The 114,480-nt window shown below is 60.2% G+C and carries 99 protein-coding genes, 3 tRNA genes and 2 pseudogenes (1 of these 104 cut by a window edge); 59 read left to right on the forward strand and 45 right to left on the reverse strand.

What is annotated here, in order from left to right:
• Positions 1-231 precede the first annotated feature (231 nt).
• Positions 232-305 (reverse strand) — tRNA-Pro (locus tag ACK9YZ_RS05655).
• A gap of 630 nt (positions 306-935) precedes the next feature.
• On the opposite strand from ACK9YZ_RS05655, the gene ACK9YZ_RS05660 reads away from it, so the two are divergent.
• A complete protein-coding gene (locus tag ACK9YZ_RS05660) occupies positions 936-1,157 on the forward strand; it encodes a hypothetical protein (RefSeq protein ID WP_416065946.1) in 222 nt (73 codons plus the stop codon).
• Between the two features lie 434 nt (positions 1,158-1,591).
• On the forward strand, positions 1,592-1,804 hold the full coding sequence (locus ACK9YZ_RS05665) for a hypothetical protein (protein ID WP_216757653.1): 213 nt from the start codon (positions 1,592-1,594) through the stop codon (positions 1,802-1,804).
• 107 nt (positions 1,805-1,911) lie between these two features.
• Here the strand turns inward: ACK9YZ_RS05665 and ACK9YZ_RS05670 are convergent, their stop codons facing one another.
• From ACK9YZ_RS05670 to ACK9YZ_RS05690, 5 genes are read right to left on the reverse strand one after another with little or no spacing between them, the layout of a single operon-like run.
• A complete protein-coding gene (locus tag ACK9YZ_RS05670) occupies positions 1,912-2,205 on the reverse strand; it encodes a helix-turn-helix domain-containing protein (RefSeq protein WP_216757654.1) in 294 nt (97 codons plus the stop codon).
• A complete protein-coding gene (locus ACK9YZ_RS05675) occupies positions 2,202-3,476 on the reverse strand; it encodes an O-antigen ligase family protein (RefSeq protein ID WP_416065947.1) in 1,275 nt (424 codons plus the stop codon). Before ACK9YZ_RS05675 ends, ACK9YZ_RS05670 begins: the two co-directional genes overlap by 4 nt.
• Complete coding sequence (locus tag ACK9YZ_RS05680; RefSeq protein ID WP_416065948.1) at positions 3,473-5,035, reverse strand: undecaprenyl-phosphate glucose phosphotransferase; 1,563 nt, start codon at positions 5,033-5,035, stop codon at positions 3,473-3,475. The genes ACK9YZ_RS05675 and ACK9YZ_RS05680 overlap by 4 nt, the downstream gene beginning before the upstream one ends.
• 55 nt (positions 5,036-5,090) lie before the next feature.
• Positions 5,091-6,260 carry a glycosyltransferase family 4 protein gene (locus tag ACK9YZ_RS05685; RefSeq protein ID WP_416065949.1) on the reverse strand — a complete coding sequence of 390 codons (1,170 nt, stop codon included), beginning with the start codon at positions 6,258-6,260 and terminating at the stop codon, positions 5,091-5,093.
• A 3-nt stretch (positions 6,261-6,263) separates the two neighbouring features.
• The gene (locus ACK9YZ_RS05690; RefSeq protein WP_416066825.1) at positions 6,264-6,839 is read right to left on the reverse strand and encodes a polysaccharide biosynthesis/export family protein; all 576 of its coding nucleotides are present in this window, start codon (positions 6,837-6,839) and stop codon (positions 6,264-6,266) included.
• A 187-nt stretch (positions 6,840-7,026) separates the two neighbouring features.
• Between ACK9YZ_RS05690 and ACK9YZ_RS05695 the strand changes: the two genes are divergently transcribed.
• On the forward strand, positions 7,027-9,210 hold the full coding sequence (locus ACK9YZ_RS05695; RefSeq protein WP_416065950.1) for a GumC family protein: 2,184 nt from the start codon (positions 7,027-7,029) through the stop codon (positions 9,208-9,210).
• Positions 9,211-9,213: 3 nt separating this feature from the next.
• On the opposite strand, the gene ACK9YZ_RS05700 is transcribed toward ACK9YZ_RS05695, so the two are convergent.
• On the reverse strand, positions 9,214-10,449 hold the full coding sequence (locus ACK9YZ_RS05700) for a GNAT family N-acetyltransferase (protein WP_416065951.1): 1,236 nt from the start codon (positions 10,447-10,449) through the stop codon (positions 9,214-9,216).
• 125 nt (positions 10,450-10,574) lie between these two features.
• Complete coding sequence (locus ACK9YZ_RS05705; protein WP_416065952.1) at positions 10,575-10,784, reverse strand: DUF2842 domain-containing protein; 210 nt, start codon at positions 10,782-10,784, stop codon at positions 10,575-10,577.
• Positions 10,785-10,899: 115 nt separating this feature from the next.
• On the opposite strand from ACK9YZ_RS05705, the gene ACK9YZ_RS05710 reads away from it, so the two are divergent.
• On the forward strand, positions 10,900-12,003 hold the full coding sequence (locus tag ACK9YZ_RS05710; RefSeq protein WP_416065953.1) for a COX15/CtaA family protein: 1,104 nt from the start codon (positions 10,900-10,902) through the stop codon (positions 12,001-12,003).
• 315 nt (positions 12,004-12,318) lie between these two features.
• Here ACK9YZ_RS05710 and ubiA read toward each other — a convergent pair whose 3' ends face one another.
• From ubiA to ACK9YZ_RS05730, 4 genes are all read right to left on the reverse strand, one after another.
• Positions 12,319-13,233 (reverse strand): 4-hydroxybenzoate octaprenyltransferase, encoded by a 915-nt coding sequence (gene ubiA / locus ACK9YZ_RS05715; RefSeq protein ID WP_416065954.1) that lies wholly within the window; start codon positions 13,231-13,233, stop codon positions 12,319-12,321.
• A 125-nt stretch (positions 13,234-13,358) separates the two neighbouring features.
• Positions 13,359-13,712, reverse strand: a complete 354-nt coding sequence (locus ACK9YZ_RS05720) for a VOC family protein (protein ID WP_416065955.1) — start codon at positions 13,710-13,712, stop codon at positions 13,359-13,361.
• Positions 13,713-13,805: 93 nt separating this feature from the next.
• Entirely contained in the window at positions 13,806-15,626 is a 1,821-nt protein-coding gene (locus tag ACK9YZ_RS05725; RefSeq protein ID WP_416065956.1) for an ABC transporter ATP-binding protein, read from the reverse strand.
• Between the two features lie 272 nt (positions 15,627-15,898).
• Positions 15,899-17,524 (reverse strand): arylsulfatase, encoded by a 1,626-nt coding sequence (locus ACK9YZ_RS05730; RefSeq protein ID WP_416065957.1) that lies wholly within the window; start codon positions 17,522-17,524, stop codon positions 15,899-15,901.
• 182 nt (positions 17,525-17,706) lie between these two features.
• On the opposite strand from ACK9YZ_RS05730, the gene ACK9YZ_RS05735 reads away from it, so the two are divergent.
• Positions 17,707-18,729 carry an AraC family transcriptional regulator gene (locus tag ACK9YZ_RS05735; protein ID WP_416065958.1) on the forward strand — a complete coding sequence of 341 codons (1,023 nt, stop codon included), beginning with the start codon at positions 17,707-17,709 and terminating at the stop codon, positions 18,727-18,729.
• 27 nt (positions 18,730-18,756) lie between these two features.
• On the opposite strand, the gene ACK9YZ_RS05740 is transcribed toward ACK9YZ_RS05735, so the two are convergent.
• The 6 genes from ACK9YZ_RS05740 to cml form a co-directional block, all read right to left on the reverse strand.
• Positions 18,757-19,521 (reverse strand): hypothetical protein, encoded by a 765-nt coding sequence (locus ACK9YZ_RS05740; protein ID WP_416065959.1) that lies wholly within the window; start codon positions 19,519-19,521, stop codon positions 18,757-18,759.
• 60 nt (positions 19,522-19,581) lie between these two features.
• Positions 19,582-20,373: a sulfite exporter TauE/SafE family protein gene (locus ACK9YZ_RS05745; protein WP_416065960.1), complete on the reverse strand. Its 792-nt coding sequence runs from the start codon at positions 20,371-20,373 to the stop codon at positions 19,582-19,584.
• Positions 20,374-20,458: 85 nt separating this feature from the next.
• A complete protein-coding gene (gene argC, locus ACK9YZ_RS05750; RefSeq protein WP_416065961.1) occupies positions 20,459-21,382 on the reverse strand; it encodes an N-acetyl-gamma-glutamyl-phosphate reductase in 924 nt (307 codons plus the stop codon).
• A gap of 80 nt (positions 21,383-21,462) precedes the next feature.
• Entirely contained in the window at positions 21,463-22,416 is a 954-nt protein-coding gene (gene speB / locus ACK9YZ_RS05755; protein ID WP_183805682.1) for an agmatinase, read from the reverse strand.
• On the reverse strand, positions 22,406-22,774 hold the full coding sequence (locus tag ACK9YZ_RS05760) for an antibiotic biosynthesis monooxygenase family protein (RefSeq protein WP_416065962.1): 369 nt from the start codon (positions 22,772-22,774) through the stop codon (positions 22,406-22,408). Before ACK9YZ_RS05760 ends, speB begins: the two co-directional genes overlap by 11 nt.
• Before the next feature lie 91 nt (positions 22,775-22,865).
• A complete protein-coding gene (cml, locus tag ACK9YZ_RS05765; protein ID WP_416065963.1) occupies positions 22,866-24,053 on the reverse strand; it encodes a CmlA/FloR family chloramphenicol efflux MFS transporter in 1,188 nt (395 codons plus the stop codon).
• A 279-nt stretch (positions 24,054-24,332) separates the two neighbouring features.
• Here cml and ACK9YZ_RS05770 point away from each other — a divergent pair, with 279 nt between their 5' ends.
• Positions 24,333-24,710, forward strand: a complete 378-nt coding sequence (locus ACK9YZ_RS05770) for a VOC family protein (RefSeq protein ID WP_416065964.1) — start codon at positions 24,333-24,335, stop codon at positions 24,708-24,710.
• Positions 24,711-24,765: 55 nt separating this feature from the next.
• Here the strand turns inward: ACK9YZ_RS05770 and rpsI are convergent, their stop codons facing one another.
• Positions 24,766-25,239: a 30S ribosomal protein S9 gene (gene rpsI, locus ACK9YZ_RS05775; RefSeq protein WP_216757671.1), complete on the reverse strand. Its 474-nt coding sequence runs from the start codon at positions 25,237-25,239 to the stop codon at positions 24,766-24,768.
• A gap of 3 nt (positions 25,240-25,242) precedes the next feature.
• Positions 25,243-25,707 carry a 50S ribosomal protein L13 gene (gene rplM / locus ACK9YZ_RS05780; protein WP_018114579.1) on the reverse strand — a complete coding sequence of 155 codons (465 nt, stop codon included), beginning with the start codon at positions 25,705-25,707 and terminating at the stop codon, positions 25,243-25,245.
• A gap of 354 nt (positions 25,708-26,061) precedes the next feature.
• Between rplM and ACK9YZ_RS05785 the strand changes: the two genes are divergently transcribed.
• Positions 26,062-26,895, forward strand: a complete 834-nt coding sequence (locus ACK9YZ_RS05785; protein WP_416065965.1) for an enoyl-CoA hydratase — start codon at positions 26,062-26,064, stop codon at positions 26,893-26,895.
• Here ACK9YZ_RS05785 and ACK9YZ_RS05790 read toward each other — a convergent pair whose 3' ends face one another.
• Both ACK9YZ_RS05790 and ACK9YZ_RS05795 read right to left on the reverse strand, forming a co-directional pair.
• Complete coding sequence (locus tag ACK9YZ_RS05790) at positions 26,896-27,732, reverse strand: EamA family transporter (protein WP_416065966.1); 837 nt, start codon at positions 27,730-27,732, stop codon at positions 26,896-26,898. It abuts the gene before it with no gap.
• 478 nt (positions 27,733-28,210) lie between these two features.
• The gene (locus ACK9YZ_RS05795) at positions 28,211-28,534 is read right to left on the reverse strand and encodes a hypothetical protein (protein WP_416065967.1); all 324 of its coding nucleotides are present in this window, start codon (positions 28,532-28,534) and stop codon (positions 28,211-28,213) included.
• Between the two features lie 120 nt (positions 28,535-28,654).
• Here ACK9YZ_RS05795 and ACK9YZ_RS05800 point away from each other — a divergent pair, with 120 nt between their 5' ends.
• The 9 genes and pseudogenes from ACK9YZ_RS05800 (at position 28,655) to pstB (ending at position 36,343) form a co-directional block, all read left to right on the forward strand.
• Positions 28,655-29,083, forward strand: coding sequence for a CoA-binding protein (locus ACK9YZ_RS05800; RefSeq protein WP_416065968.1), 429 nt, complete (start codon positions 28,655-28,657; stop codon positions 29,081-29,083).
• A 117-nt stretch (positions 29,084-29,200) separates the two neighbouring features.
• On the forward strand, positions 29,201-30,484 hold the full coding sequence (locus tag ACK9YZ_RS05805) for an O-acetylhomoserine aminocarboxypropyltransferase (protein ID WP_416065969.1): 1,284 nt from the start codon (positions 29,201-29,203) through the stop codon (positions 30,482-30,484).
• A gap of 12 nt (positions 30,485-30,496) precedes the next feature.
• Positions 30,497-31,114, forward strand: a complete 618-nt coding sequence (locus ACK9YZ_RS05810; protein ID WP_416065970.1) for a LysE family transporter — start codon at positions 30,497-30,499, stop codon at positions 31,112-31,114.
• Positions 31,115-31,116: 2 nt separating this feature from the next.
• Positions 31,117-31,461, forward strand: coding sequence for a cupin domain-containing protein (locus tag ACK9YZ_RS05815; RefSeq protein ID WP_216757678.1), 345 nt, complete (start codon positions 31,117-31,119; stop codon positions 31,459-31,461).
• Positions 31,461-32,244, forward strand: a pseudogene (locus ACK9YZ_RS05820) (EAL domain-containing protein); the annotation flags it as partial. The gene ACK9YZ_RS05815 and the pseudogene ACK9YZ_RS05820, both read left to right, overlap by 1 nt.
• Positions 32,245-32,585: 341 nt before the next feature.
• Positions 32,586-33,608, forward strand: coding sequence for a phosphate ABC transporter substrate-binding protein PstS (pstS, locus tag ACK9YZ_RS05825; protein WP_007819837.1), 1,023 nt, complete (start codon positions 32,586-32,588; stop codon positions 33,606-33,608).
• Between the two features lie 88 nt (positions 33,609-33,696).
• The gene (gene pstC, locus ACK9YZ_RS05830) at positions 33,697-34,674 is read left to right on the forward strand and encodes a phosphate ABC transporter permease subunit PstC (protein WP_416065971.1); all 978 of its coding nucleotides are present in this window, start codon (positions 33,697-33,699) and stop codon (positions 34,672-34,674) included.
• Positions 34,675-34,676: 2 nt separating this feature from the next.
• On the forward strand, positions 34,677-35,534 hold the full coding sequence (gene pstA / locus ACK9YZ_RS05835; protein ID WP_216757680.1) for a phosphate ABC transporter permease PstA: 858 nt from the start codon (positions 34,677-34,679) through the stop codon (positions 35,532-35,534).
• A gap of 50 nt (positions 35,535-35,584) precedes the next feature.
• A complete protein-coding gene (pstB, locus tag ACK9YZ_RS05840; RefSeq protein WP_253958338.1) occupies positions 35,585-36,343 on the forward strand; it encodes a phosphate ABC transporter ATP-binding protein PstB in 759 nt (252 codons plus the stop codon).
• A gap of 83 nt (positions 36,344-36,426) precedes the next feature.
• On the opposite strand, the gene ACK9YZ_RS05845 is transcribed toward pstB, so the two are convergent.
• Positions 36,427-37,671: a cytochrome P450 gene (locus ACK9YZ_RS05845; RefSeq protein ID WP_416065972.1), complete on the reverse strand. Its 1,245-nt coding sequence runs from the start codon at positions 37,669-37,671 to the stop codon at positions 36,427-36,429.
• Positions 37,672-37,728: 57 nt separating this feature from the next.
• Positions 37,729-38,982 (reverse strand): GGDEF domain-containing protein, encoded by a 1,254-nt coding sequence (locus tag ACK9YZ_RS05850; protein WP_416065973.1) that lies wholly within the window; start codon positions 38,980-38,982, stop codon positions 37,729-37,731.
• 381 nt (positions 38,983-39,363) lie between these two features.
• On the opposite strand from ACK9YZ_RS05850, the gene clpP reads away from it, so the two are divergent.
• The 5 genes from clpP to ACK9YZ_RS05875 all read left to right on the forward strand — a co-directional run bounded on the left by clpP (position 39,364) and on the right by ACK9YZ_RS05875 (position 47,412).
• Positions 39,364-39,993 (forward strand): ATP-dependent Clp endopeptidase proteolytic subunit ClpP, encoded by a 630-nt coding sequence (clpP, locus tag ACK9YZ_RS05855; RefSeq protein ID WP_216757684.1) that lies wholly within the window; start codon positions 39,364-39,366, stop codon positions 39,991-39,993.
• Positions 39,994-40,298: 305 nt separating this feature from the next.
• Complete coding sequence (clpX, locus tag ACK9YZ_RS05860; RefSeq protein ID WP_007819824.1) at positions 40,299-41,576, forward strand: ATP-dependent Clp protease ATP-binding subunit ClpX; 1,278 nt, start codon at positions 40,299-40,301, stop codon at positions 41,574-41,576.
• A gap of 403 nt (positions 41,577-41,979) precedes the next feature.
• The gene (lon, locus tag ACK9YZ_RS05865; protein ID WP_416065974.1) at positions 41,980-44,400 is read left to right on the forward strand and encodes an endopeptidase La; all 2,421 of its coding nucleotides are present in this window, start codon (positions 41,980-41,982) and stop codon (positions 44,398-44,400) included.
• Between the two features lie 209 nt (positions 44,401-44,609).
• Positions 44,610-44,885 carry a DNA-binding protein HupB gene (hupB, locus tag ACK9YZ_RS05870; protein ID WP_003558438.1) on the forward strand — a complete coding sequence of 92 codons (276 nt, stop codon included), beginning with the start codon at positions 44,610-44,612 and terminating at the stop codon, positions 44,883-44,885.
• Between the two features lie 325 nt (positions 44,886-45,210).
• Positions 45,211-47,412, forward strand: coding sequence for an esterase-like activity of phytase family protein (locus ACK9YZ_RS05875; RefSeq protein ID WP_416065975.1), 2,202 nt, complete (start codon positions 45,211-45,213; stop codon positions 47,410-47,412).
• A gap of 80 nt (positions 47,413-47,492) precedes the next feature.
• Here ACK9YZ_RS05875 and ACK9YZ_RS05880 read toward each other — a convergent pair whose 3' ends face one another.
• Positions 47,493-48,392, reverse strand: coding sequence for a LysR substrate-binding domain-containing protein (locus ACK9YZ_RS05880; protein ID WP_416065976.1), 900 nt, complete (start codon positions 48,390-48,392; stop codon positions 47,493-47,495).
• Positions 48,393-48,496: 104 nt separating this feature from the next.
• Here ACK9YZ_RS05880 and ACK9YZ_RS05885 point away from each other — a divergent pair, with 104 nt between their 5' ends.
• A complete protein-coding gene (locus ACK9YZ_RS05885) occupies positions 48,497-49,486 on the forward strand; it encodes a zinc-dependent alcohol dehydrogenase family protein (protein WP_416065977.1) in 990 nt (329 codons plus the stop codon).
• Positions 49,487-49,550: 64 nt separating this feature from the next.
• Here the strand turns inward: ACK9YZ_RS05885 and ACK9YZ_RS05890 are convergent, their stop codons facing one another.
• Positions 49,551-50,537 carry an aldo/keto reductase gene (locus ACK9YZ_RS05890; RefSeq protein ID WP_416065978.1) on the reverse strand — a complete coding sequence of 329 codons (987 nt, stop codon included), beginning with the start codon at positions 50,535-50,537 and terminating at the stop codon, positions 49,551-49,553.
• Positions 50,538-50,686: 149 nt separating this feature from the next.
• On the opposite strand from ACK9YZ_RS05890, the gene ACK9YZ_RS05895 reads away from it, so the two are divergent.
• The 23 genes from ACK9YZ_RS05895 to ACK9YZ_RS06005 all read left to right on the forward strand — a co-directional run bounded on the left by ACK9YZ_RS05895 (position 50,687) and on the right by ACK9YZ_RS06005 (position 71,430).
• The gene (locus ACK9YZ_RS05895) at positions 50,687-51,097 is read left to right on the forward strand and encodes a cupin domain-containing protein (RefSeq protein ID WP_416065979.1); all 411 of its coding nucleotides are present in this window, start codon (positions 50,687-50,689) and stop codon (positions 51,095-51,097) included.
• Positions 51,098-51,399: 302 nt separating this feature from the next.
• Positions 51,400-51,476: transfer RNA gene (locus ACK9YZ_RS05900), tRNA-Asp, on the forward strand.
• A gap of 72 nt (positions 51,477-51,548) precedes the next feature.
• Positions 51,549-51,625, forward strand: a tRNA-Asp gene (locus tag ACK9YZ_RS05905).
• A gap of 249 nt (positions 51,626-51,874) precedes the next feature.
• On the forward strand, positions 51,875-52,240 hold the full coding sequence (locus ACK9YZ_RS05910) for an NADH-quinone oxidoreductase subunit A (RefSeq protein ID WP_008521906.1): 366 nt from the start codon (positions 51,875-51,877) through the stop codon (positions 52,238-52,240).
• Positions 52,231-52,815 carry a NuoB/complex I 20 kDa subunit family protein gene (locus ACK9YZ_RS05915; protein ID WP_113310752.1) on the forward strand — a complete coding sequence of 195 codons (585 nt, stop codon included), beginning with the start codon at positions 52,231-52,233 and terminating at the stop codon, positions 52,813-52,815. The genes ACK9YZ_RS05910 and ACK9YZ_RS05915 overlap by 10 nt, the downstream gene beginning before the upstream one ends.
• An 18-nt stretch (positions 52,816-52,833) precedes the next feature.
• On the forward strand, positions 52,834-53,436 hold the full coding sequence (locus tag ACK9YZ_RS05920) for an NADH-quinone oxidoreductase subunit C (RefSeq protein ID WP_216757689.1): 603 nt from the start codon (positions 52,834-52,836) through the stop codon (positions 53,434-53,436).
• 66 nt (positions 53,437-53,502) lie between these two features.
• Complete coding sequence (locus ACK9YZ_RS05925) at positions 53,503-54,693, forward strand: NADH-quinone oxidoreductase subunit D (RefSeq protein ID WP_183730224.1); 1,191 nt, start codon at positions 53,503-53,505, stop codon at positions 54,691-54,693.
• Positions 54,693-54,965, forward strand: a complete 273-nt coding sequence (locus ACK9YZ_RS05930) for a hypothetical protein (protein ID WP_183730222.1) — start codon at positions 54,693-54,695, stop codon at positions 54,963-54,965. Before ACK9YZ_RS05925 ends, ACK9YZ_RS05930 begins: the two co-directional genes overlap by 1 nt.
• 16 nt (positions 54,966-54,981) lie before the next feature.
• The gene (locus ACK9YZ_RS05935) at positions 54,982-56,130 is read left to right on the forward strand and encodes an NADH-quinone oxidoreductase subunit E (RefSeq protein ID WP_416065980.1); all 1,149 of its coding nucleotides are present in this window, start codon (positions 54,982-54,984) and stop codon (positions 56,128-56,130) included.
• A 12-nt stretch (positions 56,131-56,142) separates the two neighbouring features.
• Positions 56,143-57,447 carry an NADH-quinone oxidoreductase subunit NuoF gene (gene nuoF / locus ACK9YZ_RS05940; RefSeq protein WP_216757691.1) on the forward strand — a complete coding sequence of 435 codons (1,305 nt, stop codon included), beginning with the start codon at positions 56,143-56,145 and terminating at the stop codon, positions 57,445-57,447.
• A 4-nt stretch (positions 57,448-57,451) separates the two neighbouring features.
• Positions 57,452-58,114, forward strand: a complete 663-nt coding sequence (locus ACK9YZ_RS05945) for a 5' DNA nuclease (RefSeq protein ID WP_416065981.1) — start codon at positions 57,452-57,454, stop codon at positions 58,112-58,114.
• A 224-nt stretch (positions 58,115-58,338) separates the two neighbouring features.
• Complete coding sequence (gene nuoG, locus ACK9YZ_RS05950) at positions 58,339-60,420, forward strand: NADH-quinone oxidoreductase subunit NuoG (protein ID WP_416065982.1); 2,082 nt, start codon at positions 58,339-58,341, stop codon at positions 60,418-60,420.
• Between the two features lie 12 nt (positions 60,421-60,432).
• On the forward strand, positions 60,433-61,479 hold the full coding sequence (nuoH, locus tag ACK9YZ_RS05955; protein WP_183730207.1) for an NADH-quinone oxidoreductase subunit NuoH: 1,047 nt from the start codon (positions 60,433-60,435) through the stop codon (positions 61,477-61,479).
• Positions 61,480-61,515: 36 nt separating this feature from the next.
• The gene (gene nuoI, locus ACK9YZ_RS05960; RefSeq protein ID WP_183730204.1) at positions 61,516-62,007 is read left to right on the forward strand and encodes an NADH-quinone oxidoreductase subunit NuoI; all 492 of its coding nucleotides are present in this window, start codon (positions 61,516-61,518) and stop codon (positions 62,005-62,007) included.
• Between the two features lie 142 nt (positions 62,008-62,149).
• Positions 62,150-62,767 (forward strand): NADH-quinone oxidoreductase subunit J, encoded by a 618-nt coding sequence (locus tag ACK9YZ_RS05965; RefSeq protein ID WP_183730201.1) that lies wholly within the window; start codon positions 62,150-62,152, stop codon positions 62,765-62,767.
• 25 nt (positions 62,768-62,792) lie between these two features.
• Complete coding sequence (gene nuoK / locus ACK9YZ_RS05970; protein WP_007823900.1) at positions 62,793-63,101, forward strand: NADH-quinone oxidoreductase subunit NuoK; 309 nt, start codon at positions 62,793-62,795, stop codon at positions 63,099-63,101.
• 7 nt (positions 63,102-63,108) lie between these two features.
• Positions 63,109-65,106, forward strand: coding sequence for an NADH-quinone oxidoreductase subunit L (gene nuoL / locus ACK9YZ_RS05975; protein ID WP_416065983.1), 1,998 nt, complete (start codon positions 63,109-63,111; stop codon positions 65,104-65,106).
• A complete protein-coding gene (locus ACK9YZ_RS05980) occupies positions 65,106-66,617 on the forward strand; it encodes an NADH-quinone oxidoreductase subunit M (protein WP_416065984.1) in 1,512 nt (503 codons plus the stop codon). Before nuoL ends, ACK9YZ_RS05980 begins: the two co-directional genes overlap by 1 nt.
• 14 nt (positions 66,618-66,631) lie before the next feature.
• Positions 66,632-68,077, forward strand: a complete 1,446-nt coding sequence (gene nuoN / locus ACK9YZ_RS05985; protein WP_416065985.1) for an NADH-quinone oxidoreductase subunit NuoN — start codon at positions 66,632-66,634, stop codon at positions 68,075-68,077.
• On the forward strand, positions 68,077-68,841 hold the full coding sequence (locus ACK9YZ_RS05990) for a biotin--[acetyl-CoA-carboxylase] ligase (RefSeq protein ID WP_216757697.1): 765 nt from the start codon (positions 68,077-68,079) through the stop codon (positions 68,839-68,841). Before nuoN ends, ACK9YZ_RS05990 begins: the two co-directional genes overlap by 1 nt.
• A gap of 17 nt (positions 68,842-68,858) precedes the next feature.
• On the forward strand, positions 68,859-70,529 hold the full coding sequence (locus ACK9YZ_RS05995; protein ID WP_216757698.1) for a ribonuclease J: 1,671 nt from the start codon (positions 68,859-68,861) through the stop codon (positions 70,527-70,529).
• Between the two features lie 3 nt (positions 70,530-70,532).
• On the forward strand, positions 70,533-70,937 hold the full coding sequence (mce, locus tag ACK9YZ_RS06000; protein ID WP_416065986.1) for a methylmalonyl-CoA epimerase: 405 nt from the start codon (positions 70,533-70,535) through the stop codon (positions 70,935-70,937).
• 217 nt (positions 70,938-71,154) lie between these two features.
• Positions 71,155-71,430 carry a DUF1467 family protein gene (locus tag ACK9YZ_RS06005; RefSeq protein WP_416065987.1) on the forward strand — a complete coding sequence of 92 codons (276 nt, stop codon included), beginning with the start codon at positions 71,155-71,157 and terminating at the stop codon, positions 71,428-71,430.
• A 312-nt stretch (positions 71,431-71,742) separates the two neighbouring features.
• Here the strand turns inward: ACK9YZ_RS06005 and ACK9YZ_RS06010 are convergent, their stop codons facing one another.
• Entirely contained in the window at positions 71,743-72,021 is a 279-nt protein-coding gene (locus ACK9YZ_RS06010; protein ID WP_416065988.1) for a hypothetical protein, read from the reverse strand.
• On the opposite strand from ACK9YZ_RS06010, the gene proS reads away from it, so the two are divergent.
• Genes proS through ACK9YZ_RS06025 form a run of 3 tightly spaced genes read left to right on the forward strand, consistent with a single transcriptional unit; the run spans position 72,020 to position 75,403 of the window.
• Positions 72,020-73,342: a proline--tRNA ligase gene (gene proS, locus ACK9YZ_RS06015; protein ID WP_416065989.1), complete on the forward strand. Its 1,323-nt coding sequence runs from the start codon at positions 72,020-72,022 to the stop codon at positions 73,340-73,342. The two genes, ACK9YZ_RS06010 and proS, sit on opposite strands and share 2 nt — an antisense overlap.
• 16 nt (positions 73,343-73,358) lie before the next feature.
• Positions 73,359-74,663: a lipoprotein-releasing ABC transporter permease subunit gene (locus ACK9YZ_RS06020; RefSeq protein ID WP_416065990.1), complete on the forward strand. Its 1,305-nt coding sequence runs from the start codon at positions 73,359-73,361 to the stop codon at positions 74,661-74,663.
• Positions 74,664-74,719: 56 nt separating this feature from the next.
• Positions 74,720-75,403, forward strand: a complete 684-nt coding sequence (locus ACK9YZ_RS06025; RefSeq protein ID WP_216757702.1) for an ABC transporter ATP-binding protein — start codon at positions 74,720-74,722, stop codon at positions 75,401-75,403.
• Between the two features lie 3 nt (positions 75,404-75,406).
• On the opposite strand, the pseudogene ACK9YZ_RS06030 reads toward ACK9YZ_RS06025, so the two are convergent.
• Positions 75,407-75,866: pseudogene (locus tag ACK9YZ_RS06030) on the reverse strand (DUF5680 domain-containing protein).
• A gap of 312 nt (positions 75,867-76,178) precedes the next feature.
• On the opposite strand from ACK9YZ_RS06030, the gene dnaE reads away from it, so the two are divergent.
• Entirely contained in the window at positions 76,179-79,664 is a 3,486-nt protein-coding gene (dnaE, locus tag ACK9YZ_RS06035; protein ID WP_416065991.1) for a DNA polymerase III subunit alpha, read from the forward strand.
• 39 nt (positions 79,665-79,703) lie between these two features.
• Here dnaE and ACK9YZ_RS06040 read toward each other — a convergent pair whose 3' ends face one another.
• Entirely contained in the window at positions 79,704-81,104 is a 1,401-nt protein-coding gene (locus tag ACK9YZ_RS06040) for an MFS transporter (protein ID WP_416065992.1), read from the reverse strand.
• Positions 81,105-81,246: 142 nt separating this feature from the next.
• Here ACK9YZ_RS06040 and ACK9YZ_RS06045 point away from each other — a divergent pair, with 142 nt between their 5' ends.
• Complete coding sequence (locus ACK9YZ_RS06045; protein WP_416065993.1) at positions 81,247-81,678, forward strand: winged helix-turn-helix transcriptional regulator; 432 nt, start codon at positions 81,247-81,249, stop codon at positions 81,676-81,678.
• Between the two features lie 3 nt (positions 81,679-81,681).
• On the opposite strand, the gene ACK9YZ_RS06050 is transcribed toward ACK9YZ_RS06045, so the two are convergent.
• Positions 81,682-82,932 (reverse strand): L,D-transpeptidase family protein, encoded by a 1,251-nt coding sequence (locus ACK9YZ_RS06050; RefSeq protein ID WP_416065994.1) that lies wholly within the window; start codon positions 82,930-82,932, stop codon positions 81,682-81,684.
• Between the two features lie 153 nt (positions 82,933-83,085).
• Between ACK9YZ_RS06050 and ACK9YZ_RS06055 the strand changes: the two genes are divergently transcribed.
• On the forward strand, positions 83,086-84,816 hold the full coding sequence (locus tag ACK9YZ_RS06055) for a GNAT family N-acetyltransferase (protein ID WP_416065995.1): 1,731 nt from the start codon (positions 83,086-83,088) through the stop codon (positions 84,814-84,816).
• Here ACK9YZ_RS06055 and ACK9YZ_RS06060 read toward each other — a convergent pair whose 3' ends face one another.
• Positions 84,817-86,106 (reverse strand): DNA polymerase IV, encoded by a 1,290-nt coding sequence (locus ACK9YZ_RS06060; RefSeq protein ID WP_416065996.1) that lies wholly within the window; start codon positions 86,104-86,106, stop codon positions 84,817-84,819.
• 76 nt (positions 86,107-86,182) lie between these two features.
• Here ACK9YZ_RS06060 and ACK9YZ_RS06065 point away from each other — a divergent pair, with 76 nt between their 5' ends.
• Positions 86,183-86,770, forward strand: a complete 588-nt coding sequence (locus ACK9YZ_RS06065) for a GNAT family N-acetyltransferase (RefSeq protein WP_416065997.1) — start codon at positions 86,183-86,185, stop codon at positions 86,768-86,770.
• On the opposite strand, the gene ACK9YZ_RS06070 is transcribed toward ACK9YZ_RS06065, so the two are convergent.
• Positions 86,745-87,470, reverse strand: coding sequence for a hypothetical protein (locus ACK9YZ_RS06070; protein WP_416065998.1), 726 nt, complete (start codon positions 87,468-87,470; stop codon positions 86,745-86,747). The two genes, ACK9YZ_RS06065 and ACK9YZ_RS06070, sit on opposite strands and share 26 nt — an antisense overlap.
• A complete protein-coding gene (locus ACK9YZ_RS06075) occupies positions 87,425-87,739 on the reverse strand; it encodes a DUF3572 domain-containing protein (RefSeq protein ID WP_216757712.1) in 315 nt (104 codons plus the stop codon). Before ACK9YZ_RS06075 ends, ACK9YZ_RS06070 begins: the two co-directional genes overlap by 46 nt.
• A gap of 132 nt (positions 87,740-87,871) precedes the next feature.
• On the opposite strand from ACK9YZ_RS06075, the gene ACK9YZ_RS06080 reads away from it, so the two are divergent.
• Both ACK9YZ_RS06080 and ACK9YZ_RS06085 read left to right on the forward strand, forming a co-directional pair.
• Positions 87,872-88,243 carry a response regulator gene (locus ACK9YZ_RS06080; protein WP_003547430.1) on the forward strand — a complete coding sequence of 124 codons (372 nt, stop codon included), beginning with the start codon at positions 87,872-87,874 and terminating at the stop codon, positions 88,241-88,243.
• Positions 88,244-88,259: 16 nt separating this feature from the next.
• On the forward strand, positions 88,260-89,633 hold the full coding sequence (locus ACK9YZ_RS06085; RefSeq protein ID WP_416065999.1) for a PleD family two-component system response regulator: 1,374 nt from the start codon (positions 88,260-88,262) through the stop codon (positions 89,631-89,633).
• 760 nt (positions 89,634-90,393) lie between these two features.
• On the opposite strand, the gene rpmG is transcribed toward ACK9YZ_RS06085, so the two are convergent.
• The 5 genes from rpmG to topA all read right to left on the reverse strand — a co-directional run bounded on the left by rpmG (position 90,394) and on the right by topA (position 97,712).
• The gene (gene rpmG / locus ACK9YZ_RS06090) at positions 90,394-90,561 is read right to left on the reverse strand and encodes a 50S ribosomal protein L33 (protein ID WP_003587245.1); all 168 of its coding nucleotides are present in this window, start codon (positions 90,559-90,561) and stop codon (positions 90,394-90,396) included.
• Between the two features lie 93 nt (positions 90,562-90,654).
• Positions 90,655-91,839 carry an MFS transporter gene (locus ACK9YZ_RS06095; RefSeq protein WP_416066000.1) on the reverse strand — a complete coding sequence of 395 codons (1,185 nt, stop codon included), beginning with the start codon at positions 91,837-91,839 and terminating at the stop codon, positions 90,655-90,657.
• A gap of 251 nt (positions 91,840-92,090) precedes the next feature.
• Positions 92,091-92,543, reverse strand: coding sequence for a DUF983 domain-containing protein (locus ACK9YZ_RS06100; protein WP_416066001.1), 453 nt, complete (start codon positions 92,541-92,543; stop codon positions 92,091-92,093).
• Between the two features lie 121 nt (positions 92,544-92,664).
• On the reverse strand, positions 92,665-95,034 hold the full coding sequence (rnr, locus tag ACK9YZ_RS06105) for a ribonuclease R (protein WP_416066002.1): 2,370 nt from the start codon (positions 95,032-95,034) through the stop codon (positions 92,665-92,667).
• A 2-nt stretch (positions 95,035-95,036) separates the two neighbouring features.
• On the reverse strand, positions 95,037-97,712 hold the full coding sequence (gene topA, locus ACK9YZ_RS06110) for a type I DNA topoisomerase (RefSeq protein ID WP_216757717.1): 2,676 nt from the start codon (positions 97,710-97,712) through the stop codon (positions 95,037-95,039).
• Between the two features lie 256 nt (positions 97,713-97,968).
• On the opposite strand from topA, the gene ACK9YZ_RS06115 reads away from it, so the two are divergent.
• A complete protein-coding gene (locus ACK9YZ_RS06115; protein ID WP_183730124.1) occupies positions 97,969-98,175 on the forward strand; it encodes a hypothetical protein in 207 nt (68 codons plus the stop codon).
• Here ACK9YZ_RS06115 and dprA read toward each other — a convergent pair.
• Genes dprA through ACK9YZ_RS06135 form a run of 4 tightly spaced genes read right to left on the reverse strand, consistent with a single transcriptional unit; the run spans position 98,155 to position 102,221 of the window.
• Positions 98,155-99,303, reverse strand: coding sequence for a DNA-processing protein DprA (gene dprA / locus ACK9YZ_RS06120; RefSeq protein ID WP_416066003.1), 1,149 nt, complete (start codon positions 99,301-99,303; stop codon positions 98,155-98,157). The two genes, ACK9YZ_RS06115 and dprA, sit on opposite strands and share 21 nt — an antisense overlap.
• Positions 99,303-99,923 (reverse strand): glycerol-3-phosphate 1-O-acyltransferase PlsY, encoded by a 621-nt coding sequence (plsY, locus tag ACK9YZ_RS06125; protein WP_216757719.1) that lies wholly within the window; start codon positions 99,921-99,923, stop codon positions 99,303-99,305. The genes dprA and plsY overlap by 1 nt, the downstream gene beginning before the upstream one ends.
• A gap of 52 nt (positions 99,924-99,975) precedes the next feature.
• On the reverse strand, positions 99,976-101,268 hold the full coding sequence (locus tag ACK9YZ_RS06130; protein ID WP_416066004.1) for a dihydroorotase: 1,293 nt from the start codon (positions 101,266-101,268) through the stop codon (positions 99,976-99,978).
• Complete coding sequence (locus ACK9YZ_RS06135; protein ID WP_416066005.1) at positions 101,265-102,221, reverse strand: aspartate carbamoyltransferase catalytic subunit; 957 nt, start codon at positions 102,219-102,221, stop codon at positions 101,265-101,267. Before ACK9YZ_RS06135 ends, ACK9YZ_RS06130 begins: the two co-directional genes overlap by 4 nt.
• 284 nt (positions 102,222-102,505) lie before the next feature.
• On the opposite strand from ACK9YZ_RS06135, the gene ACK9YZ_RS06140 reads away from it, so the two are divergent.
• Positions 102,506-104,164, forward strand: coding sequence for an acyl-CoA dehydrogenase family protein (locus ACK9YZ_RS06140; protein WP_416066006.1), 1,659 nt, complete (start codon positions 102,506-102,508; stop codon positions 104,162-104,164).
• 299 nt (positions 104,165-104,463) lie between these two features.
• Here ACK9YZ_RS06140 and ACK9YZ_RS06145 read toward each other — a convergent pair whose 3' ends face one another.
• On the reverse strand, positions 104,464-107,307 hold the full coding sequence (locus ACK9YZ_RS06145) for an Rne/Rng family ribonuclease (RefSeq protein WP_416066007.1): 2,844 nt from the start codon (positions 107,305-107,307) through the stop codon (positions 104,464-104,466).
• Positions 107,308-107,939: 632 nt separating this feature from the next.
• On the opposite strand from ACK9YZ_RS06145, the gene ACK9YZ_RS06150 reads away from it, so the two are divergent.
• The 3 genes from ACK9YZ_RS06150 to prfB all read left to right on the forward strand — a co-directional run bounded on the left by ACK9YZ_RS06150 (position 107,940) and on the right by prfB (position 113,149).
• Positions 107,940-109,190: an N-acetylmuramoyl-L-alanine amidase gene (locus tag ACK9YZ_RS06150; RefSeq protein WP_416066008.1), complete on the forward strand. Its 1,251-nt coding sequence runs from the start codon at positions 107,940-107,942 to the stop codon at positions 109,188-109,190.
• 259 nt (positions 109,191-109,449) lie between these two features.
• On the forward strand, positions 109,450-111,897 hold the full coding sequence (locus tag ACK9YZ_RS06155; protein ID WP_416066009.1) for a penicillin-binding protein 1A: 2,448 nt from the start codon (positions 109,450-109,452) through the stop codon (positions 111,895-111,897).
• A 120-nt stretch (positions 111,898-112,017) separates the two neighbouring features.
• Positions 112,018-113,149, forward strand: a protein-coding gene (prfB, locus tag ACK9YZ_RS06160) for a peptide chain release factor 2 (protein WP_416066010.1) whose coding sequence is annotated in 2 segments (ribosomal slippage) — positions 112,018-112,086 and positions 112,088-113,149 — 1,131 coding nt in all. Because the reading frame shifts where the segments join, the coding sequence is not laid out codon by codon here.
• 53 nt (positions 113,150-113,202) lie between these two features.
• On the opposite strand, the gene ACK9YZ_RS06165 is transcribed toward prfB, so the two are convergent.
• Both ACK9YZ_RS06165 and ACK9YZ_RS06170 read right to left on the reverse strand, forming a co-directional pair.
• Entirely contained in the window at positions 113,203-114,222 is a 1,020-nt protein-coding gene (locus tag ACK9YZ_RS06165; RefSeq protein WP_416066011.1) for an alpha/beta hydrolase family protein, read from the reverse strand.
• Between the two features lie 30 nt (positions 114,223-114,252).
• Positions 114,253-114,480: the final stretch of a hypothetical protein gene (locus tag ACK9YZ_RS06170; RefSeq protein WP_416066012.1), read on the reverse strand. Its footprint extends 303 nt past the window's final position; the window shows 228 of its 531 coding nt (coding positions 304-531); its start codon lies off the right edge, out of view; its stop codon occupies positions 114,253-114,255.

The raw sequence follows: 114,480 nt of genomic DNA on the forward strand, positions 1-114,480 counted from the left end.
TCGAAGAAATGAGCAGTACCTCCCTGCGTGTGTCGGCGCCGCAGGTCCTGCTCATTTTCGAATGATAGAAGCGGAATCCGCCTAGTCGGCGGATAAGTTGAAATTAGAGTGCGGATGGAAAACGAGCGCTAGAACGTGTTCACCTGTTCAGAACGCGAAAACGCCAGCTAATCGAAACTAGCTGGCGCTTCAAAATCGACGGCTATCGAGACGATAAGCCCTTGAAAAACCTCGGAATGGCCGGATTTGAACCGACGACCCCTTGACCCCCAGTCAAGTGCGCTACCAGACTGCGCTACATTCCGTCACTGCCATTTAAAGGCGGTCTGAACAGATTCACTGATCCCTTATAATGAACCAGCGACCCCTTGACCCCCAGTCAAGTGCGCTACCGGGCTGCGCTACGCCCCGACCTGCCGAAACGGCTTGCTCCTGTTAGACTTTTCGGTTTTTGGACGCAAGGGAAAAATGCCGGCGTGATCATAAAACGGAACTTGTCCAATGGAATGTCTGTCAGGCAGCTTTTACTCTGCCTCTCCGGTGCTGCCTGGAATCCTCAAAACCGGCGGATGACTGCCGAAAAAAGTCTGCGCAAAGCGTCAAAAGTCCTTGCATACACCGACGTGGCATGGAAATTCTTTCGCTGCTGGGCAATATGGCGTTAAGCTGGAGACGGCATCGTGCTGAAATAATATAGATTTCCGGTTGCAGTTTTTAAGCCGATAAATTTCTGGTGAAATATTTCCTTAATATCGTGACTAAATATTCCTGCTTAAAGAAGGAGATTTATTGTATATTCAGTCAAGTCTACCTTTGGCTGAGGCCAAGCGTCTGCGACATTTCCAATCTTTGACGTTTGAAATTGGAATTTATTCGCAATTTTGTCGCTGAACGTGTAAGAAAGGGAAATCGTAGGAAAGCGTAGTTTCGGGCGTATGACGATCGACAGTAACAGGCAGGATTGCCGGCAGACCCTTGCCGTTGCGTTCAAGGCCCTCTCCGAGGATGCCTTGAAAGCCGGCTGGCCGGAAGGGGATGTTGCCCTTGCGCTTGCGGAGCTTGCCGAAGAGTATGTGGCCGAGGTCGGCGCCAAGGCGATCATCGAAGGCTTTAACCAGTTTCAGCTCTATGCAGCGAGCGACCGGCTGAAATTCTGAGCCGAATCTTCAATTCTTACACCAATTGTTCAGCGGTTCCGGCGGCCAACACGAAGGGAGGCCTGTGCTGCGCTCGCTTTTTCAGCCGATCCACCGCATAGAGGCAGTGCTGGAGCGCTGTGCGGTATTCGCGGCCGCTTAGCCGGTCAGCGCTCGAGATATTTCGACGGCATCCCAGGCGGTTGCGACAATGAAGCCGTTGCTTGGAGATTTGACCTCACGGGCAAACGGAAGCGCTTTTCGTTCACGGCTCCGCATTCCATATGTATTCCAAACGGCCCGTAACGCACGAAGCACGAGATTGTTCCCGACGATTTAATTGCGCGGTTGCTAAAATTTCGGGCTACGCGCATAATGCGAACGAGGCTGACAGGGAGGGCGTCGGCTGCGCAACAATAACGATGCGTTGTGCCCTCTAAGGGAAATGTGGCGCGATGTTGAAATCGTCAGTTCACCCCCAGGATTTACCGCTCTTCTCGGAAGATATCGACTTGCTGTCGCGGGTTTTGAGCCAGGTTTGCGACGACAGCGGCATCACTCCCCGCACGCCGGAAGCCGACCGGATCGGTGCAGCTCTCATCCAGCTTTACAGGCAGGGCGTGAAGGACAGCGGCAAGCTGAGCATTCTCGCCAAGACTTATCTCTAAAGCTCAGGTCTGCTCGACCGAGACACCGTTCTTGCCGATGCTCATCTCGACGCCGTCGGGTTTGCTGGCTTCGTGGACGATATGACGCCTGAGAGGCGCCTGGTCCGTCAATCGTCGTTGGCAGCGTTGAGGTTTTCCGGCCTGATGCCGTCATCGTTGGAGCTGCGGGCGCGCAGGCGTATGCCAGGGCCGCCTTCATCCTGGTTGCCGCTGGCGATGAAGATGATGCCGTGGGCTTCCAGCGTATTGCGCACGTCGATCGTGGCGCGCGTCTCGCCCACCGATTCGCCGTTTTCCAGCGCCTGGACTGTTTCGACGGAAAGTCCTGCATGAGCTGCGAGATCCTCGATGCTCATGCCGATCATGGCGCGTGCGCCACGTATCTGTGTCCCTGTAATCATGCCGGAGATCTAGCGCTTTTGCCGAACTTCTCAAGTGTCTGTGAGCGGCTCGAGCGCTTGTGACGAACTTCCAGCGCCGCACAACCCCAGACGATGCCGAACAACAGGTAGACGTGCCGCCAGTGGTCGATGTCGATCACGTTGCCGATCGCCGCATGGCCGAGAACGGAAATCCACGCGACCATGAGAAAAGGCTGCCACGGCCGGTCGAGCAATATGTTGCGGAAGCCGAGATAGAGCGTCCAGCACAGCATGCCGACATAGCTGACGAAGCCCAGCCAGCCATAGGTCGTCAGCGATTTCAGCCAGATATTGTGTTCGTCTTCCGGAAACATGGTGCCGAAGACCAGCGGTCCTATGCCGAGCGGCCGTTCCATCATCATCTGGAAGCCGATGCGATGGCGATCGAAACGGCCGAGGTGTTCACCGTCATATTGCTGCACGAGCTGGGCGCGGGCGGAGAAGAGCTCACTGACCTTGGGAACCTGCAGCGCGACCAGCAGCGAGGCCACCATCAGGATGATCGCGCCGAGCGACAGGACAAGCACCCGCAGCCGGAAGGCACCGCTGCGCTCCTTCAGCAGCATGATAAAGATCAGTACCACCACACCCAAGGCGAAGAGGCCCCATGCTGCGCGTGAGAAGGAGAGGAAGATGCCGAGCGCCAGGATGAGCAGCGCTCCCGCCTTGATCGGTGACGTCTTGAGATTTCCGGCGAGAATGCCGTGGACGAGGTAAAGCCCCGGCGGCACGAGGAAGGGGCCGAAGACGTTCGGGTCCTGGAAGGCGCCCTTGGCGCGGTCGTAGAGCGTGAAGACTTCCGAGCCCGGAAAGGCGTGGAAATAGCCGAGTATGCCGAGTAGGGACGTGATAACAGCCGCAAAACTCCAGGCATTGAAGATCAGCGGCAGCCGCTTGTGGCTGTCCTCGATGATCGCGGCGTAGAAGATGGAGGTCAGAGCCAGGAAGGTGGAGACGGCAATATACATCGGGCCGGTCGCCAGGTCCCGCATCTGAGTAAGCGACAGCATGCCGCCGATATTGAAGGTCAGAAGCAGCGCCATGAGCGGCGCGGTGGTGCGCGATATCTTCAGGCCGAGGATGAACCAGAGTCCGATCAGCCCCGCCATCCACAATTCATAAGGCGCCGGCTCGTCGATGACGAAGCCGGAAAGAAAGACCCCGAAAGCGACCGCCGCCGAGCCGATGAGGCGCAGCGTCTGCCGTTGCGGCTGGGCCACGCGCACATGGGAGGCGTCGATCGCGCTCAATAGGCATTTTCCGTGTTGAGCAGCCGGATCGGCGTCAGGAACAGGATCTTGAGGTCGAACAAGAGCGACCAGTTCTCGATATAATAGAGGTCGTAGGCCGTGCGGAACTTGATCTTCTCGTCATTGTCCACTTCGCCGCGCCAGCCGTTGATCTGCGCCCAGCCGGTGACACCGGGCTTGACGCGGTGACGGGCGAAATAACCGTCGACGATATCGGCGAAAGCGCGCTCGCGCGCCTGCGCGAGCACGGCGTGCGGACGCGGGCCGACCAGCGAAAGTTCCCCCTTCAGCACGTTGAAGAGCTGCGGCAGCTCGTCGATCGAGGACTTGCGGATGAAGCGGCCGACGGGTGTGACACGCGGATCACCCTTGGTGACGGCAGCCCTTGCCGTCGGATCGCCCATGCTGGCGTACATGGAGCGGAACTTGAAGACGTTGATGATCTCGTTGTTGAAGCCATGACGCTTCTGCATGAAGAAGACCGGCCCTTCCGAGGTCGCCTTCACGGCGATCGCTGTCGCCAGCATGATCGGCCAGAGCAGGCAGAGCGCGATGATGGTGAAGAAGATATCGAATGCCCGTTTGGCAACGGAATCCCAGTCGCGGATCGGCTTCTTGAAAATATCGAGCATCGGCACTGCGCCCACATGCGAATAGGCGCGCGGGCGGAAACGCAGACGATTGGCGTGTGCGGCAAGGCGAATGTCGACCGGCAGCACCCAGAGCTTCTTCAAAAGTTCGAAAATACGTGCTTCGGCAGACAGCGGCAGTGCGATGATCAGCATGTCGATGCGCGTCATCCGCACGAATTCGACGAGTTCACTCACCGTGCCGAGCTTCGGATAGCCGGCCACCATGATCGGCGAGCGCTTCTCGCCGCGGTCGTCGAAGATGCCGCAGATACGGATGTCGTTATCCGCCTGCTGCTCCAGCATGCGGATCAGTTCCTTGGCCGGCTCGCCCCCGCCGACGATGACGGCGCGGCGCTCCATGATGCCGTTGCGCGCCCAGTTGCGGATGCCCTGCGCCACGAGGAAGCGCTCGATAACCAGAAAGAGCGCACCTGCAATAAACCAGATACCGTAGGATTCCGCAGTCGCTGCGCTGAGGCCGCGCAAGAGCGAGAAGCTGCCTGTTGTCAGCACGAAGACGATGGCGAATGCTGCGAACGCACGTGGCAGATATCGCACGCGGGCTCTGAGAGCCGGAATGGAATAGGTATCGGCAAGTTGAATCGCCACGACGGTCGATGCTGAAACGACAGCCGCCATGACGGCCCGCAGCGCGATGCTGTCGCTGCCGTCGCCGGGTGCGAAATAGAAGGTGACAAGGCCGATGACGAACTGCGTTAGGAATTCCAGCAGCCGCAACTGGCCGATAATGATGACAGGCGAGTAGGTTCCGTCACGAAACTGCTCGGCAATCTGACGGGCATAGGGATTGATGGGAGGCGTCTCGCCGGCAGCATGCATAGAGGCGTCGCCGCGCGTCTCTGTATCAGAAACCTGCTTGCGCAGGGCTTCCACGTCGAACTGTCCGCTCTTTTCCAGCTTGTTCATGGGGCTTCATCGCTCGTTGATGTGAGCGGGATAACAGAAAGCCCCTAAGAAACTTTTACGAGGCGGCCGAGATTGCCTGTGCCGTAGCGGGATTGACGAGCTCGCCGTAGAGTTTCAGCACTTCGCGGGCCATGACCGGCGCGGAAAAGACCGATTTGACCGCTTCAGGAGAAGGCATGACCTTGTCGTGCCAGCCGGGCACTGTCAGTGCCTCCGCCATCACCCGCGCCAGATCGTCGGAATCCCCCGGTGTCACCAGTGCGGGACTGTCTGTTCCAAGCACCTCGGGAATGCCGCCGACACGCGAGGCGATGACCGTCTTGCCGGCGCCGAGCCCTTCCAGAACGATGTAAGGCATGGCTTCGGCGCGGGAGGGGACGACGAGATTCTGCGCCATGGAGAAGGCCTCCCTCACGCGCATGGCGGGCAGCATGCCGATGCGCTTGCCGAGGCCGCGCTCGACCATCATCTCGCGATAACGGTCGCGTTCCGGTCCGTCGCCGATCATCAGCGCCGAAAGCGGCCGGCCGAGCAGGCGCTCGGTCTTGGCGAAGGCGTCGATGAAAAGATCCGGGCCTTTGAGATCGCGCAGCATGCCGACATAGATGAAATGTACGGCGTCGGAGCGGGTCGGAATATCGGAAAAATCCCGTGCGCCGATGCCGTTATAGATCAACCGGTTCATGACCCGGGGCCGGCCCACCTTGGTCGCATAGGTTTGTCGCTCGTATTCGCAGATGAAGACCAGCGCATCGGTAAAATACTCCTGCAGCCGCTCCATGCGCAGCACGAACTGGCCGAGCATGGAGGCGCGGGAATAGTGCAGGCTTCCGCCATGCGCAGTATAGAGGCGGGCTACGCGATACCTGTTGACCCGCAGGGCTGAGCCGGCAAGCCGCGCGAGCACGCCGCCCTTGGCGCCGTGCCCATGCAGCACATCCGGCCGCAAGCTCCTGATTTCCTTGAATGTATTCCAGAGAGCCGCTGCATCCGACGGGCTGATGGAGCGCCGTATCGGAATGCGCATCAGACCGAGCGAAAGATAGGGGCGGATATCGTCGAAGAGGCTGTCCTCATATTCGCCGCCGGTCGAACTGTCGCAGATGATGCCGATGTCATGGCCCGCCCGGCTGTGTTCCTCCACGAGATCGCGGACATGGCGGAAAATTCCGCCGACCGGCGAGCGGAAGCAGTGAAGAATGCGGAGGGGCCTCTGTTCTATCATCGGCTAGAAAAGCCGTTCGCGGACATAGATCGTGTCGCCGGCGATGATCGGGCCGGAAATATTGACGCGGCCCGTCAGCACCTGTCCGTTGATCTTGCGCGTGACGTCGACCATGCTCTGGTTGGCGCGGCTGGTGAAGCCGCCGGCAACTGCGATAGCGTTCTGAACGGTCATGCCGGGCACATAGGCATATTGGCCGGGCTGCCCGACTTCGCCCATGATGAAGACGGAACGATACCGGTCGACATCGATGGTGACATCAGGATCGCGAAGATAGCCCTGCTGCAGCTTCTGGGCGATCTGGCCCGAGAGTTGCTGCAGGGTGCGGCCGCGGGCAGGGACCTGGCCGATAAGGGGGAATGCGATATAGCCGGCCTGATCCACCGTATAGGTATTGGTCAGCGTTGCCTGATCGAAGACGGTGATGCGCAGGCGGTCGCCGCTGTCGAGCGAATAGGGCTGGATCGTCGCCTGGTTGAAGGCCTTCGGCGCCGGCCGATAGGTGGTGCAGCCCGCCACTGCAGCCATCATGGCGACAAGGCTCATAGCCATCAGGATCTTGGGCTGGACGAAGGGCATCCGCTTGCTCACAGGAAGATAATTCGGTCGAGCCGTTATCGATCTATTAGGGTTAATGCCCGGTAAAAAAACCGCCGATTTCCTCAAATCCTTTATCAGGAGCATCTTGTTTGCGAGGGAGCTGCCATTAACCGTTGAGTTACCATGGTCGTTTACGCTTCGGGCAGTTCGTATTGGAGTAATGAGTATGTCCCGCGTAGCGAGTGATCAGGATGTGGACATCGACCTCGGCCAGCTTGCGCGCGCGGTCTGGGCACGTCGTCTGAGAATATTGACGATCACCGCATTGGGTGCGGCAGTCGCTTTTGCCGGCGCCAAGATCGTTTCGCCGCAATATCGCAGCGAGACACGCGTACTCATCGAACCGCGCGCTCCCGCCTTTGCCAATACGCAGACGAGTGACGCCAATGCCGGACCGCTGCTCGATGAGTTGAATATCGCCAGCCAGGTACAGCTTCTGCAATCGGCCGACCTCATCAAGCAGGTCATCAACAATCTGAAGCTCTACAATCTGCCGGAATTCGATGCTGCCGCGAACGGCTCCGCGCTCACCGATATCCTCGTGGCGCTGCACCTGAAGAAGAACCCGCTGGAAAATCCGCCGGAAGAGCGTGTCATCGACGCCTTCACCCAGCGCCTGCAGGTCTATCAGGTGCCGGGCTCGCGCGTCATCGGCATTACCTTCACCTCCAAGGATCCGAAGCTCGCCGCGAGCATTCCGAACGCCATGGCGCAGGTCTACCTGGCGATCCAGAGCGGCGCCAAGCTCGACTCCAACTCGGAAGCGACGCGCTGGCTCGAACCTGAGATCGACAGCCTGCGCCAGAAGGTGAGCGAGGCCGAGAAAAAGGTCGCCGATTACCGCACGACCCACGGCCTGTTGCAGACCAATGGCACGACGACCTTCACCGCGCAGCAGCTCAACGACATTTCCGTCGAGCTGACCCGTGTGCGCACAGACAAGGCGAATGCCGAGGCGAGGGCGCAGGCCGTGCGCAACGCGCTGTCTTCAGGCGAAGCCTCCGATACGCTAGGTGACATCATGTCGTCGCAGTCGATCCAGCGGCTGAAGGCGACCGAATCCGGCCTGCAGTCGCAGATATCAGACCTGCAGACGAGCCTGCTCAACAACCATCCGCGGCTGAAGAGCCTGCGTGCCCAGCTTGCCGATATCCGCACGCAGATCCGCCAGGAAACGCAGAAGATCCTTGCCAGCATCGAAAACGAGACGAAGGTCGCCGATCTGCGCGCCAAGGAACTTGAGCAGCAGTCCGATAAGCTGCAGGCCAACAGCGCCAGGGCAGGCGAGGACGAAGTCGGCCTGAACGCGCTGGAGCGGGAGGCGAACGCCCAGCGCCAGCTTCTCGAAACCTACCTCGTTCGCTACCGCGAAGCCGCGTCCCGTGCCGACCGGAATTCCAGCCCGGCGGACGCCCGTATCGTTTCGAAAGCGATCGAGCAGGTCGATCCTTATTTCCCGAAAGTCGTGCCTATCGTCATCGTTGCTGCCGTCGCAACCCTCATCATGAGCGCGATCGTCGTCATGCTCTCCGAACTCTTCAGTGGTCGCGCGCTTCGCCCGGTCGAACCTCTGGAAGTCGAATCTCGCACTATCGAAGACAGGGTCGAAGAGGAAGAGCAGGGCGGAGCAGCTGCCATTCCTGCGGGAACGGCTCCCGTTCCCGCAGCAAGGCTTGCCAAGCCCAGTATGCTGACGGCAGCGGTCGACGACGAGGAGCCCGAAGTCGAGCCGGTCGAGGAAACTCCTGCCGACGAGAACGAGTTCTCCGTCTCTTCCGTCGCGAGCTATCTCGCCGACTGCCGTGCTCCGCTCGCCGTTTCCATATCCCCGACCGGTGACAATGGCTCCGCCGCAACTGTTGTCTTGGCACGCCTGCTGGCCGATGACGGACGCCGGGTGATCCTGATCGACATGACCGGCTCCGGCTATCCGACCGAGCTCATGGCTGAAAACCCCGAGGCACCGGGCGTTACCGATCTTCTCTGCGGCGAGGCTGCCTTCGGCGAGACGATCCATGGCGACCGGCTTTCCGATGCGCACTTGATCCCGCAGGGTGTGAGCGATGTACGTCGCGCCATGCGAGGCGCCGATCGGCTGTCGCTGCTGCTCGATGCGCTGTCATCGGCCTACGATATCGTCATCGTGGAATGCGGCGCGGCCGATGTCGCCGGCGTGTCAAGACTGACGCGCAGCAAGGAGATCGAGATTATCCTGTCTCTGCCTGAGATCGAAGAAGCTGCCTTCGTCGGCCTGATGCAGGATTTCCAGGACGCCGGCTACGAGCGTGTGGTTCTGATGTCGGGTGGCGAAGAGGTCGCGATGCGCAGCCCCGCACGCCATGCTGCCTGATCTTCAGCCAATCTTGGCCCGGATGCTCTGGGCGAATTTATAGAGACCAGGGCGGGCCTTGATGAAGGCCTTGCCGCGGGTAATTGCCCGGTGCGCCGTGCCGGCTGCGATGCCGATGCCTGAGATCGGCAGAACCACATCGTAATGGTCCGTTTCGACCGGCGCCCAGGAGCGCTTGTAGGTCTGGTCGCCGAGACCGAAATCGAAGAGTGCCACTCCCTTGCCGTGCAGGCTCGATATCATCTGCCAGAAGAGGAATTCGCCGGGGCTTGCATCCGCAACCAGATCCTCGTCGATCGCACCGAACTGGCAGATGACGTGGTCCTCTTTGCGGGAAATCCCCGACAGCGCGGCGATGCGTCCCTCATACTCGCCCTTCAGGCGCAGGGCGCGCATCTGCAGGCCGAAATTGTCGCCAGTCCGTTTGTCGATCAGCCCGTGCAGGAAGGCCTTGGTCTCGGCATCCGCAAAGACATCGGGCAGGCCGAGCGAGGCGAAGCGGGCGCTTTTCAGGCGGAAGAACATGTCGAGCAGTTCATGCTGCTCCGCGGATGCTTCCGGCGCGATGTAGTCGAAGCCACCGACCGCCTCCAGCCGCCGGCTCTGCGTGCGGAATTTCTTGCGCCTGCTTTTGGCGTTGAGCTGCCGCAGCGTCTTCTCGAACGTATCAAGGAGCGGAAGCTGATAGGCGTGGTTCTGGTTCTGCACCATGGGCAGGCCGGCAAGCATGTTACGACGGCTGCGCCATTCCAGCGGAATATTCTGCAAAAGAAGCAAATCGGCCTTGCCGGCGAGTGCTGCACGAAGGCCGGCGGCGAGGCGATGGCTGTCTACCGCATCACCATCTTCGGCAAAGGCTTGCGAAAACAGGCCGGTATTGATGTTGCTGTGGTCGGCGCCGATGAATTTGGCGATCCGCATGCCGCGCGCGGCGACGATTTCCACTGGCAGGATGAAGGCGGTATGGTTACCGCTCCTGCCGCGCAGGATGGCGAGCGGACGGCGGAAGGCGGCCACCCAAGCCGCGCACCAGTCATAGCTCTGATGCAGCGAGGAAAGGTTGTCGCGCTCCAGCGCGCGCCATTCCTCTTCAAGGGGCTCCATCCTGTCGAAAAGCTTGATATCGAGTTCGGCCATGGCGAGTTTCACGCTGAGTTGTCGCAGCCGGGAAATGCCGGCTTCGGCTTGCGCAGCAGCGTCAAACTTTTGTTCCAGAATATCGAGCCTCTGCGTCTGCACTGGTCTTTCTCCGGTCAAGAGATGTGTTGCAGAGGAAGGTAGAGCGCCGAGACGTATATTTGGTTTAACCGCTGCGCCTGGCTGCGGTTTTCCGCAGATCAGGGTTATTCCGCCGTTAATCCGCCCTACTGCTGTCTCGGGCCGGCCATCCACTTGATGATGACCATCGCCGGCAGCACCCAGAGCAGGCCGGTGAGCGCGAAGTAAAGCAGATGTCCCCACCACGGCGCATTGCCAAGTGTGGCGACCGCGATCGTATTCGCCACAATCGCATAGAAAAGCACGAGGATGATGATCAGGATCGTGCCGATGAATTTGCGAAGGCGGATGGGCATCGTATAACTTTCGAGCGGATGGGATTGAACCGGCGCGACGGCATGCCGCAAAGGTTCGGGGCTTGTTTTGCATCAGCCGCTGGGGCAAATCAACTGCCGGATAAAAGGAGAGATCATGGCCGTCGCGAACCTGAGCCCCGAGCAGGCGATCCGCACCGAAGTGCGCAGGCAGGATAATAACCGCCGCGCCGTGCGCATCTGGCTGGGCTTCGTGCTTCTGGCGCTCTTCTGTCTGGTGCTTGTGGGCGGCGCGACGCGGCTGACCAATTCCGGCCTATCCATCACCGAATGGAAGCCGATCCATGGTGTTGTTCCGCCGCTGAATGCCGCCGAATGGGAAGAGGAGTTCAAGCTCTATCAGCGTATCCCCGAATTCCAGCAGCTGAACAGCGACATGACGGTCGATGAGTTCAAGAGCATCTTCTGGTGGGAATGGGCACACCGGCTGATCGCGCGCGGCATTGGCGTCATCTTCGCGCTGCCGCTGGTCTTTTTCTGGGTGACCGGCAGGATCGAGAGGCGCCTGCGCTGGCCGCTTGCCGGCATCCTGGCGCTCGGTGGCCTGCAGGGCTTCATCGGCTGGTGGATGGTCTCCTCCGGCCTCGCGGTGCGCACGGATGTCAGCCAGTACCGGCTTGCCACCCATCTCGTCATGGCCTGCCTGATCTTTGCCTCCTGCATGTGGATTATGCGCGGGCTCTCGCCGCATTCCGATGATGCGGCCCCGACAAGGAATTCCCACCGCTGGGCGGCCGCCATCGCCATCTTCTCGCTTTTCCAGATCTATCTCGGTGCGCTGGTCGCCGGCCTCGATGCCGGCTTCACCTATAATACCTGGCCGCTGATGGACGGCGCCGTTGTGCCCTCCGATCTCTTCATCCAGCAGCCCTTCTGGCTCAATCTCTTCGAAAACCCGAAGACGGTGCAGTTCATCCATCGCTTTGGCGCCTACACGCTCTTTGCGATCGCGATCATCAATATGGTGATCGCACTGCGCGCCGCTGCCTCGACCACCCATGCGCGCCGGGCCGTGGTGCTCTTCGTGCTTATCACGATCCAGGCGGCAATCGGCATCACCACGCTGCTGCTTGAGGTGCCGCTGCATTGGGGTCTGCTGCATCAGGCAGGTGCGTTGGTGGTATTCGGTTTCGCCGTCGCCAACTGGCGCGGCTACTACGGCGAATATCCCCCCGCAACTGTTATCGCCGAGCGCGACTGAGCAGGGATAGAGACGTCCTATCCCCTGGCTCGCGGAAGAGTGAATGGGATCAATGCGATGCTCCTCGCATGGATTTGCCGTGACGTGCTAGATTATCGGCTTGGCGTATGGGCGATCCTATAAAGGGGGATGTTCACATGAACAGATTGCGCACATTCGTAATGGCGGGCGCTCTGATCACGCTTTCCGCAATCGCTTCGAGTTGCACCTCAACGGGGAGGTACGACTATGGCGAGGATACGTCCCTGAACCCGGCCTGCGCCGGCGGTTTCCGTCCCAGCGACAATCGTCCCTGCTCTTATTGAGCCGACGGGCTTACCAGGTTCCCATAAAGGCCGAGGCTGCCAGCAATAGCCCGGTCAGAATATTTGCCAGGAACAGGCGGTAATTCACTTCCGGCCTTGCAAGGTCGATGCGCCGGGTTTGCCAGGCAAGGTGCGCGGCGATGACGAGCATTCCAAACCCATAGAGCAGGGACATGCCCGACAGCCAGCCGCCGAGCGACCACGCGACGACCGTCAAAGCATAAAACAGGCCGATGATGAGCTTGCCGCGCTGGCCGAAGAGGATCGCTGTCGATTTCAGGCCGAGGCTTCTGTCGTCTTTCACGTCGACATAGGCATAGATGGTATCGTAGCCGATCTGCCAGGCGATGGCTCCCGCCCACATGAGGAGGGCGCCGACCGGAATATCACCGGCAATTTCGGCCCAGGCCATGAGCATGCCCCAGTTGAACGCTGCGCCCAGCACAGCCTGCGGCCAATGGGTGAAGCGCTTGCAGAGCGGATAGACGAACACGAGCGGCAGGACGCATAGGGCGACGAGCCGCGTGTAGGGCATCAGAAACAACAGCAGAGACGCCGCCAGGGCGAGCTCGATGGCCAGAAAAGTCAAAGCCTGACCGGCGCCGATCTGCCCGCTTGCCAGAGGCCGGAAACGGGTTCGCTCGACATGGCCGTCAAATTTCCGGTCCGCGATATCGTTGATCGTGGAGCCGGCGCTTCGCATCAGCAGGGCGCCGAGCGTGAAGACGGCGAGCTGCCGGACATCGGGCAAGCCATGAGCGGCCTGAAACAGAGCCGCCCAGCATGGAAACAGCGTCAGCCAGATTCCAACCGGGCGATCGAGCCGCGCGAGCCTCGTGTAAGGTCGCCATGGGCCCGGCAACAGCCGGTCCACCCAGTCGCCCTGGTGAATATCACTCAAGTCCGGGCGGTTTGACGTGTTCATGGCGTGATCCGGTTATTTTCGAAAATTCTCAATGAAAGCAGGTATTTCCTGCCCTGGACTGGCCTTTGCAGACTAGAGGTTTTCGCAGGCGTTGCAATGATCGCCCCTGCGTCAGACCGACCCATTCAGCCTGCGTGAGAAAGGATATTTAAAAGCTTGCCGGTGGGGTCGCGGATATAGAAACGCCGCACGCCCCAGGGCTCGTCGGCCGGTCCATAGACGATCTGATGCCCGCCTGTCACCGCACGCTGATGGACCTTTTCCACATCATCGACCTCGATCGAAATGTCGGGCACTGCGGTTCCCGAGCCGCCTTCTGTCGCGATGCCGATCTGGGTGAGTGCTCGCCTGTCGGATGCAAGAGTGACGATCCAGCCATGATCCATCACGATGTCGAGATCGAACAGCTCGGAATAGAAGTTGCGCACCTCTTCAATGGAGGCTGCGGCGATATTCGGGACGATGCGCAGCACTGTCATGGTGTTTCTCCCTCTGCCTGAAGAGAAATGATCGATCTGCGGAACAGTTCAGGCCTGTCTGCCGAACTGTTCCGCATGTCCTTGTCTCGAACCTCAGATGCTCGCCTGCAGCCCATAGAGATTGGCATAGATGCCGCCGCTCTCCATCAGCCTGTCATGATTGCCTTCTTCGACAATACCGTCGCCGGTCAGCACCAGAATACGGTCGGCGTGGCGGATCGTCGAAAGGCGATGGGCGATCACGAGCGTCGTGCGCCCCTTTGCAAGCGTCATGAAGGCCTGCTGCACTGCCCGCTCGCTTTCATTGTCGAGCGCGCTCGTCGCCTCGTCGAAGATGAGGATGGCAGGGTTCTTGAGGAAAGCGCGAGCGATCGTCAGCCGCTGGCGCTGGCCGCCCGAGAGTTTCACGCCGCGTTGGCCGATATCGGTCTGATAGCCCTGCGGTAAGGCCATGATGAACTCATGCGCGTGGGCGGCGCGGGCTGCGGCTTCCACCTCTTCGTCCGTCGCATCCGGGCGCCCGTAACGGAGGTTGTCCCCCACGGTGCCGGCGAAGAGATAGACGTCCTGCTGCACCACGCCGAGATGGCGGCGCAGCGAGGCGCGCGTCACATCGCGGATATCGGTGCCATCGATTTCGATCGAGCCGCCAGTGACATCATAGAAGCGGGGAAGCAGCGCGCAGAGCGTGCTTTTCCCCACACCGGACGGGCCGACGAGCGCCACGAATTCACCAGGCCGGATGGTCAGCGAAAGGTTGCTGAGCACGTCTGCCCCATCATCATAGCTGAAATCGACATTCGAGAGCCGGATCTCACCCTTCGGCGTATGCAACGCGCGGGCCGAGGGACGATCCACCACGTCAGGATCGATCTCCAGGATCTCCATCGCCCGCACGAACCCCGTATAACCCTCCTGCCAGAGTCGGGCGAGATTGGCCATCCGCTTGACCGGATCGACGAGAACGCCGACGCAGAGCAGGAAGGTCAGAAGGTCCGCAATGGTGAGTTCCGCCGCAAGGATGCGCAATCCACCGAGGATGACGACCAGAAGCGTGATGATCTGGGCGAAGGTCTCGGCACCGGCGGAGAACCAGGCTTCGCTGCGGTAGCCATCGGAGCGGCTTTCGAGGAAGCGCCTGTTCAGGGCGGCAAAGCGTTTCCGCTCCAGATCCTCGTTGGCAAAGGACTGGACGACGCGGATGCCGGCCAGCGCATCCTCGACCTTTTCGTTGACGGCGGCGATCTCCTGCTTGCTCGCCTCGAGCGCACGATTCATGCGCCTATTGAAATGCAGCGCATAAGCCACGGCAAAAGGCGTCAGCAGGAGGATTAGAAACGCAAGCTGCGGATCGATGAAGAACAGGACCGTCATGGCCCCGCCATACTTCAGAATGGCGATCAGCAGGTCTTCCGGCCCGTGATGGAAAAGTTCGCCCAACCAGAAGGAGTCGCCGACGATGCGGCTCATCAATTGGCCGGTGCGGTGCCGGTCATAGAAGCCGAAGGAGAGCTTCTGGCAGTGATCGAACAGTTCCTGCCGGATATTCGCCTCGATATGCGCACCCATCATGTGGCCGCGATAATCGACGAAGAAGATGGCGGCCGTCTCGACCGCCACGATGACCAGCATGACGCCGCCCATGCCGAGGATCTGCCAGTAGGCCGAAGTCGTATCGTTGAGCGCGATGAGGTGGCCCATGACGATGTTGGCGCAGAGCGGCAAGGCGACTGCGGCGGCAGCGACGACGACGGCGCAGGCAATATCGGCCATAAGCAGCGGAAGATGCGGCCGGAAATAGGACAGGAACTTGCGCAGGCGCAGCTGGCGCCTGTTGTGGATGTGCGTTGCGGTTGAGAGGCTGCGGTTAAGACGCCGCGGGTTTTTCCTCGCGCGTGAAAGCAAACTGGACATGAAGACGGATATCCTGAGTGTTGATCTTATTCTTCTGGTTGCTCAGGATCGTTTTCATGAGTGCCTCCCATCGGCGTGAAACAGTCAGCGCAGTGGCTGTCAAAGTCGTGACGCGAGCAGATGCCGATAAGTGGCCTCGCGTGCACGACGCCGCTTTTACCGCAAAACGGCGGGGAAAGCGACCTCCTTGTAGCGCAAGGATCATTTGTTGCTGAATCAGTGACTGTCGCGCCCCTATTCGTCGGGACGCGATAGTCTGTTTTAGCCCCGACCTAATTCGCTCCCCCGGGTGAATTCTGTAGGTTCTCCATCACTTGGTCGATCGAGAAGCTGCCCGGCTTTTGCCGCGGCGGGAACTCCTTGAATGTTTCGAGGAACTTGGCAACGTAGGCCTGTGCCGGCACCATGACGAACAGATGTTCGACTCGCCAGCGTTCGTAATCCATGCCCTCGTGATCGGCCGTTTCGAAAGGATCGGAGCGCAGGTTGAAGAGCTTCGGAAGCCGGAGTGGCACAAATGGCTCCTGCCACACATCGAGCCCTTCGGCGCGTTGCTCGGCAAAAACGATCTTCCATTGATCGTAGCGCAGGCCGACGAGGGTGCCGTCGTCCACGAAGTAGATGAATTCGCGGCGCGGATCGGCGCTGCGCCCCGCGAGATAGTCGGTGATGTTGTAGCCGTCGAGGTGAACCTTGAATGTCTTGGGGCCAGCCGTATAGCCAGCAAGAAGCTTGTCTTTGATCTGCGGTTCGCCCGCAGCGGCAACAAGCGTGGGGATCCAGTCTTCATGTGCCACGATCTCATTGTAGATCGTTCCAGGCGCGATAGTACCCGGCCAGCGGACGGCACAGGGGACGCGGAAGCCGCCTTCCCAGTTCGTATTCTTCTCACCGCGAAATGGAGACTGGCCGCCGTCCGGCCAGGTGAACTTCTCCGCTCCGTTGTCAGTCGAATACATGACGATCGTATTCTCGGCGAGGCCGAGGTCGTCCAGCGCCTTCAGCATCTGCCCGACCATCTCATCGTGTTCGGTCATGCCATCGGGATAGATGCCCAATCCGGTCTTGCCCTGGTTTTCGGCCTTGAGCCTGGTCCAGACATGCATGCGCGTCGAGTTCCACCACAGGAAGAATGGCTTGTCCTGCTCCTTGGCGCGCTTCAGGAAGCCGATCGCCGCATCGGTGACTTCCTGATCAATCGTCTCCATGCGTTTCTTTGTGAGTGGTCCGGTATTCTCGATGCGGCCATCCGCATAGGAATGCAGAACGCCGCGGGGACCGAACTTCTCCTTGAATTCCGGATTTTTAGGATAGTCCGGATGCTCCGGTTCGTCCTCGGCATTGAGATGATAGAGAGAACCGAAGAACTCGTCGAAGCCGTGGGCTGTCGGAAGATGCTCGTCACGGTCACCGAGATGGTTCTTGCCGAATTGACCCGTCATATATCCATGCGGCTTGAGAAGCTCGGCAAGCGTCGGGTCTTCCGCCTGCATTCCCTCCTTGGCACCCGGCAGGCCAACCTTCAGAAGACCGGTGCGGTAGGGCGACTGTCCCGTGATGAACGCCGCGCGCCCGGCCGTGCAGCTCTGCTGGCCGTAATAGTCGGTGAACAGGCCGCCTTCTCTGGCGATCCGGTCGATATTGGGTGTCTTGTAGCCCATCATACCCTGATTATAGGCGCTGACATTCCAGTATCCGATGTCGTCGCCCCACAGGATAAGAATGTTGGGAGGCCGTGCAGACGCTGTCTGAGCCCTCACGGTTCGTATCGAAGCTGGCAGTGAAACTGCAGCAGCTGCTAGTGCTGTTCCTCCAAGCAACAGAAGGTTTCGCCGGCTCATTCCGCCGCGTTCGCGAGTACCGCTGACGCCCTGAGGTGTGATGGCATGCTTGCCCATATCCCTTCCTCCTTTGGCAGTCTCGATTCATTGACCGTCTATGACAGCAATGGAATATACTACACCCTGGAGTTTCAACGGGACAGCCGTTCGAGCGCTACTTGATTCCTGCAATGAATGGCCGCAGACTGCCAGCACATTACCAGGGACCGGGACCGGACGCGGAGTGCGGAGATCAGTTCATGGACGCCCTCAGCCATCATCCTCTCAGTCGTTTCCAGCAATTTGCCAGCGCAGAACCGGATGCATTGCTGGCTCGTGTCGCGGATCTGTTTGCCGTTCGTTCGATTGATTTCCCGCGCGACGAGGGCATAGTCGATGCCCGCCTCAATCACTGCCAGATCGATAATGTCGGATTGACCTATGCACGGTACGGCGCAGCCATGAACGCAACCGTCGAGCAATCGAACTATTTTCTGCAGGGTTTCCCCCTGCGCGGCGGAGGAGATGCGACAATCGACGGGGCGTTCGGCGTCCTCTCACGCGAACAGGGCGTTGTCGGCGGACCAGGCGCGCGGCTCAATTTGCGCTATTCGGAGGATTTCGAGCATCTCATTGTGCGGATCAGGCCGGATGGCCTGGTGAGGAAGCTTGCAAGCCTTATCGGCGAGCCCGTTGATCCGCCGCTGCGCCTCATTGCGGATGTGATCCATAGCGATGCCCAGTTCAGATTGATCGAGTTCGTTGTCGGAGAACTGAGTCATGCCGCCAGCTTCATGCCACCGCTTCTGCTCGCTGAAATGGAGCAGGCGGTCATGGTCTCTTATCTCTGTAATTCGCGGCATAACTACAGCGACAAGCTGGAGGGCAGCCCACCCGGCACGGCTCCATGGCAGGTGCGCCGGGCCGAGGAATATATCAGGAGCAACTGGGACAAGCCGGTGACCATCGAAGCGCTCGCTGCCGCCGCGAATACGAGCGTGAGAAGCCTGTTTCATTCCTTCAGGCGCACGCGCGGAATGTCGCCGATGGCGTTTGCCCGTCGTGTGCGGTTGGCTCGGGCGCACGATATGCTCGCAGCATCCCTGCCGGGAACAACGGTCACCTCGGTGGCATTCGATTGCGGCTTCGGCAATCTCGGGGCATTCGCGCATTACTATCAGACGAGATATGGAGAATTGCCGTCTGCGACGTTGCGCGCAGCCCTTTCCAATCGCGCAGGCAACGACCTGGATCGTACGCGAGTGCCGTCTCCTGAGAAATGAGTGGCCATCCCCTGACCGGCGACGGTCTCAAGGATCCGGCCCGCTGATTTCCTCCTGCAAGCGCTCGAAAGCCGTTGGAAACAATGTGGCGGGTGGGCCGTAAGGATTGGAGAAGGCGTAGATGAAGAAAAGGATGATGCCGGTAAAAGCGCCGAAGATTGATAGCAGCAGCAGGTTGCGGCCGTCGGGCGCGTAAGGGTAGTAGCCGATGGCGGTGAAGATCACGCCCGAAACCGCGGCAAACCAGAAGATCAGGCTGATGGAGTCGGTGCCACTATTTTCCCGCCGGTCGCGGGACTCCGAAATCATATGAATCTCTTCGAGCATGTGGCCGCGCAGGCTCTCCTGCTTGGAATTGGCGGGAGCCAGTTCGAGAACCTTGAGATAGGCGTTGTTCCATTGATCCCAGGCCGCCGATGAGAGTTCGCCGGTGCGCCCGAGTTCGTTCCACTCCTCCTCGATGACGATGCGGACATAGTCTTTCAGCGCCTTCTGGATCGGTGCCTGCGCCTCCGGGCCATAGCGCTCGGCATCATAGAAGACATCGCCGACTGCATTGCTTTCCACTGCGCTTTCCGTCCGCAGAGCCTGGTATTCGATCATCTCCTGCGCGAAAACGAGAGCGAGGATCAGCGCATGCAGGCTGGCGATGCGGGTGATGACTGAACTGGCCAGCTCCCTGTCCCGCCCGCCTGGGCCATCGCCCATAACCAGATGCATGATGTAATAGGCCGCAAGCACCGTTGCGGTCGTTCCTCCAATAATGGCAATGCCGATCAAAACCGACGCCATGAAGCTCCCCTTGCGAGGGAGTGTACGGCTTTCGCGGCAGACGGGCAATCGTACCGGGTGCTACCGAAGCAGGCTGTCAAAGATGGGCATGCCGCCGATCGCCGAGACGGCGATCAGAATGTAGCAGGTCATGCGGAAGGTGCTTTCCTTCGCGAGCCCGAACAGCTTTGAGCCGCCCCAGAGGCCGACGGCATAGGCCGGCAGCGTGACGACGGTGAGCGCCAAGACCGTGGAGACGAAGAGCCCGCCGAAATAATAGCTGACGAAGCTGAAGACCGTGGAGATTGAAAAGTAGAGAATGACGTTCGAGCGCACACGGGTAAAATCGCTTTTCCCGCCGAGCCAATAGGCGACAACTGGCGGCCCCCCGAGCTGTGCTGCGCCGCTGAAGAGACCGGCGATGAGGCCGATCGCGGCGCTGAGTGGTGCGACCGGCTTGCCGTGATAGCGCCAGCCGGAGACGAGCAGTGCCAGCAGGCAGATGGCGATGGCTGAAATGGCCCAGCGCAGCAAGAGTGGGTCCATGAGCGCCAGAGCCGCCGTTCCCGTGGGAACGCCGAGAACCGCGCCTGCTGCCATTGCGAAAACCTCGCGCCTGTCCGCCCCGCGCCATGCGGCGGGAATCATGCTGAGCGTCGCAAGCCCGTCGATGACGAGCAGCACTGGCGAGGTGAGCTTCGGCCCGATGACCGCGCCGGCAAGCGGAATGAAGATGAGTGCAGCGCCGAAGCCGGAAAAACCGCGGGCGAGGCCGGCGACGAAAGCGAAGACGATCAGCGCGGAGATGCCGTGATCGGGTAACGCGGCATCAAACCAGGCGCGCAGGCCGGCCATCAGCGCTTCCAGCGTCATCGATCAGGCTCCGTATTGCGGATGGGAAGACAGGGCAGAGCGCCCTGTCTTGGTGCAATCGTCTGAAACAGGCAAATGCCTGACGTCACGCGCCCAGCATCAGATCCATGTTCTGCACGGCAGCACCCGAAGCGCCCTTGCCGAGGTTGTCATAGACGGCGACGAGCAGCGCTTGCGCGATATCGTCATTGGCAAAGACGTGCAGGCGCATGCGGTTGGTGTTGTTATAGATTTCCGGGTTGAGCTCCGGCGTGCGCTCCGACGCCTCGAAGGGGGCGACCTCCACGAAACCCTTGATGCCGGCATAATAGTCGGCGATGGCGGCATGCAGGTCAGCACCCTTCGGCACCTTGGGCAGATGCGAGAGCTGCAGCGGCACGGTCACGACCATGCCCTGTGCGAAATTGCCGACGACCGGCTGGAAGAAGGGCACGCGTCCAAGCCTGGCATAGCGCTGCAGCTCCGGCAGATGCTTGTGCTTGAAGTTCAGGCCGTAGGGCATGTATTCCGGCGCATCCTCGCCCTTGGCGACGTAATCCTCGATCATCGTGCGGCCGCCGCCGGTATAACCGGAAATGCCGTTGACCGTGACCGGGAAATCGGCCGGTACCAGGCCGGCCGTGATCAGCGGGCGCAGCATGGCGATCGGGCCTTGCGGCCAGCAGCCGGGATTGGACACGCGCTTGGCAGAGGCTATGACACCGGCCTGCTCCCTGCTCATTTCTGGAAAGCCATAGGCCCAGCCTTCGGCGACACGATGCGCCGTCGAGGCGTCGATTACCTTGGTACGGTCGTTCTCGATGAGGCTGACGCTTTCCTTGGCGGCATCGTCAGGCAGGCAGAGGATGGCGATATCGGCCTCGTTGAGCAAGGCGGAACGCACCGCCTTGTCCTTGCGGCTCTCGGTCGGGATCGACAGCAGCTCAAGATCGCGGCGCTCCGCCAGGCGCTCGCGGATCTGCAGACCCGTCGTTCCAGCCTCGCCATCGATGAAGATCTTTGCTGCCATGATTATCCTGCACTTTCAGTGGGTTCGGATTGTTTCCGGAATCAGTTTGCCATGAAGTTGAATCAATTTGATAACAGCAGTCATCCTGCCGTCGCGCGCCGTTCGGCGTGGAGGCCCAGCATATACATCGCGACTGTCGCCCCCGCAATGGCGGTGATATCGGCGTGATCGTAGGGCGGGGAGACTTCGACGACGTCTGCGCCTCTGACATCGAGCTGCTTCAGGCGCTGCAGCACGGAGAGGATCTTCGCGCTGGACGGGCCGCCGGAAACCGGCGTGCCGGTGCCGGGCGCAAAGGCCGGATCGAGGCAGTCGATGTCGAAGGTCAGGTAGACGGGCGAGCCCTTCGTATGCGTGATGATTGCGGAAGCGATTTCGGTCGCGCTCATATCCTCGACCTGATGACCGTAGAGCAGGTGGATGCCGAAATCCTCCGGCGCGTGCGTGCGGATGCCGATCTGGATCGAGCGATCGGGATCGATGAGGCCGGCGCGGACCGCACGCGCCACGAAGGAGCCGTGGTCGATACGGCGCTCGTCGTCCAACCAGGTGTCCTGATGTGCATCGAACTGCACGAGCGCCAGCGGGCCGTGGCGATCGACATGCGCCTTCAAGAGCGGCCAGGTAACATAGTGGTCGCCACCGAGGGTGAGCAGGAAGGCGCCGCTGTCGAGGATGGCGCTCGCCTGCCGCTCGATGGCTGCAGGCGTGTCCTGATGATTGCCGTAGTCGAGCAGGCAGTCGCCGTAGTCGATGACGGCCATCTCGGCGAAGAGATCGCGCTGGAACGGATATTGCGGATCATTGTCGAAGATCGCCGAAGCCCGGCGGATCGCCTGCGGCCCGAAGCGTGTACCTGGCCGGTTGGAGGTCGCCGCATCGAAGGGAATGCCCCAGACGACAGCATCGGCTCCTGTCAGATCCTTGGTGAAGCGGCGGCGCATGAAGGAAAGCGCGCCGGCAAAGGTCGGGTCGGAGGCGGCCGATGTCAGGCTCTGCGCCGTGAAGGCATGGTCGATGGTCTTATTCGCCACGGGAGGCTCCTTCCTCTGCAATAAAGTCATAGGCGCGTTCTACCCGCGCAATGCGAACCTTATATTGCTTGTACCAGCGCTCCCGGCCGAGGCGCTGGGCGGCGAGATGGTTCACGACCTGCTTCCAGGCCTTCAGGCTTTCCTCGTCGGTCCAATAGGAATTGGTGATGCCGAAACCATCGGCATCACGCGCGCTTTCGGCCCCAAGACAGCCCGGCTGCTGCAGCGCCAGCTCCGTCATTCGGTCGGCCATGGCGCCGTACCCATTGTCGCCCTCGGTACGAACGGAGGAGAAGGTGACGACGTAATAGGGCGGTTCGGGTGTGGTGGCAAAGGGCGAGGGGTGAGTGGTCGACATGCTCAGATTCCTTGTCTCGACAGGAAGGGGTAGGCGAGCTGTCGCCATATTGCAAGGTAAGGCGGCGGAGCTTGTCCTCCGCCTTGGAGCCTCAGCCTCTCAGGCGGATAGCCCGCAAGCCGAGCAGAGTGATCGTGCCCATCAACGCGCAGTAGCCAGCGAGAGGCCAGGCTGTGTCGCCGCCCGCAAAGAGCACGAAGAGCGTGCCGACGCAGCCGACGACAAGGCTTTCAATGCAGAAATAAAGCGCGACCGCCGTCCCCGCCGTTTCGCCAAATGCCGCCAGCGCCCCGTTTGCCGTAACGGCCGTCGTCAGTGTGATACCAACGGCAATGATCCACATAGGCAGGACGAAGCTCACGAAGGAGGGCGCAAGGAACACCTCGCCGATGCCGAGCAGCAGCGCGCCGGCAAGAAGCAGACCCATGCCGCGGGCAAGGCTGCCGGCCGTTCCCCTCCGCGCGACGAAGCGGCCGGCGAAGTGGGCGGAGATGATCATTACTGCTGCCGCCGTAGCAAAAGAAAGGCTGAAGGCAAGGCCTGAAAAGCCAGCGTGATCGATCAGCACGCGCGGTGCGGTGGAGAAGAAGACGAAGAAAGCCCCCATCGCCGCACTGAAGCCCGTCGTGTAAATCCAGAAATCCGCGTTGTTCAGGATCACCAGGGGATCGATTCTGGTGTTCGACGAAGCTTTCGGTCTCGTCTCATGCCAACCCCTGAGCGCATTGATGATCGCTGCAAACATCAATCCGCCGAGCAGCAGAAAGATTGCACGCCATCCGGAATGATCGGCGATGATAGCGCCTGCGACCGGCCCGAATGCCGGCACGAAGGAAAGGATCGCGCCGAGCAGGCTATAGATGACGACGCCTTCAGGCTTTTCGCCATAGACGTCGCGCACCGTGGCAAAGGTGGCGACGAGGGTAGCTGACGCGCCGGCGGCCTGGAACAGCCGCAGCGCGACGAACGCTCCGGCCGACGAGCTTGCCGCAAGCAGAAGGGACGACAAGGCAAAAACCAACGCTCCGCCAAGCAGCACCGGGCGCCGGCCAATGCGGTCGGAGAGTGGGCCAAAGAGCATCTGTCCTGCGCCGAGGATCAGCATATAGAGGCTGAGCGTCAATTGGACGACCGTCGCCGACGTGCCGAGTGCTTCGGGCATCATCGGGACGACGGGCAGATAGATATCCATGGCAAGCGAAGTCAGGATATCGAAGGGTGCCAGAAGCAGCAGTGCCGCCGGCTGGGAATAGGTCCAGTTCCTGTTTTGGGAAGGCATAGGTCTTCATCCGTCGAATGAGTTCATTCGGCGGCGATCTGCCGTCTCATCGCGAGCAGGATTGGTGGGACAGACGCCGCAACAACATCGAAAGGTCGTTGCGGCCTATCTGTCTGCAGACGGGGTGGCTCCCATGTCAGGTCCTGTCTTGTCCGGTTTTAAAACCTGATGCCGCTGTAGCAGCCGGTGGCACCGGCTACAATAGGCGAGCGCAGCGCGTTGACTTCCCAAATCGCTTCCAAGAAGCTGCTGCAAGCAATCACCAGGGAGCCACAGGCAATGTTCGATCACGTTTCGATCGGGGTCAAAAACCTCGAAAGGTCACGCCAGTTCTATGATGCGGCACTGGCGCCGCTTGGTTACGAGCGGCTGTCGAATTTCGAGGGAACGATGGGATATGGCGCCGAGAGGCCTGCCTTCTGGGTGAGCGAAGTGGAGCGCCCGGTGCCGGCGGATCGCGGCTCGGGACTGCATTTCTGCTTCGTCGCGACGAGTGAGGAAGCCGTCAACGCCTTCTACGCTGCCGCATTGGCCAATGGCGGCGAGGACAACGGTCCGCCGGGCATCCGCCCCGACTACAGCCAGTTCTATTATGCGGCCTTCATCATCGATCCCGACGGTTATCGGCTCGAAGCCTTCTTCAACAAGCCCGAATAAACGAAAAGGCCGGGCGAAAACCCGGCCTTTCCATGAAAGCATATCCAGAAAGCGATTAGCGCTTCGAGAACTGGAACGAACGGCGGGCCTTGGCCTTGCCGTACTTCTTACGCTCGACGACGCGGCTGTCGCGGGTCAGGAAGCCGCCCTTCTTCAGGACCGAGCGCAGGCCCGGTTCGAAGTAGGTGAGGGCCTTGGACAGACCGTGGCGAACGGCACCGGCCTGGCCGGAAAGGCCGCCGCCAGCAACGGTGGCGATGATGTCGAACTGGCCGTCACGGGCAGCAGCAACGATCGGCTGGCGCAGGATCATCTGCAGAACCGGACGTGCGAAATATTCCGCGAATTCCTTGCCGTTGACGATGATCTTGCCGGAGCCCGGCTTGACCCAGACGCGGGCAACGGCGTTCTTGCGCTTGCCGGTCGCGTAGGAACGGCCAAGCGAGTCGACCTTGCGGACGTGAGCCGGAGCAGCAGCTGCTGCTTCAGACGACGTGCCGAGATCCTTCAGGGAGGAAAGGTCAGCCATTTATCAGGCGCTCCTTACGTTCTTCTTGTTCAGCGAGGCGACGTCGAGGACGGACGGCTGCTGGGCTTCGTGGGGATGGTTCGGGCCGGCGTAAACACGCAGGTTCTTCATCTGGCGACGGCCGAGCGGGCCGCGGGGAACCATGCGCTCAACAGCCTTCTCGAGGACGCGCTCCGGAAAGCGGCCTTCGATGATCTGGCGAGCCGTACGCTCCTTGATGCCACCGGCATAACCCGTGTGCCAGTAGTAAACCTTGTCGGAATACTTCTTGCCGGTGAAAACGACCTTGTCAGCGTTGATGACGATAACATTGTCGCCGTCGTCAACGTGAGGCGTGAAAGTTGCCTTGTGCTTGCCACGCAGACGCATAGCGATAACGGAAGCGAGACGGCCAACGACGAGCCCTTCGGCGTCGATGACGACCCACTTCTTCTCCACCTCTGCAGGCTTCTGGGAGAAGGTTGCCATAATTGTCACTCTCTCTTGGATCCCCATGCCCGAAGGCGAAGGGGCGTTTCTTGTTGCTTGGCTTGGCCGATCGAAAGACAGACCAAAAAAAGAAAACAGCCCCGAAAGGCTGGATTTCCGGCGCGGCTTATAGCGGCAATCCCCCATTGGGTCAATATAAGCGCTTCTGACGGCCATAAAAATAAATATGTGAAAACAATGGCTTAAGTTCAAGGTATCTGAATACCTTACTTTAATGCATCCAAAAGCAGGAGGTTTTGCCCTTCAGGATGCGCTGCGATGCCGCATTCGGCTCGAAATCGCCGCACCCTTGTGGCACAAGGGCGGGATAGAGACAGCGTATAGGAATGTGCCATGGCCGAGATCGTATCCTTCCGCAGGGACAACAACAATTCGGGCGAGGGCGCCCTTGTGCTCCGTCAGCTTTCCGACGGCATATTGCGCTTGACGCTCAACAGTCCGCCGGCCAATGCCCTGTCGATATCCACAATGGAAACGCTGATGGGCGAGTTGCAGGGCGCGGTCGACGACGAGGACGTGCGCATCGTCGTCATCGCATCGACCGGCAATGTCTTTTCCGCCGGCCACGACCTCAAGGAACTGACGGCCCACCGCGCCGACGAGGATGATGGCGTCGCCTTCTTCGAGGAGACCTTCGCGCTGGCCGCCGACCTGATGCTGGAGATCGGCCGCCTTCCGAAGCCCGTCATTGCCGAGATCGACGGGTTGGCGACGGCAGCGGGCTGCCAGCTCGTCGCAAGCTGCGATCTCGCGATCTGCACGGATACGTCCACCTTCTGCACACCGGGCGTCAATATCGGCCTTTTCTGCGCGACGCCGGCTGTCGCCGTCTCCCGCTCCGCCCACCGCAAGCAGGCGATGGAGATGCTTTTGACAGGCGAGACGATCGATGCCTCGACCGCCAAGGATTTCGGTCTGGTCAACCGTATCGTGCCGAAGCAATATCTCACGCAGGTCGTCAGCAAATACGCTTCCGTCATCGCCTCGAAGTCACCGCAGGCGCTGAGGATCGGCAAGGAGGCCTTCTACCGGCAGTTGGAGATGCCCATTCAGGAAGCCTATGATTATGCCGCCAGCGTCATGGTTGACAGCATGCTGACCGGCGATGCGCAAGAAGGCATCGGGGCCTTCCTCGGCAAGCGTACGCCCCAATGGAAGGACGATTGATCAGGCAAGCTTCAGGACCAGCCCGCCGAGCGCGATGATGATGCCGGCAAGATAGCGCCAGACGCTCGCCTTTTCCTTCAGCACCAGAACCGAGATGGCAAGCGCAAACAGGATGGCGGTTTCGCGTAGCGCCGCCACGGTCGCAACCGGCGCCTTCGTCATCGCCCAGAGTGCCAGCCCGTAGGACGCGATCGAGCCCGCCCCGCCGATCAGCCCACGCCACCAGTTGCGCCTGACGTGTTTGCCGACAGTCGCCAAACCACGCTGGGAGACCGCCCAGGTAAGGAGCAGAACCGGCGGCAGGAGCGACATCCACAGCGTGTAGGAAACCGCATTGCCGGAAAGCCGGGCGCCGATACCGTCCACATAGGTATAGGTTGCGATGACGCAGGCGTTGACGAGGGCCAGCATGATCGCATGGCGGCTGCCGTGGCGCGCTTCGAAGGCGAGTGTGAGGATGCCGGCGCAGATCGTCATGGTGCCGGCAAGCGCTCCACCTGTCAGGTTCTCTCCCAGGATAAAGCCGCTGGTAGCGACGATGAGCAGCGGCGCTGCCCCGCGCATCAGCGGATAGACGAGGCCGATATCGCCCGCCCTGTAGGCGGCCGCGACCAGCTGGAAATAGGCAAATTGCAGGATGGCGGAGACGCCGATGAAAGGCCAGGCCTGCGTCTGCGGCAGGGGAAGCAGCGGCAGGAAAGGCAGCGAGGCGACCGCGCCGCCTGCAGAGATCAGCGCCGCATCGAGCGACTTGTCAGTGCCCGCTTTGATGATGGCATTCCAAGTCGCATGCAGAAGAGCACCGAAAAGGACGAGAAGAACGACGTCGAGGGGCAAGATGGATGGTCCGGGAGCGGTGCAACAAATATGGGAAAGTATCGCAACTTTTCCGTTTAATCATGCCCTGTAAATACAACCCGCATCTGCGCGATTTAATCTGAAGGTGTATTCCGCATGTACAAAATTTGAATAACATGGATTGGCGAGGTGAACAATTGCCCACTGTTGTAGCAATTTCTGCGTGCGCTCGAAATACGTCAATTATACTCGCCTTATTCAACTATGAGATGTTTCTAATGAACGTGTGAACATATCGTGATCAAATTGTGCATGAAAGGTGAAGTTCTCGTGGGGAAAGAGAATGTCGGCAATCTTATGATGCTGAAATATAGACATTATTCTATAACTTTGAAATGGTTATAAATTTGCAACCGAAAGGAATTTTGTTGGGATTTTTGTATCCCTGGATTGAATATCGATCCTTTCGCGGGTGCGAAAGGATCGATAATATTCACATTTCTGAATAAACGGTGGGTTAGAGACTATAGTGTGGAATGAAGAGCATCCCGTCGAGGTTGTCCAGGTTCTGGCAGTTCAGCACCCGGCACTTGGGATTGTCCTTGGAGGGAATGCTCGTCCATTCCGCATAGTCGGTCGCATCACAGTAGTTGCTGTTGCGGACATAGCGGTCGTAGAGCGGAAGGCCGCGCGGCGAGGTGTAGCGAAAGATGACGGCACCTTCGTTGTGGATCGCCGCCCGCACGCTCTGGCAGCTCATGGCAAGCGGATTGTAGCGTGAGATCGCAAGCGTCGGCGAGGCCGCCAGCACGAGCGCGAGCGCAAGGATTACCTTTTTCATGGCACAAATTCTCCCTGATATTTCCGGCACCTATATATACGTTGAAACAAGCCGCCCGGTTTCAATGATCAGCGACTGTCAGATCCGCCTCCTGAAGACACCAGACTGGAGACACTAGATATGAACCATGATGCCTATGCCGACGACTATCTCTCCGGCATTCTGAAATCCGTGAAAACCATCGCGCTGACGGGGGCTTCGCCCAATCCGGCCCGGCCTAGCAATGGTGTCATGGGCTATCTCCTGTCGCGCGGCTACAGGGTCATTCCCGTCAATCCAGGGCAGGCGGGCAAGCAGATCCACGGCCAGACCGTTTATGCCCGCCTTGCCGACATTCCCGAGCCGGTCGACATGGTCGATGTCTTCCGCGCATCCGAATATCTTGACGGGGTGGTGGACGAGGCGCTGGCACTCGAGCCCCGCCCGCAGGTCGTATGGGCGCAGCTCGGCGTGCGCGACGATAGAGCCGCCGCCAAGGCGGAAGCCGGTGGCATTAAAGTCGTGATGAACCGCTGCCCGGCGATCGAATATCCGCGTCTTTTCGGCTGACGCTGCCACGCGGGATGGATTTTCTTCGGAACGCGCCGCGGTTGAAAAAGATCGCGGTTAACTTTCACATTCGAGTGGTTATGATCGCGCCCGTCAACAACAATACGGGAGGACGACATGGCCAAAAACGATCCGGGATTCAACACACTGGCAATCCATGCGGGTGCACAGCCCGATCCGGCGACCGGCGCGCGGATAACACCTATTTACCAGACGACGGCCTTCGTCTTCAACGATTCCGACCATGCCGCGGCACTGTTCGGCCTGCAGCAGTTTGGCAATATCTATACCCGCATCATGAACCCCACGCAGGCGGTTCTGGAGGAACGTGTCGCGGCCCTTGAAGGCGGCACGGCGGCTCTTGCCGTTGCCTCCGGCCATGCGGCGCAGATGATCGTCTTCCATACGCTGATGCGCCCCGGCGAGAATTTCGTCGCCGCCCGCCGTCTCTATGGCGGTTCGATCAACCAGTTCGGCCATGCCTTCGAGAATTTCGGCTGGCAAGTGCGCTGGGCCGATCCCGACAATCCCGAGGATTTCGAGAGCAAGATCGATGACAAGACGCGGGCGGTCTTCATCGAAAGTCTTGCCAATCCCGGCGGGACCTTTGTCGATATTGCGGCTATCGCTGAAATCGCCCATCGTCACGATCTGCCGCTGATCGTCGACAACACAATGGCCACGCCCTATCTCATTCGGCCGATCGAGCATGGCGCCGATATCGTCGTGCATTCGCTGACCAAATTCCTCGGCGGCCATGGCAACTCCATGGGCGGCATCATCGTCGATGGCGGCACTTTCGACTGGTCGAAGACCGGCAACTACCCGATGCTGTCCAGCCCGCGGCCGGAATATAACGGCGTCGTGCTGCATCAGACTTTCGGCAATTTCGCCTTCGCGATCGCCTGCCGCGTGCTCGGCCTGCGCGACCTTGGCCCTGCGATCTCGCCTTTCAACGCTTTCCTGATCCTGACCGGCATCGAGACGCTGCCGCTGCGCATGCAACGCCATTGCGACAACGCGCTTGATGTCGCCAAATGGCTGAAGGCTCATTCGAAGATCGCCTGGGTAAACTATGCCGGTCTGGAGGACGACCCGAATCACGCTCTTCAGCAGCGCTACTCGCCGAAAGGCCCAGGTTCCGTCTTCACCTTCGGCGTCAAGGGCGGTTACGAGGCAGGCAAGACGCTGGTCGAGGGTTTGGAACTCTTCTCGCATCTCGCCAATATCGGCGATACGCGCTCCCTCGTGATCCATCCGGCCTCCACCACGCACCGGCAACTGACCGACGAGCAGAAGATCGCCGCCGGCGCCGGGCCGGACGTGGTGCGCCTCTCCGTCGGCATCGAGGATGTGAAGGACATCATCGCCGATCTCGAACAGTCGCTGTCGAAAATCTGAGGAAAGGTTTGAATGTTCCTGCTTTCCGTTGCAGCCATCTGGGCGGTGGCCGCCATCACGCCGGGGCCGAACTTCTTCATCGTCGTCAGAACGGCGCTGGAGGGGTCGCGAAGTGCCGCGGTGGCCGTCATCGCAGGCGTCATCCTCGGCACCTTCTGCTGGGGGCTTGCCGGCTGGCTGGGGATCAGTGCGCTTTTTGCGGCGGCGCCCTTCGCCTATCTGTTCCTGAAGGTCGCGGGCGGGCTTTATCTCTGTTTCCTCGGTGCAAAGCTCGTCTGGCACACCTGGCGGAAGGCTGGCCGAGGAGAGCCGCAGGCCGCGCGGGCGGGGATCGGCCCCAAGCAGGCTTTTTATTCAGGGCTTGCGACCAACCTCGCCAATCCGAAATCGGCTTTCTTCGTCGCCTCGCTCTTTGCGGCAACGCTGCCGGCCGAGCATAGCTGGATGCAGGGTGTTGCTGCCGTCGCCACCATGGTTCTGGTCTCGTCGCTCTGGTACTCCTTCGTGCTGACGGTGCTGCGCAACCCTGCCGTTGCTGACGCCTATACGCGCGGCCGCAAGACACTCGATGCTGCGGCCGGCGTCATCTTCATGGGCTTCGGCCTGAAACTTCTGACCTCGGTGCGATAACCATGGCAAACATGATCTCCTTCGATATCGACGGCGTCGAACCGGAAGTCGGCGCTCCCGCCGCCGAGCGCATCGTTTCCGGCAATCCGCAATTTCGAACATGGAATCTCGAGGAGGCCGACGGCGGCCTCTATGCCGGCATCTGGGAGGCGGCACCGGGCAAGTGGCGGATCGTCTATGAGGAATGGGAATATTTCAGCATCCTCTCCGGCCATTCCATCGTGACCGAAGACGGCGGCGAGCCGATTCATCTGAAGGCGGGCGACCGGATGATCCTCAGGCCCGGCTTCGAGGGAACCTGGGAAGTCGTCGAAACGACTCGCAAGGATTATGTGATCAAGGTTTGAGCGGCAGAGGCCGGGTGATCGAATACGATCCAGAGCTGGATCGGGAGCGCCAAAGGGTCGCAGAAATGGAAGGTTTGCTCCGGAGCGCTATCAGTAATGGTACGATCGAAGCCTTTTTCCAGCCGCTCGTCTCCGCCACCACAGGCGCCGTCACTGGTCTTGAAGCACTTGCACGTTGACGGCGCCCAACGGAAAACATCAGCCCGGAGATCTTCATCCCGCTCGCCGAAAGGTGCGGCCTTATCGATGCACTCGGCGTTCATATGCTGAAGACATCGATCGAGCGCCAAGAATTGGCCCCGGTTTGGCACTGTCGGTAACGTTTCGCGGAATTTGCCGCCGAAGATCTGCTTCTGCAGGAGCTGGATTTCGATCCGAAGCGCCTGACATTGGAGATCACCGAAGGCGTCCTGATGACAAACCCGGAACAGGCCGCCGGTCGATAGATCACCTCAAACAGGTCGGCATGAAATTCGCGCTTGATGACTTTGGCTGCGGTTATGCAAGCATCGGCGCATTGCGGAGTTCGGGTTTGATCGCATGAAGATCGACCGTTCGCTCGTGTCCGCTCTCGACCAAGCCTCGAATGGCACCGATGTTCTGAGGGCCACGATTTCCCTGGCGACCGCTCTGCAGATTCCCGTGACAGCCGAAGGTATCGAGAATACACGCCAGGCGGCGATTCTGCGTGCAGCCGGCTGCGACCAACTGCAAGGTTATCTGATCGGAAAACCTATGTCGACACTCGAAATATCCAGCAAGCTTCAAGAGCATGCCGCGTAGATTGCGGCAGCACACTCTGGCGGTCTTCGGAGCGTTTTGGCGTCTGAAAACGACATTTTCACACATTGCTGCGGCAATCGACCGCAGTCCTGCGGCAATATGGCCGCACCTCTTTCATCAAGGCTTTGTCAGCGCGCGATTCATAGGGAAAGTCAGTGCCTTCAGAGGCTTATGCACAGCTTTGCATTTCATGTCGCTCGTCACAAACTGTCATCAAACCGTAATAATACGCGCCTAGCCCGCCTTCCCGTGACGAGGAAATTCAGCGCCCTCGACAATGGACACCCCCTCCATGGCGCCGGACCTCGTCGTCCTCTAGTTCCATCAGGGAAGAGTCGCAAATGCTCACCAAGAAACTTCTTTCGGCCTGCCTTGGCGCTGGCCTGGTTGCCGCTCTGGCAGTCTCGGCCTCTGCCGCAGATATTACCGGCGCTGGCTCCACCTTCGTCTACCCGGTTCTTTCGAAGTGGTCGGCAGACTACAACAAGGAAACCGGCGACAAGCTGAACTACCAGTCGATCGGTTCGGGTGGCGGTATCGCCCAGATCAAGGCTGCAACGGTTGACTTCGGCGCTTCCGACGCCCCGCTCAAGCCGGAAGATCTGACGGCTGGCGGCTTCGGCCAGTTCCCGCTCGTTGTCGGCGGCATCGTACCCGTCATCAACGTCAAGGGCATCAAATCAGGCGAACTGAAGCTCTCCGGCAAGGTTCTCGCCGACATCTACCTCGGCAACGTCACCAAGTGGAACGACAAGGCCATCGCCGATCTGAACCCGGGCCTGAAGCTGCCCGACAGCCAGATCGCCGTTGTCCACCGTTCGGACGGCTCGGGCACCTCCTTCAACTGGACGAACTTCTTCTCGAAGGTAAACCCGGACTGGAAGTCGAAGGTCGGTGAAGGCACCGCCGTCAACTGGCCGGTCGGCATCGGCGGCAAAGGCAACGAAGGCGTTGCAGCTTATGTCACCCGCGTTAAGGACTCAATCGGCTACGTCGAATACGCTTACGCCCTGCAGAACAAGCTGCCCTACGTTCTCATCCAGAACGCTGCCGGCCAGTATCCGAAGCCAAACGCTGAAAGCTTCTCGGCTGCCGCTGCCAGCGCGGAATGGGGCAAGGCTCAGGACTTCTACCTGATCATGACCAACGCTCCGGGCGAAAAGGCCTGGCCGATCACGGCAACCACCTGGGCGATCATGTACAAGGAGCCGAAGGACGCCGAGCGCTCCAAGGCCGCTTTCTCTTTCTTCAAGTGGGCTCTCGAAAAGGGCCAGAAGGAAGCGTCCTCGCTTGACTACGTTCCGCTTCCGGACACGCTGGTGAAGCAGATCGAAGATTACTGGACGGCTTCTTTCAAGAGCTGATCCTGACGAAACTGCCGTCGGGGCGGGAGGCTTTGCTTCTCGTCCCTGATGCCTTTGACACCCCCTCAAAGCAGCAGAGCGTACGGATATGAGCGAAGCATTGGCATCGCTGCCCGCCAATACCGCGGGCGTGAAGCGCCGCGACGGCGCCGCAGGCGATCGCATTTTTTTCTGGATAGTTTTGGGCTGCGGCCTGTTCGTTCTCGCCGCCCTTCTGGCAGCGGCGATCTCAATGGCCATGGGCGGGCTTCTCGCGTTCCGGACCTTCGGCTTCGGCTTCCTGACCGGCACGGAATGGGATCCGGTGGCTGAACAGTTTTCGGGCCTCGTGCCGATCTACGGCACGCTGATCACATCCACACTCGCCATGATCATCGGCGTTCCTGTCAGCCTCGGTATCGCAGTTTTCATCACTGAAGTTGCGCCTCGCTCCATTCGTGGGCCGATCGGCGGTGCAGTCGAGCTTCTGGCCGGTATCCCCTCGATTATCTACGGCATGTGGGGTCTCTTCACCTTCGCTCCGTTCATGTCGGATTACATCCAGCCAGTGCTCATCGACTGGCTAGGCCCGATCCCGCTGATCGGCGCGCTATTTTCCGGAGCTCCGCTCGGCATCGGCATGCTGACGTCAGGCATCGTTCTGGCGATCATGATAATCCCCTTCATCTCCTCGGTCATGCGCGATGTCTTTCTGGTCGTCCCCGCACAGCTGAAGGAATCGGCCTATGCGCTGGGTTCGACCAAGTGGGAAGTGGTACGCGACATCGTCATTCCGCACACCCGTACGGCGGTCGTCGGCGGCATCTTCCTTGGCCTCGGCCGCGCGCTCGGCGAGACGATGGCGGTGACCTTCGTGCTCGGCAACACCCATAACATTGCTGTGTCGCTGATGGAGCCGGGCACCTCGATCGCAGCGACGCTCGCCAACGAGTTTGCCGAGGCTTCGGATGACCTCTACCGGTCGTCGCTCGCAGCCCTTGGCCTCATCCTCTTCGTCGTCACTTTCGTCGTTCTGGCGGCTGCCAAGCTCATGCTGGTGCGTATGGCAAGGCAGAGGGGAGAGTAATCATGGCTACCTATTCAGGTTCTCTTTACCGCCGCCGCCAGATTGGCAGCATGATCGCGCTGACGCTCTGCGGCATCGCCACCGTACTTGGCCTGGTTTTCCTGGTGTGGATCCTCTGGGCGACGTTTGTGCATGGCTTGTCTGCGCTGAGCCCCAGCCTCATCACCGAAATGACGCCGCCTCCCGGTGAAGACGGCGGTGGTCTCGGCAATGCCTTCATGGGCAGCCTGCTGATGGTCGCTCTGGCCGTCGTCATCGGCACGCCGATCGGTGTCCTGGCCGGCACCTATCTGTCGGAATTCGCTCGAGGCAAGAAGCTCGGCGAGGCGATCCGCTTCGTCAACGACATCCTGCTCTCGGCGCCGTCGATCATCATCGGCCTGTTCGTCTATGAACTGGTCGTCCGCCCGACGGCGCGGTTCTCCGGCTTTGCCGGCGGCATCGCGCTTGCCTTCATCTTCCTGCCGGTCGTCGTGCGCACGACCGACGAGATGCTGCGGCTGGTTCCCGATGTCATGCGAGAGGCGGCGCTTTCGCTCGGCATCCCGCGCTGGAAGGTAACGCTCAACGTCCTCTACCGCGCTGCCTCCACCGGCATCCTGACCGGCGTCCTTCTTGCGATCGCCCGCATCTCGGGCGAAACTGCACCTCTTTTGTTCACGGCTCTGAACAACCAGTATTGGAGCCTGGACATGTCGCAGCCGATGGCGAACATCCCCGTCGTCATCTTCCAGTTCGCTATGAGCCCTTATGAGCAGTGGCAGCATCTCGCGTGGGCCGGCGCCTTCGTGATGACGGCCGTCGTTCTGATCCTGAGCGTCGTATCGCGCTCAGTCCTGAACCGAAAAGGTAGGAAATGATGCTCCAGTCTGCAGACACTTTCGATGCCACCGACAAGCTGGAAAAGCCGATGGCAAAAGACAAGATCGCCCTCGAGAAAGTCAATTTCTATTACGGCGACGCCCACGCGATCAAGGATGTGAGCCTCAGCTTTCCCGAGCGCCAGGTATCTGCCCTGATTGGTCCATCCGGCTGTGGCAAGTCTACGCTTCTGCGCATCCTGAACCGCATCTACATGCTGTATCCGAAGATGCGCGCCACCGGCTCGATCAAGCTCGATGGCAAGAACATCCTCGATCCAAGCTTCTCGATGAACGAGCTGCGTGCCCGCGTCGGCATGGTGTTCCAGAAACCGGTGCCGTTCCCGATGTCGATCTATGACAACATCGCCTACGGCATTCGCCACCATGAGCGCCTCAACAAGGCCGACATGGACGTCCGTGTCGAACAGGCGCTGCGTCAGGCCGCCCTCTGGGATGAGGTCAAGGACAAGCTGAAAGGCAGCGGCCTCGGCCTTTCTGGCGGCCAGCAGCAGCGTCTTTGCATCGCCCGCGGCGTGGCACTGCGTCCGGAAGTCCTGCTTCTCGACGAGCCGACCTCGGCCCTTGACCCGATCTCGACGGCCAAGGTCGAAGAGCTGGTCGCGCAGTTGAAGGGTGAGTTTACGATCGTTATCGTCACCCACAACATGCAGCAGGCAAGCCGCATCTCCGACAACACCGCCTTCATGTATCTCGGCGAGCTGATCGAATACGGCCCGACCGCGCAGATCTTCCAGTCGCCGAAGGTCAAGCGCACGGAAGATTACATCACCGGCCGCTACGGCTGATACGACTTTCTCTTGCGGAAAAGAAACGGCCGGGACGCGATGAGCATGCCGGCCTTTTTATTTTCGGGTGTCGGATCGATGCTCTACCAGACGAGATCCAGGCGATCGAGGCCGTGGAAATGATAGACATCTTTGACGACGGGCGTCCTCGCGAGCTTCAGTCTCGGCAGGCGCTGGAACAGGATCGGCAGCACGACGTTGAGCTCCAGCCGCGCCAACGGCGCGCCGATACAGAAATGAATGCCCGCGCCGAAGGAGAGGTTGGGCGCCTCGTTGCGGTCGGGCCTGAAGGTGAGGGGATCGCTGAATTTCGCCGGATCCAGATTAGCGGCGGCCAGGATCATGCTGATCTTGTCGCCGCGCTTGAACTCCACCCCGTCGATCTCTGCGGGTTCGAGCGCCCAGCGCTGGAAGATATGAACAGGCGCGCAGATGCGCAGCGACTCCTCGACCGTCCGCTCGGTGGCAGCTTCGTCGCGGAATAGCTCGGATGGATCGTAGCCGCTGTCGAGAATGATGCGCACCGAATTGCCGATCTGGTGGACCGTCGCTTCATGGCCCGCATTGAGCAGCACGATAGTCGTCGAAACGAGCTCGTCTTCCGTCAGGTACTGGCCCTTGTGCTCGGTATGGATCATGTGGGTCAAGAGGTCGTCGCGCGGTTCGGCACGGCGCTCGGCAATGACAGTCTTCACATAATCGGAAAATTCTCGTGCAGCCTGGTCGGCGGCGTCCTCGTCCGCGCGGGTGCGCCCGAACATGTACATGCGCACATAGGCATGCGACCATTTCAGGAGTTGCGGCCCCATTTCCTCGGGAATGCCGATCATCCGGGCGATCATTGTCACCGGAATAATATCGGCAAAAGCCGAAAGAAGCTCGACTTCGCCCTTGTCGGCAAAGCCATCGATCAGCTTGTTGGCGAGCTCTTCCAGCTCCGGCTTCATCTTCTCGACATGGCGCGAGACGAAGGCGCGGTTGACGAGGGTGCGCAGCCGCGTGTGTTCCGGCGGTTCCAGTTCCAGCAGCGAATAGCGCTCGGCGAGATCGAAGGCGGCGAGATGCGGCTCCGGTTCGGGCAGGCCGAGTTCTTCGCGGCTGGCGATTTGCAGGATCTGCCGGCCGAAGCGGCGGTCGCGCAGCAGCCCGTTCACATGATCGTAGCCGGTGACGAACCATTGCTTCTGCTCTTCCCAATAGAAGGTGGGACAATGGGCATGAAGCGCGGCATAAACCGCGTTCGGATTGCCGTAGAAGGCCGGGTCGCTGCCGTCGAGCGACACGCGGCGGGTTGCTGGATCGATCTTGAGGAAGGGCGGTATCATCATGGCCAGAGGCTTAGCGGATTTGCCAGGCCCCGGAAAGATAGTGATAAAGATAGTGGTTTAGCCGGCGCGCGAGAGCACGCCCATGCGGCGCAGTGCTTCCACCTGATCGTCGACGGTCGGCACGAGTTCGCCGGCATTGGTGTTCGGTTCGCCAGGCGCCGGTGCCGCGGTTTCCTCCGCGCCGAAGACGACGGTGCAGTTGCGGCCGGCAGCCTTCGCCGAATAGAGCGCCCGGTCGGCGGCCGACACCAGCCGGTCGATATTGGCTTCGATCGCCGAGGATAGGGCGATGCCGACGCTGACGGTGGCGGGGATCAGTGCCTCGCCGGTATTGATCGGCAGGCGGCAGAATTCGGCACGGATCGATTCCGCCAGCGCTTCCGCTTCCGTCTGGTCGCGGACGGTCACGAAGGCTGCGAATTCCTCGCCGCCCATCCGGCCGAAGATATTGTTCGGGATATACTGGCGGGCAAGGCGGGCGAAGGCGGTGAGGACGGCGTCGCCCGACTGATGGCCGAAACGGTCGTTGACGCGCTTGAAATGGTCGAGGTCGAAGAGGATGACGCCGACCTGGTGCTGGTCGTCATGGGCCTTTTCCTGGATCTTGCCGAAATGGCCGAGCAGGCCGCGGCGATTCAGCACGCCCGTCAGCGAATCCGTTAGCGTCAGGAAACGCAGGTGGCGTTCCGACCGTTCCATGATGAGGCGGCAGGTGAGCGCAAAGGCGATGATGAGCAGGAAGGCGGTGGCCATGGCGGCCACGCCGCCGAAATTCGTCGCTTCCCCATCCGAAGGGAGAACAAGCGCCATTGTCAGCGCCACGCCGAAGCAGAGGAAGGCCTGCAGCACGAAGACGGCCATCAGCTTGATGCGTGTGCGCTCACGATGGATGTCGCCGGTGGCGACCGCCATGGCAAGCGCGGTGGCGCCGGTCGCCGAGGAGAGATTGTAAAGAATAACGCGGTTGGAATAATCCTCGTTGATCCACGGCAGGAAGACACCTGTGAGCCAGATCGCCGGCGGCAACAGCGCCCACCATTCTATCTTCCTGCGGTCGAGAGCCAGAAAACCGGCGACCCAGGCGCTTTGCCCAAGCAGGGCAACGGCATTGCCGATTTCGATGGAAAGCAGATTGGGGATTTCGCCGCGGGCCGCAGCAAGCGCAAAGCCGATGCCACTGAACAGGAAACCGAATCCCCAATAAAGGTAGGCGCCGCTTTTCCGGTTGTGGTGCCAGGCCACGAACAGAACCAGAGCCAGCGTAAGGGCTTCGGAGCACCAGATGGACAGACCTGTAGTGACATTGAACACGGCATAACCCCTTGAGTGTTGGCCATATCCTTGCCGAAGAAGCTCGCTGTTTGATTAATGGCACAAACCCGCGATCGGCAATTTCGGCGATATCTGCCGGTAAGCTTTCCGTCCGGTAAATGTCCATGAGTTCAGTCGAATGCGGTAAGCCTTCCTTCATCCTGTCACAGAGAAAAATTGTGAGGGGCAAAAGCGGGGCCTCGCCGTTAACAGGCGTTTGGGAGAAACGGGATAGGGAAATGCCAAAGCCATATGCCGCGCCCGCTTCTTAACGTTATCCTTATGCGTGTCTTGAAGAGGGGGGCTGGGACACTCTATGTAGGGACAAGACATTTTTCTTTGATTCCCGGCATTCGCCGGAAAGACGTTAAAAGGACGCACATGAGAAACCCAGTCGATACCGCTATGGCCCTCGTGCCGATGGTTGTGGAACAGACCAACCGCGGTGAACGCTCCTACGACATCTATTCCCGCCTGCTCAAGGAACGCATCATCTTCCTGACGGGCCCTGTCGAGGATCATATGGCGACACTCGTCTGCGCCCAGCTTCTCTTCCTCGAGGCCGAAAATCCGAAGAAGGAAATCGCGCTCTACATCAATTCGCCAGGTGGCGTGGTTACCGCCGGCATGGCGATCTACGACACGATGCAGTTCATCAAGCCGGCTGTCTCGACGCTTTGCATCGGCCAGGCCGCTTCCATGGGCTCGCTGCTTCTGGCCGCCGGCCATAAGGACATGCGTTTCGCCACCCCGAATTCCCGCATCATGGTTCACCAGCCTTCAGGCGGTTTCCAGGGCCAGGCATCGGATATCGAGCGTCATGCCCGCGACATCCTGAAGATGAAGCGCCGCCTCAACGAAGTCTATGTGAAGCATACGGGCCGCAGCTACGAGGAAGTCGAAAAGACCCTCGATCGCGATCATTTCATGGATGCGGACGAGGCCCAGACCTGGGGCGTCATCGACAAGGTTCTGACATCGCGCATCGAAATGGAAGGCGATCAGGCCTAGTAATTAATAGGGATGGTGTTTTCGCCGCCACAGTTCTATCCCATTTGTGATTGAACTAGGGGTTTCATCTGGCGGCGGAGACGCTAATAGTAACTATTAATGCTATGTTGAATTTTTGTGACATAGCATTCGGCATTCGAAGGGGAATTCGTTGCCGCCGGTACCCGGACATGATTGGATCGGACCCGGTTCGTAGCCCCTGAAGCCCTTGTCGACAGAACTCCGGGTAGGGAGTGCTGTCAGGGAGCTGATTGAGTGGACCGCAATTTCGCGTTCGAAATGCGGCGTGCTGGAAGGAAAGTGATATGAGCAAGGTCAGCGGCAGCAACGGCGGCGACAGTAAGAACACCCTCTATTGTTCTTTCTGCGGAAAGAGCCAGCACGAGGTCCGGAAGCTTATTGCCGGACCGACCGTGTTCATCTGCGATGAATGCGTCGAACTGTGCATGGACATCATCCGCGAGGAGAACAAATCCTCGATGGTCAAGTCCCGTGACGGCGTTCCCACGCCCCAGGACATCATCAAGGTTCTCGACGAATATGTCATCGGCCAGCGTCAGGCGAAGAAGATCCTGTCGGTCGCCGTTCACAACCACTACAAGCGTCTCGCACACGCCTCCAAGAATGGCGATGTCGAACTGGCGAAGTCGAACATCATGCTGGTCGGCCCGACCGGCTGCGGCAAGACCTATCTTGCCCAGACGCTCGCCCGCATCATCGACGTTCCCTTCACGATGGCCGACGCGACCACTCTGACGGAAGCCGGCTATGTCGGTGAAGATGTCGAAAACATCATCCTGAAGCTTCTGCAGGCCGCGGACTACAATGTCGAGCGTGCCCAGCGCGGCATCGTCTACATCGACGAAGTCGACAAGATCTCCCGCAAGTCCGACAATCCGTCCATCACCCGCGACGTATCGGGCGAGGGCGTGCAGCAGGCGCTTCTGAAGATCATGGAAGGCACGGTTGCTTCCGTACCGCCGCAGGGCGGCCGCAAGCATCCGCAGCAGGAATTCCTGCAGGTCGACACGACGAACATCCTGTTCATCTGCGGCGGCGCCTTCGCTGGCCTCGACAAGATCATTTCGGCCCGCGGCGAGAAGACCTCGATCGGCTTCGGTGCGACCGTCAAGGCACAGGACGACCGCCGCGTCGGCGAGGTTCTGCGCGAACTGGAGCCGGAAGATCTGGTCAAGTTCGGCCTCATCCCGGAATTCATCGGTCGTCTGCCGGTTCTGGCAACGCTGGAAGACCTCGATGAGGATGCGCTGATCCAGATCCTGTCCGAGCCGAAGAACGCGCTGATCAAGCAGTATCAGCGCCTGTTCGAGATGGAAGACGTGGAACTGTCCTTCCACGAGGACGCGCTCCGCGAAATCGCCCGAAAGGCGATCATCCGCAAGACCGGCGCCCGCGGCCTGCGCTCGATTATGGAAAAGATCCTGCTCGACACGATGTTCGAACTGCCGGCGCTGGAGGGCGTTCGCGAAGTCGTCATCTCCGAAGAGGTCGCACGCGGTTCGGCCCGTCCGCTGTACATCTACGCCGACCGCCAGGACGAGAAGGCAAACGTTTCGGCCTGAAGCTTGCGTTGAGAACCGCTATTTTAAGGGGCTTGCCTTGTGCGGGCCCCTTTCTATTTGAAAACAGGTGCCGGGCGCTGATAATAGTTGCGGGCAAGGTTGAAAAACAGCCTTGGCCGATATTGCGCAAACGATACCCCTTGGCAATGATGCTGTGATTCCGTAGCGTGTTGCTGGCGTTGTTATTTTAGGCGGTTCGGAAATGGTAAGCGTCGCTCCAGATAGGCGCTTCATTGTGTTGGCGTTCCATGTAATAAAGCTGTCACAACCGTGGAACGCGGGCGTTAACGTGGCTTGAAAAGCGTAGTCAGAACCTCCACTTGTAACAACAAGTGAGAGTGCCGGCCGGTCCCAAGCGGCCGCGCCAAAGAGCCCGGTAACGGGACGATGGAAAGGAATAAAAATGACGAAGAAAACGTCTGTAGCGAGCACCAGCACCGCCTATCCTGTTCTTCCCCTGCGCGACATCGTGGTGTTCCCCCATATGATCGTGCCGCTGTTCGTCGGGCGGGAAAAGTCGATCCGTGCGCTCGAAGAGGTCATGGGTTCCGACAAGCAGATCATGCTGGTCACCCAGATCAACGCCAGCGACGACGATCCGGACCCGTCTGCGATCCACCGCGTCGGTACGGTCGCGAATGTGTTGCAACTCCTGAAGCTGCCTGACGGCACAGTCAAGGTTCTGGTTGAAGGCCGCGCCCGCGCCGAGATCGACAGCTACACGAGCCGCGAAGATTTCTACGAAGCCCTCGGTCATGTGCTCGAAGAGCCGCATGATGATCCGGTCGAGCTGGAAGCGCTCTCCCGTTCCGTCGTCTCGGAATTCGAGAGCTACGTGAAGCTCAACAAGAAGATTTCGCCCGAGGTTGTCGGTGCAGCCAGCCAGATCGACGACTATTCCAAGCTCGCCGATACGGTCGCCTCGCACCTGTCGATCAAGATCACCGAGAAGCAGGAGATGCTGGAAACCACCAGCGTCAAGGCCCGCCTCGAAAAGGCTCTCGGCTTCATGGAAGGTGAGATCTCGGTTCTTCAGGTCGAAAAGCGCATCCGCTCGCGTGTCAAGCGCCAGATGGAGAAGACCCAGCGTGAATACTACCTGAATGAGCAGATGAAGGCGATCCAGAAGGAACTCGGCGACGGCGAGGAAGGCCGCGACGAGATGAGCGAACTGGAAGAGCGCATCGCCAAGACGAAGCTGTCCAAGGAAGCCCGTGAAAAGGCTGACGCAGAGCTGAAGAAGCTGCGCCAGATGAGCCCGATGTCGGCTGAAGCCACCGTCGTGCGTAACTATCTGGACTGGCTGCTCGGTATCCCTTGGGGCAAGAAGTCGAAGATCAAGGCCGATCTCAACAATGCCGAGAAGATCCTCGAAGCCGATCACTTCGGTCTCGACAAGGTCAAGGAGCGCATCGTCGAGTATCTGGCGGTCCAGGCACGCGCTACCAAGATCAAGGGTCCGATCCTGTGCCTCGTCGGCCCCCCGGGCGTCGGCAAGACCTCGCTCGCCCAGTCGATCGCCAAGGCAACCGGCCGTGAATATGTCCGCATGGCTCTCGGTGGCGTCCGTGACGAAGCCGAAATCCGCGGTCACCGCCGCACCTATATCGGCTCGATGCCCGGCAAGGTCATCCAGTCGATGAAGAAGGCGAAGAAGTCCAACCCGCTCTTCCTGCTCGATGAAATCGACAAGCTCGGTCAGGACTATCGCGGCGATCCGTCTTCGGCTCTGCTGGAGGTGCTCGACCCGGCTCAGAACTCGACCTTCATGGACCACTACCTGGAAGTCGAATACGACCTGTCGGACGTGATGTTCATCACGACGGCGAATACGCTGAATATCCCGGCTCCGTTGATGGACCGCATGGAAGTCATCCGTATCGCCGGCTACACCGAAGACGAGAAGCGCGAAATCGCCAAGCGGCACCTGCTGCCGAAGGCCATCAAGGAACATGCGCTGCAGCCGAGCGAATTCTCGGTCAGCGACGATGCCCTGATGGCAATCAGTCAGCAGTATACCCGCGAAGCCGGTGTTCGTAACTTCGAGCGCGAACTGATGAAGCTCGCCCGCAAGGCGGTCACCGAGATTATCAAGGGCAAGACGAAGTCGGTTCATGTAACGGCCGAGAACATCGACGATTATCTGGGCGTTCCGCGCTTCCGCCACGGCGAAGCCGAGCGTGAGGATCAGGTCGGTGTGGTTACGGGACTTGCCTGGACGGAAGTCGGCGGTGAACTGCTGACGATCGAAGGCGTCATGATGCCCGGCAAGGGCCGCATGACCGTCACCGGCAACCTGAAGGAAGTGATGAAGGAATCGATCTCGGCAGCGGCATCTTACGTCCGCTCGCGCGCCGTCGATTTCGGCATCGAGCCGCCGCGCTTCGACAAGAGCGACATCCACGTGCACGTGCCGGAAGGCGCCACACCGAAGGATGGTCCCTCGGCCGGTGTCGCCATGGCAACCGCGATCGTCTCGATCATGACCGGTATTCCGGTCAACAAGGATGTGGCAATGACGGGTGAGATCACCTTGCGTGGCCGTGTCCTGCCGATCGGTGGCCTGAAGGAAAAGCTGCTCGCGGCGCTTCGCGGCGGCATCAAGAAGGTGCTGATTCCGGAAGAGAACGCCAAGGATCTGGCAGAGATTCCGGACAATGTGAAGAACAGCATGGAGATCATTCCGGTCTCCCGCATGGGCGAAGTGATCAAGCATGCGCTGGTCCGCCGCCCCGAGCCGATCGAATGGGATGGCACGGTCGAGACGCCTGTCATCGCCACGGTCGAAGGGCTTGATGATGCGGGCGCCGCCATAGCTCATTGAGCTGGTGGCTGCCACATTTGTGCCCAATTGTTGCAAATCAACAAAAAGGCCGGCGGAAACGCCGGCCTTTTTTTGTGAAAACGTCATGTAGACGCTTGCTTTTCCTTGATTTGCAGGGCTTTTGGGTTCTCGGCGGGCCTGATGAAAGCGATTTCTGCGCCTAGCTTACAGATCGAGTTGTTTCAAACCATTTAGAAAGGGGTGGAAACATGAATAAGAATGAACTCGTGTCCGCAGTAGCCGAAAAGGCTGGACTGACGAAGTCTGACGCAGCATCTGCCGTCGACGCAGTTTTCGATGTTGTGCAGGCTGAGCTGAAGAACAAGGGCGACATCCGTCTCGCCGGCTTCGGCAGCTTCACGGTTTCTCATCGCGCTGCCACGAAGGGCCGCAACCCGTCGACCGGCGCCGAAGTCGACATCCCGGCACGCAACGTGCCGAAGTTCACGCCCGGCAAGGGCCTGAAGGACGCCGTCAACGGCTGATACGAGATTGTCCGCCGGTCGTAAACGAGAACGGCCGTGCAGGATTTTAAGGGGTTCGGCATTGCCGAACCCCTTTTTCTTTGGCCGCGTGCCGCATGCAGTGCTTCGTTTTGCGATGATGACGTTCTCAGGGCGGGGCCGGCTATTTGTGGCTGGGCGCCGCACTCATCCTCGGCGCATCGCTTTTCATCATGCGCAACGAGATGCGCCGGGAGAGGGAATCGGGCTGACGCAAACTGTATAAAATGTCGCAGGCTGTCATGTCTCTGTCATGGCAGTCCCGCAAAAACCCTCTGTTCGATTCTTTCGACATTGGGGGATTTCAATGACAACTTTCTCGTGCAAGGCAGCGCTCGCCGCCCTGCTTCTCGCATCTGTTGCCTTCCCGGCAGGGGCTGAGCCGGTTTTTAACCGCATCGCCTCTTTCCCGGTCGCGACCAACCTGCCGGCCGACAAGGACAAGCTTTCGACCACCTCGGCCGAGATCATCACCGCTTCGCAGGATGGCAACACGCTGATCTACAGCGACAGCCCGCTCGGCGCCATCGGCTTCATCGACATCACCGATGCCAAGGCCCCCAAGGCCGGCGGCGCGCTGATGATGGATGGTGAGCCGACCTCTGTCACGACAGCAGCCAGCAAGGCGCTCGTCGCCGTCAACACCGGCGAAAGCAAGCAGAAGCCGTCGGGCCGCCTGGCGATCGTCGACATCGCCACGAAGAAGATCGACGCGACTTGCGATCTCGGCGGCCAGCCCGATTCGATCGCTCTCAACAAGGACAGGACGCTCGGCACGATCGCGATCGAAAACGAGCGCGATGAAGAGGTCAACGACGGCAAGATCCCGCAGATGCCGGCGGGCGACCTCGTCGTCTTCCAGGTCAAGGCCGATGGCACCGTCGATTGCGGCACGATCAGGCATGTCGCCCTGACTGGTCTCACAGGCGTTGCCCCCGAAGATCCGGAACCGGAATTCGTTGCCTTCAACAACCAGAACGAAATCGCCCTGACGCTGCAAGAAAACAACGAGATCATCATTCTCGACGGTGCGACCGGCACGGTGAAGACGCACTTTACCGCTGGCGGCGTCGACCTTTCGGGCGTCGACAGCAAGCGTGATGGCGCCCTGAAGTTCACCGGCGAGAAGAAGGGCGTCCTGCGCGAGCCGGATGCCGTAAAGTGGCTGGATGACAACCGTCTCGTCGTCGCCAACGAAGGCGATTATGAGGGTGGCTCGCGCGGCTTCACCATCTTCGACAAGACCGGCAAGGTTCTCTTCGAATCCGGCAGCTCCTTCGAACGCGCCGTGGCCGCGCTCGGCCATTATCCGGAAAGCCGGTCCTCGTCGAAGGGTGTCGAGCCGGAAGGTCTGGAAGCCGCCAGGTTCGGCGATGACAATCTGTTCTTCCTGCTCGCCGAGCGCGCTTCCGTCGTCGGCGTTTACAAGGATACGGGTGCTGATCCGGAACTGCTGCAGATCCTGCCGTCGGGCATTTCCCCGGAAGGCGCGATTGCCATTCCGCAGCGTAACCTGCTTGCCACCGCCAACGAACTCGACCTCGGCAAAGATGGTGGTACGCGTTCGCACGTCATGATCTACGAGCGCAGTGAAGGCGAGAAGGCCTATCCGCAGATCGTTTCTGCCGAGAAGGACGGCAACCCGATCGGCTTTGCAGCCCTTTCGGGACTCGCCGCCGTTCCGGGCAAGCCGGGCATGCTCTACGCCGTCAGCGACAGCGTCCTCGGCTCGCAGCCGACGATCTACACGATCGACGCCACCAGGAAGCCGGCCGTCATCACCGACGCGCTCGTCGTCAAGCGTGACGGCGCTCCGGCACAGAAGCTCGACATCGAAGGCATCGCTGCCGCTGCCGACGGCTCCTTCTGGCTGGCTTCGGAAGGTTATACCGAGCGGCTCATGCCGCACGCGCTTTACAACGTCACTGCCAAGGGCGACATCAAGACCGAGATCGCTCTGCCGAAGGAACTGCTCGCCAACGAAATCCGCTATGGCTTCGAAGGTGTGACGATCGTCGGCACTGGCGATGACGCAACGCTGTGGATGGCCGTTCAGCGCGAGTGGAACGATGACGAGAAGGGCTTTGTCAAGCTCCTCTCCTATAACCCGAAGAAGAAGGAATGGGGCGGCGTGCGCTACCCGCTCGACAAGACCGAGAGCGGCTGGGTCGGCCTCTCCGAAATCACTGCCCAGGGCGACAGCGTCTACATCATCGAACGCGACAATCTCGTCGGTGATGCAGCCAAGCTGAAGAAGCTCTACAAGGTCGCAATCTCCGACCTGAAGCCGGGCAAGCTCGGGGCCGAACTGCCCGTCGTCAAGAAGACGGAAGCCCATGATTTCATCGGCGATCTGAAGTCGGCCACCAATGGCTACGTTCTCGACAAGCTGGAAGGCTTCGCCTTCGACGCATCGGGCAAGCCCTATGCCGTGACCGACAATGACGGTGTGAGCGATTCTTCCGGCGAGACCCTGTTCTTCCCGGTCAACCTGACCGCCACGAACTGAGTTCGTAGTCCCATGAAATGGAAAGGCCGGACTCTTGCCCGGCCTTCTTCTTGGCCGCCCGCGCTGACGGCTTGACGGCGTTAAGCCATGAATTTGGGCAGTGCGGCGGCCAAAGCGTCGACGGCAAGACGGATCCTGAGCGGCAGGTGCGGTGTCTGCAGCCACAGCGCATGGCAGTCATAGAGAAATTCCGGCTGACCTGGCAGCAAGATTTCGAGCGCTCCAGCCTGCACGCGGTCGCGAATGAGCCAGTAAGGCAGCCAGGAAAGCCCCATGCCGGCTGTTGCAGCATCTGCAATCGCATCGAGATCATCGAGCCGCAATCGGCCGTTCGGCCGAACTTCTACCGGAGCATGGTCTTCATGCGGGAAGATCCATGGGCTGAAGCGCGCGGAGCGTGCGTAAATGATTGCATCGTGCTTGCCGATATCTTCGATCTTCTCCGGTCTGCCATGCGCGTCGAGATAGCTCGCCGAGGCGCAGACCACCATGCGCTGGCGCGCGACGCGTCGCGCGATAATGCCTGACCTGTCAGCGAGTTCCCCGGTGCGGATCGCGAGATCATAGCCGCCATCGGCCAGATCGGTAATCGGGTCGCTGAACGATAGATCGAGTTCGAGGCTCGGATGTCGCTTTGCAAGCTCGATCAGAACCGGAAGCACGCAATGCCGGCCGAAATGCACGGGCATGGTGACGCGCAGCTTTCCGCAAGGTTCGGACAGATGGTCGAACGCGAGCGCATCCGCGGCTTCTGTCTCGGCAAGGATCACCCGGCAGCGCTCGTAATAGGCGCGTCCAAAATCCGTAAGGCTCTGGCGGCGTGTCGTCCGGGTGATAAGGCTTACCCCCAATCGCTCCTCAAGAAAGCGGATGTGCTTGCCGACCATCGGACCGGAGATGCCGAGTGCTGCTGCCGCTGCCGCAAACGAGCCCAGATCCACGACCTTCACGAAGACGGTCATGCTTGTGAGACGATCCATATTGCAAACTCATGGTTTCTTCTGTCTTGCATCTAGCCCAATTTATCTCCCTCGATCCAATTGGCATAGAATCTTCAGTCCGATTGTTTTGGAGTTGATGGGAAATGGCACGCATAGTCCGCTTTCACGAATTTGGCGGTCCTGACGTTCTCCGCATTGAGGATATGGATATTCCCTCCCCTGGGCCGGGGCAGGTTCAGATCCGCGTCAAGGCTTTTGGGATCAACCGGGCTGAGGCCCTGCTAAGATCCGGCACCTATATCGAGACCGCGCCGCTGCCGTCAGGCCTTGGTCTCGAGGCGGCAGGCATCATCGAGGCGGTAGGGGAAGGCGTAGACGGCTTTGCGCCCGGCGACGCCGTCAGCATCATCCCGCCAATCTCAATGGTGCGCTCGCCGGCTTACGGTGAACTGGTCACATTCCCCGCTGGATCTATTGTCAGGCACCCGCCGACAATTCCCTGGGAGGAGGCTGCCGCTCTCTGGATGGCGTATCTGACTGCTTACGGCGCCCTCATCGATATCGCCCGACTTTCAAGAGGGGAGTTCGTCGCTATCACCGCTGCATCGAGCAGTGTAGGTCTTGCCGCAATCCAGATCGCCAACGTGATTGGCGCCATACCGATTGCCATCACGAGAACCTCTTCAAAGCGCCGTGCATTGCAGGAAGCCGGTGCTGCGCATGTCATCGCCTCGCAGGAGGAGGATCTGGAAACACGACTAAAGGAAATCGCCGGAGAAGCAGGTGTTCGTGTCGTCCTAGATGCCGTGGCAGGACCTATCTTCGACCCGCTGACGGCGGCGATGCCCTTGGGCGGCATGCTTATCGAATATGGTGGATTGAGCTCGCAGCCGACACCGTTTCCCTTGCCCGCCGTGCTTGGAAAATGCCTGCTGCTGCGCGGCTATCTCGTCCATGAAATCATCCGCGATCCGGCGCGGCTGCAGGCTGCGAAAGTCTTCATTTTCGATGGGCTCGCATCCGGTATGCTGAAGCCTGTCATATCGAGGACATTCCCCTTCGAGCAGATCGTCGAAGCGCATTGGTTCCTGGAATCGAACGAGCAGTTCGGCAAGATCGTCGTGACGGTCTGATCCGATCCGGCCCGGCTATGTACGAGCCCGGCCTGCCGGCCGGGCCTGACTGGTCTATCAGGGCTTACCAGCGCTGATGCACATGCGGTGCAATCAGCCGCCCGTAGATTTCACGTGTTGCGGCCATGATGTCGGACGAGAGCGGCGCGAGATCGGCAGCGGCTGCGTTCGCCTTGGCCTGCTCGGCATTGCGCGCGCCAGGGATGACGACTGTGACGGCATCCGCCATCAGGATCCAGCGCAGCGCGAATGCGGCCATGCTGGCCCCTGCCGGAACGAGCTTGCGCACTTCCTCCACCGCCTGCAGACCGACATCGAAGGGCACGCCCGAGAAGGTCTCGCCAACATCGAAGGCTTCGCCGTGGCGGTTGAAGTTGCGGTGATCGTCGCTGGCGAATTTGGTGTCACGGGTGATCTTGCCGGAGAGCAGGCCGCTTGCGAGCGGCACGCGGGCGATGATCGCTACGTTCTTGCGGCGGGCCTCGGCGAAGAACAGGTGGTCAGGACGCTGGCGGAGGATGTTATAGATGATCTGGATGCTGACGACTCCGGGATATTCGATCGCCTTCAGCGCTTCCTCGACCTTCTCGACGCTGACGCCGTAGCCCTTGATCTTGCCGGCCTTCTGCAATTCGTCCAGCCCGGCGAAGACTTCAGGGCGATAGAGCACCTCCGTCGGCGGGCAGTGGAGCTGCACGAGGTCGAGGCTGTCCACCTGCAGGTTCTTCAGGCTGCGGTCGATGAAACCTTGCAGATTGGCCTTGTGGTAGCCCTCCGTGACATGCGGATTGAGCCGGCGGCCGGCCTTGGTCGCGACCATCGGGCGCTCGCCGCCACGCGCCTTCAGCACGTCCGCAATGATCTTTTCGGAGCGGCCGTCGCCATAGACGTCGGCAGTGTCGATAAAGGTCATGCCGGCATCGAGCGCGGCATTCAGCGCAGCGCGGCCGTCCGCTTCGCTGACATTGCCCCAGGAGCCGCCGATCTGCCAGGCGCCGAAGCCGACATCGGTGACGGTAAAGGGCAGGCGGCCGAAAGCATGATGTTTCATGGAAATCCTCCGTTCGTAATGAAAGGCCTCGCAGTAGCAGGTGCCGGTTGGGGCGACAATCGCCGATGCCGCTTGGATCGCCTGCTGCGATCAAATATCCTTGCCCACGACGGCTTCAACCGCAGACGACGGAAGAACAGGGAAAGATCATGGATATCAAGACAGCAGGCTCGCGCCCCTCCACGAAAGGCCAGGACGATTATTTCACCGGTTCCGTTCGCCTGGATCCTCTCGTCGAAGCGCCGGAGCCGGCACGCATGCGGGCCGCTCACGTGACCTTCGAGCCCGGCGCGCGCACAGCCTGGCACACGCATCCCCTGGGGCAGACGCTGATCGTTACGTCAGGCAGGGGGCTCGTTCAGACATGGGGCGGGGAAATCAGGGACATCCGCCCGGGTGATGTCGTGTGGTTCCCACCGGGCGAGAAGCACTGGCATGGCGCAAGCCCCGAGACGGCCATGAGCCACATTGCCATCCAGGAAGCGCTGAACGGCAGCGTCGCAGATTGGCTGGAGCAAGTCAGCGACGAGCAATATGCCGGCAAGGTTCAAGGCGGCTGAGAAAGGCCTCAGGCTCTGAGAGTGCGTGTGCGATTCGAGCCTGCGTCGTGATCTCCGTCGCGGCGAGGGGACGGTTCAGACGCCTCAGCCGCATCCACGTCGGCTGTATGTGGAAAACTTGGCGCGGCAGATCGCCGATTTGCTGAGGGGTTTGGGGAGGCTTTCCGAAACAATTTCCGGACTGTCATGGTTTTGTCTCCAAACCTGCTTGACACTAAATGGCGAACCCCTTAGTTAGCCGCTCATCCCAACGGCCAGCCCGTTCGGGGAGGGTGCTCAGGCACCGGATTGCTTGAAAGAATGCGGGTGTAGCTCAGTCGGTTAGAGTGCCGGCCTGTCACGCCGGAGGTCGCGGGTTCGAGCCCCGTCACTCGCGCCATTTCAAAGCAGGCGGCAAATCGTCGCTGTCGATCCGGTTCCATGCTATCCTTAGGTCCGAAAGGTCCAATGCGCGGGTGTAGCTCAGTCGGTTAGAGTGCCGGCCTGTCACGCCGGAGGTCGCGGGTTCGAGCCCCGTCACTCGCGCCACTCATCTCCAAAAAAGCCATGCAGTTTCCGAGGGTCAGCCATGCGGCCTTCCGCAACTTTTGGGGATTTGTCGCGACATCGTTGCATCTGCTTGATAATGTCCGTCCGACACTGTTCGAATAGCTTCTGTAAAAGTCTTGCGCCGGGGCTCCGGCTGCGCTAACCACGGCTTGTTGCAACGCACGTTCGCTTGCCGGGCATTTGCCCAGTCGCGCCGCTCGGCGCCGCCGGCAAGCAGGGATGAACATGATGACTGAACTGCTCAGTTCCTATATTCCGATCGCTATTTTCATCGGTATCGCGCTCGTCATCGGCCTGGCGCTGCTCATTGCGCCGTTTGCCGTTGCCTTCAAGGCGCCCGATTCGGAAAAGCTTTCGGCTTACGAATGCGGCTTCAACGCATTCGACGACGCTCGTATGAAGTTCGACATCCGCTTCTACCTCGTGTCGATTCTCTTCATCATCTTCGACCTCGAGGTCGCCTTCCTCTTTCCGTGGGCCGTTTCCTTCGGCGCCATCGGCTGGTTCGGCTTCTGGTCCATGATGGTCTTCCTCCTCGTGCTGACCATCGGCTTTATCTATGAATGGAAGAAGGGAGCCCTGGAATGGGAGTAGCCCCCGCTGGCAATCAGACGCTCGTAGCGCAGCAGCCGAAGGGGATCATCGATCCCTCGACCGGCAAGCCGATCGGCAGCAACGACGCGTTCTTCGGCGAGATCAACAACGAGCTCGCCGACAAGGGTTTTCTCGTTACCTCGACCGATGAGCTGATCAACTGGGCTCGTACCGGCTCGCTGATGTGGATGACTTTCGGTCTTGCCTGCTGTGCCGTCGAGATGATGCAGCTCTCCATGCCGCGTTACGACGTCGAGCGATTCGGTTTCGCGCCGCGCGCCTCGCCGCGCCAGTCGGACGTCATGATCGTCGCCGGCACGCTGACCAATAAGATGGCGCCCGCTCTCCGCAAGGTCTACGACCAGATGCCGGAGCCGCGCTATGTCATCTCGATGGGCTCCTGCGCCAACGGTGGCGGCTACTATCACTATTCCTATTCGGTTGTTCGCGGTTGCGACCGCGTCGTGCCGATCGACATCTACGTGCCGGGCTGTCCCCCCACGGCGGAGGCGCTGCTTTATGGCGTGCTTTTGCTGCAGAAGAAGATCCGCCGCACCGGCACGATCGAACGCTAAGGGCAAGGACAGGACATCATGAGCGAAGCCCTCACTGAGCTTTCGTCGTACCTTTCGGAAGCGCGCGGCAATTTGATTGCCGCCTCGCAGCTCAAATATGGCGAGCTGACGCTGACGACGACTGGCGACAATCTGATCCCGCTGCTGACCTTCCTGCGCGACGACGCCAATTGCGGCTTCGTCAACCTGACGGATATTTGCGGCGTCGACTGGCCGCAGCGCGAACTGCGCTTCGACGTCGTCTATCATCTTCTGTCTCCGAAGAAGAACTTGCGCATCCGCGTGAAGCTGGCGACCGACGAAGATACGCCTGTTCCGTCTGCCTGCGCCGTCTATCCGGGTGCCGACTGGTTCGAACGCGAGACCTGGGACATGTACGGCGTGCTTTTCACCGGCCATCCGGACCTGCGCCGCATCCTGACCGACTACGGTTTCGAGGGGCATCCGCTGCGCAAGGATTTCCCGACGACCGGTTTCGTCGAGGTTCGCTACGACGATGCGGCAAAGCGCGTCGTTTACGAGCCTGTCGAGCTGAAGCAGGAATTCCGTAATTTCGATTTCTTGTCTCCCTGGGAAGGCACGGAATACGTGCTGCCGGGCGACGAAAAGGCGAAGCAGTAAGTTTGAGGCGTGTGGCGGGTTTTTGCCCGCCGTTCACTGACTACCCGAAAAAGCGAGCCCATCGCCATGACCGAACATAACGTCCGTAACTTCAACATCAATTTCGGGCCGCAGCATCCGGCAGCGCACGGCGTTCTGCGTCTTGTGCTGGAGCTTGATGGCGAAATCGTGGAGCGCGTCGATCCGCATATCGGCCTGCTGCACCGCGGGACCGAAAAGCTGATTGAAACCAAGACCTACCTGCAGGCCGTTCCCTATTTCGATCGTCTCGACTACGTGGCGCCGATGAACCAGGAGCATGCCTATGCGCTGGCCGTCGAGAAATTGATCGGCCTGGAAATCCCGATTCGCGGCCAGCTCATCCGTGTCCTTTATTCGGAAATCGGCCGTATCCTGTCGCATCTGCTGAACGTCACCACGCAGGCCATGGACGTCGGTGCGCTGACGCCGCCGCTCTGGGGCTTCGAAGAGCGCGAAAAGCTGATGGTGTTCTATGAGCGCGCCAGCGGCTCCCGCATGCATGCCGCTTACTTCCGTCCGGGCGGCGTTCACCAGGACCTGCCGGAACAGCTCGTGCAGGATATCGGCAAATGGTGCGACGAATTCCCAGGCAAGCTCGACGATATCGACGACCTTCTGACCGGCAACCGCATCTTCAAACAGCGTAACGTCGATATCGGCGTCGTCTCGCTGGAAGATTGCTGGGCCTGGGGGTTCTCGGGCGTCATGGTGCGCGGTTCGGGCGCGGCCTGGGACCTGCGCCGCGCGCAGCCCTATGAATGCTATTCGGATCTTGAGTTCGACATTCCGGTTGGCAAGAACGGCGACAACTACGATCGTTACCTGATCCGCATGATCGAGATGCGCGAATCCGTGAAGATCATGAAGCAGTGCGTGAACCGCCTGCTCGGTGATGCCAAGACGGGACCGTTCTCCTCGATCGACGGCAAGGTCGTTCCGCCGAAGCGTGGCGAGATGAAGCGTTCGATGGAAGCGCTGATCCACCACTTCAAGCTCTACACTGAAGGCTATCACGTTCCCGCCGGCGAGGTTTACGCTGCCGTCGAAGCGCCGAAGGGTGAGTTCGGCGTCTATCTCGTTTCCGACGGCACCAACAAGCCCTATCGCTGCAAGATTCGTGCTCCGGGTTATGCGCATCTGCAGGCGATGGACTTCATGTGCCGTGGTCACCAGCTTGCCGACGTCGCGGCCGTTCTCGGCTCGCTCGACATCGTGTTCGGCGAGGTGGACCGGTAATGCAGGCTCTGTCGCTTGCAGCAGCACTCCTTCTTTCGGCTTCCGCTGCCTTTGCGCAGGAAGCCGGAAAGCTCGGCACGCCGCTGGGCCACGAGGAAGCGCAGCCGCCGGCAGAGCAATCGTCCATGGGCGACCTTTTGTCCAAGGGCTATCAAATCAAGGCCGCCGTGCCGAACGGCGGCAAGTTTGTGGTATTTATGCAAAAAGACCAGTCGGCCTATGCCTGTGAAATGCAGTCTCTGACTGCTTCGCGGTGTGGAACGCTAAACTGACAAGGCGTGAGGAAGAATGTCCGTTCGTCGATTAGCCGAAGATCAATTCCAGCCGGCCGCATTCGCTTTCAGCGATGAAAACGCGGTCTGGGCGGAAAAGACGATTCAGAAATATCCCGCAGGCCGTCAGCAGTCCGCGGTCATTCCGCTGTTGATGCGTGCGCAGGAGCAGGATGGTTGGGTCACCCGCCCGGCGATCGAAAAGATCGCCGATATGCTGGACATGGCCTATATCCGTGTTCTCGAAGTCGCGACCTTCTACACCCAGTTCCAGCTGCATCCGGTCGGCACCCGCGCTCACGTGCAGGTCTGCGGCACGACACCTTGCATGCTGCGTGGCTCGGAAAAGCTGATGGGCGTCTGCCGCAGCAAGATCCACCAGCACCCGTTCGAACGCAACGCCGAAGGCACTTTGTCCTGGGAAGAAGTCGAGTGTCTCGGGGCCTGCGTCAACGCTCCGATGGTGATGATTGGCAAGGACACCTATGAGGACCTGACGCCGGAACGCCTGGAAGAGATCATCGATACGTTTGCTGCCGGCAACGGCGCCAGCGTCAAGGTCGGTCCGCAGATCGACCGTCACCTGTCCTCGCCCGAGGGCGGCCGGACGACGCTTCTCGACGACGTGACTGTGCCCCGCACCCGGACTGGCAAAGCCCCGGCTGCTGCGACTGCCGACGGTGCGCCGGTTCCTCCCTCCGAGGCCGCTCGCCCGAAGAGCACCGATGCCGAGACCAACGCCTCGCTGAAGACGCCGGCAACCTCGCCCAAGGCATCGGCCAAGAATGCGAAGGCTGCCGAAGTTCAGCCGCTGTCGGGCACTGCCGCTTCCGAGCCGGCGCCGAAGGCGACTGCTGCTGAAACCACCGCAAAGCCGTCGCTGACCGACAAGAATCGTCCGGCCGGCATCGAAAAGCCCGCTGCTCCCGATGATCTCAAGATGATCTCCGGCGTCGGTCCGAAGATCGAAGCGACGTTACATGAAATCGGCATCTTCACCTTCGCGCAGATCGCGGGCTGGAAGAAGGCCGAACGCGAATGGGTCGATAGCTTCCTGAATTTCCGCGGCCGCATTGAGCGCGACGACTGGGTCAAACAGGCCAAGGCGCTCGCCAAGGGCGGCGAAGCGGAATATATCAAGGTCTTCGGCAAGAAGCCGCGGTAAGAGGTGTGAGACATGCTACAAGATAAAGACCGCATCTTTACCAACATCTACGGCCTCAAGGACAAATCCCTGAAAGGCGCGATGAGCCGCGGCCATTGGGATGGCACCAAACAGATCCTCGAAAAGGGCCGCGACTGGATCATCGACGAGATGAAGGCATCCGGCCTTCGCGGCCGTGGCGGCGCAGGCTTCCCGACCGGTCTCAAGTGGTCCTTCATGCCGAAGCAGAGCGACGGCCGTCCGCACTACCTCGTCGTCAATGCCGACGAATCGGAGCCCGGCACCTGCAAGGACCGCGACATCATGCGCAACGATCCGCACACGCTGATCGAAGGCTGCGTGATCGCAAGTTTCGCTATGGGTGCCAATGCGGCCTATATCTATGTGCGCGGCGAATATATCCGCGAGCGCGAAGCCCTGCAGGCCGCAATCGATGAATGCTACGATGCCGGCCTGCTCGGCAAGAACAACAAGCTCGGCTGGGACATGGACATCTATGTCCATCATGGCGCCGGCGCTTATATCTGCGGTGAAGAAACCGCGCTGCTCGAAAGCCTCGAAGGCAAGAAAGGCCAGCCGCGTCTGAAGCCGCCATTCCCGGCAAACATGGGTCTCTATGGCTGCCCGACGACGGTCAACAATGTCGAATCGATCGCCGTTGCTCCGACAATCCTGCGCCGTGGCGCCGGCTGGTTCTCCTCCATCGGCCGTCCGAACAATGTCGGCACCAAGCTGTTCATGCTCTCTGGTCACGTCAACAAGCCGTGCACCGTCGAAGAAGAAATGGGCATCACCTTCCGCGAGCTGGTGGACAAACATGCCGGCGGTATCCGCGGCGGCTGGGACAACCTACTTGCCGTCATTCCGGGCGGTGCATCGTGCCCGATCGTTCCGGCCAAGGACATCATCGACTGCCCGATGGACTTCGACGGCCTGCGCGCCGTCGGCTCCTCCTTCGGTACGGCTGCCTCGATCGTCATGGACAAGTCCACCGACGTCATCAAGGCGATTGCCCGTATCTCGGCCTTCTTCAAGCATGAGAGCTGCGGCCAGTGCACGCCGTGCCGCGAGGGCACGGGCTGGATGTGGCGTGTGATGGAGCGTATGGCGCGCGGTAACGCGCAGAAGCGCGAAATCGACATGCTGTTCCAGGTCACCAAGCAGATCGAAGGCCACACCATCTGTGCGCTCGGCGATGCCGCCGCATGGCCGGTGCAGGGTCTGATCCGTAACTTCCGTCCGGAAATCGAAGCCCGCATCGACCAGTACACGGCCAATGCCCTCGATCACGGTGCGGTTCTGGAGGCGGCGGAGTAAGCACATGACGACCAGCACGTCCGACAGCAAGGTGAGGGAAGGGGCCGCCGATTTCGCGGCTGACTTCGGTCGTCTTGCTGCCGGTATGCTGGAAAATGCGCGTGCCATGCCCATTCATCCACTGATGGCCCATCCGGCGGCGGCATTCGCCGCGGCAACGGCGATCGGTTTCGGCCTCTCCACACAGATGGCCGGCGCCTTCTTCGGCGCGCTGCAGGGGGCGCTCGAAACGGCAAACATGGCAGCCGCAGCGCTCGACGAAACGCCGCCGGATGAAGACGCGCCGGAGATGGATGTCCGTCCGGAGAATATCCGCCGGCCGTCTGAAAAGACCGAGCTGGTTCGCAAGGCGGCAAAGCCGAAGCTGACGGTGGTTTCCACCAAGGCCCCGGCCGAGAAGGGTGCAAAGCCTGCTGCGGCTGCCAAGGCCAAGCCAGCCGCAAGATCCAGGAAGGCTGACGATCTCAAGCTGATCGCCGGCATCGGTCCGAAGCTGGAGCAGGTGCTGAACGGAAAGGGCATCCGTACCTTCGCCGATATCGTGGCATGGAGCGATGCTGAGATTGCGAGCCTGGATGCCGAACTCGGCGTCGACGGCCGTATCCTGCGCGACGATTGGGTCGGCCAGGCCAAGGTGCTGGCGACGCGGGGGCGCAGGAAGAAGTAAATTTCCGGCCGAATGCGATGGCTGGAGGAATGGCGGATCGATCGACGGGGCAGGGACTCGGGGTCGTAAAACCGATGGCGGGTTCCGGGTCTCGGAACCGGCAAAGGAAAATTTGGGCAATACCAGCGCCAGGACGGATGAAATAACCGCCTTGGCAATATGGATGTTGCAAAAATAGGTTTGTTTGCCGGTACCCGGCGAATGGGAAACAGGACTGAGTGACGATGGCAAAACTGAGGATTGACGGTAACGAGATCGAAGTTCCGGATCATTTCACGCTGCTTCAGGCATGCGAAGAAGCCGGTGCTGAAGTTCCGCGCTTCTGCTTCCATGAGCGTCTGTCGGTTGCCGGCAATTGCCGCATGTGCCTCGTCGAGGTCAAGGGCGGCCCGCCGAAGCCTCAGGCTTCCTGCGCCATGGGCGTGCGCGATATCCGCGGCGGCCCGAACGGCGAACTGCCGGAAGTTTTCACCAACACGCCGATGGTCAAGAAGGCCCGCGAAGGCGTGATGGAATTCCTGCTGATCAACCATCCGCTCGATTGCCCGATCTGCGACCAGGGTGGCGAATGCGACCTGCAGGACCAGGCCATGGCCTTCGGCATCGACACGTCGCGCTATCAGGAAGACAAGCGCGCCGTCGAGGACAAGTATATCGGCCCGCTCGTCAAGACGGTAATGAACCGCTGCATTCACTGCACGCGTTGCGTCCGTTTCACGACTGAGGTCGCCGGCATCTCCGAACTCGGCCTGATCGGCCGCGGCGAGGACGCCGAAATCACCACCTATCTCGAGCAGGCCATGACCTCGGAGCTGCAGGGCAACGTCGTCGACCTCTGCCCGGTCGGTGCCCTGACCTCCAAACCCTTCGCTTTCACGGCCCGTCCGTGGGAACTGAACAAGACCGAATCGATCGACGTCATGGACGCCGTCGGCTCCGCGATCCGTGTCGATACGCGTGGCCGCGAAGTCATGCGCATTCTGCCGCGCGTCAATGAAGCCGTGAACGAAGAGTGGATTTCGGACAAGACCCGCCACGTCTGGGACGGCCTGAAGACGCAGCGCCTCGACCGGCCCTACGTCCGCAAGGGCGGCCGTCTGCAGCCGGCGACCTGGGGCGAAGCCTTCGGCGCCATCAAGGCAGCCGTTTCTGCGACATCGGGCGACAAAATCGGTGCGATCGCCGGAGACCTCGCTTCGGTCGAAGAAATGTACGCGCTCTCCGAATTGGTGAAGTCGCTTGGTTCCGAGAACCTCGACTGTCGCCAGGATGGGGCGGCACTTGATCCGTCGCTCGGCCGTGCAAGCTACCTCTTCAATCCGACCATTGCGGGCATCGAACAGGCTGACGCGCTGCTCATCATCGGCGCGAACCCGCGCTTCGAGGCTGCAATCCTCAACGCTCGCATCCGCAAGCGTTACCGTCGCGGCGGCTTCCCGATCGGTGTGATCGGTGAAGGCGGCGAGATGCGTTACAAGTATGATTATCTCGGTGCTGGTCCGGACACGCTGAAGGACATTCTCGACGGCGGCCACGCCTTCGCAGAGATTCTTTCCAAGGCGTCCAAGCCAATGATCATTATCGGCCAGGGTGCTCTGACCCGTACCGACGGCGCAGGCGTTCTCGCAACAGCCGCCAAGCTCGCCGTCAATGTCGGCGCGCTCGCCGAAGGCTGGAACGGTTTTGCCGTGCTCCACACTGCGGCCTCCCGCGTCGGCGGCCTCGATCTCGGCTTCGTGCCGGGCGCCAACGGCGTCAACGCTGCCGACATGCTGAAAGCCATGGACGTGCTCTTCCTGCTCGGTGCCGATGAGTTCGACCTCGCAGCCAAGACCGCGAAGTTCACGGTCTACATCGGCTCGCATGGCGATAACGGCGCACATGGTGCCGATGTCATCCTGCCGGCTGCCGCCTATACGGAAAAGTCCGGTACTTGGGTCAACACCGAAGGCCGCGTCCAGATCGGCAACCGCGCCGGCTTCGCACCGGGCGACGCCCGCGAGGACTGGGCGATCATTCGCGCCCTTTCCGACGTGCTCGGCAAGAAGCTTTCCTTTGATTCGCTCGGCGAATTGCGCGGCAAGCTCTATGCGGCATTCCCGCATTTTGCGGCTGTCGACGAGATCGCCGAAGGTAACAGCGCCCAAATTGCCGCACTGGCGAAAAAAGCCGGCAAGATGAACAAATCCGGGTTTGCGTCGCCGGTCAAAGACTTCTATTTGACGAACCCGATAGCGCGCGCCTCGGCTGTCATGGCCGAGTGCTCGGCATTGGCCCGCAACAATTTCAAAGTCGCGGCAGAGTAAGGGCAGGAACTCATGGATTCTTTCTTCTCGACCTATGTCTGGCCGGCGATCATCATGATCGGTCAGTCGCTGCTGCTGCTCGTCTGCCTGCTGGTCTTCATCGCTTACGTCCTGCTTGCCGACCGCAAGATCTGGGCTGCCGTCCAGCTTCGCCGCGGGCCGAACGTCGTCGGTCCCTTCGGCCTGTTCCAGTCCTTCGCCGACCTTCTGAAGTTCGTCTTCAAGGAGCCGGTCATTCCGGCCGGAGCCAATAAGGCGGTCTTCCTGCTGGCTCCGCTGGTCACCGTGCTTCTGGCGCTGTCGACCTGGGCGGTCGTGCCGCTCGCCGACGGCTGGGTGATTGCCAACATCAATGTCGGCATTCTGTATATCTTCGCGATCTCTTCGCTTGAGGTTTACGGCATCATCATGGGCGGCTGGGCTTCGAACTCGAAGTATCCGTTTCTCGGCGCGCTGCGCTCGGCAGCGCAGATGGTGTCCTATGAGGTTTCGATCGGTTTCGTCATTGTCACGGTACTTCTCTGCGTCGGTTCGCTGAACCTGACCGATATCGTCAATGCGCAGCATACGGGCCTTGGCACCATGCTCGGCCTGCCGGCATCGTTCCTCGACTGGCATTGGCTGTCGCTCTTCCCGATGTTCATCGTCTTCTTCATCTCGGCGCTCGCCGAGACGAACCGCCCGCCCTTCGACCTTCCGGAAGCCGAATCGGAACTCGTCGCCGGCTTCATGGTCGAATACGGCTCTGCTCCCTACATGATGTTCATGCTCGGCGAATATGCGGCCGTCGTCCTGATGTGCTCGCTGACGACGATCCTCTTCCTCGGTGGCTGGCTGCCGCCGGTCGACTTCTGGCTCATCAACTGGGTGCCCGGCATCATCTGGTTCATGCTGAAGGCGTGCCTGGTGTTCTTCATGTTCGCCATGGTCAAGGCTTTCGTGCCGCGTTACCGCTACGACCAGCTCATGCGTCTCGGCTGGAAGGTCTTCCTTCCGCTGTCGCTCGCCATGGTCGTCATCGTTGCATTCGTGCTGAAACTGACGGGATGGGCCGGCTGATGTCCAACCTCGTTTCCGGCAAAATGGGAGAATAAGATGGGAAGCCTGTCCGCCTCCATCAACTCGCTTTTCCTTAAGGAATTCGTCGGCGCCTTCTTCTTGTCGATGCGCTACTTCTTCAAGCAGAAGGCGACCATCAACTACCCCTTCGAAAAGGGTCCGGTCAGCCCGCGCTTCCGCGGCGAACATGCGCTGCGCCGTTATCCGAACGGCGAAGAGCGATGCATCGCCTGCAAGCTGTGCGAAGCGATCTGTCCCGCTCAGGCGATCACCATCGAAGCCGGCCCGCGCCGCAACGATGGCACGCGCCGCACGGTGCGTTACGATATCGACATGGTGAAGTGTATCTATTGCGGCTTCTGCCAGGAGGCATGCCCGGTCGATGCGATCGTCGAAGGCCCGAATTTCGAATTCGCCACCGAGACCCGTGAAGAGCTCTACTTCGACAAGCAGCGGCTGCTCGAGAACGGCGACCGGTGGGAGCGTGAAATCGCCCGTAACATTGCGATCGACGCGCCGTACCGCTGATTGAGGTTTGAAATGCCGCGGAGAGGGCGCTCTTGCCTGCCGCGGTCAACATGCACCGGGGCTTTGCCGGCGAAAGCTGTGCGAGGTCCTATCGGGCAGGGAAACTCCCGGCTGCCCGGGGGAAGATGAAAAAGGCACCAACATGGGTCTGCAGGCTCTATTTTTCTATCTTTTCGCCTTTGTCGCGATAGCGTCGGCGTTCATGGTTATCTGGGCGAAGAACCCGGTTCACTCGGTTCTGTTCCTGATCCTGGTGTTCTTCAATGCAGCCGGTCTCTTCCTGCTGCTGGGTGCCGAATTCCTGGCGATGATCCTGCTCGTCGTCTATGTCGGCGCGGTCGCGGTTCTCTTCCTCTTCGTGGTGATGATGCTCGACATCGACTTCACTGAGCTTCGCGCCGGTGTTCTCGAATATGCGCCGATCGGCGCGCTGATCGGCCTCATCCTCGCGGCTGAGCTGATCGTCGTTGTCGGCGGCAGCGTGATCTCGCCGGAGGTCGCCAAGACAGTCGCCATGCCGATCCCGGCTCTCACAGAACGCACCAATACGGCCGCGCTCGGCGACGTGCTTTATACGAATTACGTCTACTTCTTCCAGATCGCCGGTCTGGTGCTGCTGGTCGCCATGATCGGCGCGATCGTGCTGACGCTGAGGCATCGCACCAACATCAAGCGGCAGAATATTTCCCGCCAGGTTGCCCGCACGCCCGCGACTGCCGTCGAGGTGGTCAAGGTCAAGCCGGGGCAGGGCGTGAACTGAACCGAGAGGTCAAGGAACAAAGAACATGGTCATCGGACTCTCCCACTATCTCACGGTCAGCGCCATCCTCTTCACGATCGGCATCTTCGGTATTTTCCTGAACCGGAAGAACATCATCGTCATCCTGATGTCGGTCGAATTGATCCTGCTGTCGGTCAACATCAACATGGTCGCCTTCTCATCGTTCCTCAACGACATCGTCGGCCAGGTGTTCGCATTGTTCATCCTGACCGTTGCTGCTGCAGAAGCGGCGATCGGTCTTGCAATTCTCGTTGTCTTCTACCGCAACCGCGGTTCGATCGCGGTCGAAGACGTCAATATGATGAAGGGCTGAGCGGCTCATGTTCCTCTATAAGGCTATCGTCTTCCTTCCCCTGATCGGCGCGATCATCGCCGGCCTTTTCGGCCGCGCGATCGGCGCCAAGGCGTCGGAATATGTCACCAGCGGCCTGATGATCGTCGCCGCCGTCCTGTCCTGGGTCGTCTTCTTCACGGTCGCGCTCGGTCATCCCGAGGGCGCCATCAAGGTCGAGGTTCTGCGCTGGATCCAGTCCGGCGGCATCGACGTCTCCTGGTCGCTGCGTGTCGATACGTTGACCTCGGTCATGCTGATCGTCGTCAACACGGTTTCGACGCTGGTGCATATCTACTCGATCGGTTACATGCACACCGATCCGCACCGCCCGCGCTTCTTCGCCTATCTCTCGCTCTTCACCTTCGCCATGTTGATGCTGGTGACTTCCGACAACCTCGCGCAGATGTTCTTCGGCTGGGAAGGCGTCGGTCTGGCCTCGTATCTGCTGATCGGCTTCTGGTATAAGAAGCCCTCGGCATCGGCTGCTGCGATGAAGGCCTTCATCGTCAACCGCGTCGGCGACTTTGGCTTTGTGCTTGGTATCGCTACCGTCTTTGTGCTGTTCGGCTCGATCAACTTGGATACGATCTTCGCCAATGCTGCGACCTTCGCTCCGGCGGAAGGCGGCGGTGAAGCCGGCGAAGTGATCCTGAACCTTTTCGGCATGCATCTCGACAAGGCGCATGCGCTGACCGGCGCCTGCCTGCTGCTCTTCATGGGCGCGATGGGTAAGTCGGCGCAGTTCCTGCTGCACACCTGGCTGCCGGACGCCATGGAAGGCCCGACGCCGGTTTCCGCACTCATCCATGCCGCAACCATGGTGACCGCCGGCGTCTTCCTCGTCGCCCGCATGTCGCCGATCTTTGAACACTCGCCGGATGCGCTCGTGGTCGTCACGATCATCGGCGCGATCACCGCCTTCTTCGCGGCGACCGTCGGCCTCGTGCAGAACGACATCAAGCGCGTCATCGCTTATTCGACCTGCTCGCAGCTCGGCTACATGTTCGTCGCTCTCGGTGTCGGTGCCTATGGCGCGGCAATCTTCCACCTCTTCACGCATGCCTTCTTCAAGGCTCTGCTCTTCCTCTGCGCCGGCTCGGTCATTCACGCCGTCGATGGCGAGCAGGACATGCGCTACATGGGCGGCCTGCGTCCGCACATCAAGGTGACGTTCTGGATGATGTTCATCGGTACACTGGCCATCACCGGTGTCGGCATTCCCTTCACCCCGTTCGGCCTTGCTGGCTTCTACTCGAAGGATGTCATCATCGAGGCGACCTATGCGTCGCATTCGCCGGTCGCGGGCTTTGCCTTCACGCTGTTGGTTATTGCCGCTCTCTTCACGAGCTTCTATTCCTGGCGCCTGATCTTCATGACGTTCTTCGGCAGGCCGCGAGCTTCGCACGAGGTCATGCATCACGTCCACGAGTCACCGCAGGTCATGCTGGTGCCGCTCTACCTCCTCGCCATTGGTGCAGTTTTTGCCGGCGTGCTCTTCGAAGGCCGCTTCTACGGCGAAGAATATGCCGAGTTCTGGAAGGGCGCGCTCTTCACCGGCGCCGAGAACGAACTGGTGGAAGAATTCCATCATGTTCCGGTATGGGTCGGTCTCAGCCCGTTCATCGCCATGCTGCTCGGTTTCGTGACCGCCTGGTACATGTACATCCGGTCGCCGTCGACGCCGCGCAAGCTCGCTCAGCAGCACCGTGTGCTGTACCAGTTCCTGCTCAACAAGTGGTATTTCGACGAACTCTACGACTTCCTCTTCGTCCGCACTGCCAAGGCGCTTGGCAACTTCCTGTGGAAGAAGGGTGACGTCGGCGTCATTGATGCCTACGGTCCGAACGGCGTTGCTGCTCGCGTGGTCAACGTGACCGACCGCGTCGTGCGCCTGCAGACCGGCTACCTCTATCACTATGCCTTCGCGATGCTGATCGGCATTGCGGCGCTCGTTACCTGGATGATGCTCGGGAGTTCCTTCTGATGACCGATTGGCCTATTCTTTCAACGGTCACCTTCCTGCCGCTCGTCGGCGTGGTGCTCCTGTTGCTGATGAACGGCGAAACCGAGAATGGCCGCAAGAACGTGCTGTGGATCTCGCTGATCACCACGGTCTTCACCTTCATCCTTTCGCTCTTCATCTGGATCGGTTTTGACAACGCCAATCCAGGCTTCCAGATGATCGAGCAGCATAGCTGGCTCGGCACCGGCATCGGCTACCATGTCGGTGTGGACGGCATTTCCATGCTGTTCATCATCCTCACGACCTTCCTGATGCCCTTCTGCGTGCTCGCAAGCTGGCTTTCGATCGAGAAGCGTCTGAAGGAATATATGATTGCCTTCCTCATCCTCGAAGTGATGATGGTCGGTGTCTTCGTCTCGCTCGATATCGTTCTCTTCTACGTCTTCTTCGAAGGCGGCCTCATTCCGATGTTCCTCATCATCGGCGTCTGGGGTGGTGCGAACCGCGTCTATGCGAGCTACAAGTTCTTCCTCTACACGCTGCTCGGCTCGGTTCTGATGCTGCTCGCCATCATGGCCATGTACTGGCAGGCCGGCACGACCGATATCGCCCAGCTGCTGGCCTACAAGTTCCCGCCGGCGATGCAGACCTGGCTGTGGCTCGCCTTCTTCGCCTCCTTCGCGGTAAAGATGCCGATGTGGCCGGTCCACACCTGGCTCCCGGACGCACACGTCCAGGCGCCGACGGCGGGTTCCGTCATCCTCGCGGGCGTGCTCCTGAAGCTCGGTGGCTACGGCCTGATCCGCTTCTCGCTCGGCATGTTCCCGGTCGCATCGGACTATTTCGCGCCGCTCGTCTTCGCCATGTCCGTGATCGCCATCATCTACACCTCGCTGGTTGCGATGATGCAGGACGACATGAAGAAGCTGATCGCCTATTCTTCGGTTGCCCACATGGGCTACGTGACGATGGGCGTCTTCGCGGCCAATGCACAGGGTCTGCAGGGTTCGATCTTCCAGATGCTGTCGCACGGTATCGTCTCGGCCGCTCTCTTCCTCTGTGTCGGCGTCGTTTATGACCGCACCCACACCCGCGAGATCGCGGCTTACGGCGGCCTGGTCAACAACATGCCGAAATACGCCGTCGCCTTCATGGTCTTCACCATGGCGAACGTCGGCCTGCCGGGCACGTCGGGCTTCATCGGCGAATTCCTGACGCTGATCGGCGTCTTCCGCGCCAATACCTGGGTTGCGCTTTTTGCCGCCACCGGCGTCATCCTTTCGGCCGCCTATGCGCTCTGGCTCTATCGCCGGGTGATTTTCGGCGCGCTGGAGAAGGAAAAGCTGAAGGCCATGCTCGACCTTTCGCCGCGTGAAAAGATCATCCTCTACCCGATGATCGCGCTCACCATTTTCTTCGGTGTCTATCCGGCTCCGGTCTTCGATGCGACCGCGGCTTCCGTAGACCACCTGATCAACAGCTATTCGGCCGCAGTGCAGGCAGCGCAGAATGTTGCGCTGTCGATGAAATGACGGGACTTTAGGACATGACTGCTGAAACAATCTCCCTGAGCCTGTACCTGTCCGCGCCGGAAATCATCCTCGCGATCGGTGCCCTCGTCCTGCTCATGATCGGCGTCTTTGCGGGTGAGCGGTCCGGTCCGCTCGTCAGCACGCTGGCGATGATCGTGATTGCCATCTCTGGCCTCTGGCTGATCTTCGTTCCCGGTGACGGCCTCGCCTATGGCGGTGTCTACCTCGCTGACGGCTTCGCCCGCTTCATGAAGGTGCTGGCGCTGATCGGCTCGTTTGTCGCGCTTTTCATGTCGATGGGCCTGGCGAAGGAAAACCAGCTCGACAAGTTCGAGTTCCCGGTTCTCCTGGTGCTGTGCACGCTCGGTATCATGCTGATGATCTCGGCAAACGACCTGATCGCGCTCTATCTCGGCCTCGAGCTGCAGTCGCTGGCGATCTACGTCATCGCTGCGGTTAACCGCGACAGCCTGAAGTCGACGGAAGCCGGCCTGAAGTATTTCGTGCTCGGCGCCCTGTCGTCGGGCATGCTTCTCTACGGCATGTCGCTGGTCTACGGCTTCACCGGCCACACGCACTTTGCCGATGTAGCCCAGGCTCTGACGGTCGAGGGCGCTCGCTCGCTCGGCCTGATCTTCGGCCTCGTCTTCATCCTCGCCGGCATCGCGTTCAAGATCTCGGCCGTTCCCTTCCACATGTGGACGCCGGACGTTTATGAAGGCGCGCCGACCCCGGTCACCGCCTTCCTGGCAAGCGCACCGAAGGTTGCCGCCATGGCGATGATGACACGCATCGTCATCAGCGCGTTCCAGCCGGTATTGACCGACTGGCAGCAGGTCATCGTCTTCATCTCGATCGCCTCCATGCTGCTCGGCTCGTTTGCGGCGATCGGCCAGAAGAACATCAAGCGACTGATGGCCTATTCGTCCATCGGCCATATGGGTTATGCGCTGGTCGGCCTTGCCGCCGGCAACCAGACGGGCGTCACCGGCGTCATGCTCTACATGGCGATCTACATGGTCATGACGCTCGGCTCCTTCGCGATCATCATGTCGATGCGCCGGAAGGACGGCACGGTTGTCGAAAACGTCAGCGATCTCGCCGGCCTGTCGACGACGAACCCCTTCATGGCTGTCGTGCTGACCGCGCTGATGTTCTCGCTTGCCGGTATCCCGCCGCTTGCAGGCTTCTTCGCGAAGTACTTCGTCTTCGTCGCCGCCATCGAGGCAAAGCTCTATGCGCTTGCCGTCATCGGTGTTCTGGCCTCGGTCGTCGGCGCCTACTACTATCTGCGCGTCATCAAGCTGATGTGGTTCGATGAGGCGACCGGCGAATTCGCCCGCGTCTCCGGTTCGCTGCGTCTCGTCTTCGGTCTCTCCGGTCTTTTCGTTGCCGCCTATGTTCTCATCGGCGGCCCGATCGGCGGAGCGGCCGAACTCGCTGCGGCAACGCTGTTCTGATGCCTTTCGACAAGCGGCGCCGGATATCGCTCGGCGATATCAGGCACGAGGCCTTGTCGGATACGTCGTCGACCAACACGGAATGCCTTGCCCGGGCTCGGGCAGGGGACGGCGGCCTGCTCTGGGTGACCGCCGAACGACAGACCGGCGGCCGGGGCCGTCGGGGCCGTCCCTGGGTTTCGGAACGCGGCAATCTATACGCTTCCCTTCTTCTGATCGATCCGGCGCCGATGGAGCGCCTTGCCTCCCTGCCGCTGGCAATCGCCGTCGCCGTGCATCAGGCGGTCCGCAGCGTGCTGCCGCCCGGCGCCGAGCCGCTGGAGGTGAAGTGGCCGAACGATATCCTGATCGGACGCAAGAAGACCTGCGGTATCCTCGTGGAAGGTGAACGGCTGGCGGATGGTCGTCACGCTGTCGTGATCGGCATCGGCATCAATGTGTCGGTCATGCCCGACAATCCTATCTATCCCGTCACCTGCCTGCGCGATCAGGGAAGTGCAGCTTCGCCCGAAGAGCTCTTCGCCCATCTCTTTGCCTCGATGGCCGACGTGCTGGATATCTGGAATGAAGGACAGGGTATTGCCGAGGTCACGGCGCGGTGGCGTGCCGTCGCCTGTGGTATCGGCGAAAAGATAACCGTGAATCTGCCCGACCGGTCGATTTCCGGATATTTCGCCGGGATAGATGATAATGGCCTGTTGATGCTCGATACCGGCACAGGCAGGATGATGCCGATTGCGGCCGGCGATGTATTCTTTGGATAGTGGAAAAAATAGACATTATGGCGAAACAGGACGAACTGGTATTCCTGCCCCTGGGCGGCGTCGGCGAGATCGGCATGAATCTCGCGCTGTACGGCTACGGCCCGGCGGATCATCGCCAGTGGATCATGGTGGATTGCGGCGTTACCTTTCCGGGGCCGGATCTACCGGGTGTCGATCTCGTCCTGCCGGATATCCGCTTCCTCGCCAATGAGCGCAAGAACCTCAAGGCGATCATCATCACCCACGCTCATGAGGATCACTACGGCGCGCTCGCCGACCTCTGGCCGGGCCTGAATGTTCCAGTCTACGCCTCGCCCTTCACCGCCGGCCTGCTGGAAGCCAAGCGCAATTTCGAGAAGGATGCGATCGGCGAAGTGCCGGTGACGATCTTCAAGGCGGGCGATACGATCAATGTCGGTCCCTTCAGCATCGAAGGTGTTGCCGTCAATCACTCCATCCCCGAACCGATGTCGCTGATGATCCGCACGCCGCTCGGCAATGTCATCCACACCGGTGACTGGAAGATCGATCACGAGCCATCGCTTGGACCGCTGACCGACGAGATGCGTTTCCGCCAGCTTGGCGATGAAGGCGTGCTGGCACTGCTCTGCGACTCCACCAATGCGCTGCGCGATGGCGTTTCGCCCTCGGAGAAGGATGTCTCGGAGAGCCTGCGCAAGATTATCGAAGATGCCGAGGGACGCGTGGCTATCACCACCTTCTCCTCGAATGTCGGCCGTATCCGCACCGTCGCGGAAGCCGCCGAGGCGGCGGGCCGTGAGGTACTGCTGCTTGGAAGCTCGCTGAAGCGTGTGTGCAATGTCGCTCAGGACATCGGACTGATGGAGGGCATAAAGCCGTTCATCTCCGAGGAGGATTACGGTTTCATTCCGCGCGACAAGGTCGTGGTCATCCTCACGGGCAGCCAGGGCGAGCCGCGCGCTGCCCTTGCCAAGCTTTCCCGTGACGAGATGCGCAACGTGGCGTTCACCGCCGGCGATATCGTCGTCTTCTCCTCGCGTGCCATCCCCGGTAACGAGAAGGCAATCCAGGACATCAAGAACGGCCTTGTGGAGCAGGGCGTTCACATCATCACTGATACAGAGGCGCTGGTGCATGTCTCTGGCCATCCGCGCCGCAACGAGCTGCAGAAGATGTACGAATGGACACGGCCGAAGATCGTCGTGCCCGTGCATGGCGAGGCGACGCATCTGACGGCCCACAAGGAGCTCGCCGAACAATCCGGTATCGCGACAGTCCCGCGTGTGCGCAACGGCGACGTGCTGCGGCTCGCGCCGGGGCCGGCCGAGGTGATCGACGAAGCGCCGCATGGCCGAATCTACAAGGATGGGTCGCTGATCGGTGACTTTGATGAGATGGGTATCGGCGAGCGCAAGAAGCTTGCCTATGTCGGCCATGTCGCCGTGAGCATCGTGCTCGACGGCCGTTACGACATCATCGGGGAGCCCGATCTCGTCGCGATCGGCTTGCCGGCCTATGATGACGAGGGCGAGGATATGGAAGATGCGTTGTTCGACGCCGCGATCGGTGCGTTTGAGAGCATTCCACGCGCCCGCCGGAAGGATATCGACATGGTACAGGAGGCTGTGCGCCGTGCCGTGCGCGCTGCCGCCAATCACATCTGGGGCAAGAAGCCCGTCGTCACCGTTTTCATCACCAGGGTCTGAACGATGCTCGGCCGGGTGAACCATATCGCCATCGCCGTGCCCGATCTTGCTGCTGCGACCGCAAGCTATCGTGACACGCTGGGCGCCGTGGTTTCCGAGCCGCAGGCGCTGCCGGAGCATGGTGTCACGGTCGTCTTCGTAGAGCTGCCGAATACCAAGGTGGAGTTGCTGGAGCCGCTCGGTAACGCCTCGCCGATTGCAGCCTTCCTCGAGAAGAACCCCGCGGGTGGCATGCACCACATCTGCTACGAGGTCGAGGATATCCTCACCGCCCGAGACCGGCTTACGGCGTCAGGGGCGAGAGTGCTTGGCAACGGCGAGCCAAAGATCGGTGCTCATGGCAAGCCGGTGCTTTTCCTTCATCCGAAGGATTTCTTCGGGACGCTCATTGAGCTGGAGCAGGTCTGACCGCGCTGCGGCAGAGTGACCCAAATTATCCACAGCCTTTGAATTGGCCAGCATTCCCGCTTATAAGCACGCACAACGAAGTGCTAGAGCGCCGTGCATCCATTCGGGCGCATCAGGGACGCTCTACCTCTTTGAATTAACGCTTCAGGTTTTCCGAAAATCGATTCCGATTTTCGGAAAACCTGAAGCTGTAAGGCGCATATCGACGGGAACCAACATGTTTCAGGCCTTCCTCCAGGGATTCGCGGTCTACTTCATCATCTGGTGGATCACGCTTTTTGCTGTCCTGCCGATCGGCCTGCGCACGCAGGCGGAGGACAATGACATCGTGCTTGGCACGGTTCCAAGCGCGCCGACGCGCTTTCGTCCGCTTTTCGTCTTCTCTCTGACGACACTCGTCTCCGGCGCCATTTACGGCATCTGGTACGTCTGCTCGACTTATTTCGGTTTCGGCTTCGGCGCACTTCCACAAATAGGGCCCAGCTTCTATTAGGGATGTCTTTTGCTCAAACTTTGAGCAAATGTAAACGCAACCGCGAAAAACTGTCATATGCACGTCACGCAAGTGAGGCAAAGAGCTTGCGTAACGGAAAGCGGGCTCACCTAACGTAGGATGGCTCGATTTTCGGGGCAGTCGGGAGCCGAAAAAGCAAAAAAAAACAAGGCTAAAAGCCTTGTTTTAAGTATCGCGTGATCCTTAACCGTTACCGGGGCAGCGACAAGCGCGCCTAAGATCTGATCCTCCCAAGACTTGACCGCGAATTCGGCAAGAATTTAACCTTCTTGCCTGTTTTGTGAGCTAAAACTAGCCCAAAGATTGTGCTTTGTCATCAGCTTTTTTTGCATTTTTGCTACACTCACGCAAAATTTTTCTGTTGACAAGATTTGCCTTCAAGTCCTTATAAATACGCGCTTTTTCGCGCCTGCTGAATTTATGGGCGCTAACATGCGTCTGCGGGAGGGTGCTCGCGTCGGTCGCGGGTTTCTTTCCTGTCGCGAAGCGGTTATGAACGCTCCCATCTTTATCAAAGACCGTCGATTCCGCTTGGGTAAGCGGCGTCTCAACTGTACCGGAATCCGCCATGCGTCTGTCCCGCTTCTTCATACCCATCCTCAAGGAAAATCCCAAGGAGGCGGAAATCGTCTCCCACCGGCTGATGCTGCGCGCCGGCATGATCCGCCAGCAGTCGCAGGGCATCTATTCCTGGCTGCCGCTGGGCAAGAAGGTGCTGGACAAGGTCAACAATATCATCCGCGAAGAGCAGAACCGGGCGGGCGCCATCGAGCTTTCGATGCCGACGCTACAGTCGGCCGAACTCTGGCAGGAGAGCGGCCGCTATGACGCCTACGGCAAGGAGATGCTGCGCATCAAGGACCGCCAGGACCGTCCGATGCTCTACGGCCCGACCAACGAAGAAATGATCACGGATATCTTCCGTTCTTCGGTCAAGTCCTACAAGGACCTGCCGCTCAATCTCTATCACATTCAGCTGAAATTCCGTGACGAGATCCGTCCGCGTTTCGGCACCATGCGCTCGCGCGAATTCATGATGAAGGACGCCTATTCCTTCGATTTGACGCGCGAAGGGGCAGAGCATTCCTATAACAAGATGTTCACCGCCTATCTGCGCACCTTCGATCGTCTCGGCCTGCGCGCCATTCCGATGCGCGCCGATACCGGACCGATTGGCGGCAATCTCAGCCACGAATTCATTATCCTTGCCGATACGGGCGAGTCCGAGGTTTTCTGCCACAAGGATTTCGTCAATTTCGATATCCCCGCGGAAAACACGGATTTCGACAGTGTCGAGGGCCTGAAGGGGATTTTCGACAAATGGACGTCGCTTTATGCCGCGACCTCGGAAATGCACGACGAGGCGGCCTTCAACGCCATTCCGGAAGGCGAGCGTCTTTCTGCGCGCGGCATCGAGGTCGGCCATATTTTCTACTTCGGTACGAAGTATTCCGAGCCGATGGGCGCGAAGGTGCAAGGTCCCGATGGCAAGGAACACTTCGTTCACATGGGTTCCTACGGTATCGGCCCGACGCGCCTTGTTCCCGCCATCATCGAAGCATCGCATGATGAGAACGGAATCATCTGGCCGGAGTCGGTCGCACCCTTCGATGTCGTGGTCATCAACATGAAGGCCGGCGACGAGGCCTGCGACGGCACCTGCGAGCTGATCTACGCGGCGCTGACCAAGGCGGGCAAGGACGTGCTCTATGACGACACGGACGACCGCGCGGGTACCAAGTTTGCGACTGCCGATCTGATCGGCGTACCGTACCAGATCATTGCCGGTCCGCGCGCGGTCGCGAACGGCGAAGTGGAAGTGAAGGACCGCAAGACCGGTGCCCGCGAAACGATGACCATCGAGGCGGCGATCAACAGGTTCGTGGCTTAAGAAAGACGGAGGCGAAATGGCAGAGGCAGCAGTGGACCGGAGTTCCAAATCCGGCTTGGGTCCGGCTGGCAAGCCATTCTCCACATTCGAACGCCTGGTGGCGTGGCGCTATCTGCGCGCCCGCCGCAAGGAGGCGTTCATCTCGGTCATCGCCGGCTTCTCCTTCGTCGGCATCATGCTGGGCGTTGCGACGCTCATCATCGTCATGGCTGTCATGAACGGGTTCCGGACGGAACTCGTCTCCCGCATCCTTGGCATCAACGGCCACATGATCATCCAGCCGGTCGATGGTCCGTTCACCGACTATGCCGATCTCGTGAAGAAATTCGAGGCGGTGCCCGGTATCAAGATGGCGCTGCCATTGGTGGAAGGTCAGGTGCTGGCCTCTTCGCAGACGGGCGGCAGCACCGGCGCGCTCGTGCGCGGCACACGGGCCGAGGACCTGACCAAGCTCAAGACGGTCTCCGATAACATCAAGTCCGGTGATATGGTGGGTTTTGCCGCGGGCGACGGCGTTCTGGTTGGAAGCCGCATGGCCGATCAGCTGGGACTCAGGGCGGGCGACCTGATTACGCTGACATCACCGGAAGGTGATGTGACGCCGATGGGCGTCAACCCGCGCATCAAATCCTACAAGATTTCCGGCCTCTTCGAGATTGGCATGTCGGAATACGATGCCTCGATCATCTACATGCCGCTCGAGGAATCGCAGCTCTATTTCAATGCCGACGGGCTGGTGCAGTCGATCGAGCTCTTCGTCGACAACCCTGACGACATCGACGATCTGAGACCCAAGGTCGAGCAGGCCGCCGGCCGGCAGATTGCCATCACCGACTGGCGCCAGCGCAACCAGACCTTCTTCTCCGCCCTGCAGGTCGAGCGCAACGTGATGTTCATGATCCTGACGCTGATCGTGCTCGTCGCCGCACTCAACATCATCTCCGGCCTCATCATGCTGGTGAAAGACAAGGGAAGCGACATCGCCATTCTGCGCACAATGGGCGCAAGCTCCGGCGCCATCATGCGCATCTTCTTCATGACGGGGGCTGCGATCGGCATTGTCGGCACGATCGCCGGCGTGCTGCTCGGCGTGTTCGTCTGCATCAACATCGAGTCCATCCGCCAGTTCTTCTCATGGGTCTCTGGCACGGTGCTTTTCGATCCGCAGCTCTACTTCCTCAGTCAGCTTCCGGCGGAAATGGATGTGAGCGAGACGATTTCCGTCGTCGCCATGGCGCTGACGCTTTCCTTCATCGCGACGATCTTCCCGGCCTGGCGCGCCTCCCGCCTCGACCCCGTCCAGGCCCTTCGTTACGAATAAGGCCGAGATCCAAGGTCATGCATGATCCAAGGCCAAATCCAAGGAATGCCGCATTCATGAAACGCAATGTCGTTCTCAAGCTTTCGGGCGTCGAGCGCCACTATGGCCAGGGCGAAACGCTGCTGACTATCCTCAAGGGCGCCGATTTCACCCTGTCGAGTGGTGAAATGGTGGCGCTGGTGGCGCCGTCAGGCACCGGCAAGTCGACGCTGCTGCATATCGCAGGGCTGCTGGAGCATCCTGACGGCGGCGAGGTATCGGTCAACGGTCGCCCCTGTAACGGCCTTTCCGATGACAAGCGCACGGCCATCCGTCGCGGTGAGATCGGCTTTGTTTATCAGTTCCATCACCTGCTGCCGGAATTCTCGGCGCAGGAGAACATCATGATGCCGCAGCTCATCGCCGGCCTCTCATGGAAGGAAGCGAGCGAGCGGGCAAAGATGCTTCTGGATTATATGCGCATCGGCCACCGCGGTACGCATCGCCCGGGCGAGCTTTCCGGCGGCGAGCAGCAGCGTGTGGCGATTGCCCGCGCCGTCGCCAATGCGCCTAGACTGCTTTTGGCCGACGAGCCGACCGGCAATCTCGACCCGGAGACCGCCAGCTATGTCTTCGACGCTCTGGAGGCCCTGGTGCGCCAGTCCGGCCTTGCCGCGCTGATCGCCACCCACAACCACGAGCTTGCCCGGCGCATGGACCGGCGCGTAACGATCTCCGACGGCAAGGTCGTGGATTTCTGATTATCAGGGAATAATCAGCCCGCCGCGATAGTCGAGCTCATAGGCCTTTTGGCCATCCACGAGAATGAATTCGTGACCGCGAAAATGTGTGCAGTCGCCTTCTCGTATCGACATAGCGCCCCAGCGAATGATCGAAGATCATGCCGCCGATGAAGCGCCCCTGCTTGTAGAGCTGTGACAGCGCCGCGCTAATGATGGTGCCTGCGACAGTCCCGTCGATGATCCCGGGCTCGATGATCCGCCCGAAATAGTTCATCGCCCAGACCGGCTTTTCCTCCAGCCACACAACTTCCTGACCGGCAAAATCCGTGCCGCCGAAATAGCTGTCGAGATAGCGCCAGATGCCGCCCTTATAACCGATGTCGTGGGCACCGATCCGGTAGGATGGCTGCGACTTCGCGCCGGCGACATATGTCTGCGATTTGGCTTCGACAATGAAGCTATTGAGTTCCAAAACGTCCATAGTCCCTCTGCTCCGATGTTAACCATGTCCCGCGGAAGTGGGGGGTAACCCTGTTGACAATAGAACATATATGGAACAAAGTAAAAACATAAGAGCAAAGGAGAGCCAGATGACTGACATGATCCGTGATATCGCAGCATTCACCTCCATCGCAATGTTCATTGCCAGCTTCTCGTTGATCGTCATGGCAATGTAAGAATTCAGGGGATCGCATGGCAGCCATGCGATCCCGCGGCGGGACTTTTTCTGGACAGAATCGCCTTCAATGCCGACAATGCGCATTCTTCAATGAGGCAGTTGGAAGGGCATGTTATGGCGGATGCGGAACAGGGTGCGATCGGCGGCAAGCCGGGCTTCGTTCATCTGAGGGTTCACTCTGCCTATTCGCTGCTCGAAGGCGCATTGCCTCTCAAAAAGATCCTCTACAAGGCAGCGGGCGACAGCCAGCCGGCGATTGCCATCACTGATACCAACAATCTTTTCGTTGCACTGGAGTTCTCCCAGAAAGCGATGGATGACGGGCTGCAGCCGATCATCGGCTGCCAGGTGTCGATCGATATGGAAGACGGTCTCGAAACCGAGAAGCGGGGAGGCCAGCAGGCGCTGGTCAAGCTGCCTTCCATCGTGCTTCTGTCCGCCACCGATGCAGGCTACGAACGGCTGGTCGATCTCGTCAGCCGCGCCTATCTCGGTGGCGAGGGCAACTCGACAATTCATGTCCGCGCCTCGTGGCTTGATGAGATCGGCACGGAGGGCCTGATAGCGCTGACGGGTGCCTCGACCGGGCCGATCGACATGCCGCTCAAGGACGGCCACGCCGCTGCGGCGGAGACCCGGCTGCTGACGCTGAAGCGCATCTTCGGGGATCGGCTCTATGTCGAACTGCAGCGGCACGGCGCTTATGACAAGCGGCACGAACAGAAAATTGTCGGCCTTGCCTATAAGCACGACCTGCCGCTGGTCGCGACCAATGAAGCCTTCTTCCCGACGCGCGACGATTATGACGCCCACGATGCGCTGATGGCGGTCGCCCATAACGCCATCGTGTCCGACGACAGCCGTTTCCGTCTCTCCCCGGATCACTATCTGAAAAGCCGCGCGGAGATGGAAAAGCTCTTCGCCGACCTGCCTGAGGCGCTTGATAATACCGTTGAGATCGCCCGGCGCTGCTCCTTCGTTCTGAAGACCCGCAAGCCGATCCTGCCGCGCTTCACCGGCGCGACAGACGATCCCGAAGAGGCCGAGCGCGCAGAGTCGCTAGAACTTCGCCGGCAGGCGGAGGAGGGGCTCGACATGCGTCTGGCCACGCTCGGCATGTCGGCCGGCTACGAGGAGAAGGATTATCGCGAGCGGCTGGAATTCGAGCTCAGCGTTATCGAGCGCATGAAGTTCCCCGGCTACTTCCTGATCGTTGCGGACTTCATCAAATGGGCCAAGCAGCATGACATCCCGGTCGGCCCGGGCCGCGGCTCGGGTGCGGGCTCATTGGTCGCCTACGCACTGACGATTACCGACGTGGATCCGCTGCGCTTCTCGCTGCTTTTCGAACGCTTCCTCAATCCGGAGCGCGTCTCGATGCCGGATTTCGACATCGACTTCTGCCAGGATCGCCGTGAAGAGGTGATCCGTTACGTGCAGAAGAAATACGGCCGCGAGCAGGTGGCGCAGATTATCACTTTCGGTTCGCTGCAGGCGCGCGCCGCATTGCGCGACGTCGGCCGCGTGCTGGAAATGCCCTATGGCCAGGTCGACAAGATCTGCAAACTCGTGCCGAACAACCCAGCAAACCCGACGCCTCTGTCCAAGGCGATCGAGGAAGAGCCGAAGCTGCAGGAAGAGGCGGCCAAAGAGCCGGTCGTCGCGCGGCTCTTGGATATCGCCCAGAAGATCGAAGGCCTCTATCGCCACGCCTCGACCCACGCCGCCGGGATCGTGATCGGCGACCGCCCGCTGTCGAAGCTCGTGCCGATGTATCGCGATCCGCGCTCCGACATGCCGGTCACCCAGTTCAACATGAAGTGGGTGGAGCAGGCGGGCCTGGTGAAGTTCGACTTCCTTGGCCTGAAGACGCTGACGGTGCTCAAGGTCGCCGTCGACTTCTGCAGGAAGCGCGGCATCGAGGTCGACCTCGCCAAGATCCCGCTCGACGACAAGAAGACCTATGAGATGCTCTCGCGCGGCGAGACGGTTGGCGTGTTCCAGGTTGAAAGTGCGGGCATGCGCAAGGCGCTGATCGGCATGAAGCCGGACTGCATCGAAGACATCATCGCGCTCGTGGCGCTCTACCGTCCCGGCCCGATGGAGAATATTCCGACCTATAATGCCCGCAAGCACGGTGACGAAGAGCTGGAATCGATCCACCCAACGATCGACCATCTTCTCAAGGAAACGCAGGGCGTTATCGTTTACCAGGAACAGGTGATGCAGATCGCCCAGGTCCTGTCGGGCTATTCGCTCGGCGAAGCCGATCTTCTGCGCCGCGCCATGGGTAAGAAGATCAAGGCCGAAATGGACCAGCAGCGCGAACGCTTCGTCGACGGTGCAGTCAAGAACGGCGTGTCGAAGCCGCAGGCCGACAACATCTTCGAACTCTTGGCAAAGTTCGCAAACTATGGCTTCAACAAGTCGCATGCTGCCGCCTACGCCATCGTCTCCTATCAGACGGCCTATATGAAGGCGCATTATCCGGTCGAGTTCCTGGCAGCGTCGATGACGCTCGATATGTCGAACACCGAAAAGGTCAACGACTTCCGTCAGGATGCCAAGCGCCTTGGTATCGAGGTCATCGCGCCCTCCGTCCAGACCTCCTTCCGTCAGTTCGAGACCGGTGACAACCGTATCTACTACGCACTTGCGGCTCTCAAGGGGGTCGGTGAATCCGCCGTCGATCACATCGTCGAAATGCGCGGCGATAAGCCCTTCGCCAGCATCGAGGATTTCTGCCTGCGCATCGATCCACGCCAGGTAAACCGCCGCGTGCTGGAAAGCCTGATCTATGCCGGCGCCTTTGATTGCTTCAACCTGGATCGCGCCCAGCTTTCGGCTGGTCTCGACCGCGTGCTCGGCTATGCACAGCGCGCCCAGGAAAACAAGCTGAGCGGCCAGTCGGATATCTTCGGCGGTGCGCTGTCCTCAGGTCCGGAAAAGATCGCCCTGCCGCCATTCTCGCCCTGGCTTGCCTCGGAGCGGCTGCTCAAGGAATTCCAGGTGCTGGGCTTCTACCTGACCGCTCACCCGCTCGACAGCTACAACAACATCCTCCAGAAGATGCGCGTCCAGACCTTCGCGGACTTCTCGACGGCGGTGAAGCAGGGCGCTGCGAACGGGCGACTGGCGGGTACGGTGATTTCCAAGCAGGAGCGCAAGACGCGTACTGGCAACAAGATGGGTATCATCGTCTTTTCGGATTCCTCCGGCCAGTTCGAAGCCGTGCTCTTCTCCGAAATGCTGAACCAGTATCGTGACATATTGGAGCCCGGAAAGTCCTTCGTCATCACCGCGATCGGCGAGGAACGGCCGGAAGGTGTCAGCCTGCGGCTGCAGACCATCCAGTCGCTGGAAGAAAAGTCGTTGCAGATGCAGAAGGCGCTGCGCGTCTATGTCCGCGACTCCGGCCCGCTGCGCGCTGTCGCAGCACATCTGAACGCCAAGGGCGACGGCCTCGTCTCCTTCATCGTCATCAAGGAAGAGGGCAAGCGTGAGGTCGAGGTGGTGTTGCAGGACAAGTATCGCATCACGCCGGAGATCGCCGCGGCCTTGCGGGCTGCCCCTGGCGTCGTCGACGTCGAACTCGTCTGAACGGGAAAGCGACCGGCACTGCGCCGGTTGCCTTTGCTTTCAGCCGGCCTGCAATCGGCAGGATGCATCGGCACAGCGGCCTCTGCCGAAGCCCATGAGGGCCATGCCGATCAGCGTGGCTGCGACCGGCACCAGCAAAGCGGTCCGCAGAGCCTCCAGCCGCTCGGACGGACCGTCACCATCGCCGAGAGAAAGTGTGCCGACAGCACTGACGGCCGAGAGGCCGAGTGCTGCGCCGAACTGGAACGAGGTGTTCACGAGCCCGCTCGCCAGGCCCTGTTCGTTTTCGGCAATACCTTCAGTCGCGATGATCGTCAGTGGGCCATAGCCGAGGGAGAAGGCAAGGCCGAGAAGGATCGTCGATGGCAGCATGGCCGCATAGGTCCAGTCGAGCCCCATGCCGAGAAAGAGCGCGTAGCCCGCAACAGCGAGTGCAAAGCCGCCAAGCACCACGCGTCCATTGCCGAAACGCTCGACGAGCAGAGGCGTCAGCAATGGAGCTAGAATGGCGTCCATGCCGATGACGATCAGGGCAAGGCTGGTTTCGAACGAGGACCAGCCCAACAGTTCCTGCAGATAGAGTGAGACGATGAACTGGAAGCCGAAGAAGGCGCCGGTGAAGAGCATCGCTCCGAGGTTCGATTGCACCAGCGTCGACGACCGGAAAATCCCGAGACGGATGAGCGGCGCACGCGAATTGCGTTCGATGAGGATGAAAGCGAGCCAGAGCAGCGCGCTTGCGCCGGCTGCCGCAATCGTCCAATTCAGGTCGTTGGTCGCGTGTTCCAGCCGAGTCAGTGTATAGGCGGCAAGCAACATGGCGCCAGTCAGCGTCACCGCGCCGGCGATGTCGAATTTCTGGCGCGGGGCGGCGACTTCTTCCTTCTTCTCCACGATCAGCTTCATGCCGACAAGAAGCAGGATGGCAGAGAAGATGACCGGAGCGAAGAACACCCATCGCCAACCGACGGCCGACAATAGCCCGCCGATGACGAGCCCTAGCGAGAATCCGGCCGATGCCGTGCCGGCATAAATCAGCACGGCCCTGTTGCGCTGTGGTCCTTCGGGAAAGCTTCCATTGATGAGAGCAAGGCCGGCCGGCGTCATGAAGGCGGCCGCTGCTCCCGTCACGAAGCGTGCCGTCAGCAGCATCCAGCCTTCGGTCGCAAAGCCGCCGAGGCCGGAGAAGAGCAGGAACACGGTCAGCGCCATCAGGAAGACCTTGCGCTTGCCATACATGTCGGCGACGCGCCCGCCGAGCAGCATCAGGCCGGCATAGGCAAGCACATAGGCCGAAACAACGCCGCTCAGCGTGGTGGTGGAAAGACCAAGTTCGGCTCGAATCGAGGGTAGGGCGATATTGAGCATGGCCGCATCGACGCCTTCGAGGAAGATCGCGCCGCAGAGAACGACGAGCATGCCGGCAGCACTGCGGCTCATTCTTCCGCTCTCCGCCGTAAGTGGAGGACTTGTAGACATCATGATTTCCTTGTCCGTGAAGCAGGGACGAGCGAGAATGGTTACATATTGATCCTCAGTTCCCTATTGTAACCAAGAGAGACATAGGGCATGGTTCGAACCCATGGAAGAAGGCACTTCAAACTCACCGAGTGACTGCTGCAGCACCGAGCGCGATTACGACATCCTCCAGTGGGATGCGCGGGAGGAATGCGAAGTGCGTCAGATTTTAGATCGCATCGCCGACAAATGGTCGCTGCTGGTTATCGCATTGCTTGAAAAGCGCACTCTGCGCTTTACCGAATTGCGCAAGAGCATCGATGGCATCAGCCAGCGCATGCTGACGACGACCTTGCGCCAGCTCGAGCGCGACGGGCTGATCGAGCGGACAGTCTATCCAGTGGTGCCGCCAAGGGTCGATTACGCTCTGACGGAACTCGGCTGTACGCTGCATGAGACCATCAAGGCGCTCGTCGTCTGGACCGAGACGAACCAGGCGAAAATCATCTCCGCCCGCCGAAGTTACGACGAACGCGCCAGTGAGAAGCTCTGGTAGGTCTCAGCTCTCGCGCGTGATTGTGATGAATTCCGTGCCCTCGCCGGTTTCCGAACCGAGGCCGGTATCTGTGATTGTGAGTGTCGAGCCGGGCGAAATCAGTGCGTCGATCCGGTGACGGGTCTCTTCTGACATCGAGATGCGGCTGAGCGCTCTCGCGATAGGACGGCCGCTGATGATGGAGCTTTCCTGATTGGCGATACCGAGCCGCTTCACCGTTTCGCGAGAGAGATTGTTTTCCAGCGTAACGCCCAGCCAATCGGCCGTACCGGCCGCCTCATCCACTGCATGCAGCGAGAAGAAGTGTGTACCAAGCGCAAGTCCCGGATCGGCAATGGTGATCGGCGCCTCGAAGAGCGGCTTGAAATCCTGCCGCACCATGATGACGCCATTCGGCGGTTCGCCCTTGCCTGCCGCAGCGTAAACTTCCCTCAGGAGAGTATCTGTGACCAAGCCCTTGTCACGGGCAAATTCGGTTGGTCGCAACGCCTTGAAGGCATTGATGGCCTGAACGGTCGCAGGACCGGCCAGCCCGTCAGGCTCGCCGGCAGCAAAGCCGAGTTTGTTCAGGAGGGTCTGGATGTCGATAACGTTTTCACGCAGCGTCCGGCGCGTAATCAGCATACTGATCGGCGTGGTATCCGCAGAGGGCGCCTGCAGTTGGATCATCGGCATCGGCAGGGCAGCCGTCGTCTCGTTCATGGCGACCTGCACCTGCGTCTTCGCATCGCCGATGGCAGGGCGAAGCTCGACGTCGGAAAGCAGCGGTGACGGCTCGGGCCGGTCGGGATGGAACAGTGTTGGATGGTCGATCGGCTCGGGCGTCAGCTCATTGTCTGTGATGATGACGGGTACGCCCATCTCGGTCATCTTGTAGAGCGATTTCGCAAAGGCGTCGGGCATGCGCACGCAGCCATGCGAGGCCGGGTAACGCGGCACGGAATTGGACTCATGCAGCGCGATCCCGGACCATGTAAGCCGCTGCATGAAGGGCATCGGCGCGTTCGAATAGATGTTGGATTCGTGGTACCTCTGCTTCTCGATGACGGAGAAGATGCCGCTCGGCGTCGTATGCCCGTCCTTGCCGCTCGAGATCCTGGAGGTCGCCACGACCTCCGCGCCGTCATAGACGGTCAGCGACTGCCTGTCCTTGGAAACGAATATCTGCAGCGTGCGCGCATCGGCTGCAAAAGCGGGATCGACAAGGGCGGTCGCCGACAGCAACCCGATAAGGACACCTACACGCACAGACATGACGCAATACACCACATGCACAAAAACCACGCGAGTTAAGCATGCGAAGTTTAACGAAGGCTTGAATACGCCATCGCGTTTCGATCACGAGATTGTGGGGTATTCAATTTTATGCAAATCTAAAACAAGGGAAGTCTTGGGGGAGACTTGGAAATGCATGTCGATATTGTTTCTGCGTTCGATGATCTGCATGCCCTGAAGGATAACTGGAACGAGGTATACGCCGCCGACCCGGAAGGGCACTATTTCCTTTCCTGGCACTGGATGGCGCAATGGCTGCAGCGGCGGTCATTATGGTTCGTTCTTGCCGCCAAGCGGCGGCAGGCGGATGACCGCTATGTAGCTTTCCTTCCCATTCAGCTCCACGTCGATTTCGAGGAAGGCCAGGGCCTTGGCAATATCGTGCGCCTCGGCGGCACGCCCTATGCCGGCTATAACGGCCTTCTGACGCATCCTGAGGACGCGGAGGCGGTGCTCGGCGTTTTCGCCGATTGCCTGCAGAGCTTCAACTGGAAACATCTCGATCTTGATGATGTCTATATGTCTGAGGCGAGAATGAAGGCGTTTCTGGCGGGCTTTTCTGCCTCGGAATTCTCAAGGAGGAAGGTCCCGCGCCGGCCGCATATCACGGCTGATGGCGAAAACATCGACCATGACGTCTATGTCTACGTCCCGCTCGGCGAGGTCTTCGAAACCTTCCTGGATGAGCGCATCGGTGCCAAGACGCGGCGCAATGCGCGAAAGGCGCTGCGCGATCTCGTCGCGCCGGAAAATGAGCTGCGCATCACTCATGTGACACCAGAGACAATGGAGCGCGATCTCGAAATCTTCTACCAGATGTGGAACGTCCAATGGGGTGAGCGTCAGCCGCGCTACGGCAAGTTCATCCTCGACAACAGCCGTCACATGCTGCCGGCCTGCATAGAGGACGGTTCGGTCTTCATGCCGATCCTCTGGCATCAGGACAGGCCGGTCTGCACCTTCATCAGCTTCCTGGATCCCCATCGCAAATCGATGATGTGCTTCCTCGGAAGCCGCGACCTGACTTTCCGCCGCTCGATCAGCCCCGGCTTCATGCTCCATTGTTACAATATGCGTTGGGGCATCGAGAATGGCTACCGAACCTATGACCTCGGCACGGGTAATTACGGCTACAAGGATTTTTTTGGCTCCGAACACCATATCGTTGAGAAGCTGCAGGTCTCCACGCTCTCCGGCCGCAATATTGGCGATCGCCTCGACCCGCGCTCGCTGGATATCGCCATGCATCAGGCGGTGCATTTTTTCAGAAGTGGAAACCCGGAGTCGGCAGAACTCTGCTGCCGGCAGATTCTTGTCGCCGACGATGCACATGCGCCCGCAACCTCACTGCTGGCGAAAATAGAAGCAACGCAGCGGCCGAGGCTGGTGAGCGATCCCGCTGCCCATTTCAGCGCGGCTGCCGAACGGCACCGGGCCGGCGATCTCGTCGCGGCGGAAGCGGGCTACCGCGATGTGATCGCGATCGTGCCTGGGCATTTCGATGCTCTGCAGCACCTGGCGCTGCTGCTGCTACAGAAAGGCGATCTCGGCGAGGCCAAGGACTGTGTCGACAAGGCGATCGAGGTGAAACCGGTCTCCGCTTCGGCCTATTGCAATCGCGGCAATATTCTTGCGCGTCTTTCGAATTTCGAAGAAGCGCTTGGAAGCTACGACCGGGCCATCGCGCTGGATGCTGGCCATGCCATTGCCTTCAACAATCGCGGCAATGTGCTGCGGCGGCTGGGGCGCCATGACGAGGCGATGGAGAGCTACGACCGCGCGATCGCGATCGATCCGGGCTATGCTCAGGCAATAAAGAACCGGGACGCAGCGCTTCAGGAGATGGAGACCGTGCCGGCGTAGCTATCGGTAGCCCTTGCCGCCGAATGTGTAGCCGGTTTCGACCGTGCCTTTGCCGAACTTGTCGCGCAGCTTGTCCATGGCAGCTTCCGCCGCCGCACGCCGGCCGGATTGCTGGTCGATCAGATCGGGCGGATCGGCGCGGCCGGCATCGCCGAGATCGGTAACGCCGATGCCGATCAGGCGGAATTTCGTGCCGTCGGCTTCCTTCTCCAGAAGCTCGATCCCGGTGCGGAAGATCTTGTCGGCAAGCTGTGTCGGGTCTTCGAGGCGGCGGTTGCGGGTGCGGGATTTGAAATCGGCCGTCTTCATCTTCAGTACAACCGTGTGGCCGGCGATGCCGTTCTTCTTCAGCCGCCAGGAGACCTTTTCCGAGAGATTGCGCAGGATCGGCACCAGATCGTCATAACGCGCGATATCGTCGAAGAAGGTGGTTTCGGCCGAAACGCTCTTTGCGGCATCGTTGATATGCACCTCGCGGTCGTCGATACCGCGTGACAGGCGCGACAGCCGCTGGCCGATGCTGCCGTAACGGCGCATCAGGTCGTTCTCCTCCATCCCCTGCAACTGGCCGATCGTGCGGATGCCGTCTGCTTCGAGCGTCGCGGCAAAAGCCTTGCCGACACCCCAGATGGTCGTCACCGGGCGAGGCGCCAGGAACTCGACCGCTTCCTCGCGCCCGATGACGGAAAAGCCGCGCGGCTTCTGTAGATCGGAGGCGACTTTGGCGAGGAACTTACAATAGGAAAGTCCGACCGAAACGGTGATGCCGATTTCCTTCTCGATGCGACGGGCGAACTTCGCCAGCGTTCGGGCCGGCGGATCGTGATGCAGCCGCTCGGTGCCGCCGAGTTCCAGGAAGGCCTCGTCGATAGAGAGCGGCTGCACCAACGGCGTCAACTCCTGCATCAGCGCGCGAACCTGCCTGCCCACCTTTACATATTTCTCCATGTCGGGACGAATGACAATCGCCTGCGGGCAGGCCTCCAGCGCCTTGAACATCGGCATGGCCGAGCGGACGCCATGGATGCGGGCAATATAACAGGCAGTAGAGACGACGCCACGCTTGCCGCCGCCGATGATCACGGGCTTGTCGGCGAGCTCCGGATTGTCGCGTTTCTCCACGGCGGCATAAAAAGCGTCGCAATCGATATGCGCGAGCGTCAGGTCATAGAGCTCTTTGTGGCGCACGAGGCGGGGGCTGCCGCAGGCATGGCAACGGCGCGCCTCACCCTTCTGCCCGGCAAGGCAGTCGCGACAGAAGCCGGGTGTCTTGTCAGGTGCTGGCGTCATGGTGAGAACAAAGGTTGAACATTGCAACATTACGCCCTAAGCTTTCGAGTCTCAAGAGAGGGAGGAGAGCTTGGCCGTGGATATCGATCTTCGTTTCGAGCCTGTCACCGCCGAATACTGGGGTGACTTCGAGACGCTGTTCGGCCCGCAGGGTGCCTTCTATAATTGCTGGTGTGTGGCGCTACGCCTTCCGCATGCTGTCCGCACCAAGATGGAGCCCGCTGAGCGCAAGGCACATATGCACGGCCGCATCGCGGCGGGGCCGCCGCCGGGCATTCTCTGTTATGTCGAAGGCGAGCCGGTTGCCTGGGTGCAAGTGGGGCCACGCCATGACGTGCCGCAGTTCAATTCGCCGCGCACGGTCTCGCGGCCGCTGGAGGATAGCGATGCGCACGATCCCTCGATCTGGGCGGTCAGCTGCTTCTTCCTGCTGCCGAAGCTGCGCGGGAAAGGGGTCAGTCACAGGTTGCTTGCCCGCGCCGTCGATTATGCCCGCAGCCAAGGTGCGCGGTTGCTGGAAGCCTGTCCGATCGACCATGTGAAGCAGTCGAAATCCGTTACACTCTGCATCGGCTCGACGGCTATTTTCGATGCTGCCGGTTTCGAGACGATTGCGCGGCGCAAGGACGGCCGGCCGCTCATGCGGCTGGATTTGCGCGCCTGATGGTGTCTGCCGCAAGATGCTGGTCAACGAGCATGGCGGCGTGCGCCCAGTCCCGTGCCCGCTTAATATCCTCAGCGGCCGCCGGTGCGAGGCGATGAACGAGCGAGTCCGGCATGAGATGGATGAGCAAACAATCACTCACATGCTCCTTCACCGAATGCAGGTTGCGCGCCATATCATCGATAAAGACGACTGGGAGGTCGCGACCGCCATGCAGAGCCTGCACGATCGGTCCTTTCGGCTGTTCGCTGGCCAGCAGCGGGAACGTGAGGCCGGTGCGGTCCAGGAGGCGGCGGCGATGAGCGGAAAACTGCGGCGGCATCGCGGTGAGGAACAGGACGTCGGCATCGTCAGACAGGCGTTCGAGTGTCGAAACGACAGGATCGAAGGGCGTCTGCCAGTTTTCCTGGGCCTCGAAGAACTCCAAGATCAGCCGACTGACATGCTGATCCTCGAGCGCAAGCCCGTCGGTAAGCGAGACGATATTGCCGTGAAGCCGAAAAGAGCGCGGCAGGAATTCGTGGCCGAGGCTCTTGAGGTATAGCTGAAAGGGATCGATGAATTGCAGTACGACATCATCGACATCGCAGACGATGAGCGGCCTGTCGCCAAGGCGGATATGCGAGATGTCGAGTTCGGCGCTGTCGTTCACGATCAATATTCTCCGGAATCGAGGCCGGGTGGCGAGAAGTGGCGCCATGCCGCCGTCAGCGCTTCGGGTGTCGTGCCCGTCGCCTCACAGAAGGCGATCGCCGTCGGCTCGTGGTTCATGAGGAAATCCAGCATACCGGCGAGAAAGTCGGGATCATTGATGGCATTGCGCACTTGGGTCGGTTCTACGCCGGTCAATGCCAGGAAGCGACCGAAGAGATCCGGGTCGTTCGCAAGCCAGCCAAGGACGGCGATGGCCGTTTCTTGCGGATCTGCTGTCGCCCCAAGTTGTTTCGAAGTCTTGAAATTGCTTTGCATTGCGGTGGTCGAGTTACCTTTTCTTCAACCAAATACCGGTAGCTTGCACTATCGGTTTCATGGAGCCATTTGTCAGCTAATGTCTTTATTATGGACATTTGGCTTCAAGAGCGGACGTAGGGACAACTGATCATGCCCAAACAGGTGATGATTGTAGAAGATAACGAGCTCAACATGAAGCTCTTTCGCGACCTCATCGAGGCCTCGGGCTATACCACGATCCAGACCCGCAACGGCATGGAAGCGCTTGATCTTGCGCGCAAACATCGTCCCGATCTTATTCTTATGGATATTCAGCTTCCGGAGGTTTCCGGTCTCGAAGTCACCAAGTGGCTGAAGGAAGACGACGAACTGCATGTGATCCCGGTCATCGCCGTCACGGCCTTTGCCATGAAGGGCGATGAAGAGCGGATTAGACAGGGCGGCTGCGAGGCCTACGTCTCCAAGCCTATCTCCGTTCCGAAATTCATTGAGACGATCAAGACTTATTTGGGCGATGCCTGAGGCGTCGGAAGAGATTATGACTGCGCGAATACTGGTGGTTGATGATATTCCAGCGAATGTGAAGCTGCTCGAAGCGCGGCTGCTGGCGGAATATTTCGACGTGTTGACCGCGGCCGACGGCTACGAGGCGCTAGCGATCTGTGACCGCAACCAGGTCGATCTCATTCTCCTCGACATCATGATGCCCGGCATTGACGGTTTCGAAGTCTGCGAGCGGCTGAAGGCCAATCCCAAGACCGCGCATATTCCCGTCGTCATGGTGACCGCGCTCGACCAGTCGCCCGACCGCGTGCGCGGCCTGAAGGCCGGTGCCGATGACTTCCTGACGAAGCCCGTCAACGACCTGCAGCTCATCTCCCGCGTCAAAAGCCTGTTGCGCCTGAAGACACTGAGTGACGAACTGCGCGTGCGCGCCGAGACCGCCCATACGATGGGCATGGATGAGTTGATGCGCTCTGGCGACGGACGCTCCGACGAGGCTGGGCAGGTATTGCTGGTCGACAGCCGCGCCAACTCGCAGGAACGTATCATCAAGACGCTGAAGCCCGTCGCCGATGTTCTCGCCGTTTCCGATCCGCAGGCTGCCCTTTTCGAAGCGGCCGAGAGCGCCTTCGAACTTGTCATCGTCAACGCCAATTTCGATGATTACGACCCGCTGCGGCTCTGCTCGCAGTTCCGGTCGCTGGAGCGGACCCGTTTTTTGCCGATCCTGATCATCACGGAGCAGGGCGCCGACGAGATGGTGATCCGGGCCCTCGATCTCGGCGTCAACGACTATATTGTCCGACCTGTCGATCCGAACGAGCTGGTCGCCCGCAGCCTGACGCAGATCCGCCGCAAGCGTTACAACGACCGCCTGCGCGCCAGTGTCAAGCAGACGATCGAGCTTGCCGTCACCGATCCACTGACCGGTCTCAGCAATCGCCGTTATCTCGACAACCATCTCAACGTGCTCTTCAACCGTTCGATGGCGCGGGGTCGGCCGCTTTCGATCCTGATCACCGATATCGATCGCTTCAAGCAGGTCAACGATACCTATGGCCATGACGGCGGCGACCAGGTGCTGAAGGAGTTCGCAAACCGCGTGCGCTCGACCGTCCGCGGCGCTGATCTTGCCTGCCGTTACGGCGGGGAAGAATTTGTCGTCGTCATGCCGGACACCTCGCCCGAAGTTGCCGCGGCCGTTGCCGAGCGCCTGCGCGCGGCCATCGAAAACACACCCTTCCTGCTGAAGTCGTCAGGCGAAATACTGAATATCACGGCCTCGTTCGGTATATCCTCGCGTATCGCCTCGGTCATAACGCCCGACCAACTGATGAAGCAGGCAGACCTTGCGCTTTATGAAGCGAAAAACACCGGGCGCAACCGGGTGGTGGCCTCGGCCGCCTGACCACAAAATGTGCCGTAACGCATCGCTTTCGGTTATCCACTGGCGGTGACTGAACCTTACGAATATTTAATATTGACGGCTGCAACGAGGACGCTTGTTTTTCAACCCCATAGCCTAAAAAAGGACTTTAAAGCGCGTTTCTTCCGATAATGCGTATCGCCTGCTTCCGAAAGCTAGAAGCAGGGAATGGAGAAAGAAGAGCGGACTATAACAGCCTTCCGAGCGGTTTGTTCGCGTAAATCGTATTTCAGAAAACGTAACGCCGGTGCCTCACGTAAGGGTAGGGGTGGTGGTGTTATTGCAATATATTTATGAAATTCTTGGCATGTTCAAATATTGTCCTCTGGGTAAAAGAGAATTGGATGACGTTTTACACGTACCAAAACTGGACTTTTAACCATAGAATCATGCCTTGAAATTTTACCATTAAGAATTTGTTGATTTTCTTTCATTTTTGCGCAAATTATCGGCTCAGAACAGAAAACGCTCCCATGGAGGAGCTGTCGATACCCCATGATGCTCAGGTCCGCCGCATCTCCTGGGTCGTGGGGTCGGTCGGCTGGTACGCAAGTTAAAGCGGTTCCTCGTGCCGTTTTGCATGCTGGCCGACCCCCTTTTCGTAAAAACGCCGTCACTTCCCGAAGATGGAAGGGCGGCGTTTTTCTTTGTTTGCGCTAACATTGTCGTCAGCAGATCCGGTGCAAACAAAAAGCGCGCAACCCGGAGGCGCGCGCTTTTCGAAAGAGCCGTGATCAGGTAATTACTTGATCTTGGTTTCCTTGAACTCGACGTGCTTCTTTGCAATCGGGTCGTACTTGGTCTTCGTCATCTTGTCAGTCATCGTACGGCTGTTCTTCGTCGTGACGTAGAAGAAACCGGTGTCGGCCGTCGACAGAAGCTTGATCTTGATAGTGGTAGCCTTGGCCATGGTCGTCCTGCCTTTAAGAAAATGAAAGCCGTGGAAAGCCGGATAGGCTCCACGGCAAATTCTGGCGCGAAACTACGAATCTAGCCCGAAAAGTCAAGCCCGCTTTCCGATGAAAAGCAGCCTTATGCCTGCGAGCAGGGCATAAAGCCCGAAGAAACCGGCAATTGCATAGGCAAAACCGTTGTTTCCGGCAACGTCGATGGCAGCGCCGATCACCTGGGGACCCGCAACGGTGCCGACGGCATAACAGAAAACGAAGGCCGCGTTGGCCGCCGCAAGGTCCGAACCTGTCAGTCGCGAGCCGAGATGGCTGAGGCCGACTGTGTAGAGGCCGGAAACGCAGCCGCCCCAGAAAACCAGAAGCCCGGCCATAAGAAGCCAGTTGTTGACGAGAATCGGCAGCATCATCGTGCCGATGAAACCGGTGAACGCCATGAGCACGAGCAGTGGACGCTTGTCCTTGATGCGGTCCGAAAGCAACCCGAGCGGGATCTGGAAGATGACGTTGCCGACACCCATCATGGTAAGCAGCAGTGCCGCCTGCGATTCGGTGAAATGCGCGCGCACCGCAAAGATCGGAAAGAGCGAGAGGCCGCCGGCTTCGACCGCACCGAAAATGAAGACGGCGGCAGTTGCTGTCGGCACCAGGAAGACGTAGCGCATGAAATGCAGTTCCGGCTTCTCGTCCAGGACAGGGCTTTCATAGCGGGCGATGAAGATGGGAATGGCCGCGAGCAGGATCGCGCCGGCGCCGACCAGGAAGGGCAGGATGCCATCGCTGCCAAGCAGCGAGAAGATCAGTGGGCCTGCGGCAAAGCCGAGTGAAAGCACCGTGGCATAGATGCCGAGCACGAATCCGCGCTTGGAAGGTGGCGAGGCGGCATTGATCCAGAATTCGGAGAGGATGAAGAGTGTGGTCGTGGCGCCGTGGAAGGCGAAACGCAGCGGGAACCACATCCAGAAATCTTGCGCGTAATAAAAGCCGAGCGCACTCAGGGCCGAAATCAATACCGCCCACAGCATGGTGGGCGCCACGCCGTATCTATGCGCGAGCTTGGTGGTGATCGGCGCCGCCGCCATCGCCGCGATACCGGCCATTGCGGTGTTAAGACCGATAAGGGTGGAGGAAATGCCGCGTTTTTCGAGAATGATGCTGAGGAGAGGCAGTCCCAGGCCGATCGCTATACCGACGGCGGAGATGGAAGAGACGGCAGCCACCAGAGAAGGCCAATGGATTTCCTCGACATCGCCCGCTGTGCCGTTCCTCGGCTGAGACATTTATCCATCCTTAGAGAAGTATGCGGACGAATCGTCCGTCTGGTGTCACATAGAAAGACATAGGCATGCCAAATCCAGGTGAAGGGCAGGGTTTCATAATATTTCCGGCATCTGCCGGCGATTTCTTGAGTGTAAGCTTTCCCCGTACAAGAAATGATGAGCGTATCGTTCCTCTGCAGATAGTCGGCTACAGGCCCTGACGCTCTGGCCGCTGCCACTACACGCGAAATATGTCTGGAAGGTGAAGGTGTTCAAGCTTGCCGGCCGGGTGTGTCGTAATCATCAGGTTCGTCATCATGGCCGCCGAAGCCATGCATCTTCAACGCCCACTGCAAGCCTATGACGCCGCCCTTGATAGGCTGGATCGAGACGAGCGCCGTGATGATGGTAATCGGTGCCCAGATGGCAAGATGCACCCAGACTGGCAGCACGAAGACCATGTCCGTCAGCATGAAGCCGCCGACGACGACGTGACCGAGTACGAGAATGACGAGATAGGGCGGCAGGTCGTCGGCGCGATGGTGGTGCATCGCTTCGCCGCAGGCCGCACAGTGATCGACTGGCTTGAGGAAGGCGCGGAACAGCTTGCCGCTGCCGCAGGCCGGACAGCGGTTCAGCATACCGCGCATGATGGAGCGTCCGAGCGGGCGCTCGGCATCGGGCGTATCCCCGTAGCGGACGACCTCGTCTGTCGGTGTGCTCATCGATCTTTCCCTTCCCGGAAACAGAGCCTTTTCATTTTTCTTCGAAATATGGAAAGGCTCTGTTTCTTTCTCTTCACGCAATTCCGGACGCAAACCGCTGCGCACTTTTGCTGGAATTGCTTCAACGCCGCCCGCGCGGCGGCCTCGTTCCGATCTTCTTGCGGGCGCGGCTTGCGTCGCGCCGTCCCGCCTTGTGGAAGGAGCGCACTGCCGTCGGCATCTTGCGTCCTTCGCTCAGCATTTCAAAACGCAAGGCACCGGCAAGCGGGATGGCCTCTGCCAATCGCACGGTCACATTATCGCCAAGACGATAGCCGAGTCCGGTTTTTTCACCGCTCAGAGCCTGATGCGCCTCGTCATAGATGAAGTAATCGGTGCCGAGCGTAGATATAGGGATGAAACCATCAGCGCCATAGTCCGGCAACAGGATAAACAGGCCTGATTTGGTGACGCCCGAAACGCGTCCTTCGAATTCCTGGCCGATGCGACCGGCAAGATGATGAGCGATCAAGCGATCGACCGTCTCGCGCTCGGCGGCCATGGCGCGGCGCTCGAAGGTAGAGATCTCGGCCGCGATATCGTCGAGCGTTGCCTCCTCTTCCGGTGTGATGCCGCCTTCGCCGAAGCCGAGCGAGCCGACGAGCGCACGATGCACGATAAGATCGGCATAGCGGCGGATCGGAGAGGTGAAGTGCGCATACTTCATCAGGTTCAGGCCGAAGTGACCGATATTGTCGGGGCTATAGATTGCCTGGCTCTGCGAGCGCAGAACCATTTCGTTGACCATGGTCTGGTGGGCGGTGCCGTCCGCCTTGGCGAGAATGCCGTTGAAGCTGTTGGCGCGCACGTTGCCGCCCTTGGCAAGCGAGATGCCGAGGGTAGCGAGAAACTCGCGCAGCACTTCCTGCTTGGCGAGTGTCGGCGCATCGTGGATGCGATAGATCAGCAGTTGGCGCTTTTTCTCCAGCGTCTCGGCAGCGGAGACATTCGCCTGGATCATCATTTCCTCGATCAGCTTGTGCGCGTCGAGGCGTGGCGGCACGAAGACCCGGTCGACGGTGCCGTCGGGCTTCAGCAGGATCTTGCGCTCGGGCATGTCGAGATCGAGCGGTTGTCGCCGCTCACGGCCACGCTTCATCGTCTCGTAAGCGTGCCACAGCGGTTTCAGGATGGGCTCCAGCATCGGGCCGGTCTTGTCGTCGGGTTTGCCGTCGATTGCTGCCTGTGCCTGCTGGTAGGAGAGCTTCGCAGCACTCTTCATCATGATGCGGTGGAAGGTGTGGCCGATCTTGCGGCCTTCCTTCGAGAAGATCATGCGCACGGCAAGGGCAGGGCGGTCGACGCCTTCCTTCAGCGAGCAGAGATCGTTGGAGATGCGCTCCGGCAGCATCGGCACGACGCGATCGGGGAAATAGACCGAGTTGCCGCGCTTTAACGCTTCCCGGTCGAGCGGCGAATTCGGGCGCACATACCAGGAGACATCGGCAATCGCGACAGTGACGATAACACCGTCCGCATTGTCTTCCGATGGATCATCCTCGGCATAGACGGCGTCGTCATGGTCCTTGGCATCGGCGGGGTCGATGGTGATCAGCGGCATGTCACGCCAATCTTCCCGATGCGACATCGTGGCAGGCTTGGCGTCATCCGCCTCGGCAATGACGGCTGGCGGGAACACATGCGGAATGCCGTGCGCATGGATGGCGATCATCGAGATCGCCTTTTCCGAGCCAACCGAGCCGACGACCGAGAGAACCTTGGCGCGAGGCAGGCCGAAACGGCCGAGACGCGCAATCTCTACCTCGACCAGATCACCGTCCTTGGCATCGCCCTTGTAGTCGGGATCGATCACCATTTCCTCGCCGCGCCGGTCGATCGGCAGCAGGCGTCCGGCGCCCCCGGGCGCATCCTTGAAGACGCCCATGGTGGCGCCGCGCCGCTTGTCGATCACCTTGATGATGCGGGCGGTATAGGCCGGTCCGCCCCGGTCGACAGCGGGGAACATCTTGGCGAGGATGCGGTCGCCGAGGCCGGCAACGGGCGACTTGCCCTTGCCTTGGCGCCCTGCCGGAGATTGCTGGCGGATGGCGACGGCGGGCGCCACGCCCTGATCCTCTGGCCATTCGGCCGGCCGACCGATCAGATCGCCGTCCTTGTCGCGGGTGGTGATGTCGAGCACGGTGACGGGCGGCAGCGCGCCTGGCCTGATCAGCGACTTGCGGCTCTTCTGCAGCATGCCTTCCTGCTCCAATTCCTGCAGCAGATGCTTGAGCTCGACACGGCTTTCACCCTTCAGCCCGAAGGCCTTTGCGAGTTCGCGCTTGGAGGCTTTCTGCGGATGCTCGGCAATGAAGCGCAGGATGACCTCGCGCGGCGGCAGGACGCCGTGCGCGATATTCAATGGCTCAGGCGCAGCTTCCCTGCTCGCGCGGCTGATCTTTCCCGGGCGTTTGCCCATGGGTTTCGTAGTCTCGCGCGGGTCTCTCGCCACTCTCAGCTCTTTTTCGTTTTCGCCGGTGCTTTTGCCTTGGTCGCCTTCGGCTTTGCGGCAGTCTTCGTCGTCTTGGCTTCTGCTGCGGCAGCCTTCGGCTTTGTGGCGGACTTAGGCTTCGCAGCCGTCTTAGTCTTGGGCTTAGCGGCAGGGGCCCTGCCGGCCTTTTCCGCAATCAGCACCAGCGCTTCCTCGACGGTGATGGCCTGCGGATCCTTGCCTTTTGGCAGCGTCGCGTTGACCTTGCCCCAGTTGACATAGGGACCATAGCGCCCGTCACGAACGGTGATCGCGCCGCCATCGGGATGATCGCCGAGCTCCTTCAATGCTGCCGGTGTGCTGCGGCCTCCGCCCGGCGCCTTGTTCTGTTTTTCCGCAATCAGCGTCACGGCGCGGTTGAGGCCAACCGAGAAGACGTCCTCGATGCTCTCCAGATTGGCATAGGTGCCATCATGCAGCAGGAATGGTCCATAGCGACCGAGCCCGGAAGAGATCATCTTGCCGGATTCCGGATGTTTGCCGATGTCGCGCGGCAGCGAGATCAGTGCCATCGCCTTTTCGTAGTCGATATCTTCGGGCTTCCAGCCCTTGGGAAGGGACGAGCGCTTGGCCTCCTTGCCGTCGCCGCGCTGGATATAGGGTCCGAAACGGCCGGACCTTAGCGTCAGTTCCTCGCCGGTGGTCGGATCGGTGCCGAGGTTCTTCGGCTCGTTCAGCGCGACGCCTTCAGCCTCACCGCCGTTTTCGGAAGAAAGCTGGCGGGTATAGTTGCATTCCGGATAGTTCGAGCAGCCGACGAAGGCGCCATACTTGCCGAGTTTCAGGGACAGGTTGCCGGTGCCGCAAACCTGGCAGATGCGCGGATCGCTGCCGTCCTCGCGCTTGGGGAAGACCAGCGGTGCCAGCGCCTCGTTCAAGGAGTCTAAAACGTTGGTGACGCGCAGTTCCTTGGTATCTTCGATCTGCGAGAAGAAATCCTTCCAGAAATCGCGAAGGACCTGCTTCCAGTTGAGTTCGCCGGCCGAAATCCGGTCGAGCTTTTCTTCGAGATCGGCCGTGAAGTCGTACTCCACATACTTCGTGAAGAAGCTTTCGAGGAAGGCGGTAACGAGTCGACCCTTTGCCTGCGGGATCAGCTTGCGCTTGTCGATCGTCACATAATCGCGGTCGCGCAAAGTCGCGAGCGTCGCGGCATAGGTGGATGGACGGCCGATGCCGAGCTCTTCCATCTTCTTGATGAGCGAGGCTTCCGAATAGCGCGGCGGCGGTTCGGTGAAATGCTGCGTGGAGTTGATCTTCTGCTTGGCGAGGTTTTCGCGCGCATTGATCTCCGGCAGACGGCCATCCTCGTCATCGGCATCGTCGCTCTGCTCGCCATCTTCCTTCTGGTCGGTATAGGCGGCGATGAAACCGTCGAAACGGATGACGGAGCCGACGGCGCGCAGCCCAGCCTTCTGGCCGTTCTTGTCGGCGAGGATTTCGGCCGTGGTGCGCTCGATTTCGGCGGATGCCATCTGGCTGGCAATGCCGCGCTTCCAGATCAGGTCGTAGAGGCGGATCTGGTCGGCATCGAGGAACTTGCGGACGCGGTCGGGCGAACGATTGAAATCGGTCGGGCGGATCGCTTCGTGCGCTTCCTGGGCGTTCTTCGCCTTGGTGGAGTAAAGACGCGCCTTCTCTGGCAGATAACGGTCGCCGAACTGTTCGCCGATGGCGCTCCGCGCCGCATCGATCGCTTCGGGGGCCATCTGCACACCGTCCGTACGCATATAGGTGATGAGACCGACGGTCTCGCCGCCGATGTCGACGCCCTCATAAAGCTTCTGCGCAATCTGCATGGTGCGCGAGGCCGAGAAGCCGAGCTTGGAGGACGCCGCCTGCTGGAGCGTCGAGGTCGTGAAGGGCGGTGCCGGATTGCGCTTGACGGGCTTTGCCTCGACGCTTTCGACGACGTAGCTTGCACCTTCCAGCAGCGCCTTCAGCTTGCCGGCTTCCTCGCCATTGGCAATCGAGCGCGGCTGCAACCGCTTTCCGTCGGCAGAAACCAGCCTTGCCTCAAACTCGTCGCCGCGCGGCGTCTTGAGCAGCGCCGACAGGTTCCAGTATTCCTCGGATATGAAACGTTCGATTTCGGATTCACGGTCGCAAACCAGGCGCAGCGCAACCGATTGCACGCGGCCTGCCGAACGCGCGCCGGGCAGCTTGCGCCAGAGAACGGGCGAGAGATTGAAGCCGACGAGATAATCGAGCGCGCGGCGTGCCAGATAGGCATCGACCAGCGGGACGTCGATGTCGCGCGGATCGGCCATCGCATCGAGCACGGCCTTCTTGGTGATGGCATTGAAGACGACGCGCTTGACCGGCTTGCCGTTGATGACACGCTTCTTGTTCAGAAGATCGAGAACATGCCAGGAGATTGCTTCGCCTTCGCGATCGGGGTCGGTTGCCAGAAACAAGGCATCGGAGGATTTCACCGCGTCGGCAATATCCTTCATGCGTTTGGACGAGGCGCCATCCACCTCCCAGAGCATCTCGAAATCCTGATCCGGAAGAACTGATCCATCCTTGGCAGGCAGATCGCGCACATGGCCGAAAGAGGCGAGCACCTTGTATCCTGGACCCAGATACTTGTTGATCGTCTTGGCCTTGGCAGGCGATTCCACCACTACAACATTCATGATGATTCTCTAAAAAAGATGCCGATCCGGCGAACAAGCAGGCGGAACACGCACTGCAACATGAATACCGGCCCTCCGACATGGACAGGGAATTCGCTCCGGTCAAGAGGTTTGCTCTAATTTTACCTCTTTCCGATGCGTCGCAACCATTGCGAGATAGAAAGTATGTTGCAATTCAAGATAATTGCTCTATCGTTTTTGAAGCGTGGTTCGGGCTCCTTGTAAAGCAGCCTTTTCTGATTTCACAGAGACAATTATGGCGCCCAAGGTTGCAGAAAAAGACATCGATCGCTTGGCATCGCTTGAGAACATTACTTTCATCCGGCAGATGCTCGGCGAATTGCACCAGGTGGCAGAACGCGAAAAGGCGGAGATGCTCTGCTATCTCATCGAGATGGCTTATGTCGAGGCTGGAGACCTGCAGTCACGCATGCATGACGGCTCAGTCGGTCATGGAAATTGAAACCAACCCGCCGGCATGGCGGTGAAGCCGCCCGGCCATATCCAGCTCCAGGAGAACGAGATAGACTGCGGAAGCCGAAAGACCGGTGTGACGGATGATGTCGTCGACCTCCACAGGCGTCGGACCGAGTGCATCGCTGACGAGCGTGCGATCCGTTTCGTCGGGCGGAAGCGACATCCTGCCGCCCTCGCGCTTCGGTTCTTCGGCTGATGGCAGCGAGAAGAGATCGGGCTGGGAGAGCGGCGCCAGCGCTTCCACGACATCCTCGGGCGAAGTGACGATCATCGCTCCCTCTTTGAGAAGGCCGTTCGTGCCGTGGCAGCGTGGATCGAGCGGCGAACCTGGCACGGCAAAGACCAGCCGCCCGAATTCGCCGGCCATCCGCGCCGTGATAAGCGAACCGGAGCGAACTGCTGCCTCCACGACCGCGACGCCGAGCGAGATTCCCGCAATCAGCCGGTTGCGGCGGGGAAAATCACGCGCACGCGGCTCCCAGCCGAAAGGCATCTCGCTGACGGCAAGGCCGTTGCCATTCCATATCTCCTCGAGCAGTCCGACATTTTCAGGCGGGTAGGGCTGGTCGAGCCCTCCGGCCATTGCGGCAATGGTGCCGGTATCGAGGCTCGCCCGATGGGCGGCCGTATCGATGCCGCGGGCAAGGCCGGAGACGACCAGATAGCCAGCCCGGCCGCAGTCTCGGGCAATCATCGCCGCGAACTTCGCGCCGCTGATGGAGGCATTGCGCGAACCGACGATGCCGACCGCCGGCCTGTTTAGCACGGAAAGATCGCCTTTGACCGCGAGCAGCGGCGGCGCGCCGTCGATCTGGCGTAGCGCCTGCGGATAATCGGGCTCGCCGATGCCGACGAAACGGGCGCCGAAACGCTGGGCCGCCTCGAGTTCGCGATGCGCTTCAGCCTCGGTGGCGATGCGGATCGAACGGGTCGCACCGCCGCGCGCCGAAAGCTCCGGCAGCATGGCAAGTGCCGCTTCCGCTGAACCGAAATGATTGATGAGATCACGAAAGGTCGCAGGGCCAACATTGTCGGAGCGGATCAGCCTCAGCCAAGCGATCCTCTGTCTCTCCGTCAGCGCAATTCCCTTTGGCTTTGCGCTGAGCGCGTCCATTACCCCTTAGCCCCGATCTTGCTTTCCGTGCCATTCATCAGGCGGGAAATATTGGCCTTGTGCTTCCAGTAGGAGACGACGGTCATGATCGCCATGATCGCCGCAACCTTTTCATCACCCAATATCCACAATGCAACCGGAATGACAAGCATCGCAATCAGCGCGGAAAGCGAGGAATAGCGGGTGATAAAGGCGGTCCCCAGCCAGACGGCTGCAAAGAGGAGAACCATTGACGGCGCAACACCGAGAAGCGTGCCGATATAGGTGGCGACACCCTTGCCGCCCTTGAAGCCGATCCAGACCGGAAAAAGGTGGCCGATGAAGGCGAAGAAACCGGCGATGATACCCGCTTCCTCGCCCGCAAAATAGGCCATGATCCAGGCTGCTGCGGCCGCCTTCAGCGCATCGAGCAGCAGCGTTGCGGCTGCAAGCTTCTTGTTGCCGGTGCGCAGAACATTCGTCGCGCCGATATTGCCGGAACCGATGCTGCGCACGTCGCCAAGGCCGGCGGCGCGTGTGAGGATGAGGCCGAACGGGATGGAGCCGAGCAGGTAGCCGACGACAACAGCCACAAGCGCCAGAGGCAGCGTAATCTGCCAGGTAACAAGATCAGATATCATTTTTGTTCCCCAATCCTTTGCCGAGAGGCTGCCCAGAAGGGCTGTGCAGCCCTCAGCCCTGCAATGCGTGAACCAGCTTGCCGCCCACATAGGTCGCGACGGCTCGTCCGCTGAAGCGTGCATCCTCGAACGGCGTGTTCTTCGAGCGGGAAAGAAGCATGTCCTTGGCGACAAGCCAAGGCTCCTCCAGGTCGATCAAGGCAATATCGGCCTTGGCGCCGGGCTTCAGCGTTCCGGCATCAAGACCGAAGATCTGCGCCGGTCGCGTCGACATCGCATCCATCAGCCGCATCAGGCTGACCTGCTCGCTGTGATAGAGCCGCAAAGCTGCCGCGAGCATGGTTTCGAGCCCGACCGCACCGTCCTCGGCTTCGCCGAAGGGCAGGCGCTTGGTATCGACATCCTGCGGATCGTGAGAGGAGACGATAATATCGATCGCGCCCTTCGCCAGCGCATCCACCATCGCCACCCGGTCATCCTCTGAGCGCAGCGGCGGATAGAGCTTGAAGAAGGTCCGGTATTCGCCGATGTCGTTCTCGTTCAGCGCCAGATTGTTGATCGACACGCCGCAGGTGACTTTCGCGCCGCGCGAGCGGGCAAGCTCGATCGCCTCAACCGATTCCGGAACGGAGATCATTGCTGCGTGATAATTGCCCCGCGTCAGTTGGGCGATGCGCAGATCACGCTCGAGCGGGATGAGCTCTGCTTCCTTCGGGATGCCGGAAAGGCCGAGCCAGCTTGCGAGCAGGCCTTCATGCATGACGCCGTTGGCGCCGAGGTATTTGTCGCGCGTTGCGCAGGAAATGACGGCGCCGAATTCACGTGCATAGGTCATCACCCGGCGCAGCACCTGGGCATCGGAAATGCTGCCATGCGCGTCGGTGAAGGCGACGGCGCCCGCCTGCATCAACAGGCCGATTTCCGTCATCTCCTCGCCGGCAAGCCCCTTGGTGACGGCCGCTGCCGGATAGACGTTGACCACGGCCGTATCCCGCGCCGTCTTCTTGACGAATTCGACGAGCGCGATGTCGTCTATAACGGGATGCGTGTCCGGCATCATGATGATGGAGGTCACACCGCCTGCCGCCGCGGCGCGGCTTGCCGAAGCGATGGTTTCGCGATGTTCGCCGCCCGGTTCGCCGATATGGACGCGGGCGTCGACGAGGCCAGGCACTGCGACGAGGCCGGTGCAGTCGCGCACCATGGCGCCGCCGGGCGTGCCCTGGTTCTGCGCATCCTTGCCGGCCGCAACGATGAGGCCGTCCTTGACGATAACGGTGCCGATCTCATCGAGATTGCGGGAGGGGTCGACGATGCGGACATTCTTGAGGACGAGATTGCTCATGCGCCCACTCCATCCGTGCGGGGTCCCTGGTTCTGGGAAACAAGCAGCATCTCCATGACGGCCATGCGCACTGCGACCCCCATTTCCACCTGTTCCGCAATTACGCTCTGCGGACCATCGGCAACCTCGGAAGCGATTTCCACGCCGCGGTTCATCGGCCCGGGATGCATGACGAGCGCATCCTCCTTCGCCGCCTTCAGCGTTTCTGCATCAAGGCCGTAGAAATGATAGTATTCGCGCACCGACGGCACAAAGGCGCCGGACATGCGTTCGCGCTGCAGCCGCAGCATCATCACCACATCCGCGTCCTTCAGCCCTTCCTTCATCGAATGGAAGACCTCGACGCCCATCTCCGCGATGCCGGCCGGCAGCAGCGTCGCAGGGGCGACGACGCGCACCCTGGCACCCATGGCGTTCAGAAGCAGGATGTTGGAGCGCGCCACGCGCGAATGCAGCACGTCGCCGCAGATCGCCACGATGATGCGCGACAGCCGGCCCTTGGCACGGCGGATCGTCAGCGCGTCGAGCAGCGCCTGCGTCGGATGCTCATGCTGGCCATCGCCGGCATTGACGACGGAGCAGGAGACCTTCTGGGCGAGAAGCGCTGCGGCACCGGCGCTGGAGTGGCGGATGATCAGCACGTCCGGCCGCATCGCGTTCAGCGTCATCGCAGTGTCGATCAGCGTCTCGCCCTTCTTCACCGAGGAATTTCCGACCGACATGTTCATGACGTCGGCGCCGAGGCGTTTGCCGGCAAGTTCGAAGGAGGATTGCGTGCGCGTCGATGCCTCGAAGAAGAGGTTGATCTGCGTCAGTCCCCGAAGGGTCGACGTCTTCTTCTCTCGCTGTCGACTGATCTTGACGGCTTCGTCGGCCTTGTCGAGAAGATAGGTAATATCCTGCTCGGTGAGGCCCTTGATGCCAATGAGGTGGCGGTGGGGGAAAAAGACCATGACCCTGCCTCTTATTGTCTTCGCGGGGTCTATAAAGAGTGCGGGGGGAAGGGGCAAGCATCCGCTATGCGCAAATCCCTATGTTCCCCATGCATTTTCCGTCGAATCCCGCTACTGCATGATTCCTTAAATCGGAATCGATTTAAGGATAAAATTATGCAGCAATTTAAGATGCTACAGCGTCCTTCGCGCGTCTGAAAAGACGCGCGGCGCTGTAGAGCAGAAATCTGCGAATCATGAACTTCCGGTTTCCTTTTGCCGGGCTCTTGAAATAGAAGCGAATAATGACCGCCGCAAACCGGACTGAAGCCAAACTCGCCGAACTCAACCAGCCGAGCCTCTGGTCGGGAATCAATGCCTATCGATCCGATCCGCTGATCGTCGATCTGACCTCCACGCTGCCGCGCGCCATCCGCGATGATCTTGAAAACACGGGCCGTTACGTGACCTCGCCCGAGGCCCAGGAACTGGCGCGCATGGCAAACCAGGGCACGCCGCAGCTTCGCACCCACGGTCCGCGCGGCGAGCGTCTGGATATCGTTGAATTCCATCCCGCCTGGCATGCCCTGATGCGCCGTTCCATGGCTTCGGGCCTGCATTCCTCCGTCTGGGATCCGCAGGCCGATACCGAGGCCAAGGACCAGTCCCACCACATTCGCGCGGCCCGCTTCTATCTGACGGCACAGCTCGAATCCGGCCATCTCTGCCCGCTGACTATGACGAGCGCATCCGTTGCAGCTCTCTCGGCGTCACCGGCTGTCCAGAAGGACTGGGCGCCGAAGATCCTGTCGCGCAAATATGACTCGTCCAATCGCCCGGCAATGCAGAAATCGGCCGTGACGATCGGCATGGGCATGACGGAAAAGCAGGGCGGCACGGATGTTCGCGCCAACAAGACCGCTGCCGAAAAAGTCAGCGAGGGCATTTACCGCCTCTCCGGCCACAAGTGGTTCATGTCCGCGCCGATGAGCGACGCCTTCATCATGCTGGCGCAGACCAAGGAGGGCATGGGCTGCTTCTTGGTGCCGCGCCTGCTGGAGGACGGTTCAGCCAATGGCCTGCAATTCCAGCGCCTGAAGGACAAGATTGGCAACCGCTCCAACGCTTCATCCGAAGTGGAGTTCACCGATACGTTCGGTTTCCTGCTCGGTGGCCCCGATGCCGGCATCCGCACCATTCTCGATATGGTGACGCTGACACGCCTCGACTGCGCGCTGGCCTCTTCCGGCATCATGCGCGCCTCGCTGGCCGAGGCGGTGCACCATACCCGCGGTCGCAGCGTCTTCGGCAAGATGCTGGTCAACCAACCGATCATGACGCGTGTGCTCGCCGATATGGCGCTCGATGTCGCCGCGGCCACGGCTCTCTCCTTCCGTCTGGCCGATGCCTTCGACAAGGCGCGCGGCAATGCCGAAGACGCGGCCTATGCCCGCGTCATGACGCCGGTTGCCAAATACTGGTGCTGCAAGATCGCCCCGTCGCTGATCTACGAGGCGATGGAATGCATCGGCGGCAGCGGTTACATCGAAGAGCGCCCGATCGCCCGCCATTATCGTGAGGCCCCGGTCAATGCGATCTGGGAAGGTTCGGGCAATGTCATGGCGCTGGACGTGCTGCGTGTGCTGAACCGCGGCAAGGATCTCTTCGAGACGGTTTTCGCAGGCTTTGCGCGCGATCTCGGCCCGGCCGGCAAGAAAACGATCGACGTGCTGCGCGCGGCGATCGCGCTCTGCGAACAGGATGAGGGCGCGGCCCGCCTGCTCGTCGAACAATTGGCACTTGCTGCTGGCGCCGCCGAACTCTACCGTCTCGGGGCAGGGCGCATTGCCGATGCCTTCATCGAGACCCGTCTTGCCGGCGGCTGGCGCTCGACCTACGGCATGCTCGATTCGCGCTTCGACGCGAGCTATATCGTCGATCTGCTTTACCCGCCTGCTGCGTAGCGTGACGGCGGGCAGGATGCGAGCCATCTGGGTGTCGCAGGCCCGAAAGTGCAGCATGTGCTGCATTTATCCCGGCATCAACGCCGGCAATCAGGGCGGTCTGCGCTTCTGATCTTCGCGGGCTTTGTGCGCCGGCTCCCGCTCGTCTCGCTCTCGGAAACCACCGTCTGGTTTGGCCGTACGCTCAAGGCTGAGCTTCGTCAAACCGACAGCGGGCTGAACGCTCTCATTCAATTGCATAAAAAATCCGGCCGCGTCACCGCAGCCGGATCATGTCACTTATTCCCGAAAATAAGCTTTCAGAAGAAGCCGCGGCGCTGCCACCAGCCTGCCTTCTTCGGCTTGCCTTCGCCGTCAGCCTCCGCGCTGTCGGTACGGTTCGAGGTGACCGTCGGTTCAGAAGACGAGATGTTGGAGCCGCGGTTGGCACGAGCAGGCTTTGCCTCGTCCTGTGCCGGCGCGGCGAGATCCGCAGAGGCTTCCGCTGCTTCCGGCTCGGCTTCGGCAACAGGCGCTTCGGCGACCGAGGCTTCAACGACGGGCTCTTCGACCGGCGAGGGGGCGGCGGCCTTACGGCGACCACGGCCGCGTGCCGGCTTGACCACTTCGGCAACGCTTTCGCTGCCTTCGATGGCAGCCGCCGCGGACTGACCTTCATTGGTTTCGGCCGCGATGACTTCGACCACCTCAACCTCGGTCGCAGACGTCTCTTCAGCTACGCTGTCATCGTCTTCGTCCGCGCTACCGTCTTCGGAGGCTGCGCCCTCAGCGCCTTCCTCACCACGGTTACGGCGGCCGCCACGCTTGCCGCGACGGCGGCGCTTGCGGCGCTGGGAGTCATCACCTTCGGCGCGGGTCTCTGTGGCACCTTCGGCGGCATCGCTGTCCCCTTCGCTGCCGTCGTCCTCGCCCTCTTCGCTATCGTCAGCCTCGTCGGAGACGGCATCGGCAGAGACCTGTTGCTCGGCGCCCCCGTTGCGGCCGCGGCGACGGCGACGGCGCTTGCGTTTACGTCCACCTTCGCCTTCGCTCTCTGCACGGGCAGCAGGGCGCTCGGCAGCAGCGGGCTTTTCTTCCAGCTCTTCGTCTTCTTCCTCGTCATGCTCGATGACGACATCGTCATCATCGTCATCGGGGATGGCTGCGAAGTTGAAGAGGCTTTCGATCTTGACCGGGTTTTCGACCGGCTCGCCGCGATCGATCGCGAAATGCTGTGCACCGACCGAGCCATCGGCATCGATGATGATCGCCACACCGAAGCGGTTTTCATAATCGACGATCGTCTGGCGCTTGTGGTTGAGCAGGTAGAGCGCGATGTCAGGCGTCGTGCGCACGGTGATGTTGTGCGTCGTGTTCTTCAAGAGATATTCCTCGACGCCGCGCAGAACATGCAGGGCGACGGAGGACTGCGAACGGACGTGGCCGGTGCCGCCGCAATGCGAGCAGACCTGCGTCGTCGATTCGAGAACGGAAGCGCGGATGCGCTGGCGCGACATTTCCAGAAGGCCGAAATGCGAGATGCGGCCGACCTGGATGCGGGCGCGGTCGTTCTTCAGGCATTCCTTCAGCTTCTTCTCGACAGCGCGGTTGTTGCGCTTCTCTTCCATGTCGATGAAGTCGATAACGATGAGGCCGGCAAGGTCGCGCAGGCGAAGCTGGCGGGCGACTTCGTCCGCTGCTTCGAGGTTCGTCTGGAGGGCCGTGTCCTCGATCGAGTGTTCGCGGGTCGAGCGACCGGAGTTGACGTCGATCGAAACCAGCGCTTCGGTCTGGTTCATGATCAGGTAACCGCCGGACTTCAGTGTCACCTGCGGCTGCAGCATGCGATCGAGTTGCGCCTCAATACCGGAGCGCGAGAAGATCGGATGAATGTCGCGGTAGGGCTGAACCACCTTGGCGTGGCTCGGCATCAGCATCTTCATGAAGTCTTTCGCTTCACGATAGCCTTCCTCGCCGGAGACGATGATCTCGCCGATATCCTTGTTGTAGAGGTCACGGATCGAGCGCTTGATGAGCGAGCCTTCCTCGTAGACGAGGCAGGGGGCCGTGGAGGCGAGCGTCAGCGTGCGGACGTTCTCCCACAAGCGCATAAGATATTCGAAGTCGCGCTTCACCTCGACCTTGGTGCGGTTCGCGCCGGCCGTACGCAGGATCACGCCCATGCCCTGCGGAACTTCCAGCATGCGGGCGATTTCTTTCAGCCGCTTGCGGTCCTGCGGGTTGGTGATCTTGCGGGAAATGCCACCGCCACGCGCCGTGTTCGGCATCAAAACCGAATAGCGGCCTGCAAGCGAGAGATAGGTGGTGAGAGCCGCACCCTTGTTGCCGCGCTCTTCCTTGGCAACCTGCACCAGCAGGATCTGGCGGCGCTTGATGACTTCCTGGATACGGTACTGTTTGCGCGGCTTGCGCTGCACGCGGTCAGGAACCTCTTCCATCGCATCTTCGGCGCCGACCGATTCGATGACTTCCTCTTCGCCGTGGTCGTCATCATCTTCATCATCGTCGTGACGACGCTTGGAAACGTCTACGTCTTCGGAAATGGTGTCCGTCTCGACCATCGCGGCCATTTCACCGCCGGCCGGGCCTTCGTCGTCGTTATCGGCAACCGATGCTTCCGGCGTCGCGGTTTCCTCGGCGACAGGTTCGGCAACCTTCTTGCGGCTGCGGCGGGCGCGTGGCTTCTTGGCGGGCGCCTCTTCGCCAACGGGTGCTGCCTCTGCTGGTGCCGCTTCATCCGTCGCTGCGACTTCGGGCTGTTCGACTGGAACGATGCCGATATCCGGCTGATCCTGCGTCGAGAGATCGACGACAGGAGCCGTCTCGACATGTTCGACATCTTCGTCGCGGCGGTGCTCCTCGGCTTCGGCGCGAAGCAGGGCCTGACGGTCGGCAAGCGGAATCTGGTAATAGTCGGGATGGATTTCGGCGAAGGCAAGGAAGCCGTGCCGGTTGCCGCCGTAATCTACGAAAGCGGCCTGCAGCGAGGGCTCGACCCTCGTTACTTTTGCAAGATAGATGTTGCCGCGAATCTGCTTCTTGTGCTGCGACTCGAAGTCAAATTCCTCTATGCGGTTCCCGCGAACGACAACGACGCGCGTCTCTTCCTCGTGAGACGCATCGATAAGCATTTTGTCTGCCATGTAAGCTGAGCTCCTCGGCGAGGCCGCGAGAGCGCATTCCCGACTGCTATTGACACAGAAAGAATGCGGTCCGCCGTGGCCGCGCCGGATAATGAAAGTCGCGATTGGTGCGGGGGAGAGGGCAGCAGCCAGACCGCAAGCGGAACAGTTTCGTTCCGGGGCCTGTACACTTCAGATAAAACCTGCTGCGAAACCATCAACAACCAAGCGTGATCGACAATGACGAAGACCCATTTCGGGTCCGATGAGTTTGCTCCCTGAGAGCGTGGTGGCTGATCCACCGATGAAATCCCAGCATGAAGCCGGAAAATCAGGATCCAGTTCCCGGGTGGAAATGCATTCGACGGCGGACGATTACCGGTTGTGGCGCCAGGTCCGGGGGCCGGCTGGCTGCCTCGCGGCGACTCTATCCCGTCAACACTTCTACCCTGAAATTCGTTGTATGTTTTCTCTGTCACAATAGCAAGGGAAAAGCCAAATGTGCCATAATATTGATGGATTTCGTATCGCATAAACTCCTGGGGGATAAGCGATCCTGATTCGCGGGTCGGTGTATGCGCGCTCGCCTCTGGCGGGAGTGCGCCGTGGCGACGCAGGGTCCATCGCAGCAATAAATAGGGTGTGGCGGGCTATTGTTTAAGAGGTTCTGGGTCGCGGCGGGGTTGTCCGCAGGGCGAAAACTGGGTTTTGCGGCGTGGCTTTTCGCCTTCGCGGCGCTTTGCACGGTTCCGGGCAGCGCAGCAGGTGCAAAGGATTCCCTGCTGGCTTATGGAGCACGCATCGTCGGCGACGACGCCAGAACCCGCATCGTCATCGATTTCGACCGCGAGCCGCGTTTTTCCGTTCACTACATCGCCAATCCCGAGCGTATCGTCGTCGACCTGCCGGCAACGGCCTTCGGTTTCCCGGCCAAGAACCTCGAAGCCCGCGGCCTCTTCAAGGACATCCGCTACGGTGCCATGGACGAGGGGAGCGCCCGCATCGTATTGACGGCGGCACGCCCGGTCCAACTCGCGCTCGCCAAGGTGCAGACGGATGAGAACGGCAGCGGTCACCGGCTGGTGCTCGATGCCGAGATGATCGACAAACAGAAATTCGCCGAACTGGTGAAGACCCAGTCCTGGACCGATCAGGCCAATGCAGCGCAGACGACGAGCGCCATTCCCCAGCCGGAAAAGACCGCGCCGGGAGATTTCGTCATTGCCGTCGATGCCGGCCACGGCGGTATCGACACGGGCGCCATCGGCGTCGATACGAAGACCGAGGAAAAGCAGGTGACGCTTGCCTTCGCCAAGGCGCTCGCCGACCGCCTGAACAAGGAGCCGGGCATCAAGGCTTTCCTGACGCGCGACAGTGACGAATTCCTGTCGCTCTCGCAGCGCGTGCTCATCGCTCGGCAGAACCACGCCGGTCTCTTCATTTCCCTGCATGCCGATACGCTGAAGCAAAAGGACATTCGCGGCGCGACTGTCTACACGATTTCCGACAAAGCCTCGGACAAGCTCGCCGCCGATCTCGCCGAACGCGAAAATCTGTCCGACCAGATCGCCGGCAAGGAAACGGTCGCCGAGCCGCCGGAAGTCGCCGATATCCTCCTCGACCTGACGCGGCGCGAGACGCAGGCTTTCTCGATCTCGCTCGCCGAAAGCGTACTCGCTTCCTTCAAGGATCAGGTTAGCACGATCAACAATCCGCACCGTCATGCAGGCTTTCGTGTGCTGCAGGCGCCCGACGTCCCCTCGATCCTGCTCGAACTCGGCTTCCTCTCCAACGTCGACGACGAGAAGCTCCTGCTCGATGAGGGCTGGCGCGGAAAGATAACCGATCTTTTGACCGATGCGGTGAAGCGTTACCGCACACGCCTTATGGCCAACGGCGGCTAAACCAGGCGTTGCCCCGAAGCGACACCCAGGCCCAAACCGGACCTATTGGAGCAAGGGAAAGGCAAAGTGGTGGGGCGAGCCCTATTTTGCTCACATTCACGCCGTTACTCCGGTCTATATGTTTCGCACATATGTGAGACGGAATCGTCTTGTGGCGCCAACGCGCATGGAGTAAGCCGCGCAACGTGCAAACCAGCATCGTCTATGCGATTGTAGCGGCTGCGCCTATCAGAGATTAGAAGTACCGGTAGCTGAAAATATGGTTAGACTTCTTGGATATTTCTTCGGAATAGCGTGCGTCGGTTTCCTGGGCGCTGCGGCTGTCGTCGCCGTCTACCTTGGCAGCGTCACGAAGGATCTTCCGGACTACGCCGTTTTGAGCAGCTATGAGCCGCCGGTTACGACGCGAGTCCATGCCGGCAACGGCGCGCTGATGGCCGAATATGCCAAGCAGCGGCGCTTGTTCCTGCCGATCCAGGCCGTGCCAGACCGCGTGAAGGCGGCCTTCCTTTCGGCCGAAGACAAGAATTTCTACCAGCATCCGGGTATCGATATCACTGGTTTCATGCGCGCGGTTGTTGCCTATCTGACCGGCGGTCCGACGCAGGGCGGTTCGACCATCACCCAGCAGGTGGCCAAGAACTTCCTGCTGTCGAGCGAACAGACCATGGAGCGTAAGGCCAAGGAAGCGATCCTATCCTTCCGCATCGAGCAGGCCTACAGCAAGGACAAGATTCTCGAGCTTTATCTGAACGAGATTTTCTTTGGCCTGAATTCTTACGGCGTTGCCAGCGCTTCCCTGACCTATTTCAATAAGTCCGTCAGTGAACTGACCATTGCCGAGGCGGCCTATCTCGCCTCGCTGCCGAAGGGGCCGGCCAACTACCATCCGTTCCGCCATCCCGATGCCGCCATAACGCGCCGTAACTGGGTCATCGATCGCATGGTTGAAAATGGCTATGTAAGCCAGAGCGATGGCGAGGACGCTAAGAAGCAGCCGCTCGGCGTTACCGCCCGCAACAGCGGCTCATCTCTTTTTGCCTCCGATTATTTCGCCGAAGCCGTCCGTCGCCAGCTCATCGACCAGTATGGCGAAAAGGCGCTCTATGAGGGCGGCCTTTCGGTGCGCACCTCGCTCGATCCGCAGATGCAGCTTGAGGCCAGAAAGGCGCTGCAGGACGGCTTGATCACCTATGACGAGCGTCGCGGTTTCCACGGTCCGATCAAGCAGATCAGCACGTCTGGCGACTGGGGTCCGCCGCTCGCCGAAGTACCAGCTCTCTCCGACGTGCCGGAATGGCGCCTTGCGGTCGTGCTTGCCGTTTCCAATGAGGCTGTCGACATCGGCCTCCAGCCGCCGAAGGATGGAGGCGGCAAGGTTGCGGCCGTACGTGAGCGTGGCACGATTGCCGCCAAGGACATGCAGTGGGCATTCCGCTCCGCCGGTGGTGACCGCAAGACCACGAAATCGCCGGTCGGCGCCGTCTCGGCAGGTGATGTCGTCTATGTCGAGCGTCTCGGCGGCGACGGTTCGACCTCCTATCGTCTGCGCCAGCCACCGAAAGTGCAGGGCGGTCTCGTCGCCATGGACCCGAAGACAGGCCGCGTTCTCGCCATGGTCGGCGGCTTCTCCTATGCCCAGTCGGAATTCAACCGTGCCACCCAGGCGATGCGCCAGCCGGGTTCTTCCTTCAAGCCCTTCGTTTACGCTGCCGCGATGGACAACGGCTACACGCCGGCCTCGGTCATCATGGACGCGCCGATCGAGATCGTTTCGGGCGGTCAGGTCTGGAAGCCGGAAAACTATGGCGGTGAAGTCGGCGGCCCCTCGACGCTCCGCTCCGGCATCGAGAATTCGCGCAACCTGATGACGGTGCGCCTCGCCAACGATCTCGGCATGAATATCGTCGCCGAATATGCCGAGCGCTTCGGCATCTACGACAAGATGGCGCCGCTGCTCGCCATGTCGCTCGGCTCGGGTGAAACGACGGTACTGCGCATGGTTTCGGCCTATTCAGTCATCGCCAATGGCGGCAAGCAGATCAAGCCGACGCTGATCGACCGTATCCAGGACCGTTACGGCAAGACGATCTTCAAGCATGAGGAACGTCTTTGCGAAGGCTGCAATGCTGGCGACTGGCAGAGCCAGGACGAGCCCAACATCGTCGACAACCGCGAGCAGGTTCTCGATCCGATGACCTCCTACCAGATCACCTCGATGATGCAGGGCGTCATCCAGCGCGGTACCGCTGCCGGCAAGATCGATCTTTCGGGCCGCGACGTTGCCGGCAAGACCGGCACGACCAACGATGAGAAGGATGCCTGGTTCGTCGGCTTCACGCCGGATCTGGTCGCAGGCCTCTACATGGGCTTTGATACGCCGGCTCCGCTCGGCCGCGGCGGCACGGGTGGCGGTCTCTCGGCGCCGATCTTCAACGAATTCATGCAGGCGGCTGTCAAGGACATGCCTGAGTCCAAATTCGTGGTCCCGGCCGGAATGAACATGATCGCGATCAACCGCAAGACCGGCATGGCGGCTGTCGATGGGGATCCAGGCACCATCATCGAAGCCTTCAAGCCAGGCACCGGCCCGGCCGACAGCCTCTCCGTCATCGGCATGGACGGCACGATGGCGCCGGAAGAAATCCTGCGCACGTCACCGCAGGCAAACCAGGCAGTCCAGACCAACACGCCCGGCCTGTTCTGATCACAACCGATTTCCATTGCGCCCGCCACGGCTCTTTACATCCGCGGCGGGCGTCTCTATGTCACCAGCCTTACAGAATACCCGGGCACTCACAGAATACCGAAGCAAAGAAGCAGGAAAATGCGAGCGGAAATCCAGAACGTAGTCGATGAAACCAAGCAGGCTATCACCCTGCTGAGGAGGCATCTTTGACTGGGACCAGGCGGTAAGACGACTGGACTGGTTGAACAACAAGGCAGAGGATCCCAACCTCTGGAACGATGCGCAGGAAGCCCAGAAGCTGATGCGCGAGCGCCAGCAGCTCGATGACGGCATCAATGGCGTCAGGTCGCTGGAGCAGCAGCTTACCGACAATATAGAGCTTGTCGAACTCGGCGAGGAAGAGGGCGATGAGAGCATTGTCAAGGAAGCCGAGGACGCGCTGAAAGGCCTGCAGGCCGAGGCCGCCCGCCGACAGGTCGAAGCCATGCTGTCAGGCGAGGCCGACGGCAACGACACCTATCTGGAAGTCCATTCCGGCGCAGGCGGCACGGAAAGCCAGGACTGGGCGAACATGCTCCTGCGCATGTATACCCGCTGGGCTGAGCGCCAGCGCTTCAAGGTCGAGCTCATGGAGGTGCATGACGGCGAAGAAGCCGGCATCAAGTCCGCGACCCTGCTGGTCAAGGGCCACAATGCCTATGGCTGGCTGAAGACGGAATCGGGCGTGCACCGCCTCGTGCGCATCTCGCCTTATGACAGCAATGCGCGCCGCCATACCTCGTTCTCGTCGATCTGGGTCTATCCTGTCGTCGATGACTCGATCAACATCGAGATCAATGAAAGCGATTGCCGTATCGATACCTACCGCTCGTCGGGTGCCGGCGGCCAGCACGTCAACACGACGGACTCGGCCGTACGTATCACCCACATTCCGACCGGTATCGTCGTCGCCTGCCAGCAGGAACGCTCACAGCATAAGAACCGCGCCAAGGCCTGGGAAATGCTGCGTGCCCGCATGTATGAAGCCGAACTGAAGAAACGCGAAGAGGCCGCAAACGCCGAAGCCGCCTCCAAGACGGATATCGGCTGGGGCCACCAGATCCGCTCCTACGTTCTGCAGCCCTACCAGCTCGTGAAGGACCTGCGTACCGGCGTTACAAGCACTGCTCCCGATGACGTGCTCGATGGCGATCTGAACGAATTCATGGAAGCAGCACTTGCTCACCGCATCAGCGGCGCAGCCGATGCTGTCGTCGATGACGTCGACTGATCGGCAAAGACAGACCTGAAATAGAAAGCTCCGGAAGCGGGGCTTTTTCTTTTTCAGACGTCCGCAGAAATGTCGGTTCCGTGAAAGAACGCACCCGATAGTTCGGCGATCTCCTCGTGGACATCAGCACGTTCAATACCCGCCGGATCGGTAAACAGGAGCTCTGCAAAGGAGAGTCCCAATGCCGTGCCTTCCGGCAGGAAGATATAATGCCCAAGACCGCCCGGAAGGATTTTCAAGGTGCTTCGATCAAGCCGCGCATGCAGCCATGACGAACATTCTTCGGCCGGGGCCGTGCTGTCGGCATCGCCGACCAGAATGAGGGCAGGCTTGTGGATGGCTTTCAGGCTCTTGTCGCTGAAGCAGCGGATAGAACGACCGGGCGCGCAGACCAGCGCGGCCTTGATTCTGTTGTCGCGATAGGATCGCGACATCCGCGACCATGATTCGCGAAATGCCGTGCTCGTGCGGAGCAGCGACGGGATATGATCGGCGAGGTCGGGAAATTCCCTCGGGCCGCGCGGCCCTCCGGGTTTCAGCCTGGATTGTTCGAACTGCGAGAATTGAGCGACAGCACCGAGAAGCAGCATCACCGTATAAGCGCCAGCTGAAAATCCGGTAGCGAACACGCTGTCCGTATCGAGCTGTCCGGCCAGATCGCCCTGCCAGTCTTTTCGGCGGTCGAGCATGAAGCTCAGATCGGGCGCGCGCTCCCATAGACAGGCAAAACCCTCGGCGCGATAAGCTTCGCCGCCGGTATTGCCATGATGGTCGACGCCGAGAGCGATAAAACCACGATCGACCAGACGGCGGGCGAGCCATTCCAGCCCGGCTGCCGAGCCGCCGGTACCATGCGACAGCAGGACCAGCGGATAGGATTTCGGCGCCGGCCGGATGGGTGCATCGCGGGCGACCGCGGCCCTCCGGAACCAGATTCGTCCCGGAATTTCGGTTTCAAGCGAGCCCTCGGCTGCCGGATACCACAGGGACCAGCGGACAGGTCTTAGGCCGGTCCCATCCCAGTCCGGCCGCGTCTCGTCGTGGAGAACGCCTTCGCGAAAGCCGAGTCTCATGGTTTAGCCCCGATGAATAGCCTGCGACGCTCAGTTCGTCGCTTTCTCCACGGTGATATCGCCGAACTCGTCGATCAGCACCGTCCAGCCGTCGGATTCGGCAGCAGCATCGGTCTTCAGGTAGACCGTGGCGAAAAGGCCCGGCTCCTTGATGATGCCGCTCGAGTTCTCGGGCCGGATATCTGTGACATAAGGCTTGAGGTCGCTGATTTCCTGCAGTTCGACCGTCGAGACAATGGCAGGTCCGGCGTCGCTCTG

Source organism: Rhizobium sp. ZK1 (assembly GCF_047782645.1).
Lineage (GTDB): Bacteria > Pseudomonadota > Alphaproteobacteria > Rhizobiales > Rhizobiaceae > Rhizobium.

Bases quoted from the DNA above. Each gene is read 5' to 3' on its own strand.
- ACK9YZ_RS05660 (WP_416065946.1), top strand. From the start codon at position 936: ATGACGATCGACAGTAACAGGCAGGATTGCCGGCAGACCCTTGCCGTT.
- ACK9YZ_RS05665 (WP_216757653.1), top strand. From the start codon at position 1,592: ATGTTGAAATCGTCAGTTCACCCCCAGGATTTACCGCTCTTCTCGGAA.
- ACK9YZ_RS05670 (WP_216757654.1), bottom strand. From the start codon at position 2,205: ATGATTACAGGGACACAGATACGTGGCGCACGCGCCATGATCGGCATG.
- ACK9YZ_RS05680 (WP_416065948.1), bottom strand. From the start codon at position 5,035: ATGAACAAGCTGGAAAAGAGCGGACAGTTCGACGTGGAAGCCCTGCGC.
- ACK9YZ_RS05685 (WP_416065949.1), bottom strand. From the start codon at position 6,260: ATGATAGAACAGAGGCCCCTCCGCATTCTTCACTGCTTCCGCTCGCCG.
- ACK9YZ_RS05690 (WP_416066825.1), bottom strand. From the start codon at position 6,839: ATGCCCTTCGTCCAGCCCAAGATCCTGATGGCTATGAGCCTTGTCGCC.
- ACK9YZ_RS05695 (WP_416065950.1), top strand. From the start codon at position 7,027: ATGTCCCGCGTAGCGAGTGATCAGGATGTGGACATCGACCTCGGCCAG.
- ACK9YZ_RS05705 (WP_416065952.1), bottom strand. From the start codon at position 10,784: ATGCCCATCCGCCTTCGCAAATTCATCGGCACGATCCTGATCATCATC.
- ACK9YZ_RS05710 (WP_416065953.1), top strand. From the start codon at position 10,900: ATGGCCGTCGCGAACCTGAGCCCCGAGCAGGCGATCCGCACCGAAGTG.
- ubiA (WP_416065954.1), bottom strand. From the start codon at position 13,233: ATGAACACGTCAAACCGCCCGGACTTGAGTGATATTCACCAGGGCGAC.
- ACK9YZ_RS05720 (WP_416065955.1), bottom strand. From the start codon at position 13,712: ATGACAGTGCTGCGCATCGTCCCGAATATCGCCGCAGCCTCCATTGAA.
- ACK9YZ_RS05725 (WP_416065956.1), bottom strand. From the start codon at position 15,626: ATGTCCAGTTTGCTTTCACGCGCGAGGAAAAACCCGCGGCGTCTTAAC.
- ACK9YZ_RS05730 (WP_416065957.1), bottom strand. From the start codon at position 17,524: ATGGGCAAGCATGCCATCACACCTCAGGGCGTCAGCGGTACTCGCGAA.
- ACK9YZ_RS05735 (WP_416065958.1), top strand. From the start codon at position 17,707: ATGGACGCCCTCAGCCATCATCCTCTCAGTCGTTTCCAGCAATTTGCC.
- ACK9YZ_RS05740 (WP_416065959.1), bottom strand. From the start codon at position 19,521: ATGGCGTCGGTTTTGATCGGCATTGCCATTATTGGAGGAACGACCGCA.
- ACK9YZ_RS05745 (WP_416065960.1), bottom strand. From the start codon at position 20,373: ATGACGCTGGAAGCGCTGATGGCCGGCCTGCGCGCCTGGTTTGATGCC.
- argC (WP_416065961.1), bottom strand. From the start codon at position 21,382: ATGGCAGCAAAGATCTTCATCGATGGCGAGGCTGGAACGACGGGTCTG.
- ACK9YZ_RS05760 (WP_416065962.1), bottom strand. From the start codon at position 22,774: ATGTCGACCACTCACCCCTCGCCCTTTGCCACCACACCCGAACCGCCC.
- cml (WP_416065963.1), bottom strand. From the start codon at position 24,053: ATGCCTTCCCAAAACAGGAACTGGACCTATTCCCAGCCGGCGGCACTG.
- ACK9YZ_RS05770 (WP_416065964.1), top strand. From the start codon at position 24,333: ATGTTCGATCACGTTTCGATCGGGGTCAAAAACCTCGAAAGGTCACGC.
- rpsI (WP_216757671.1), bottom strand. From the start codon at position 25,239: ATGGCTGACCTTTCCTCCCTGAAGGATCTCGGCACGTCGTCTGAAGCA.
- rplM (WP_018114579.1), bottom strand. From the start codon at position 25,707: ATGGCAACCTTCTCCCAGAAGCCTGCAGAGGTGGAGAAGAAGTGGGTC.
- ACK9YZ_RS05785 (WP_416065965.1), top strand. From the start codon at position 26,062: ATGGCCGAGATCGTATCCTTCCGCAGGGACAACAACAATTCGGGCGAG.
- ACK9YZ_RS05795 (WP_416065967.1), bottom strand. From the start codon at position 28,534: ATGAAAAAGGTAATCCTTGCGCTCGCGCTCGTGCTGGCGGCCTCGCCG.
- ACK9YZ_RS05800 (WP_416065968.1), top strand. From the start codon at position 28,655: ATGAACCATGATGCCTATGCCGACGACTATCTCTCCGGCATTCTGAAA.
- ACK9YZ_RS05805 (WP_416065969.1), top strand. From the start codon at position 29,201: ATGGCCAAAAACGATCCGGGATTCAACACACTGGCAATCCATGCGGGT.
- ACK9YZ_RS05810 (WP_416065970.1), top strand. From the start codon at position 30,497: ATGTTCCTGCTTTCCGTTGCAGCCATCTGGGCGGTGGCCGCCATCACG.
- ACK9YZ_RS05815 (WP_216757678.1), top strand. From the start codon at position 31,117: ATGGCAAACATGATCTCCTTCGATATCGACGGCGTCGAACCGGAAGTC.
- pstS (WP_007819837.1), top strand. From the start codon at position 32,586: ATGCTCACCAAGAAACTTCTTTCGGCCTGCCTTGGCGCTGGCCTGGTT.
- pstC (WP_416065971.1), top strand. From the start codon at position 33,697: ATGAGCGAAGCATTGGCATCGCTGCCCGCCAATACCGCGGGCGTGAAG.
- pstA (WP_216757680.1), top strand. From the start codon at position 34,677: ATGGCTACCTATTCAGGTTCTCTTTACCGCCGCCGCCAGATTGGCAGC.
- pstB (WP_253958338.1), top strand. From the start codon at position 35,585: ATGGCAAAAGACAAGATCGCCCTCGAGAAAGTCAATTTCTATTACGGC.
- ACK9YZ_RS05845 (WP_416065972.1), bottom strand. From the start codon at position 37,671: ATGATGATACCGCCCTTCCTCAAGATCGATCCAGCAACCCGCCGCGTG.
- clpP (WP_216757684.1), top strand. From the start codon at position 39,364: ATGAGAAACCCAGTCGATACCGCTATGGCCCTCGTGCCGATGGTTGTG.
- clpX (WP_007819824.1), top strand. From the start codon at position 40,299: ATGAGCAAGGTCAGCGGCAGCAACGGCGGCGACAGTAAGAACACCCTC.
- lon (WP_416065974.1), top strand. From the start codon at position 41,980: ATGACGAAGAAAACGTCTGTAGCGAGCACCAGCACCGCCTATCCTGTT.
- hupB (WP_003558438.1), top strand. From the start codon at position 44,610: ATGAATAAGAATGAACTCGTGTCCGCAGTAGCCGAAAAGGCTGGACTG.
- ACK9YZ_RS05875 (WP_416065975.1), top strand. From the start codon at position 45,211: ATGACAACTTTCTCGTGCAAGGCAGCGCTCGCCGCCCTGCTTCTCGCA.
- ACK9YZ_RS05880 (WP_416065976.1), bottom strand. From the start codon at position 48,392: ATGGATCGTCTCACAAGCATGACCGTCTTCGTGAAGGTCGTGGATCTG.
- ACK9YZ_RS05885 (WP_416065977.1), top strand. From the start codon at position 48,497: ATGGCACGCATAGTCCGCTTTCACGAATTTGGCGGTCCTGACGTTCTC.
- ACK9YZ_RS05890 (WP_416065978.1), bottom strand. From the start codon at position 50,537: ATGAAACATCATGCTTTCGGCCGCCTGCCCTTTACCGTCACCGATGTC.
- ACK9YZ_RS05895 (WP_416065979.1), top strand. From the start codon at position 50,687: ATGGATATCAAGACAGCAGGCTCGCGCCCCTCCACGAAAGGCCAGGAC.
- ACK9YZ_RS05910 (WP_008521906.1), top strand. From the start codon at position 51,875: ATGACTGAACTGCTCAGTTCCTATATTCCGATCGCTATTTTCATCGGT.
- ACK9YZ_RS05915 (WP_113310752.1), top strand. From the start codon at position 52,231: ATGGGAGTAGCCCCCGCTGGCAATCAGACGCTCGTAGCGCAGCAGCCG.
- ACK9YZ_RS05920 (WP_216757689.1), top strand. From the start codon at position 52,834: ATGAGCGAAGCCCTCACTGAGCTTTCGTCGTACCTTTCGGAAGCGCGC.
- ACK9YZ_RS05925 (WP_183730224.1), top strand. From the start codon at position 53,503: ATGACCGAACATAACGTCCGTAACTTCAACATCAATTTCGGGCCGCAG.
- ACK9YZ_RS05930 (WP_183730222.1), top strand. From the start codon at position 54,693: ATGCAGGCTCTGTCGCTTGCAGCAGCACTCCTTCTTTCGGCTTCCGCT.
- ACK9YZ_RS05935 (WP_416065980.1), top strand. From the start codon at position 54,982: ATGTCCGTTCGTCGATTAGCCGAAGATCAATTCCAGCCGGCCGCATTC.
- nuoF (WP_216757691.1), top strand. From the start codon at position 56,143: ATGCTACAAGATAAAGACCGCATCTTTACCAACATCTACGGCCTCAAG.
- ACK9YZ_RS05945 (WP_416065981.1), top strand. From the start codon at position 57,452: ATGACGACCAGCACGTCCGACAGCAAGGTGAGGGAAGGGGCCGCCGAT.
- nuoG (WP_416065982.1), top strand. From the start codon at position 58,339: ATGGCAAAACTGAGGATTGACGGTAACGAGATCGAAGTTCCGGATCAT.
- nuoH (WP_183730207.1), top strand. From the start codon at position 60,433: ATGGATTCTTTCTTCTCGACCTATGTCTGGCCGGCGATCATCATGATC.
- nuoI (WP_183730204.1), top strand. From the start codon at position 61,516: ATGGGAAGCCTGTCCGCCTCCATCAACTCGCTTTTCCTTAAGGAATTC.
- ACK9YZ_RS05965 (WP_183730201.1), top strand. From the start codon at position 62,150: ATGGGTCTGCAGGCTCTATTTTTCTATCTTTTCGCCTTTGTCGCGATA.
- nuoK (WP_007823900.1), top strand. From the start codon at position 62,793: ATGGTCATCGGACTCTCCCACTATCTCACGGTCAGCGCCATCCTCTTC.
- nuoL (WP_416065983.1), top strand. From the start codon at position 63,109: ATGTTCCTCTATAAGGCTATCGTCTTCCTTCCCCTGATCGGCGCGATC.
- ACK9YZ_RS05980 (WP_416065984.1), top strand. From the start codon at position 65,106: ATGACCGATTGGCCTATTCTTTCAACGGTCACCTTCCTGCCGCTCGTC.
- nuoN (WP_416065985.1), top strand. From the start codon at position 66,632: ATGACTGCTGAAACAATCTCCCTGAGCCTGTACCTGTCCGCGCCGGAA.
- ACK9YZ_RS05990 (WP_216757697.1), top strand. From the start codon at position 68,077: ATGCCTTTCGACAAGCGGCGCCGGATATCGCTCGGCGATATCAGGCAC.
- ACK9YZ_RS05995 (WP_216757698.1), top strand. From the start codon at position 68,859: ATGGCGAAACAGGACGAACTGGTATTCCTGCCCCTGGGCGGCGTCGGC.
- mce (WP_416065986.1), top strand. From the start codon at position 70,533: ATGCTCGGCCGGGTGAACCATATCGCCATCGCCGTGCCCGATCTTGCT.
- ACK9YZ_RS06005 (WP_416065987.1), top strand. From the start codon at position 71,155: ATGTTTCAGGCCTTCCTCCAGGGATTCGCGGTCTACTTCATCATCTGG.
- proS (WP_416065989.1), top strand. From the start codon at position 72,020: ATGCGTCTGTCCCGCTTCTTCATACCCATCCTCAAGGAAAATCCCAAG.
- ACK9YZ_RS06010 (WP_416065988.1), bottom strand. From the start codon at position 72,021: ATGGCGGATTCCGGTACAGTTGAGACGCCGCTTACCCAAGCGGAATCG.
- ACK9YZ_RS06020 (WP_416065990.1), top strand. From the start codon at position 73,359: ATGGCAGAGGCAGCAGTGGACCGGAGTTCCAAATCCGGCTTGGGTCCG.
- ACK9YZ_RS06025 (WP_216757702.1), top strand. From the start codon at position 74,720: ATGAAACGCAATGTCGTTCTCAAGCTTTCGGGCGTCGAGCGCCACTAT.
- dnaE (WP_416065991.1), top strand. From the start codon at position 76,179: ATGGCGGATGCGGAACAGGGTGCGATCGGCGGCAAGCCGGGCTTCGTT.
- ACK9YZ_RS06040 (WP_416065992.1), bottom strand. From the start codon at position 81,104: ATGAGCCGCAGTGCTGCCGGCATGCTCGTCGTTCTCTGCGGCGCGATC.
- ACK9YZ_RS06045 (WP_416065993.1), top strand. From the start codon at position 81,247: ATGGAAGAAGGCACTTCAAACTCACCGAGTGACTGCTGCAGCACCGAG.
- ACK9YZ_RS06050 (WP_416065994.1), bottom strand. From the start codon at position 82,932: ATGTCTGTGCGTGTAGGTGTCCTTATCGGGTTGCTGTCGGCGACCGCC.
- ACK9YZ_RS06055 (WP_416065995.1), top strand. From the start codon at position 83,086: ATGCATGTCGATATTGTTTCTGCGTTCGATGATCTGCATGCCCTGAAG.
- ACK9YZ_RS06060 (WP_416065996.1), bottom strand. From the start codon at position 86,106: ATGACGCCAGCACCTGACAAGACACCCGGCTTCTGTCGCGACTGCCTT.
- ACK9YZ_RS06070 (WP_416065998.1), bottom strand. From the start codon at position 87,470: ATGGCGCCACTTCTCGCCACCCGGCCTCGATTCCGGAGAATATTGATC.
- ACK9YZ_RS06075 (WP_216757712.1), bottom strand. From the start codon at position 87,739: ATGCAAAGCAATTTCAAGACTTCGAAACAACTTGGGGCGACAGCAGAT.
- ACK9YZ_RS06080 (WP_003547430.1), top strand. From the start codon at position 87,872: ATGCCCAAACAGGTGATGATTGTAGAAGATAACGAGCTCAACATGAAG.
- ACK9YZ_RS06085 (WP_416065999.1), top strand. From the start codon at position 88,260: ATGACTGCGCGAATACTGGTGGTTGATGATATTCCAGCGAATGTGAAG.
- rpmG (WP_003587245.1), bottom strand. From the start codon at position 90,561: ATGGCCAAGGCTACCACTATCAAGATCAAGCTTCTGTCGACGGCCGAC.
- ACK9YZ_RS06095 (WP_416066000.1), bottom strand. From the start codon at position 91,839: ATGTCTCAGCCGAGGAACGGCACAGCGGGCGATGTCGAGGAAATCCAT.
- ACK9YZ_RS06100 (WP_416066001.1), bottom strand. From the start codon at position 92,543: ATGAGCACACCGACAGACGAGGTCGTCCGCTACGGGGATACGCCCGAT.
- topA (WP_216757717.1), bottom strand. From the start codon at position 97,712: ATGAATGTTGTAGTGGTGGAATCGCCTGCCAAGGCCAAGACGATCAAC.
- ACK9YZ_RS06115 (WP_183730124.1), top strand. From the start codon at position 97,969: ATGGCGCCCAAGGTTGCAGAAAAAGACATCGATCGCTTGGCATCGCTT.
- dprA (WP_416066003.1), bottom strand. From the start codon at position 99,303: ATGGACGCGCTCAGCGCAAAGCCAAAGGGAATTGCGCTGACGGAGAGA.
- plsY (WP_216757719.1), bottom strand. From the start codon at position 99,923: ATGATATCTGATCTTGTTACCTGGCAGATTACGCTGCCTCTGGCGCTT.
- ACK9YZ_RS06130 (WP_416066004.1), bottom strand. From the start codon at position 101,268: ATGAGCAATCTCGTCCTCAAGAATGTCCGCATCGTCGACCCCTCCCGC.
- ACK9YZ_RS06135 (WP_416066005.1), bottom strand. From the start codon at position 102,221: ATGGTCTTTTTCCCCCACCGCCACCTCATTGGCATCAAGGGCCTCACC.
- ACK9YZ_RS06140 (WP_416066006.1), top strand. From the start codon at position 102,506: ATGACCGCCGCAAACCGGACTGAAGCCAAACTCGCCGAACTCAACCAG.
- ACK9YZ_RS06145 (WP_416066007.1), bottom strand. From the start codon at position 107,307: ATGGCAGACAAAATGCTTATCGATGCGTCTCACGAGGAAGAGACGCGC.
- ACK9YZ_RS06155 (WP_416066009.1), top strand. From the start codon at position 109,450: ATGGTTAGACTTCTTGGATATTTCTTCGGAATAGCGTGCGTCGGTTTC.
- ACK9YZ_RS06165 (WP_416066011.1), bottom strand. From the start codon at position 114,222: ATGAGACTCGGCTTTCGCGAAGGCGTTCTCCACGACGAGACGCGGCCG.